Origin of the sequence: Noviherbaspirillum autotrophicum (assembly GCF_000818395.1) — a bacterium.
Lineage (GTDB): Bacteria > Pseudomonadota > Gammaproteobacteria > Burkholderiales > Burkholderiaceae_D > Noviherbaspirillum > Noviherbaspirillum autotrophicum.
Genome location: NZ_JWJG01000028.1, coordinates 4,370,420 through 4,479,655 on the forward strand (window position 1 = coordinate 4,370,420; position 109,236 = coordinate 4,479,655).

A 109,236-nucleotide genomic window follows, 5' to 3' on the forward strand; every position below is an offset into this window, starting at 1 on the left:
CAGTCCTTGAACTTGCCGTTCTTGTTGCGTTCGTCGATGATGGTTTTTGAGATCTTTGGACCGATGCCCTTGATGCGGTCCAGCTCGGGAGCGTCAGCCTTGTTCACATCGACTTGCGCAAAGGCTAATCCTACGGACATCCATAGAGCGACGAACATGAAAAGCAGGCGTTTCAGCATGGCTTTCTCCTTCGTTAAAGCGGCGGCGCATCTATACCGTCCGTATTGCTACGACAGTCAGTATTGAAAAGAATTCAAGGCCAACAGTCACGCACAATAGTGGCCGACAGGATAGTCGAGCACCTTCGGCCATTGTTCTGAGCCATGCTGCTATAAAAGCATCGACAAATAATCGTCTTAAGAAAATTCCTCAACGACAGCATATGGCTGGTTGCTGATTTTCAATATTTTCTAGCAACTGGCCGCTTTCGGTTTACCAGTGGACGTTCACGAAAATTTGCCGGGAGACAGCAGTCGGCCCAGAGTGTGTAAAAACGCGGTTGCGCAAATTGTTTACTCATTGTTGATCCTCTCGAACACCGCGATTAATTCTTGAGTGTTGAATAGGCTGTCGGGCTGAAGACACCGGAGGATCGATGAAGCGATTCATTCAAGAGGAACATCGGACGCAGAGCACGTTGCTGCCGGATCGGCTGGACGACTACATCAGCGAAGAGAATCCGGTGCGTGTGGTCGATGCGTTCGTCGAGGAGCTCGATCTGGCGACCCTGGGTTTCGACGGTGTGACGCCGGCCAGAACAGGAAGACCGTCTTACCATCCCGCCGTCTTGCTCAAACTCTACATCTACGGTTACCTCAACCGCATTCAATCCAGCCGCAGGCTGGAGAGGGAAGCGCAGCGCAATGTCGAGTTGATGTGGCTGATTGGCCGGCTCGCTCCCGACTTCAAGACGATCGCCAACTTCCGCAAGGATAACGGCAAGGGCATTCGCAATGTTTGCCGCCAATTTGTTCTCGTATGCCGCAAGCTCGATCTGTTTACTGAAGCCTTGGTTACCATTAGCGGCAGCAAGTTCAAGGCAGTGAACAACCGTGACAGGAACTTCACCCAAGCCAAGCTGCAACGCCGGATACAGGAAATCGAATCGAGCATTGCACGCTATCTGTCTGAAATGGATTCAGCCTGTTGATGTTCACGCAGAATTGACCCACTGGGGAATAACCACAGTGAGCGAACCAGCCTCTGGCGTCGCCGTTGCTGACTTTCCCGATGATCTTGGTCAATGCCAGATCAAGTGCTTCTCGGGTTCGGGCTTTCATCCCGCGTAACCAGGTTTTCAGTTTGGACCAGCACGGCTCAATCGGTGACCAGTCTGGCGAATACGGTGGCAGGTAAATCAGTTGCGCGCCTGCTGTGGTGATCAGCGCTTCAATATCCGCCACCTTGTGCACGCTCAGATTGTCCATGACCACGATGTCACCCGCACGCAGCGTGGGCACCAGGACATGCTGCACGTATGCCCTGAAGACTGCAGTGTCGACCGCGCCCTCAATCGTCATGACGGCATTCATGCCGTACCAGGACAGCGCTCCCAAAATACTGATATTGCGACCAAAGTTTTTCGGAACTGCATCATGGACCCGTTGGCCGCGTGGCGCTCTGCCATAACGGCGCGTCATGGCAATATTGAGCCCCGATTCGTCAATGAATTTCAGCTTCTTGACTGGGAAACAGGCGATTTGCTTGCGGTACCGACGACGTGCCAGACGTATGCGCGCTGTATCCCGCTCGCTTGCGTGGACTGTCTTTTTTTTCGACGCATGCCCATTTGATGCAATGCCCGACTCATGGTCGGGGCACTAACCACGACACCTTTACTTGCGCACAACCGTCCGATTAACTCCTGCAACGTCAGATCCGGCTGTTTCTGTAACCATCGTCGGATCTGGCCCCGGCAGTCATCGTCCAGTAATTCGTGTCGCCCACGCTTGCGTCGTTGCGGGACGAGTTCGCCGCCGCTGCGCCGGTATTGGCGCAACAATGCTTCGACGAAAGACAAACTGACGTTGAACAACTCGGCTACTTCGCGCTGCGACTGCGTGCCGCGCTCGCAGGCCTGAACCACCTTCCGTCGCAGATCCAATGAATAGGGAGCAGCCATGATGACACCTCCGGCTTGATCACCTTATCACGACATCCTTTTGCGTCTGATGTTCCTTTTCCTTTTATCTTTCTGAAAACCGCTCTAGTGTGGCCAAGGGAAGCGTTCGTCACTTCGCTCATCCCATCGGCCCCATCCAGGAAGTGGATCGGCAGGCTCAGCTCGATTTCTATCTTCCGTGCCGTGCCTGGACCGAATGCGGTCAGCATCTTTGAAACCCGCGCCTTTGAGACGCCGAACCGTTCACAGAAACCTTGGCGACTGCCCAGGAAATAGGTCTCCATGACGGTCCGCAGGCGCTCTCTGCGGATGTCCTTGGCGGTGTCGGGTTCGGTCGTTACAGTATCAAGATGGAGCGGCAAAAAGGCCGGGCTTGCGGCCCGATGAAGTACATCCAGGGAGTTACGAAGCAAGTCTGCCTGCGCAATTCATTTGCAGCTTTGCTGGCACTCAAAGCCGCGGTTGGGGCTTGGGCAGTGTCGAGCTTCTTTACAGTGCGCCATAGATTGTTCAGGTAAGATTGCGCAACTCCTTGATGCAAAAGAATTAAATTTCTCTGGCCTAATTCCTGCTATCCCTTTCGACCGTGGGCACGGCACCGCCATAAGCCCGCACATTCATCTATTCGAAGGGGATAATGTGAACTTCTTCAAGAAGGCCTTGCTTAGTCTTTCCCTTGTTTCATCATTCGGCACCGCAGCTACGGCCAACGCAGCCATCACGGTTGACTTCAGTTCGCCCACCGGCTTCCTCGGATTGAGCCAGACCTATGGCCCGGTCACGGCTTATGGGGCCAGGGGCATCAACGGCACGCTGACCCCGGCCAGCCTCTTTGGCAAGGCCAGCGCCGATCCCAACGAGAGGGGCCTTGGTCTTCTCCTTTCGGAGGACCATGAAATCAATGACCCTTATTACATTCCTATTCTTAATGCGTCTGTCGTCGAAGCACTTATCCTCGACCTTGGCTCATTGGTGGGCCAAGACTTGCAGCTCGGCTTCGAATCCGTGCAGGGCGGCGAACAGTGGAAGGTCGGCTTCAGCAACAGCACCGCTCCGCTGACCAGCCTGTCCCAGTTCAGCGGCTTCGTGACAGGCAGCTCCGACTATCCGGCGCTCTACGACTTCGGCGTGAATAACAATCGCTACGCCATCGTCGAAGCCGCCAGCGGGAACATCCTCCTGCGCTCCCTGACCGCGACCGAAGTGCCGGAGCCTGCCAGCCTCGCCCTGATGGGTCTGGGATTTCTCGGATTGGGCGCAATTCGTCGCAAGGCTACGAAGGCCTCCTGAGCATCAAGAAGCCCAGGCTCCTTCCTGCGAGGAGCCTGCAAACGGCTGAGCCGTAATGCGTTGGCCATTTGCCGCCTTTGCGATGAAGGCCTTGCCAGCATCCGTTGCCAACCTGAAGGCCGTGATGATTTGCTGTTCGCGCTCGGTCAAGTAGACCATCGCAGTGTTGCCGAGTGAAGCGTTCCTCGCTTCACTCATTCCATCCGCACCGTCCAGAAAGTGGATGGGCAGACCAAGCTCGATTTCTATCTTCCGTGCTGTTCCTGGACCGAACGATGCGGTCAGCATCTTTGAGACCCGTGCGTTGAAACTTGACACGGCTATGTCCGCTTTCAAGGAAGTCAACTGACTGGTTTGGGTCGGTTTCCGCCCGTCAACTTAATTTTGGCAAGGTCCCATCTTGGGCACGTTTCAGTCGGATTATGAGCACGATTACGACTAATCACGGTGCCGAGTAAGCCGCTTACCAACACCGCAATATGCACTCATTTCTTGCAGTCCCAAACGAAATCAAAGCAAGTTTCATGATGCTAACTCAGGCCGACACTCTTCCTGAAAAGCACACTTGCGGCACAATGCTTCGCTCTTCGTGTACTGAGGCACGATCCGGCCTTCCAGAATCCGAGCCCGGCGCTGCGCCAACGCCACGACGTTCTCCGCCGTCATTAGCCTGACTTGCTGCACCGACCGCTCTCCTCGCGCTGGGCTCTGGATGACGACATAGCCGATATCACTGACCGCATACCCAGTGCTTTGCTCGACAGCCAGGCGCTGGGCGGACAGTTCGATAATGTCGGACCGATAGTCACGAGGGACCTCCCTGGTCTTGAATTCGACAAGATGCACCGTACCATTGAGCGCATATCCTCGATCCACCCTCGCCACGAGCGCAAGCGGATTCGTGATCGTGAAGCGCTGTTCAGCGTATAGGAGTTTGGCTCCCTTCAGCTCCACGGGCAGCCATGCCGAATCGCGAGATCTTGCGCTGAATACCTTTAGCCAGCACCACGCCGCCAGCGCTGCGGTGGCAATGCCCAACCAGATCATCACTGAAATTCCGTTCATCATTCGTTGCCGGTACGGTAACGCGATAGCTTGACCACGGCACGGGCAATGACCACGGCCGGACGCAGGAGAATGCTGGACAGAAGAATCGCCGTTTTGCGGCCGGCGAGCCATGCCGCCAACCGAGGCGACACGCGGTAATACAACCGGATCAGGCGCCTGCCAACGGCAGTCTGGCACAACACCTGGTCGCGAAACTGACGCAAGGTCTGCGTTTCAGGCGCCATTTGCCCATAAGTTACGCTGGCAATGAAGCACCATGGTTTCTCCAGGCTGGTCTGCACGCCTGGGGTAGCAATCGCAGCGTCCCTGAAAAACTGGCCATGTTCCCGTCGTCCCCGCTCGATCGCCTTGCGCTGATCAGCCGACATGCGCTTGCCATACCGCGCCTCGTACCGGACAAGGCGCTCGCACCCCCCCATCTGCGCAAGCGCAGACGCACTCACGGTATCGCGACGTCTTCCCGGCATCCCATCTTCCATGCTTTGTCATTTCCTCTCGTGGCACGGCGGCCCAGCGTTATTTAATCGGTGGCAGGAACAGTTCATGCGTCGCCGCCACGTCCTTTTCGCGCGCCGCCAGTGCCGATTCTTTCTGCGGTATCGGAGGGGTATCAGAAATATGGGGGCCACGCACCCGACCTGCGAGCAGAAGAGTTTCACTGGCAAGCAGCTTTAACCGTTGCGTTCGCTTCATCCCCTTACTGATCTTTTTGAGCTCGTTAAACAATTCCGGGTACTCTTCCCGATCAAGGCGCACATTCATGCGCAGGACATTGCCATCGTCCTCGTCATTACTGGCCATGGGGTGCCTCCATTGGCTCCCGGGATGTGGAAACCGGCATGCCGCGCGACGGCTCGTCCTGCGCGCTAATCAACCGGCCGGCGATCTGAAATCCTTTCACGTTGGCATAGAGCGCGTCTTTCAGTTCATGGATTTTATGGCGCGGGAAAGCATCCTTGATGGCCTTCTTAAAAAAGAAGGCGCCGCCGCCGACGATGATGATGTTCTGGATATCGCTCGCGTCACCAACATAATGCCGCATCTCTGCTACCGCATGTTCCGGCACTTTGCGCGCCACCGGCAGGTGCGCGGAAATGTCGTACTCCTTCTGGAACAAGACCGGCTTTTTGCCGCCGCGCAGAGCGGCATCGATCAGCTCGAAGTCGCGGAATTGCGTGCCGGTTTTCATGCTGATGCCTTCCGCAATCTTCTGCAGCACGTCGAACATGCCCCGGTTCAGCGAATGGCTTTTACTCTCGATCTGTTGCATCCCTTGCGTAACGATCCAGTCGAACGTGCGTGCACCCGGATCGATGATCAAGCTCTTTTCACGGCGCAACTCTGCCAGCCTGTTGTGAACCATCCCGTAATGCATTTCTTGACAACAACGTTGCGTCCACCGCCGAGATCATGCCGGCCGATCATCCTCTTTTCCAGCAGACAGACTTGACCCGGCACCTTGAAAGTCGCCACCGGCAGGCCCACGACCAGCAGGTCGATTTCCTCGACTTTCATGTAATGCAACGCTCCACGCACTAGCGCCAGATATTCGGGCGTTTCAAAGTAAGCATCGTGCTGCAGTACCTTGGCATTGAACACGTCCGCCGCCAGATGAACGTCCGGCCCCACTTCATAGAACAAACCGTCGATCGGGATGCTGCCGGTCTTGCGCCTGCTGCCAAATCCGTCTTCCTTTCTATCCGCTTCGGACGGATAAGCTTCGGACGGGAAGTGCAGGCATTTGATGCCGCCATCATCGTCACTGGCGACATATTTGGTATTGCCTCGCCCCACGTCGATTGCACGAACGACTGCTCCCATTTTTCTCTCCATCACAATTCGGCAATCACAAAGTAGCTCGAACCTTCCGCTTATAGCCACTCAAAATACGCCGGGATCAGGAGCGCATTTGACATTAGCTAATTGGTGCCGCAGTCGTCGACGCCTGCATGGTGACGGCCTCCCAAATGGCTTGTTTATGCAGCCCGGGCTGCACTCCGTCGTCGGCAACTGATCCGCGACTGCGCAATACGGCACAGCGTCTCGCGCGTCAACACGATCGACGATCAGAGGTCACCCAACCTCTGCTCTCGGCAAGGCCAGATGCCGCCATGCCCGCTTTTACGGAATCATTACGCCATCAATAACGACAGCTTTTCGCTGGCGAACCGCTTGACTGCCTGTTGCAGCCGGCCCTATTCTGATTGCGCTGTCGGGACCCGCTTCCATGAACATCGCGTTCTCAATGCGGCGTTACAGTCGTTACCTGTCCGCAGAGCGCCGAACCACTGAGTTCGGTCTTTTCCATAGAAGCAGTGGCCCTTGGCCATCCGAGCGCCGGTGCCGTCGAGCACGGCTTGAGATAGGAATGAGCCCGACTCATTCACGCACCGACCTGATCGATGCGTTCCGCTAAACCGAGTAATTTCTTCCCGCGTGCGCTTATCGCTGTCTGAGAATCAGCCAGCGGCGTAGCGTGGCGTCGCCCGTGAGGCGTCGCGCGCCGCGATCAGCACGCCATCGATCAGCGGGCCTGGTGGTAGGGCCCTGGATGCAATCGAGGAAGAAATGACAACCGTCCGAGTCTCGGATCCGGGCATTCACCCGGATGCCGCTGCGGCGCCTGCGCGCCGTTCGCGCCCGCTCCCGAAGTGGGGGGATGCAAGCCGTGGAAACACGGGAGCGTCTCGCACGCACATTTTTAAGCCACACCATGTCGCGCCTCGCGACGAATCGCATCCGCCCTCCGAGCAACACGTTTCAAATTGGTTTGCCCGCGCCTGAGAATGCCGTTGGCCCGCTCTTCCCTGGCAGGTTCATTTCGGCCAATCGCCATGCTGCGCGCTGACAGTAACGCAATCTTCCAGCGATAGGAGTGACGATGCACCAGGTATCTATACAACGCGACCACGCATATCGCCCGTGCACGGGCCGGCGGCGCATCATGAAGGAGGCAATCCATGGGCAATAACAGAAACTGGAAAAGGAAACTGCAGGCGATTCTGGACGAACACAATTACCGCCATGGCGTACGCCACAAGTCCGTCTCGCACAGTACGGCATCCGCCCGCGCGCATGCCTTGTTCCGCTGCTTCATTCTGCTGCGCCACCTCGGCTTCACTCCCGACCCGAAAAATCTGGATGGGAATCACATCAAAGTACTCGCGCAATTCTGGACAGCCGATCCGGCACTCGCGCCACTATGCTTGAGGCGTGGCGTCGCACTGCCGGACCGACCATACAGCGCGGCATACATCCAGCAACAGCTCAGCTTCCTGCGCGTATTTTCCACCTGGATCGGCAAGCCCGGTATGGTATTGGCAGCAGAGCGCTATGTCGCCGACCCAGCCCTGGTTTCACGCACCTACACGGCGAGCACGGATAAGAGTTGGTCCGGCAATCACGTGAGCGCTGACGAAGCGATTGCCGCCGTCGCTCGAATCGATGAGCATGTCGCCACACAACTGAACCTGATGCTGCACTTCGGCTTGCGCCGCAAGGAAGCGGTCATGTTCTGCCCGCACGCGGCTCTGGTGCCGGCCCATGCGATTCCAGCCAGTCATCCTGTATCCGACCAGTATGTCGCCTTCCTTCGCGTCAAAAGAGGCACCAAGGGTGGGCGGCTGCGCTTTACAGCCGTGCGCACCGATGGCCAACGACGCGCGCTCGAGCTCGCGCTGCGGCTTGCCCCCTATCCCTCCTCACATGTCGGGCGACCCGGGCTGACGCTGAAACAGTCGCTTGACCGCTTCGACAACGTCATGCGCAAGGCCGGCATCAGCATGAAGCGACTGGGCGTCACGCCGCATGGATTGCGGCATCAGTTCGCCGGCGATCTGTTTTTCGACGTCACGCAGCTCCAGGCGCCGGTTCGTGGCGGCGGCGTTTTGGCCGATCCCGATGTCCTCAAGGCGGCTTATCTGGAAGTGGCGCGCCAGCTGGGGCACAATCGGCCACAAATCAGCAATGCCTACCTGGGATCGGCCGCACATCCACGTGCGCCGGACATTTCGGCACACAACCCGGGAGTGCCGTCAGAACCACCGTCTCAAGAATAGATCGGTGCATCTATCCTGTGGCCAATTCAACGGTACGTCTCCCTCCCGTGTAGTCGACGACGTCGCTATATCGCAACCGGTGGTCTCTTCCCTATCGGGTGGAGGAGTGATGCGCGTTGTCTTCTAGGGGAGACCGGCAATATCACAGGATAGCCGCAACCGTGGCACTGGACGCGCGCCCTTGCGACACCGAAGTAGAGCCGTATCGGCATACCGGGCTCAAGGCCCATTGTGTTTCGCCAATTTCAGCGATGACCGGGCCAAGGCGGCGCAAGCGATCGGGCTGTCGTTTGGCATCGTACCGACAATTCGCCCTGCGTAACAAGGTGCCCAACACCACTAAACGACGACCGCCAACGCGTACTACGCAAGATAATTGGCATGGTGACAAGCATTCTCACCACAGCATCATGTCAGCTTGTCTGACAGTCGTGTCCGAAGTGCGAAGACATCGGCACTGCACTGCTTACCCGCTGCTGGCTGGACGTGAATACTCCGGCCCTCACATGCCGGCGTGCCGCTCAAAAGTGATAGACCACTGCCCGCGCGGCGGCCTTGTAATCGAACCACAGTTCGTTGAGGCTATCAATCAACTGCCGCAGCAACTGAGGAACATCCTTCATGCCGGCGAGGTACTCCTCGAATCCCTCGCGCGCATGTAACCCGGCCACGGGGTCAAGTTCACACTTTAACCATTCATAGGTACTCTCCATATCGTCGCGAATGGCTTCTGTCTGGCGATACCGTTCACCATTGATGTCCAGCCCCTCCTCGGTGCGGGCATCGTCATGGAAAGCGTCCACGAGCTCGTCACGCCATGCTGCAGGTACGTCCTCGAGGGCGCGTATCTGGCCATCGGCGATCTGCCGCATTACCCGCATACGTTGATAGGAATCCAGATCAAAGTAGCCGCCCTCGTCGAGGTAGCCGAGCTCGATAAAATATCCTTCGAGCTCCTCGAGCCGCGCACTGATCTCATCGATCGTCTTTTTCTGTCGCTCTTGGATCGGCACCATCAGGCGCTGGATGAGAACGCGCAAGTCCTCATAGGCGCGAAATTTCTCCACGTATTCATCGATGCGCTGGTTGTGCTTGGCAAGTGCCTCGTTTACTGCATTGCTGGTCACATCCATATTCCCCCCGCTACGATCATTGCCTTAGACGGTACCGCAATCACGATACGCCATCTGCCACTACTCATTGTTAAAAAAGTGTAACGGCTCGCGCCATGCGCTGCTCTCTGCTGCCAAAGCGTGACACGCAGGCCGTGGCCATCCGCCACGGCCCAGGTGAGGCATACACGGGCCAAGACGCCCACCCTTTTTTACCTGCGCTGGCAAGACGAAAACCCCGCGCTGCCCGGTGCGTTTCCCGCTTGCTGCATCGTTACGCAACATGGACGCCTTGATCTTCGGTATGCCTGCTGCAATACTGAAATCGCTTTTTGTGGGAATCGCTCTCACATCGCCTTCATGTCGGCTTGTCGCCAAGACGCGCATGAAGCCCACCGCCTTCCTGAGGCAGTGGCGTTGCGGTCGTTACCCGCCCCTGGAGCGATCGGCATTCATTGCGATCCTGTCGTACCAACGACGCAGTTGATCGTTCTGCTGAAAAGCAGAACCAGCGTGACACCAATGTGTCACCAGACGTTGTGGTGACCGTGAAGCGTGCGCGGCCAGGCACCCAGCCTGGGCATGGCCATGCTTTCACAGAGTGAGGCCCCAGTTCGACAGGACCGCGGGCCTTCTTTTTTGCACGTGTGTTGCGTGCGCGACCAATTCCTTCATGCCGGCCGGCCTGGAGGAATCCCAAGCGGGGAACATGTGTCTTCCCGTGAGGGAGGTTGCGTGTTTCCCCTTTCTTTTGACATCCCCCTGGAAGGAGAAATCACGATGAAAGCCAAGAAGCATGCTCGCCGCCGGCATTGCCCCTCGCAACCGCTGCCCGACTGGGACGCCGATTTCTGGATCGGCATCCTGAAGAATGCGTTGTCGCTGGAGCGCCGGATAGAGAAAGCAACGCGTGCCGGTCATCGGCGCCGCGCCCGCTATCTGCAGCGCATATATGACCATTCGCTCGCGCCCCACGCGATTGCGCTGATCTTTGAAAACGAGTTCCAGGAATTGGATCGTCCCAGCCCGCACCCGCCGGCCCCGACAGGTCGCTGTCGATAGCACGGATACGGATTCCCACAGGAACCGCGAGCCTGAAGCAAGAAGGCAAGCGGCCATCGTTTTCATCGGAGAACATCATGTCGCTAGAGAAAAATCGTCGACACGCACCGCGCCGGGTCTCCGTCGCGTACGAAGAAGACAAGGCGTGGATTGGTTTCTATCGTTGCAGCGGCGACCCTGCCGTTGCCGCCGAACTGATCCAGCACTTGGATGCCGATCCTGACTTGAAGCGCGCCCATCCCGCCCTGTACCTGCGTTGCAGGCAAACCGTGCGCAGGCACCAGGAGCGACAGGCCAGGGCGAAACGCATCGGCCAGTTCGTGCGCCTGGCCATCGGCATTGCCGTAGCGGCGCCGCTGGCGGCATTGCGAAGAGCGCTGCATCTCGGCAGGGACATTGCAGTCGAATGTCTGCCCGAAACGCACGCGGAACCAGCAGTACGGCGTGCAAGACGGCTGGCCACGGAGTCCGAGTTCGCCCATCAGCGGGAAGACTTCGCAAGTCAGGACGGATCGACGGGCGCCAGACAAGCGGGCGATGCCAATGGCACCGAGGAGTCACGCAGCCCCAAAGCAGCGTGATCGCTCCTTGTCGATGAGCCAGTGTAAAAAGCGCGTATCTTCCGACACGCCCCAGTAATAGCGCTTGCAGTGTGTGACATAGGCATCGAGGTCGTCGACCGTCTTCACGTACGCTGGGCTAAACCCGGTGATTTTCGTGAAGCGCTCGATTTCCCTCGATGTCAGTCGAATCGCGTTTCCAAGTCTTAGCATTGTTTTCTCCCGCGTCGTCGGGCAGCACGGACAACCGTGTCTTCTCGAGTGGGCGAAGCGACGGAACTGTCTGCGTCCGTGAGCACCGTCCCTACTGACGTTTAAGACAGCTGAAACCCGGCGAGGGTTGCATGCCGGCGTGCTGTACGAGGCCGGCACGCGCCCCAGGCCTATTGCGGCCCATCGCCGCCGTACGCCCACCGTCGTCCGTCGGCGCTGCCGGTCCTTGTCACGCGACCGGTAACGCCTTTTCATTGCGCATGCCCTGCATGCGTATCCCCCGCGGGAAGCCTCTTCCCGTGCGGGGTGGTGCTCCCGCTATTTTTTAGGAGAACACCATGAACCCGTTGTCAGCTCTTTCACGTACGGATCTCGCCCGTGCACTGGTCGCCCCGTTTCACCCGTCCATTGCAGACAGTGCGAATCCGGCATTACCTACGTCGTCCGATGTGCTCCCGTATGCACCGAGTGACGCCGAGGTCAGCCATAAACTTGCTGTCGCGCGCGAACTATGGCTGCGGCAGCTGGCGGCCGACATGCGGTCCGGCCCGATCATGGATTGCCCGGGGGTCGTGTGTGACTGGCTGCGCCTGCGGTATGCGCGCCTGGAACATGAGATGTTTCTCGTGCTGCACCTGGACGTGCGACATCGCCTGATCGACGCCGAAGAAGTGTCGCGCGGGACACTCACGTATGCCAATGTGTATCCGCGCGAAGTGGTGAAATCGGCCCTGGCCCATAACTCGGCCGCGATGGTACTGGCACACAATCATCCCAGTGGCGAACCGCAGCCGAGCCAGCAAGACATCCTGTTGACGCAGCGGCTGCAGACTGCGCTCGCGCTGGTCGACGTGCACGTCGTCGACCACTTCGTCGTCGCCGGCGAAAAGATCCTGTCGTTTGCCGAGCGCGGCCTGCTGTAAGCCGCACCGCGGCCGCCCTCTAACAACATGGGATGCGCAGGCTGACAGTCACGCAGCACCGATGCAGACAGGCCCGCTATCGCGGGCCTGTTGCCTATCAGCGTCCCCGGAACGCACGCGCTCCCGGGAAGTGAGAAAGACGCCGTTCGTCAACGCCACGCCCATGGCAGGAGACACGGTGCATGGCCTTGATGGCCCCGACCTGGAACGCCATGGAACCGCTCTCCCCTGCCGCGGAGGTGGACAGGAACATGCAGCATCATCGACGTCGTGCGTGCCGCTACACTTAGCGCAACACGCCTGGATCACGTCGACCTGTCAGCCGCGACGTGGAATGCCGTCCGCCAGCAAGAGGCCGAGTTCGCCGGTTCGCTTTCGCATCCCAGCGGGCATATCTTCGGCATATCGCAGGCATGACAAGGACGATCGCTACGCATGAGGGCGTCATGGAAATGAAAAGAATCAATACCGGAAAACTGCATGCCATTGGTTATGCCCGGCGTGATATCGCGGCACGGTGCGCTCCAAGGCGGCGTCGCTGGAAGATGCCTTCAACACGCCCAGCGATAATGCGGCGACTTAGGGTAAGAAAAATTCTGTTTGCCGGGCCCAGGGATGTCGACATGAATCCAGTCGATAGCAGGAGCCACCACGCGTGACGGCGGCCACTTCTGGAGTGACGCGATGCCGTACCTGTCACGTTGCGAACCGGTTGGTGCGGCCCGTTACGCCATGCGGTGTGGCAGAGTCGCGGCTAACCGCCCCGATGCCGATCAACGCAAGCGCTTCGGGCTCAGTGCCTCCAGGTTGACATGGAAAGCCGCCACGGTGTCGGGAACCGGTTCTCCGCGAACCAGCGAAGCGTATAGCATCCCGGCAGCCGGAGCGGTCTGGATACCATATCCCCCTTGTCCGGCTGCCCAGAAGAAACCGGGTACATCGGGGTCATAGCCGCCAACCAGTTCGCCATCGGCAACAAACGACCGCAGCCCGGCCCATACATGCCTGGGCCGGCGCACCGTCATCGTCGTCTGCGTCTGAATCGTATCGATCGCGATCGCGATGTCCAATTCCTCGGCCTGGACATCATGCGGCTCGACCGGGTCCGCATTGAATGGCGACCCCAGCAGAAGCCCCGCATCGGGCTTCACATAAAAGGAATGGCCGATATCCATCAACAGCGGCCAGCGGTCGGCTGCGATACCCTCCGGCGGCGCAAACAGCATTGCCGAGCGGCGCATGGGAGTCAGGCCGATCGGGCGTGTGCCGGCCAATCGACCGATTTCATCTGCCCAGGCGCCGGCGGCGTTGACGATGACCTTGGCGCTGATGACGCCGTGGTTCGTGCTCACCTGCCACTGGCCATCGTATCGGCGCAAGCCTTGCACCTGCATATCGCAAGCGACAGTGCTGCCATTGGCGCGCGCACCACGCAGGAATCCCTGCAGCAGGGCGTCAACGTCAATATCGGCCGCATCCTTCTCCAGCACGGCGCCGACCAGCCCGTCCGGTTTCAGTACGGGGATGCAGGCGAGCGTTTCCTCCTTGTCAAGGCGGTCGACAGCCGACACCTGGCGCACGACCGCTTCATGCGCCTCCAGCTCGGCCTCCTGTCCTTCTCGTGCAAAGGCCAGGGCACCGCGCGGCGTGAGCAGCGGATGTGCGCAGAATCCTGCCGGCGGCGCGTCGAAGAAGGCGCGGCTGGCGCACGTCAGTGCGCGCACTTGAGGCGGGCCATAGCTGGCCATGTACAGCGCTGCGGAGCGGCCTGTGCTGTGGTATCCCGCGTGAGATTCGCGTTCCAGGACCATCACCTGGGCATGCCGCGACAGCCAATACGCGATGGATGCCCCGGCAATGCCAGCGCCGATCACAAGGAAGTCTGCCTTCAAACTGTTCATACTGCTCGCACTGTTGATCGCAATGTTGGGTTAGCCGATGGCATGCTCCTGGGCACAAAAATGCACCGCTGGCCCCGCAACCTATTATGGCAGTATTCGGGAGCACGATACTTGCCGTATTTCCGTCTGGCGTCACTTGTGGACGCATTTCCGCGGAGTGCTGCCATGTTAATTTCCGTCGGAGCGTAATGGTGCCCACGAGACGCCGTGATGGGTAGCGGATGCCGCATTTTCCACGAAGAACGCCAATGCAATCCCCCACTTGTCATGGCGCAGTCAGTTCTGGGCATGCTGGATACCGATAGAATCGGCGAACGATCTTTCCGGTACCTCCATCCCTGCCACCCTCGTCGTACTACGACCGCCTTTGAGCAGCGCCGGGCACGTACAACAACGACGCTAAGACACGTCGGCATTGTGCTTCGGTATATAGGCAACCGCCAGCCGTACCTGTCTCAGCAGAGCGATGGAATCAGGCGATGGCGCCCCCAACGCATCCATCCGTTACGATCAATGTGCACGTTACGTAGCCCGCCTTCATGTAAGGCAGCTTCGCTGCAATGCCAAGCTCAGATCAGCTCTTTCACCATCGCTTTCAGTGGCTGGGGCCGATTCGACAATAGATTGCGCACCGAATTTTTTTCCTTCAGTCCCAATATTCTGCCGATGTTTTTATCATCGGTCCCACGCTCCTTGAGCTTTTGCGCCACTGTCCTGCGCGCGCTGAGTGCTGACACACCCTTGATGCCAGTGCGCGCAAAGATCTTTCGGTAGATGTCCAGGATCAAGCCACAATGGGAGTGGCATCGGCTGTCCTTTTTCCGGACTCGGATTGGCATCGCCTTTCCCTCATCAGTCAGGAACAGTCTGCTCGCAGGATCGAGTCCCCGGTACGACGCCATACTAGTCACGCCGTGCCCTCGCCGTAGTCGCTCGTCCAGGTAAGCATCAATGGCGGCATTGGCCTTCGCACTGACGAAAAACAATGGACGCGCCTTGCCATTGACCGCCGCGTCCGGACGCAGGATCGACTCTTCCCGCACCGAACCATCCGCATGCAGATAGTCGCGCACCTCCAGGCGCGCAATCTCGAGCGGTTTGGCGGCCGACGCAAACAGGACCAGCAGCAGCGCGACATCCCGGTTCGGACATCGGCTCATCCGGCGCGTGCGGTCGACCGCGAGGTCGATCTCCTTTTCGGTGACTGCAGCATTCCTGCCGCGCCGACCGCTCGCGCGTTCCGGCTGATAGTGCTCCAACGCCTCCAGATAGCTCTCCTTCCAGCGCCGCATGCTCGCCGCCGTCGGCATCACATCCTCGTCCACACCTTCCACGCCAACGACTGCCTGCACATCACGCGCCAAGGCTTTGATGCGTTGTTCGACGGCCGAGCGCGTCATGCCGAATGTTTGTGCGACAGCCTCGTACGTCTTGCCGTCCAGGACAGCCTTCAGCATGTCGATCGATTTCGCGACAGAGTGCATCACCCCCTCCCCAGTTGATCCGTCACTATCTTCCAGGCAATTGGGCTGCCTCGCCAGCCGAAAGCGATGCGGTAGGCGGGGGCTTTCGCGATCAGCGAATTACGGCAATTTTCGGGCTGCGTAGAGCAGCCACACAACGACCAGTGTGAATCGGCGCGCATCTGCTTTCGATGACGAAGGCCTCTCGCCGGGAACCGTTGACTACTTATGGCCAGTTCTTGTGGTATGTCAGCCTTCTTGGTAGCAGCAGTACTGTAAGCTCAGCGCCAAACCGATCTTAAAGGGTCTAAGAACGGCGCCCTTGCTCCCGACATGATTGATTCCAAGCCCATTCACTCTGTCGTTCCCTCACATCCAGTCGCAATGCGGCGCATGCGTCATGCAATCGCTACCTTTGAGGCGCTCAAGGGTCTCGCGGCGTTTGCGGCCGTTGTTGGCGCTCTTGATCTTATGCATCACGATGTGCGCCACCTTGCCATAGAGCTCATCGGGCGCTTTCACTTGAATCCCGAAGCCCATTACCCTTCGGTACTCTTGCATTATGCCAACCTTATACCTGATGCTAACCTGCACGCGCTCTTTCTTCTGGCCGCGGGTTACATTGCGGTGAGGCTGGTGGAAAGCTACGGACTCTGGAACGATTACGCCTGGGGCGAATGGCTTGGGGCTCTTTCGGGGGGAATTTATATCCCGTTTGAAGTTAACCACCTGTTGCACAGGCCGTCACTGATCAATGGTCTCGTTCTGGTGGGGAATATGTTCCTAGTCGCATTTCTAACCGTCCAACTCTGGCGACGACATGACCTTATAAACCATTAAATTGCATAACAACCGTGAGGGTGCGGTTGTGGCCACTTTTCACCTGTTGTTGCCCCCCTCATCCGGCAGCTATAGGCAAGGAAAGGGCCTTTCCCCGTTGGAGCAGCCTGTAGCCCGGCTAACGCTTCGTTATGCTCCGGCCGCTTGCCAAGAGATTCTGTTGAAAAACTCTCGAGAAATATTTATTTGCTATCGAAGCGAGTGCATTAGGTCAAGGGAGTAGCGCATTTTCCTGCTTTTCTATATGACTAATTCGTTTGACGAATCGTTATGGCAGCAATCTGCCTTGTCGGATATTTCTGGAAGGCTTTTTCAACAGAATCCAAGATAAAACCGACGTCCGGGGCTGCCGGCGCCACTTGGAAGTCAATTTCAGTTACGTCCGCTAGACTGATCGGCCTGGTCCTTGATCCAGAAAACGACTACCGATGTCTTTTCCACGAAACGCTCGGCGTGTTCCGCATAAGCGGGAATGATGCACCATTCACCCGGCCGAACTTCCCGCTCCACGCCGTGTATCGTCAAGTACAGAATTCCTTCTGTCACGGTCACGTAATTGGTGGTCGGATGCGTATGCACCGCAGTACTGACGTTTTCGCGCGTTGCGACGGTCACGTCGCCTGCCACGCTACTCAGTTTACCCAGTCCAAGCAGGGGCGTCGGAATGTGAGCCATAGAAAAAAACTCAAGATAAAAAATTTTATTGCAGCGGCCGTGATTGGCTAAATGCGAGGTTGTGCGAACACGGCAATGCGTTCAATCGGATGTCCGTCCTGATCGAAATTGATCTTTGCCTGCCATTCATCATGCAGGCTTTGAAGCGGAACGATGCATTCTCCAGCCATTCCCTGTTGGCGCGCCCATTGGCGAATGTAGTCGTCCGTGCTCCAGACTCCGGGTAAAAAAGCCAGCGTGAGATTCTTCTCGTTGATCTGCATTCCGGTTTCTTCAGGTGATCTCATGCTCAAGGCAATTACTTTACTAAAACATGTATTTTACTTGAATGTTTAAAGTCGGAAACATAAAATGCTCTGGTACCGGGCAGTTTATTGATTAAAGCGACCGATCGAGTAGCCACCTAAAGGAAACATCCGCCAACAGCTTCTGGGTGTGATGTGAAGCCACCGGACGTCCGCAATTGACCGAGATTGTGCAGAAAACGCGACGAGCGCCAAAAGATTCGCCAAGATGTAACGCCGTGATTTCACTCTCGCCGGCTATGTAGTGCCATTCCGAGCAAGAGCGCCCGTTTTTTTGCACAACCTCGGCCGCCTCTAGCAGAGGACTGCCCCGGGTGCTGTAGCGTTCATAAAGCAGTCTTCCCTTTTATTGGAAGCGTACTCTTACACTTCGGGTAGTTCACACATCCCCAAAATACCCCTCGCTTGCTTTCACGGCGGACCATTTTGGTACCGCAGGACGCACAGGTGGGCGTTCTAAAATCGCCCTCGAACGCAAATTTCAACAGGGCGTCTTGCCGCTCTTTGGGCAATTCCTTGATCTTTCCCACAAACCCCATACCGTCCAGTAGATAAATCGGGTTGGCTGCGCCGAACTCCAATGCATCCTTGGTATAGGTGGCCGTCGTGATAAATATACCGCGGCCTACTTTCTCATGCGCCATCACGCCTAACAGCTCCCGGATCTCCTTCACGCCAACCGAATAGGCATTCCACGCCTTGCACTGAACCACAGCTAACGGCTTGTTCGGATCAACTTTGAACAGCTTGATGTCGATTCCGCCGTCGGCGCCACAGCGGATCGTCTGTGAATTGAAACCGACCGCCTCATAGTATTTGGCACAGAGCAGCTCGAAGCGCTTCCACTCCAACACGCGTAGTGCTTCCAACGACCAGGCATCAGCAGCAATGCCAGTAGCGGTCTGGCCCGCGGCACCAACGGCCGAATTTCCCCACCCGGCTTCCAGCTGCGTCCCGCTCCGCCAATCTTTTCCCATGTCAGGCGGGAGCGCTGTTATGGATGGCTCGATGCTCTTTCTTTGGGACGGGCGGCCTGTCGTATTCGTTGCTACAGAATTGACTTGTGCCTTGGCTCGGGCAAATGCAATCATGCTGATGCAGCCAAAACCAATTAAGGCGAGCCAAGCAGCGGAATGGGCCATGGCCGCCAATCCTGCAAGGACCGGATGGCGGGAAAATATGGATGGAATGCCCCAGCGTAGCACTGCGAAGCCAACACCTGCAAAACCGGCACTTACCTGCCAAGGTAGGACTACCAATACTTCTGCAAGTCCTTTATTTTTGCGACGCCTTCCCATATGCTTTCCACAGTTTCATTTTGACAATGAGATTACATCGGAAAGTAATGACGACAGATATCCCGTGTTTATGGGATATCAGAAGCGCCCCAGCGCATCGCCTCGGCGTCTCAAGACGAGATGATGAATGACCAGCGGGAATCGCGTCGATCTTGGCAGGCGGCTTTGCACGCGGTTTCCGACTTTTGTTTTTCAGCGACAAACTGTTGCAGCCGCCCCGAGGCGGCTGGCTGCCATCCTACAACGCCGCCATTTGCGCTGAGTTTAGCCGCGCCGCGCGGCTTGAGGCGCCGGGTGGAACTTGTCCGTCGATATATCGAACCGCTTCAGCTTGTCATACAGGGTTTTCTTCGGAATACTCAAGCTTTCCGCCGCTGCATTGACATTGCCTTCCTGACGGTGCAATGCTTCTTCGATGATCGCCTTTTCGAATGCATCGACCTGCTCGGCGAGCGATGCTTCGCGACGGGTCCCCGAGGGCATCAGCATATCGTCCAGCAAGCCCAGCACAAAACGATCAGCCACGTTGTGCAGTTCCCGCACGTTGCCAGGCCAGCGCTGCGCCATCAGCGTGTGCAGCAGTTCGCTGCCGATCAGCGGCGCGCTCTGGCCGTAGCGTACCGCCGCCTGAAGCACGAAGTATTCGAACAGTAAGGGAATGTCCTCGCGCCGATTGCGCAGCGCAGGCAGTGCTAGGCTGGCGACGTTGAGGCGGTAGTAGAGGTCAGCGCGGAATTTTCCCTGCTCGGACAGTGTGCCGAGGTCTTCCTTGGTCGCAGCGATCACGCGCAGGTCGATCGGAATGACGCTGTTCGAGCCGAGGCGCTCGATCTGCCGCTCCTGCAGCACGCGCAGCAGCTTGACCTGCAGGTTGAGCGGCATGCTCTCGATTTCGTCGAGGAAGAGTGTGCCGCCGTTGGCATGTTCAATCTTGCCGATGCGGCGGCGCTGCGCCCCTGTGAAGGCCCCCTCTTCATGGCCGAACAGCTCCGATTCGAAAATCGTCTCCGGCAGCGCACCACAATTGATCGCGACGAAGGGATGATCCCGCCGGCCACTGAAGTCATGCAGGCAACGCGCCACCAGTTCCTTGCCGGTGCCGGTTTCGCCAAGGATCATGACGTCGGCAGTTTTTGGCGCGAGATTGAGTACGAGCCTCCGCACCTTGTCGATCGCATTGCTGCTCCCGACCATGCGCGCTTCGATACCTTCGCGGCTTTCCAGCTGGCGGCGCAGGGTCAGGTTCTCCAGTACGAGACGGCGCTTGTCGAGCGCACGGCGGCACACTTCGATCAGCAGGTCGGACGAAAACGGCTTTTCGATGAAGTCGTAGGCGCCCTGTCGCATAGCCCCTACCGCCATCGACACGTCGCCGTGGCCGGTGACGAGAATCACCGGCAGTGACGGATCTCGCAAGGTAGCCAGTTGCAGAAGCGCCAGACCATCCATGCCAGGCAGCCTGACATCGCTAACGAGAATACCCGCGAAGTCGGGGGACAAGTAAGGCGCAGCTTCTTCAGCGCTAGCGCAGGCACTTACCCGCAGCCCAGAAAGCTCCAGAGCCTGCTGCGCCCCCTTCCTGACCACAGCATCGTCTTCCACGAGCAGGACCTGCATGCCGTCGAAGTTTGTTTCAAGCATCTTGTTCCCCTCTGTCTATGTTGCCGTCCTGCGGCTGGCAGCGCAGCCGGATGATGAATTCCGCGCCGCTGTGTCCATCGCTATCGTGGTTCCGTACTTGAATCGAGCCGCCGGCAGCGCGGATGATGCCCGCGCTGATTGACAGCCCGAGGCCGAGCCCGTGCTCCTTGGTGGTAAAGAAGGGCTCGAAAATCCTTTGCGCGCAGGCAGGCGAAATGCCCGGCCCGTTGTCGGCGACACGGATTTCCGCCTGGTTGCCGGAGCGCGTGACGCGGATCGAAATATGGGCGATGTCGGCCGGGCCCATCGCATCCATCGAGTTCGTGATCAGATTGGAAAAAACCTGCTGCAGCCCGGTCTCGTTGCACAGGACGACGATGTCTTGTTCCGGCCAGTCCTCGTTCAGCACCAGACGGCCCGCGCCGCGATTGGTGCGCACCTGCAGCATGGTCTGTTCGAACGCCTTGCGTACGCTGATCGGCTTTTTGGCATCATCGCTGCGCCGGGCAAAGCCTTTCAACTGCGAGGTGATATAGCCCAGCCGCTTGACCAGATCCGAGATGACGGACAGGTTTTCCAGCGCTTCGTCGGCGCGCCCACGCGTAATCAGCACCTGCGCGTTGTCGGAGAAGGTCTGGATCGCCGCCAGCGGCTGGTTCAACTCATGCGTGATGCCTGCCGCCATCTGTCCAATCGCCGCCAGCTTTCCGCTTTGTACCAGCTCCGCCTGAGCATGGCGCAAGGTTTGCTCGGCGCGCTCCCGTTCGCTGACTTCCGCCTGCAGCCGTTGATTCGCATCGCGCAGCGCGGCAGTACGCTGCTCGACCTTGACTTCCAGTTCGTCGTTGGCGCGCTTGAGTGCTTGCTGTGCATTCAGACGCTCCGCAATGCGCCGCCGCCGCTGCAACGCATACAGAATGCCGAGCCATAGCACAGTCCAGCCCAGCGCAGCGGCAATGGCCGCATTACGTGCCGCCGCGCGCACCTGTCCCAGCTCGGCCAGCACCGTGATTTGCCATTCGAGAGGATTCAGCCGGCTGCTGACCGCCATGTATCCGCTTGACCCACCTTCGCTCGGCAGCTTCAGGGACAGCAACATCGCGCCGCCGGCCAGGCGTTCTTCGATCCGGTACGGAAGCGGCGGCAGCGTCTCATGCAGAAACTGCCGCTGTTCGAGGATGCTTTTACGCGCGGACTCCGACAGCGGAGCAAGCGTCTTGAACTTGAAGTCGGAGATCGACGACAAGAGAATGACGCCGTTGGCGTCGGTCACCCAGATCTGTTCGGCCACGCTGGGCATGCGCCAAGACTGCTCCAGCCAATCGAGACTGACCTTGGCAGCGGCAACGCCGATGATGCGACCATGGCGTCGAATCGGCAACGCGATAAAGTGTCCGGCCTCGCGGGTCGATACGCCGATGCCATAGAAACGCCCCGTGCCACCGGTCGCCGCTTGCCTGAAGTACGGGCGAAATCCGTAGTTCTGGCCGACATACGAGGTCGGCTCTTTCCAGTTACTCGATGCGTACACCTCGCCCTGTGGATTGATCACGTAGACCGCGAAGGCGCCGGCGCGCTGATTCATCTCCTCCAGGTAGGCATTGACACGCTCGACCTTGTCGGGGGACCGGGTCTCAAGGAGGGCGGCGACTTCGTCGCTCTGCGCGATGGCGAGCGGCAGAAACTCATACTTGGCGAGCGCGCCGCCGATGGTGGCTGCGTACAGTTCGGCACGCGAAGCCATCGTGCGGTGCAAGTCGTCGAGCTGCCGGCGTTCGACCAACATGTAGGACAGCATCGTCACCGCGACCAATGACGCCAGCGCCAGCAACACGGTGTCCGACCGGCGCAATTTCCATTTGTTCACCGCCACTTATACTCCGCATTCAGATCACGCCCTGCTTCTGCAAACGGTCAATCTCGTCCGGATCCAGGTGCAGTTTCTCTCGAAGTATCTCATGAGTATGCTCGCCGAGGAGCGGCGGCGCGCGGTCATAGACAACCGGTGTGTCAGACATGTGGATGGGATTGGCGACCGAGGCAACAGCGTCATGGAGCGCATGCGGCAGCCGGACTTCCAGCTTACGGTGGCGCGCCTGCGGCTCCTCGAACACCTGGGCGACATTGTTGATGGGGCCGCAAGGGACGGCGACCGCATCAAGCTGCGCCAGCCAGTCGCGCGTCGTCCGTTCCTTCAGGACCGGCATCAGCAAGGCAACCAGTTCGGCGCGGTGGCGCACGCGCATGGCATTGGTTGCAAACCGCTCGCAGCTTGCCCATTCGGGATGCCCTGCAACCTGGCAAAAGCTGTTGAACTGGCGGTCGTTGCCCACAGCGAGGATGAGATGGCCGTCCGCTGTCGCGAAGGCCTGATAGGGAACGATATTCGGATGGGCGTTGCCGAGCCGGCCCGGCACCACGCCGCCGACCAGGTAATTCGACGCCTGGTTGGCGAGCATCGCCACTTGCACATCGAACAAGGCCAGATCGATGTACTGCCCGGCACCGCTGATCTCGCGCTGTGCGAGGGCGGCCAGCACGGCAACAGCCGCATACATCCCGGTCATCACATCGGTGACGGCGACGCCGACCTTGACCGGCCCGCCGCCCGGTACATCGTCGGGCTGCCCGGTGATACTCATCAACCCACCCATCCCCTGGATCATGAAATCGTATCCAGCGCGCTGCGCATCGGGGCCGTCCTGCCCGAACCCGGTGATGGAGCAGTAGATCAGGCGCGGATTGATGGCACGCAGTGACGCATGGTCGAGCCCGTATTTCGCGAGGGCGCCGACTTTGTAGTTCTCGAGCACGATGTCGCATTCGGCGACGAGGGCTTTCACAATCTCCTGCCCTTCTAGGGTGGAGATGTCGAGGGTCAGGGATTTCTTGCCACGGTTTGCTGACAGGAAGTAGGCAGATTCCTTCGTTTCCGCGCCCGACCGGTCCTTGAGATAAGGCGGCCCCCAGGTTCGGGTATCGTCGCCCGCTCCGGGGCGTTCGACTTTGATTACTTCGGCGCCGAGATCGGCGAGCAGCTGGCCGCACCACGGGCCGGCGAGCACGCGCGACAGATCCAGCACTTTGATATGAGACAGCGCTCCAGCCATCGGAAAACCTCAATTAAAATACGTGCACATTGGGCGTGCGGGATCGCACGCCCAACCAAGCCATCAGAATGCGGCGATGCCGGTCTGCGCCCGGCCCAGGATCAAGGCGTGGATGTCGTGCGTGCCTTCATAGGTGTTCACCACTTCCAGGTTCACCAGATGACGCGCGACGCCGAATTCGTCGGAAATGCCATTGCCGCCCATCATGTCACGCGCGAGCCGCGCCACGTCCAGCGCTTTGCCGCACGAGTTGCGCTTCATGATCGACGTAATGGCGGGTGCGGCGGTCCCTTCATCCTTCATGCGGCCCAAGCGCAGGCAGCCCTGCAAGCCGAGCGTGATCTCGGTCTGCATGTCGGCCAGCTTCTTCTGGATCAGCTGATTGGCCGCCAGCGGCTTGCCGAATTGCTTGCGGTCCAGCACGTACTGGCGGGCACGGTGCCAGCAATCTTCGGCCGCACCCAGCGCACCCCAGGCAATGCCATAGCGCGCCGAGTTCAGGCAGGTGAACGGTCCCTTCAAACCGCGCACGTCGGGAAAGGCATTTTCTTCCGGGCAAAACACCTCATCCATCACGATCTCGCCAGTGATCGAGGCGCGCAAGCCGACCTTGCCGTGGATGGCCGGAGCGGACAAGCCTTTCCAGCCCTTTTCCAGCACGAAGCCACGGATCGCGCCTTCGTCATCCTTGGCCCACACCACGAACACGTCGGCGATCGGTGAATTGGAAATCCACATCTTGCTGCCGGACAGGCTATAGCCCCCTGCGACTTTCTTGGCGCGCGTAATCATCGAACCCGGGTCGGAACCGTGGTTCGGCTCGGTCAGGCCGAAGCAGCCGATCCATTCGCCGGTAGCGAGCTTCGGCAGGTATTTCTGTTTCGTTTGCTCATTGCCGAATTCAAAGATCGGCACCATCACCAGCGACGACTGCACGCTCATCATCGAGCGGTAGCCGGAGTCGACGCGCTCGACTTCGCGCGCGATCAAGCCGTAGCACACATAGTTCAGGCCTGCGCCGCCATACTCCGACGGGATGGTGGAGCCGAGCAATCCCAGCTCGCCCATCTCCCGGAAGATGGCGGGATCGGTGCTCTCGTGACGGAAGGCTTCCAGCACGCGCGGCGCCAGGCGATCCTGCGCGTAAGCGCTTGCGGAATCGCGCACCATGCGCTCTTCCTCGGTAAGCTGGCTGTCCAGCAGCAGCGGGTCTTCCCAGTTGAATGTCGCTTTCATGATTTCTCCTTGAATGGTGCGTCGTTGTGGATGCTTATGCCTTGCCTTGCGCGGCAAGATCGTCGATGACACTGCCGATGATCGCGAGCCCCTCTTCGAGCACATCGAACGGAATGGTGAGCGGAGTCATCACGCGCAGCACATTACCGTTATTGCCGCAGGTAAGGAGCAACAGACCGCGCTTGAGGGCTTCCGCCTTGAGCGCATTGGCGATCTCCGGCGCCGGACGGCTGGCATCGCCGCCGTGGAAAAACTCCACTGCCGTCATCGCGCCCAAGCCACGCACATCGCCGATGCATGCATGTTTCTTCGCCAGGTCGTGAAAGGTGCTGCGCAGGCGTTCGCCGATCTCCGCGCTGCGCGCGCACAGCTGCTCCTGTTCCACCACGTCGAGCACCGCGAGCGCCGCCGCGCAGGCGAGCGGACTGCCGGCATAGGTGCTGCCGAACGCGCCGGGAGCGCGGTGATCCATCACGTCTGCGCGCCCCACCACGGCGGAAATCGGCATGCCGCCGCCCAGCCCCTTAGCCATCGTGATCAGATCGGGCACGACGCCGGAATGCTCCATCGCGAACATCTTGCCGGTGCGCGCCACGCCGGTCTGGATTTCGTCGGCCACCAGCAGCATGCCGTGCTGGTCGCACAGCGCGCGCAGGCGTCGCAGAAATTCAGGCGGCGCCGGGATGTAGCCGCCCTCGCCCTGCACCGGCTCGACGAACACGGCCGCCACGCGCGCCGCCTCGACGTCGTTCTTGAGCAGCTTCTCGATGCTGGCGATCGCGTCGTCGACGCTTATGCCGTGCACGGCCGACGGATAGGCGGCGTGATAGATCTCGCCAGGGAACGGCCCGAAGCCCGTCTTGTACGGCTCGACCTTGCCGGTAAGCGCCAGCGAATACATGGTGCGGCCATGGAAAGCGCCGTTGAATGCGATGATGGCCGAGCGGCCGGTGTAGGCGCGGGCGAGCTTGATCGCGTTTTCCACTGCTTCCGCGCCTGTCGACATGAAGAATGCCTTTTTCGGATGCGGGCCTGGCGCCAGCCGGCAGATGCGCTCTGCCAGCGCCACGTAGGACTCATAGGCGACGACCTGGAAGCAGGTATGCGTAAACAGCGGCGCCTGTGCCACCACCGCCTCGACGACGCGCGGATGACAATGCCCGGTATTGACGACCGCGATGCCGGCGCAGAAGTCGATGTAGCGTTTGCCTTCCACGTCCCAGATTTCACTGTTGAGCGCCTTGGCGGCGAATACCGGATGGGCATTGCCGATGCCACGCGCGATCGAGGCATGGCGGCGCGCCATGAGTTCGGCATTGCAGCTGACGGGTTTGGTCATCGTTACACTCCTTCGATTATTGGAACTGTGCCGTTGTGGCACGACGTGACCGGAGTGTAGGTTTCTTCCCATCGCTCGCCCAGACACAACACGCGCGATTTCAGCGCGCACTGTTATGCTCGCGCGACCACTACAGTCGTCACTTTTCTCTCTGCGGCGACGACTTTTGCGCCGGTTTGATCGGATACAATGAAAAGGTTTTCCTGGCCATTCCCAACCTGCCATTCCCACATGTTTGCAATCAATCCCGACAGCGTCACGCCCCTCGTGACCCAGATTGTGGAAGGCATGAAGGAGCTCATCGCAAATCAGAAGCTGAGGGCCGGCGCCAAGGTGCCTTCGATCCGCCAATTCGCGGATGCGCAGAAGGTCAGCGCCTCCACTGTGGTGGAAGCCTATGACCGGCTTGTCGCCGAAGGGTATCTGGTGGCGCGCCAGAGTTCCGGCTTCTACGTACGCTACATGTCGCGCGGTCTCTACCGCGAGGAGCAGCAATCGCTGCGCAACATCCGCTTCGATCCGCTGTGGTTCGTGCGCCGCGTATGGGAGAGTGGTTCGGCAGAAGTGACGCCCGGCTATGGCTGGGTGCCGGACGAGTGGCTCGACGCCGATCTGATCCGGCGCACCATGCGCAACCTCGCCAACAAGCCTTCCGCGCAGGGCTCGGGGTACGGGCATCCCAAGGGGCTGACAGCGCTGCGGCTGAAAGTCTGCGACTGGCTGACCGAGCGCGAAATCGCGGCGGCGCCCGACCAGGTGCTGCTCACCACCGGCGCCAGCCACGCGCTGGAACTGGTGTCGCAATACCTGCTGCGTCCGGGCGACGCGGTACTGGTGGACGAGCCGGGCTACAGCGTGATGATGTCCAATCTACGCGCGCGCGGAGCGCGCCTGATCGGCGTGCCGTGGACGGCGACCGGCCCCGATCTCGCTGCGCTCGAACGTCTCGCCGCCGAACATGCGCCGCGCGCCTTCTTCACCAACCCGCGGCTGCATAATCCGACCGGCGCCAGTTACTCTCCCGGCGCGGCGCACCGCGTTTTGCAACTTGCGGACCGCTTCGATTTCATCATCGTGGAAGACGACGTGAGCGCCGACCTGGATGTGGATACGCGCCGCAGCCTGGCCTGCCTGGACCAGCTCAACCGCGTGATCTACCTGACCAGTTTTTCCAAATCGATCTCGCCGCGCCTGCGCACCGGCTTCATCGCCGCCGATCCGGATGCGATCGAAGATCTCACCCAGATCAAGATGATGACCGGGCTGACCTCGTCCGAAATCACGGAACGCTTGACGCTCGAGATTCTCAACGAAGGCCGCCACCGCAAACAGATCAAGTCGCTCAAGGACAAGCTGGCCCAAGCGCAGGATCGCGTTTGCCGCCAACTGATCCAGTCCGGGCTGCAGTTGTTCGCGGAGGCTCAGTCAGGACTTTTCGTGTGGGCCAGGCATCCCGCTTTCGCGGATTCATCCCTGCTCTGCAATGAAGCGCTCGATGCCAATCTGTTGCTTGCGCCGGGCCATCTGTTCATGGAGGGTGGACAATCGTCGCCATGGATGCGCTTTAACGTCGGCTTTTCCGACCGGCCTGAGCTGTTCGAATTCCTGCAGAAGCAGGAAGACGCATGAAAGGCAGCCCCGTACGGAATTGCCGGACATGTGGGTCGACTGGCGGACGTGGCGAGTTATCGGAGCAAATTTGTTAAATCATCCCCCTCTCCCGCAGGAGAAGGGGCATTTGCCGTACCTGTCAGAACTTATGGCGCAAGCCGACGTTGAACAGCGTCGGATCGTTGCCGTTGGCGGCGGCGCCATTCAAAGCCGCGCTGGAATCGTTGCTCGTGTGCGAGAGTGATGTGTACACGCTGGTACGCTTGGACAGGGCATGCGTATAACCGATGGCGACTAACGTCGAGTTGGCGTCGGATACATCGCGCACGTTGTTTCGGATGTACGACAGCATCGCCGTGCCCGCACTGCCCACCGGCGCCGACAGGCCGAGCAGCCAGTTGCGGTTCTTGACGTTCGCGCCAGGCGTATTGCTTTCCAGTTTGCTGTCGCCATAACCGAGGTGCGCCTTGGCAGGGCCGAAGTTGTACACGGCACCGATAAACGCGTGCTTCGTGTCGGTGACGGACGGCGCTGCGGTCGTGTTGGCGTTGTGATAGCCGAATTGCACATTGATCGGACCGTTCACATAACCCACGCCCAGACCATACTGCCGGTTGTCGGAAAAGCTGCCTGGCGATTCGCCCAGGACGTAGCTGACCTGACCGGAGAACCCGTTCATGGCCGGGATCGAATAATTGATCGTGTTGTCGGTGCGAAGCGGGTATGACCCAGCACCGAACATGAGCGACGCATCGCCCGCCAGTCCGACTTCGAACGGATCGATTTCGGCCAAGGCAAGGAACAGCGGCGCCCACTGGCGGCCAAGCTTGACGGAACCGAAGCCGCCATTCAAACCGACCCATGCCTGACGGCCAAACAGGCGCCCAGTCTGGGTGCTTGCGCCGGAGTCGCTATTGAACCCGTTTTCGAGCTGGAAGCTCGCCGACAGGCCGCCGCCGAGGTCTTCGGAGCCCTTGAACCCGATTCGGCTGGGCAGCTGGGTCCCGTTATCGAGGCTGTAGGTGCGCGAGTTCGCGGCGGCGCCATTGTCGGCGTAGTTGAGCGCGATATCGAGCACGCCGTAGACAGTGACGTTGGACTGTGCGGAGGCTGTACCTGCGAGCGCTCCCATAACCGCAAAAGCGAGAAGTGTTTTTTTCATTGTTGGACCTGCGATGTGATGGAAAAAATATCGTGGCTAAGCGTGCGGCAGAATGGCCGTTGTCAGCGCCCTGCCGGCGTGTCGGACATGCGTGGTTGTCGTCGTCTCCTCAAGTTGTAAGTAAAGACTCTCCCCCGGCTGCGTATTGGCATACGTTGCCGTTTTCCCCTTTGAAGGGCTTCTCGATTGGTTTGCTTGCGCGGCTAGCGCCTGGGTGGCGCCATGCGGGTGAAGGAATTCAGCCGCGGGCGAGCTTCCGCTTATTGAAACGGAAACCCGCGGCTTCTTTCGCTGCGATGTCTAGATGCCGCCCATGCACAGATATTTGATCACCAGGTAGTCGTCCATCCCGTACTTCGATCCCTCGCGGCCCAGGCCCGATTGCTTGACGCCGCCAAACGGCGCTACTTCGTTGGAGATCAGACCGGTGTTGATACCGACCATGCCGCTCTCCAGGCCTTCCGCGACACGCCAGATGCGGCCGATGTCGCGCGAATAGAAATAGCTGGCAAGGCCGAACTCGGTGTCGTTGGCCATCGCGATCGCCTCCGCGTCGTCCTTGAAGCGGAACAGCGGCGCGAGCGGGCCGAAGGTTTCCTCCTTCGCCACGCGCATGTCGGACGTGACGTCGGCAATTACAGTCGGCTCGAAGAAGGTACGGCCGAGCGCATGGCGCTTGCCGCCGGTCAGAACGCGCCCGCCCTTGGCGATGGCATCGGCCACATGCTGCTCGACCTTCTGCACGGCGTCGCCGTCGATCAGCGGGCCTTGCGTGACGCCCGGCTCCAGGCCATTGCCGACCTTGAGCTTTTTCACCGCGGCGACCAGCTTGTCGGCAAACGCGTCGTACACGCCGTCCTGCACATAGATGCGGTTGGCACAGACACAGGTTTGCCCTGCGTTGCGATACTTGGACGCGATCGCGCCTTCCACCGCGGCGTCGAGATCGGCGTCGTCGAACACGATGAAGGGCGCATTGCCGCCGAGTTCGAGCGACAGCTTTTTCACGGTCGCGGCGGATTGCTGCATCAAGAGGCGCCCCACTTCGGTGGAACCGGTGAAGCTGAGTTTGCGCACGGTCGGGTTGGATGTCATCTCGCTGCCAATCGCACGCGCGTCGCCCGTAATCACGGAGAACACGCCGGCCGGCACGCCGGCACGCTCGGCCAGCACTGCCATGGCGAGCGCAGAATACGGCGTGCTTTCGGCCGGCTTCACGATCATCGGGCATCCGGCGGCCAGCGCCGGCCCGACCTTGCGCGTGATCATCGCAGCCGGGAAGTTCCACGGCGTGATTGCGGCGCACACGCCGATCGGTTCCTTCACCACTACCAGGCGGCGGTCGCTCCAGGGCGAAGCCAGCGTGTCGCCCGCCACGCGCTTGGTTTCCTCGGCAAACCATTCAATGAAGGAAGCGGCGTACGCCACTTCGCCCTTGGCCTCGGCCAGCGGCTTGCCCTGTTCAACCGTCATGATCTGCGCGAGATCGTCGGCGTTGGCCAGCATCAGGTCGTTCCACTTGCGCAGGACCGCGCTGCGCTCCTTCGCCGTCTTCGCGCGCCAGCCGCGCCACGCTTCGTTGGCAGCGGCAATGGCACGGCGCGTTTCGGCCGTGCCCATGTGCGGCACATGACCGATCACCTCGCCGGTGGCGGGGTTGGTCACGGCAAAGCTTTCGCCATTGTCGGCGTCGCACCACTGGCCGTTCAGGTATGCCTGCATGCGCAGCAGCGACGGGTCTTTCAATTGCAGCATGATATTCCTCTCAGTATTTGGCCGCAGCCTTGTTGCGCCCGCGCAGCCATTCCAGCGCCAGCAGCAGGCAGGTTGAGAACACGATCAGGATGGTCGCCAGCGCGGCAATCGCCGGGCTGATGTTTTCGCGAATGCCGGCGAACATCTGGCGCGGCAGCGTCGACTGGCTGGGGCCGGCGACAAACAGCGTGATCACGACTTCATCGAAGGAGGTCGCAAACGCGAACAGCGCGCCCGAAATCAGGCCCGGCGCGATCACCGGCAGCGTGATCCGGAAGAAGGTGTACAGCGGGCCGGCGCCCAGACTCAGGCTGGCGCGTACCAGGTTTTGATTGAATCCCTGCAGCGTGGCCGACACGGTCGTGACGACAAAGGGTGCGCCCAGCGCGGCGTGCGCCAGGATCAGGCCGGTGTAGGTTTCCGACAGGCCAATCTGCGCGAAGAAGATGTACACACCGGCGCCGACCACCACCACCGGCACCACCATCGGCGAAATCAGCACCGCCATGACCACCGCCTTGCCGCGGAAATCGGACTTGTTCAGGCCAACCGCCGCCAGCGTGCCGAGCACGGTGGCCAGCAGCGTCGCCGCCGGCGCAACGATGAAACTGTTCTGTGCGGCGCGCACCCAGTCGTCCGATTCGAACAGCGTCTGGTACCAGCGCAGCGAAAGGCCGGGCATCGGATAGGACAGGAAGGTGCTGTCGGCAAACGACAGCGGAATGATCACCAGGATTGGCAGCATCAGGAACAGCAGCGTCAGCAGATTCAATCCGCGCAGCGTGAAGAACCACGCGCGTTCGGTGAACGACTGGTACGGTGCGAAGGTCGGCAGTATGTGTTTCATCGTTTTTTCCTTTTTCACGCCCCACTCCCTCAGGGGGAGCGGGAGTCACCCCATGCTCACGTCCATCTTGGCGAAGCGCCGGTACACGCCGTACAGCACCAGCGTCGCCGCGAACAGCAGCGCCCCCAGCGCGCACGCCATGCCCCAGTTGATCGTCACGTTGATGAAGTAGGCGACGTAGTAGCTGACCATCTGCTCGTTGGTGCCGCCCAACAGCGCCGGCGTGATGTAGTAGCCGAGCGCGAGGATGAACACCAAGAGCGCGCCGGCGCCGACGCCCGGATAGGTTTGCGGCACATACACGCGCCAGAATGCGGCGAACGGATGGCTGCCGAGCGAAACCGCAGCCCGCATATAGGTCGGCGGGATCGATTTCATCACGCTGTACATCGGCAGGATCATGAACGGCAGCAGGATGTGCGTCATCGAGATATACACGCCGGTGCGGTTGAACAGCAGTTCCAGCGGCCCATTAGTCAGGTGCAGCGCCATCAGGGTCTTGTTGACCAGGCCTTCCGATTGCAGCAGCACCATCCAGGCAGCGACGCGCACCAGGATGGAAGTCCAGAACGGGATCAGCACCAGGATCATGAACAGGTTGGCGCGCCGCTCCGGCATGGTCGACAGCCAGTACGCCAGCGGATAGCCGAGCAGCAGGCAGAACAGGGTCACGCCCAGGCTGATGACGAAGGTCCGCACGAAAATCTGCTGGTAAGCCGACTGCTCCTCATCGACGCGCACAATGTTGCCCATGCTGTCCTGGCGCAGGTCGAGCGACGCGAGCAGGTAGTAGGGCGAATAGCGCGAGCCGTTCTTTGCGATCGCCTGCCAGTATTCCGGCTTTCCCCATTGTTCGTCGATCTCGATCAGCGCTTGCCTGGTTTCACCGGGCGTCATCGGCTTGCCGTCGGCGCCTTGCAGCGGCATGGCGCGCGCGGTCTTCATGATGACGGAGCGGGCGCCGGGCAGCTCACTGTTGATGCGGCGCGCCAGATTGCCGGCGGTGCTGTGTTCGCGTGCGACGGCAAGATCGGTGGCCAGCGCGGCGAACGCGGCGTCCGGCGGCGTGCCGGTGCGCTTCCAGCCCTTCAGCGCCACCACCGTGTTGGGCAGGGTATCTGCGACTTCCGGGTTTTCGACGGCGCGCTTGAGCAGGATCGCAATCGGCGCGACGAAGACAACCAGCAGGAAAATCATCAGTGGCGCGATCAGCGCCATGGCTGACAGGCGCTTGCGCAACTGAGCCCGATGCAGTTCGCGCTTCAGCTGTGCGGTGGATGGCTCGGCGACAGGCAGATCGATGGCCGGAGCGATTGCGGAAGTAGTCATATCGCAATATCAATCAGGATGAGAGATGCCGCCGCACTGCTTTTGGCGATACGGCATCAAGCCGGCCGGGACGGGCAGGACAAGCCCGCCCGGACGGGGGAGACAGACAGGATTACTTCGCGGCCCAGGCGGCAAAGCGCTGTTCCAGTTCTTCGCCGTGGTCGGCCCAGAACTTCAGGTTTGCCTGCACTGCCGTCTTGGCATTGGCGGACGACGTCGGCAGTTGCGACAGCAGCTTGTAATCCATGCGCTTGAACGCGTAGTTGTTCACCGGACCATAGGCGATCTTGGTTGCATAGACATGCTGCGCTTCCGGCGTGCTGGAATACGCGATGAATTTTTCCGCGAGATCCTTGTTCTTTGCGCCCTTCGGGATCACCCAGTAATCGAGGTCGTATACCGAGCCGTTCCAGGAAATGGCGAGGTTCTTGCCTTCGCGCTGGGCTGCGTCGATGCGGCCGTTATAGACGGACGACATCACCACGTCGCCGGCGACGAGGAACTGCGGCGGCTGCGCGCCGGCTTCCCACCACTGGATATTGCCCTTCAGCTCGTCGAGCTTCTTGAATGCGCGATCGACGCCGGCCTTGGTCGACAGCACGTTGTAGACCTCCTTCGGTGCCACGCCGTCCGCCATCAGCGCGAATTCCATGTTGAAGCGGGCGCCCTTGCGCAGGCCACGCTTGCCCGGGAATTTCTTGACGTCCCAGAAGTCTGCCCAGCTCGTGGGCGGCGTTTTCAGCTTGTCGGCGTTGTAGCCGAGTACAGTGGACCAGACGAACGCGCCGAGGCCGCATTCATGGATGGCAGCCGGCATGAAGTCTTCCTTCTTGCCAATTTTGCTGATATCGATTTTTTCCAGCAGTCCTTCGTCGCAGGCGCGGCCAATTTCGCCGGACTCGATCTCGACCAGGTCCCAGCTCACCTTCTTGGTCTCGACCATCGCCTTGAGCTTGGCCATTTCGCCGTTGTATTCGACCACCGTCACCTTGTTGCCGCTCGCTTTCTGGAACGGCTCGACATAAGCGGCCTTTTGCGCCAGCCCATTGGCGCCACCGAAATTGACTACGGTCATTTCGCCGGCATGGGCAAAGCCGGCAGCCACGGCGGCGGCCAGCAGAATCGGTTTGAGTGCGTGTTTCATCTGTGCTCCTTCTCTCGGACTGTTGTTGAAAGGGATCGGTACGGACATCCGGTCGTCCAGCCGGATGGTCCTGAATGCGCCCCTTCTTGTGCGGGGGCGTCATCCGGTATATCGGTTAGCTGAAGATACGCAGGCGTTCCGGCTCGATGCCCAGCCGGACCGGCATGCCTGTTTCGAGCCCAGGCAAGGCCTTGTCGTTGAGCGCGATCTTGACGAAGCAGTCATCCTGCTTGTTGAGCGCGCAGCGCACACGCACGTGGTCGCCGAAATAGATCATGTCGGACACGGTAGCGGACAGCGCGTTGGGCACGGCCGCATCGGCCGCATGTAAGTGGATGCGCTCGGGCCGCACGCAGGCGGTCACCTGCTGGCCGGCTTGCGCCGCGTTGATGTTGAGGCCGTCCAGCAGGCTGCCGTCCGGCAGGCGCATCGCGCACTGGCCGCCGGCGACGGTCGCCACCGTGCCGGACAGGCGGTTGTTGTCGCCGATGAAGCCGGCCACGAACTGGTTCTGCGGGTATTCATACAGCTCGTCAACCACCGCCAGCTGCTGGATCACGCCCTGGTCGAACACCGCGACGCGGTCGCTCATGGTGAGCGCCTCGCTCTGGTCGTGGGTGACATAGACGAAGGTGACGCCCAGCCGCTGGTGCAGCGCCTTCAGTTCGAGCTGCATGTGCTCGCGCAATTGCTTGTCGAGCGCGCCCAATGGTTCGTCCATCAGCACCAGCTTGGGCTCGAACACGAGTGCGCGTGCCAGAGCGATGCGCTGCTGCTGGCCGCCCGACAGCTGCGCCGGATAGCGGTCGGCGAATTTCCCCATCTGCACCATGTCGAGCGCCTGCTTCACCTTCGCGGCGCGCGTGCTGCCGTCGACGCCGCGTACCGTCAGCGGATAAGCGACGTTCTGCGCCACCGTCATGTGCGGGAACAGCGCGTAGTTCTGGAACACCATGCCGATGTTGCGCTTGTGCGGTGGCACCTTGTTGAGCAGCTGGCCGTCGAGCCGGATCTCGCCGCCGGTCGGGAATTCGAAGCCGGCCAGCATCATCAGGCAGGTCGTCTTGCCCGAGCCGGACGGCCCGAGCAGGGTTAGGAATTCGCCGCGCTCGATGTTGAGGTCGAGGTGCTTGACGACCAGGTGTTCGCCGTCATAGGTCTTCTTGACGCCGCGGAATTCAACCAGCGTGTCGCGCTTTTCTGTATGTATCACGGAGTGTCTCCATTTATCGACCGGAAGCGGTACATTGCCGCTCCGGCTTTACAACATGTCAAGCCTCAAGCAATGCCGCTTCCAGGATGGCCAGCGCTTCATCCATCACATCGTCGCCGATAGTGAGCGGGAACAGAAAGCGAATGACATTGCTATATACCCCGCAGATCAGAAGTAGTAAACCTTTCTGCAGCGCGCATGCTTGCACTTTTTTGGCAAACTCCGCATCGGCCTCGCCGGTCGCGGGATTTTTGAACTCGACCGCGACCATCGCGCCCAGTCCGCGCACATCGGCGATCTGCGGCACCTTCTTGCGCAGCGAATGGAGCTTTTCCTTCAACTGCATGCCGAGGCGCTCGGCGCGCTCCGTCAGCTTTTCTTCCTCGATCACCTCCAGCACCGCGAGCGCGGAGGCCACCGCCAGCGGATTGCCGGCATAGGTACCGCCCAGCCCGCCTGGCGCCGGCGCGTCCATTATCTCGGCACGGCCACACACCGCCGACAGCGGCATGCCGCCAGCCAGACTTTTTGCCATCGTCATCAGGTCCGGCACCACGCCGTAATGCTCCATTGCGAACAGCTTGCCGGTGCGCGCGAAGCCGGTCTGCACTTCATCGGCGATCAGCAGAATGCCGTGCTGGTTGCACAGTTCGCGCAGCGCGCGCATGAATTCCACCGGCGCCGGGTAGAAGCCGCCCTCGCCCTGTACCGGTTCGAGAATGATCGCGGCGACGCGCTTCGGATCCACGTCGGCCTTGAACAGGTATTGCAAAGCCGTCAAGGAATCCTCGGTGCTGACGCCGTGCATCTCGATCGGGAACGGCGCGTGGTACACGTCACCCGGGAACGGACCGAAACCGACCTTGTACGGCACTACCTTGCCGGTCAGCGCCATGCCCATCATGGTGCGTCCGTGGAAACCACCGGTGAAGGCGATCACCGCCGGGCGGCCGGTTGCGGCGCGGGCGATCTTGATTGCGTTTTCGACCGCTTCGGCACCGGTCGAAAACAGCGCGGTTTTCTTTGCATGATTGCCGGGCGTGATCGCGTTGATGCGTTCGGCCAGCTCGACATAGCTTTCGTAGGGGACGATCTGGTACGCGGTATGGGTGAAGCGTCCGAGCTGCTGCTCGATCGCCTTCATCAGCTTCGGGTGGCGGTGGCCGGTATTGAGCACGGCGATGCCGGCGGCGAAATCGATATAGCGGCGATTCTCCACATCCCAGATTTCGGCATTGGACGCGCGGTCCGCATAGAATTGGCACATCACTCCGACGCCGCGCGGTGTGGCGTTATCTTTGCGCTTCTGTAGATCAGCGTTTTTCATGTCTGCTCCGTTTATATGTTGTGGAGCAGATACTAAGGCCGCTTTGGCGCTACAATGTAGATCCACTTTGAATTATTCGATGGAGCCACTTTGCGGGTCGCTGCCCTCTCCGATTTCCTGCTTCAACGCATCGACCGCAGCTGCGGCAAGCCGGTCAACCGGCAGCTGTACCAGGTGATCCGCGAAGCCATCCTGACCCATGTGATGCCGGTCGGTCTGCAGCTGCCTTCCTCGCGCGACCTGGCGCGCGAACTGAGCATCGCCCGCAACACCGTCACCTACGCGTACGAACAACTGATGGCCGAAGGCTACCTGGAAACGCGCGCGGGAGCGGGCACCTTTGTCGCCGACACCGTGCCGGACCAAATCCCGGAAGTGGCCGCGAGCAACTCCCTGCGCCCGATGCAGGCCGGCAGCCTCGGCCTCTCGGAGCGCGGAGCGCAACTGGTCAAGCATGCTGGCGCCTACAAGTTCCAATGGGGCGCATTCATGCCGGGCGTGCCGGATGTGACCGCGTTTCCGAACAAGGTGTGGAGCCGCCTGCAGAACAAGTACTGGCGGCGCTCGCGCTCCGAGCTGCTGACCTATGGGCACGGCGGCGGCCATGCGCCGCTGCGCGAGGCGATCGCCGAATACCTGCGCGTCGCGCGTTCGGTCAATTGCAGCGCCGAACAAGTCATCGTCACCTCCGGCATCCACCAGTCGATCGACCTCGCCTCCAAGCTGCTGGCCGATGTCGGCGACCGCGCCTGGGTGGAAGATCCCTGCTACTGGGGCACGCGTAACGTGCTGACCTCGCTGAACCTGAAGCCGGTGCCGATCGCGGTCGATGCGGAGGGCATCAGCCCGCGCAATTCGGACCTGCGCCACCCGCCGCGCTTCATTTTCGTCACGCCGTCCCACCAGTACCCGCTGGGGCAGGTGATGAGCCTGTCGCGCCGGCGCATGCTGCTGGAATACGCCGACATGCACAACGTCTGGATCATGGAGGACGATTACGACAGCGAATTCCGCTATGCCAGCCGTCCGCTGGCGTCGCTGCAGGGCATGGATACGCACGATCGCGTCCTGTATTTCGGCTCGTTCAGCAAGACGCTGTTCCCGGGCCTGCGCGTTGGCTTCGTGGTCGTGCCGCTGGCGCTGGCCGACGCGTTCGCGACCGGACTGTCGGACCTCTACCGCTGCGGACAGTTATTTACGCAGGCGGTGCTGGCGGACTTCATGGTGGAAGGGCATTTTGCATCGCACATCCGCCGCATGCGCGTACTGTATGCGGAGCGCCAGCAACTGCTGCGGGAAGCGATCAGCCGCAACTTCGGCGATGCGCTGGCCATTTCCGGCGACGACGCGGGACTGCATCTGGCGTTGCTGCTGCCCGAGCGTTGCGACGACGCCGCGGTGTGCCGCCAGGCGCAGGAGCAAGGCATCATCGTGCGGCCGCTGTCGGGCTATTACATGAAACCGTCGCGCGCAAAGCCCGGTCTCATTCTGGGATACGCATGCGTGCCAAGCGAGATGGTCGGTCCGACCTTCGATCGTCTGGCCGGCATCATCCGCCGCCACTTGTGATGCGCGACGGGCGTCCTCTTGTGCTGCGCGATGAACGATTCCCGGATCAATAACCGCGCCCGATGAAGCGCGCCTATCATGTTTGGCGGCGATATTCGAGATACTCCATCTGTATATAATGCAGCGAAGCGCCGCATCCGCGCCGCTCCATTTCCGTGCGAATAGCTTCCATGCCCGTCTCCCTCGATAACCTGCTCGTCGTCGGCATCTCGTCCCGCGCCCTGTTCGATCTGGAGGCGGAGGAAGCGATCTTCCGCACCCAGGGCCTGGAAGCCTACCGCCGGCACCAGATCGAAAATGAAAACGAAATCCTGAAACTGGGCGCCGGTTTCGCACTGGTGCGCGCATTGCTCAAGCTTAATGTGCTGACTCACAACCGGCGCTTTGTCGAAGTCGTCATCATGTCGCGCAACTCGTCCGAGACGTCGATGCGCATTTTCAATTCCATCAAGCATTACGATCTCGATATCACGCGCGCCGTGCTATCGGGTGGCTCGTCCCTGGCGCCTTACCTGAAAGCGTTCAACGTCAGCCTGTTCCTGTCGTTGCACGAAGACGACGTACAGGCGGCAATCGATTCCGGCGTGGCTGCCGCGCGCCTCTACCAGAAGCCGGAAAACGCGCTTGAAGAACTGGACCAGATCCGCATCGCCTTCGACGGTGACGCGGTGATTTTCTCCGATGAATCGGAAAAGATATTCCAGACGCAAGGCATCGAAGCCTTTGAAAACCACGAGCGCGAAAATGCCCTGAAACCGTTGCCGGAAGGGCCATTTGCGCGCCTGCTGAAGGCGCTGTCCTATATCCAGAACAACCTCACGTCGCCGGACGGCCGGTCGGCGCCGATCCGCACCGCGCTGGTCACGGCGCGCTCTTCCCCGGCGCACGAGCGCGTCATCCGCACGCTGCGCGCATGGGATGTGGCAATCGACGAAACCTTCTTCATGGGCGGCGTCGCCAAGTCCGACGTACTGGCCGCCTTCAAGCCGCATATCTTCTTCGACGACCAGCCGGGCCACTGCGACCGCGCCGCGCCGCTGGTGCAGACCGGGCTGGTTCCGCTCAAGCAGGTGCCGCCGGCCGCGCCCGGACACTCCTGACGGCCGGGCGCAAAAAAAGCCGCTCCCCGTCAGGGCGAGCGGCTTTCGTGCCAAAGGGCGTGCCGGTCAGCGTTGTGCCACCGAGTCCATCACGCACAGCGCCGTCATGTTGACGATCCGGCGCACCGAGGCCGACGCCGTCAGGATATGCACCGGCTTGCGGCAGCCGAGCAGGATCGGGCCGATCGCGATGCCGTTGCCGGCGGCGGTCTTCAACAGATTGTACGAAATGTTGGCGGCATCGATGTTCGGCAGCACCAGCAGGTTGGCGTCGCGCTTCAACGGCGAATCCGGCATCAGCTGCTTCAGCAATTCCGGGTTGAGCGCGGCGTCCCCATGCATCTCGCCGTCGACTTCCAGTTCCGGATCCAATTCGCGAACCAGGTCCAGCGTAGCGCGCATCTTCTTGGCCGACTCGCTGTTGCTGCTGCCGAAGTTCGAGTGCGACAGCAGGGCCGCGCGCGGCTGCAGGCCGAAGCGGCGCATTTCCTCCGCTGCCATGATGGTGATCTCGGCCAGCTGTTCCGCGGTCGGATTCTCGTTGACGTGCGTATCGACCAGCACGATCTGGCGGTCCGGCAGGATCAGCACATTCATCGCCGCATAGACATTGACGCCTTCACGCCGGCCGATGACCTGGTCGACATAGTGCAGGTGCAGCGGCACCGTGCCGAAGGTACCGCAGATCATGCCGTCGGCATTGCCCTTGTGGACGATCATCGAACCGATCAGTGTATGGCGGCGGCGCATTTCCAGCTTCGCCCACTGCTCGGTGACGCCCTTGCGGCGGGTCATCGCCAGGTATTCCTGCCAGTACTCGCGGTAGCGCTCGTCGTATTCCGGATTGACGACTTCGAAATCGATTTCAGGGCGCATGCGCAAGCCGAATTTCTCGATGCGCTGCGCCAGCACGGCGGGGCGGCCGACCAGGATCGGCTTGGCCAGCTTCTCGTCGATCACCACCTGCACCGCGCGCAGCACGCGCTCGTCCTCGCCCTCGGCGAACACGATGCGCTTCTTGCCGGCCGGCGCTTTCTTCGCGATCTGGAACACCGGCTTCATGAAGTTGCCGCTGTGGTAGACGAATTGCTGCAGGTTGTCGGTATAAGCCTGCATGTCCGCGATCGGCCGGCTCGCCACGCCCGACTCCTCGGCCGCCTTGGCCACGGCTGGCGCGATCTTCATCATCAGGCGCGGATCGAACGGCTTCGGGATCACATATTCAGGCCCGAACGACAGGTTGCTGATGCCGTAGGCGGTGGCAACGATGTCGGACTGCTCCACCTGCGCCAGCTCGGCGATGGCACGCACCGTCGCGATTTCCATTTCCCGCGTGATGGTGGTCGCGCCGGAATCGAGCGCGCCACGGAAGATGTACGGGAAACAGAGGACGTTGTTGACCTGGTTCGGATAGTCGGAACGGCCGGTCGCGATCACGGCGTCGTCGCGCACCGCCTTCACCTCTTCCGGCAGGATTTCCGGGGTCGGGTTGGCCAGCGCGAGGATCAGCGGCCTGGCATTCATCTGCTTGACCATTTCCGGCTTCAACACGCCGCCGGCGGACAGGCCGAGGAAGATGTCAGCGCCGGGGATCACGTCCGACAGCGTGCGCGCGGCAGTGTCCTGCGCGAAGCGCGCCTTGTCCGGGTCCATCAGTTCGGTGCGGCCCTTGTACACCACGCCGGCCAGGTCGGTCACATAGATGTTCTCGATCGGGAAGCCGAGGTCAACGATCAGGTCCAGGCAGGCCAGCGCCGCCGCACCCGCGCCGGACACTACCAGCTTGCAATTCTTGATGTCCTTGTTGACGACTTTCAGGCCGTTGAGGATGGCCGCGCCGACGATGATGGCCGTGCCGTGCTGGTCGTCGTGGAAGACCGGGATCTTCATGCGTTCGCGCAGCTTGCGCTCGATGTAGAAGCACTCCGGCGCCTTGATGTCTTCCAGGTTGATGCCACCGAACGTCGGCTCCAGGGCTGCGATCACGTCGCACAGCTTGTCCGGGTCGGTTTCGTTGACTTCGATATCGAACACGTCGATGCCGGCGAATTTCTTGAACAGCACGCCCTTGCCTTCCATGACCGGCTTGGCAGCCAGCGGGCCGATCGCGCCCAGCCCAAGCACGGCGGTGCCGTTGGTGATCACCGCCACCAGGTTGCCGCGCGCGGTGTATTTGAATGCATTGGCTGGATCGACAACGATTTCCTCGCAGGCGGCCGCAACGCCGGGAGAATATGCCAATGCCAGATCGCGCTGGTTGGTCAGTTGCTTGGTGGGGGTAACGCTGATTTTTCCGGGGATGGGGAATTCGTGATATTCGAGCGCCGCTTGACGCAACTGCTGGCGAATTTCTTCTTTACGATCAGGAGATTCCATGATGCGGCGTTCCTTTTTGGATTGCGAAAACGTACGATTTTATCAGAGCCAATAATCTTACTTTATACGTATTTGTCCTAACAGCGGCCATGCGATCAGGAGCACTTCTTTCGATGCGCGCCCACAGCAAAAATGCGCAAAAACATAAAAACTATCAATTGAATTTAAACAATTAATTTCATTAATCAATAAACAGATCCTATTATTCACTCCGTACCAATTGATTTTAACGAATCCCTCAGGAGTGAACCATGGCACAGCAGAATTCCGTCACCATCCAGAACCTCGAAGCCGCATTCGCCGGCGAATCGATGGCGCATATCAAGTACCGTTACTTCGCCAAGGTGGCGCGTGAAGCCGGCGCCCATGACGCCGCCAAGATTTTCGAAGAAACCGCCGAGCAGGAAGTCATGCATGCCTTCGGCCACCTCGACCTGCTTTATCCGAAGGCAAAGCTGACGCCGGCCAAGGCGCTCGAAATCGCAATCGAAGGCGAAACCTACGAATATACAGAGATGTATCCGAAGTTCCGCCACCTGGCCGTGGAAGAAGGCAATCAGGCGGCGGTAGCCGAGTTCGACGAGCAGATCGCCGAATCGAAGGAGCACGCCGACGCCTTCCGCCGCACGCTTGAAATCGCCGCCAAGCGCTTCGCCGCGCTGGCCAAGGTGGAAGAACGTCATGCGAACAATTACCGCCAGGTGCTGGCCGCCACGCAGCAATAAGCCAGACAGGCCAACCGACATTCATTCAGAGAGGAACACCATGAAAACTTATCAATGCATCGTTTGCGGATTCGTGTACGACGAGGCGGCCGGCATGCCGGAAGACGGCATCGCAGCCGGCACGAAATGGGACGATATCCCCGCCGAATGGGAATGCCCGGATTGCGGCGTGGCCAAAGCCGACTTCGAGATGGTCGAAATCTGAACGTTTCGCTCCCGCCGCAAGCGGGGGCGAGACTCGAAAAGCGGGGACGAGACCCGCAAATAGGGAGAAACATGAAGCCGCTCATCATCATCGGCACCGGCCTGGCCGGCTACACCGTGGCCCGCGAATTGCGCAAGCTCGGCAATAGCGCACCCATCATCCTCATGACGGCAGACGACGGCGGCTTCTATTCCAAGCCCATGCTGTCGAACGCCTTCGCGCAGAACAAAGCGGCGCAGCAACTGGTCACCCAGAGCGCCGCCCAGATGGCGGCCACGCTCGGTGCCACCATCCTGACCAGGACGCGCATCGGCCACATCGACGCCGTCGCCAAGACCGTTACCGCAGGCAATGCCACTTTCGAATATGACCAGCTGGTGCTAGCGCTGGGGGCGCAGCCGATCCGGCTCGCACTGGCCGGCGATGCCGCGCACCAGGTGGTGTCGGTCAACCATGTCGACGATTACGCGCTGTTTCGCAACCGGATCGCCGCCCTGGGTCGGCCGGCGCGCGTGGCGATCCTTGGCGCCGGCCTGATCGGCTGCGAGTTCGCCGATGACTTGGCCGGTGCAGGCCACCAGGCCACGCTGATCGATCCGAACGCCCTGCCGCTGTCGGCGCTGGCCGCCCCTGCCCTGTCGCGCGGCTTGCACGCTGCCTTGCGTGCGCGCGGCGTGGCCTTCCACGGCGGCACGACGGCCGCGCGCGTCGACCAGAACAACGAGGCGCTGCGCGTGTGGCTGGCCGACGGCACAAGCATTGACGCCGACCTTGTGCTGTCCGCCGTCGGCCTGCGTCCGGACTTGACGCTGGCGCAGGCCGCCGACCTCAAGACGGCGCGCGGCATCGTAGTCGATGCGTATGGACAAACCAGCGCGCCCGGCATTTATGCGCTGGGCGACTGCGCCGAATACAGCGACGCGGATGGTTCGCGCGTCCTGCCGTACATCGCACCGTTGATGGCTGCGGCGCGCGCTATTGCCCGCACCATCGGCGGCCAGCCGGCGCCGATCGACCTGAAGCCGGCGCCGGTCGTGGTCAAGACGCCCAGCTATCCGCTGGCGCTGGTGCCGCCACCGCCGCAGGCGCTGGCCGGCGGGGAATGGCACACGACGCAGCACGGGACGCGGGCGATCTGCCGCTTTTATGACCATCAGGGAATCATGCTGGGGTTCGGCGTGGCGCCCCAAGACGCCGGCGTGCGCCTGCAACTGGTCGGCGAACTCGGCAAGCGTGCGGAACAGGCCGCCTGATATCCCCCTGACAGGCTGATAAAGCGCTGCGCCATTCGGTACAATCGCGGCATGTTGTCCGAATTCGACCTGATTGCGCAGTATTTCACCCGCCCTGCGCGCGACACCGTCCGGGTGGCACTGAGCGTGGGCGACGATTGCGCCTTGATTGCGCCGTCGCCCGGCATGCAGCTGGCCATCTCCACCGATATGCTGGTCGAGGGCCGGCATTTCTTTCCCGGCGCCGATCCGTTTTGGCTCGGTCATAAATGTCTCGCGGTAAATCTTTCCGACCTCGCCGCCATGGGCGCCAAGCCGCTGGCGTTCACGCTGGCGCTGGCCTTGCCCGATTCCCGCGCCGAATGGCTGGCGCCCTTTTCGCAAGGCATGCTGGCGCTGGCCGATGCGCACGGTTGCGAACTGATCGGCGGCGACACGACCAAGGGGCCGCTCAATATCTGCATCACCGTGTTCGGTGAAGTGGCGCCGGGCCAGGCGCTGCGGCGCGACCGGGCGATGGTTAGCGACGATATCTGGATTTCCGGCACGCTCGGCGATGCGCGCCTGGCGCTGGCAGGCTATCGCAACGAACTCGCGCTGGACGCCGATGCGCTGGAAGCGGCAGCACAGCGTATGCACGCGCCCACGCCGCGCGTTGCGCTCGGCCAGACGCTATGCGGACTGGCGCATGCGGCCATCGACATTTCCGACGGACTGGTGGGCGACCTCGGCCATATCCTGCAGCGCTCGCGGGTGGGCGCGACGCTCGACGCCGACGCCTTGCCGGCCGGGCCGATGCTGTCCATGCAACCGCAGGATGTGCGGCGGCGCTGCGCGCTGGCCGGCGGCGACGACTATGAACTGTGCTTTACCGCACCGGCGAAGCGGCGCGCCGAAATCCTTGACGCCGCCCGCTCGGCCGGCATCGCCGTCACCCGCGTCGGCACCATCGAATCCGCTCCCGGCCTGCGCCTGGTCGGCGCGAACGGCGCACCGCTGAACCTGCAACTCTCCTCTTTCGATCACTTCGCCTCCCCATGACCACACTGGAACCCGGCCAGACCGCCTACGTCACCAAACCGAACGCGCGCTTCATGCTGTCCCACCCGGCCCATGTGCTGGCGCAGGGCTTCGGCAGCGGCCTGTCGCCTGTCGTTCCGGGCACGTCCGGAACGCTGTTCGCTTGGCTGGCGTTCAACGCCCTGTCGGCGCGCTGGCCGCAATGGTTCACGCCGCTGCACTGGGCGATCGTCATCGCGGCGGGATTCGTGATTGGCGTCTGGGCTTGTCACCGCACCGGGCGCGATCTTGGCATCGCCGATCATGGCAGCATGGTGTGGGATGAAATCATCGCCTTCTGGCTGGTGCTGCTGCTCCTGATGCCGGCCGATTTCCAGACCCAGCTGTGGGCCTTTGTCTGGTTCCGCTTTTTCGACATGGTGAAGCCGGCCCCGATCCGCTATTTCGACCGGCATCTGAAAGGCGGCTTCGGCGTGATGTGGGATGACATCCTCGCCGCGTTTTACACGCTGCTGGTGTTCGCCGTGTGGCGCGCCATCTGACCGAGAGCGAACAATGAATGCGTCGCGGCAGGACGATCGCTGGCAGTTCTGGATCGACCGCGGCGGCACCTTTACCGACATCGTCGCGCGCCGCCCGGATGGTACGCTGCTGACGCACAAGCTGTTGTCCGAAAATCCGGGCCGCTACGCCGACGCCGCCGTTGCCGGCATCCGGCATCTGCTCGGGCTCGATCCGGCCGCAGCCATCCCCTCCCACCTGGTCGACGCCGTCAAGATGGGCACCACGGTAGCCACCAATGCCCTGCTGGAGCGCAAGGGCGAGCCGACCGTGCTGGTCATTACCCGGGGTTTTCGCGACGCACTGCGCATCGCGTACCAAAACCGCCCGCGCCTGTTTGACCGCCATATCGTGCTGCCCGACCTGCTGTACGAACAGGTGGTGGAAGCCGACGAGCGCATCGGCGCGCAGGGAGACATCGTCGCGCCGCTCGACGAGGCGCAAGTCAGGCGCGACCTCGACGCGATGCATGCGCGGGGTTACCGCGCGGTGGCGGTGGTACTGATGCACGGCTACCGCTTCACCCAGCATGAAGCAGCCATCGAGCGCATTGCGCGGGAGCTCGGCTTCACCCAGATTTCGGTATCGCACGAAGTCAGCCCGCTGATGAAGCTGGTATCGCGTGGGGATACCACGGTCGCCGACGCATACCTGTCGCCCATCCTGCGCCGCTATGTCGACCAGGTCGCGGCACAGATGCACGGCGTCCGCCTGCTGTTCATGCAGAGCAACGGCGGCCTCACCGACGCCCACCGCTTCCAGGGCAAGGATTCGATTCTGTCGGGACCTGCCGGCGGCATCGTCGGTATGGTGCGCACCGCAAGACGCGCCGGCTTCGACAAGATTATCGGATTCGACATGGGCGGCACATCGACCGACGTGTCGCATTACGCCGGCGCATTCGAACGCGAGTTCGACACCCAGGTGGCGGGCGTGCGGCTGCGCGCGCCGATGATGAGCATCCACACCGTCGCCGCCGGCGGCGGCTCGCTGCTGCATTTCGACGGCACGCGCTATCGCGTCGGCCCGAACAGCGCCGGCGCCAATCCCGGCCCGGCCAGTTACCGGCGCGGCGGAAATCTCGCGCTCACCGACGCCAACGTCATGCTCGGGAAAATCCAGCCGGCCTACTTCCCCGCCGTCTTCGGCCCGCAGGGCGACCAGCCGCTCGACCGCGACATCGTCGCGCACAAATTCGCCGAACTGGCCGAGGACATCCATCGCGCGACCGGCAAGCGCAGCACGCCCGAACAGGTGGCCGAAGGATTCATCGACATCGCGGTCGGCAACATGGCCAATGCGATCAAGTTCATCTCGGTGCAGCGCGGACACGACGTCACCGAATACACGCTCAACACCTTCGGCGGCGCCGGCGGCCAACACGCGTGCCTGGTGGCCGATGCGCTCGGCATCACGCGCATCTTCGCCCATCCGCTGGCCGGCGTGCTGTCGGCCTACGGCATGGGGCTGGCGGACCAGACGGCAATGCGCGAACAGACGCTGGAAATCCCGCTGGAGCCATCGGCCATGCCGCTGCTGCAGGAAAAACTGCGGGCGCTGGCCGATCTGGTGCGGGACGATCTCGCTGCGCAGGGCGTGCCGCAGGAACGCATCGGCGTGGTCGAACGCGTGCACCTGCGTTATCAGGGCACCGATTCCGCCATCGTGCTGCCGTTTTCATCGATGCCCGACATGACTGTCCAGTTCGAGTCCGCTTACCGGAAACGCTATGCATTCCTGATGCCGGGAAAAACCCTGGTGATCGAAGCGATTTCCGTCGAAGCCATCGGCGCCTGCGAAGATGCCCCGACTGGCGCAGAGAGCCTGCCGCCGCGCGCGGGCCCGCTGCAGGCAGCGCAAACGGTGCGGCTTTTCTCGGGCGGGCAATGGCATGACGCCGCATTGTATCGGCGCGAAGAGATGCGGCCGGGCGACGTCGTGCGCGGTCCGGCGATCATCGCCGAAATGAACGCAACAACCGTGGCCGAGCCCGGCTGGGCCGCCGAAGTCACTGCATTGAACGACCTGGTCATGACGCGCGTGCATACGCGCCAGAAACGTCAAGCCATCGGCACCGGCGCCGATCCCGTGATGCTGGAAGTATTCAACAACCTCTTCATGAGCATCGCCGAGCAGATGGGCCTGCGGCTGCAGAATACGGCGTTCTCGGTCAATATCAAGGAGCGGCTGGATTTTTCGTGCGCGCTGTTCGACGCGCACGGCAATCTGATCGCCAATGCGCCGCATATTCCGGTGCATCTCGGCTCGATGGGTGAAAGCATCAAGACCGTCATGCGCGCCAACGCCGGCAAGATGCAGCCGGGCGACGTGTACATGCTCAACGATCCGTACCACGGTGGCACCCACCTGCCGGACGTGACGGTGATCACACCAGTGTTCGATGCGGCCGGCAGCCGCATCCTGTTTTACGTCGGCTCGCGCGGCCACCAAGCCGATATCGGCGGCATCACACCGGGTTCGATGCCGCCGGCCAGCACCACGGTCGAGGAAGAAGGCGTGTTGATCGACAATTTCCTGCTGGTGCAAGGCGGGCGCCTGCGCGAGCAGGAAGCCATTGCCCTGCTCTCTTCCGGCAAATACCCCTGCCGTAACATCAGCCAGAACCTGGCCGACTTGCGCGCGCAAATCGCCGCCAACCAGAAAGGCGCGGAGGAATTGCTGAAGATGGTCGGCCACTTCGGGCTGGATGTGGTGCAGGCCTACATGCGGCATGTCCAGGATAACGCCGAAGAAGCGGTACGCCGCGTCATCAGTGCGCTTGCCGACGGCAGCTACGAATACCGGCTCGACAACGGCGCGTGCGTCAAGGTGGCGATCCGCGTCGAACGACGAACGCGCAGCGCCGTCATCGATTTCACCGGCACTTCGGCGCAGCTGGACAACAACTTCAACGCGCCGAGCGCCATCTGCACCGCCGCCGTGCTGTACGTGTTCCGCACGCTGGTCGATGACGACATCCCGCTCAATGCCGGCTGCCTCAAGCCGCTCGACATCATCATCCCGCCAGGCTCGATGCTGAACCCGCGCATGCCGGCGGCGGTCGTATCGGGCAACGTCGAAACGTCGAGCTGCATCACCAATGCGCTGTACGGCGCGCTCGGCATGCTTGCTTCGGCGCCGGGCACGATGAACAACTTCACCTTCGGCAACGAGCGTTACCAGTATTACGAAACCATCGCGGGCGGCTCCGGCGCCGGCGATGGTTTCGACGGCACCGACGTGGTGCAGACGCACATGACCAACTCGCGCCTGACCGATCCGGAAGTGCTCGAATGGCGCTTTCCGGTGCGTCTGGAAAGCTACGCAATCCGGTCAGGTTCGGGCGGCCGCGGGCATTGGCACGGCGGCAACGGCGGCATCCGCAAGATCCGCTTTCTGCAACCGATGACGGCGTCGATTCTCTCCAACAACCGTGTCGTCGCCCCGTTTGGCATGGCCGGTGGCGCAGCGGGGCAATGCGGCAGGAATTATGTGATCCGCGCCGATGGCAGGCAGGAAGAGCTGGGGTTTATCGCCAGTACTGAAATGCAACCTGGCGACGTGTTCGTGATCGAAACGCCAGGCGGCGGCGGTTTTGGCGTGCCCCTAGACAAGCCCATGACAAATGCAGATGGAATGACATTGTAGGACGACTAAAATGGTGCGTACGACTGATTAAGGAGGGCGGGAGACATGAACGACATGATGGATCTGGCTGCGCGCGTCGGTCGCGCCCTTCAGGCAAAAGGCTTGCTGCTGGCCACCGCCGAGTCGTGCACCGGCGGCGGCGTGTCGCAATCGATCACCGAGATCGCCGGCTCGTCGGAATGGTTCGATTGTGGCTTCATTACCTATTCCAACGCCTCCAAGACCGAGCTGCTGGATGTGCCGGCGGCGCTGCTTGCGCAGTTCGGCGCCGTTAGCGAGGAAGTTGCCGCCGCCATGGCGGAAGGCGCGCTAGCTAACAGCAACGCGCATGTCGCCCTGTCGACCACCGGCATCGCCGGTCCCGGCGGCGCGGTGCCCGGCAAGCCGGTCGGCACCGTCTGCTTTGGCTGGTCCATCGAACGCAATAACCACCAGCACACCTTTACCGAACGCCTTGTCTACCAGGGGGACCGCCAGGCGGTGCGCCAGCAGACCATTGCTCACGCCCTGCAAGGCTTGCTGCGCTTCATCGAGCAATACTAAAGCTCCGGCAATATTTCCTGTCAGCCGCGAAAACGGTTGATCGCATCGCGCGTTTCCAGCGCCACCCGGCGCGCAGCCTTGGCGAAATCCTCGCCGGCCTGGGCATCCGGCTTCGCGTACAGGATCGCGCGCGAAGAATTGATCATCATGCCAGTCCCGTTGGCGGTCTTGCCGGCATTGACCGTCGCCTCGATATCGCCGCCCTGCGCGCCGATGCCCGGTACCAGCAGCGGCATGTCGCCGACGATCCTGCGCACCTGCGCCAGCTCGTTCGGGAAGGTTGCTCCAACCACGAGGCCGCATTGGCCATTGGTATTCCACTTGTCCGCCACCAGTTGTGCTACATGCTGGTAGACCGGCTTGCCGCCGGCGTCGAGGAATTGCAAGTCGGAGCCACCCGGGTTCGAGGTGCGGCACAGGATGATCACGCCGCGGTCTTTCCATTCCAGGTAAGGCGCGACCGAGTCGTACCCCATATAGGGATTGACCGTCACCGCGTCGGCACCATAGCGCTCGAACGCTTCGCGCGCATACTGCTCGGCGGTGGCGCCGATATCGCCGCGCTTGGCATCCAGCACGATCGGGATTTGCGGATAGGTGACGCGCAGGTAGGCGCAAATCGCTTCGAGCTGCTCTTCCGCACGCAAGGCGGCGAAATAGGCAATCTGCGGCTTGAAGGCGCAGGCGGTATCAGCCGTCGCGTCGATGATCGCCTTGCAAAACGCAAAGATCGCGTCCGGCTTGCCCTGCAACTGACCGGGAAACTTCGCGATATCCGGGTCCAGGCCGACGCACAGCAGGGAATTGTTTGCCGACCAGGCGGCGGATAGTTTTTTGATGAAAGTCACGGCGAAATCCAGAAATTCCTAACAATGCGCATTGTAACTTGCCGTGCTATCGTGCGAACCTGATATCGACCATGGACATTTTGCATGACATCGCTTTCGCGCAAGGATTGGATTCTGCTTATCCTGCTGACCCTTTGCTGGGGCATCAACTGGCCGGTCATGAAAATCGGCGTGCGCGATTTTCCGCCGGTGAGTTTTCGCACGATAAGCATGATCGGCGGGCTGCCCGTGATCTGGCTCGCAGCGCGCATGCAGGGCGCGTCACTCGCCATTCCGCGCGGCCAGCTGCGCGAAGTCATCAAGCTGGCGATCCCGAACATGCTGGTCTGGCATGTGTTCATCATTCTTGGCGTAAAGATGCTCTCGTCCGGACGCGCCGCCATCCTCGGCTATACGATGCCGGTATGGGCGCTGTTGAGCGGCCTGCTGTTCTTCGGCGACCGTCCGACGCGCGCGGCCTGGTTCGGCATCGGCTGCGCACTGGCCGGTGCCGTGCTGCTGATGTCGAGCGAATTCGCCACCCTTGCCGGCAATCCGCTGGGCAGCATCCTGGCGCTGATTGCCGCCGCTGCCTGGGGTTTCGGCACGGTCTTGCTGAAGCGCTCGTCGATCGTCATGCCGACCATCTCGCTGACGTTCTGGATGTTGAGCCTGGCCGCGATCGCGATGACCCTGGTGTCGGCCGTGTTCGAAAGCGCGCGCTGGCACCTGCCCGACCGCGCCACGCTGCTGGCCATGCTGTACAACGCGGCCATCATTTTCGGCTTTGCCCACACCGTCTGGTTCAAGCTGGCACGCACCTTGCCGCCGATCGCCTCCAGCCTGTCGGTCATGATGATTCCGGTGCTCGGCGTGTTTTCCGGCGCCTGGCTGCTGGGCGAAACGCCGCACTGGCCGGACTATGCGGCGATGGCGCTGATCCTGGTTGCAATGAGCACCGTGCTGTTGAAACCACGTAATCCCCCCATACATAAATGACAGTATTTCCAGACTAATATTTAACAAAGGAAAGCTCATGAAAACCTGGTTCAAATGGCTTGCCATCGCCTGGACCGTGTCGCTGCTCTCTGCCTGCGGCTATAACGAGTTCCAGTCCAAGGATGAAGCGGTCAAGGCGGCGTGGAGCGAAGTGGTGAACCAGTACAAGCGCCGCGCCGACCTGATCCCGAACTTGGTCAATACCGTCAAAGGCTACGCATCGCACGAGCGCGACACGCTGGAAGCGGTGACGCGGGCGCGCGCGGCCGCAACCAGCATCCAGGTCACGCCGGAAGTGCTGAACAATCCGGAAGCGTTCCGCAAGTTCCAGCAGGCGCAGGGCGAACTGTCGTCGGCCTTGTCACGCCTGATGGCGGTATCGGAAAACTATCCGAACCTGAAGGCCGACGCCAGTTTCCGCGACCTGCAGTCGCAGCTGGAAGGCACCGAAAACCGGATTACCGTCGCCCGCCAGCGCTACATCCAGGCGGTGCGCGAATACAACACGCTGGCGCGCAGCTTCCCGACCAACCTGACGGCGATGATGTTCCACTACGAAGTCAAGCCGTCGTTCATGGTGGAAGACGAAAAGGCGATCTCGAATGCGCCAGCGGTAAATTTCGGAAAATAGGCCTGTCATGACCACCCTGCGCATCCTGCTGGGCATGGCCCTGGCGCTGCTGCTGACGGCGGCAAGCGCGCAGGAGTTCGTGCCGGTGCCGCCCCTGAAGACGCGCGTGACCGACCAGGCCGGCATGCTCACTGCGCAGCAGCGCGATGCGCTGGAAAACGTGCTCAAGGAGTACGAAGAGCGCACCGGCAGCCAGATCGCGATCCTGGTGGTGAGCAAGACCGAACCGGAGGCGATCGAGCAGTACGGCATCCGCGTGTTCGACGAGTGGAAACTCGGGCGCAAGGGCGTCGATGACGGCGTGCTGCTGCTGGTCGCGAAAGACAATCCGCCCGCCCTGCGGCGGCTGCGCATCGAAGCCGGACGCGGTGTGCAAGGAGTGCTCACCGATGCGCAGTCCAAGCGCATCCTGCAGGATGTGATAGCACCGCACTTCCGCCAAAACGATTTCTATGGCGGCCTGGTCGCGGGCGTATCCGCCATCAGCGCCCTGCTCGACCAGGAAAAATATCCCGCCCCACAAGGCAAAAACGCCGCACAGGATGAGGAGTCGGATTCCTTCCCGCTGGCGCTGTTTTTCATCTTCATGATCCTGTTCCTGCTGCTGTCGCGGGGCCGCTCGCGCCGTTACATGCATCAGCGCGGCTGGGGCCGCGCCCCCGGCATCATCCTGGGCGGCGGCAGCGGCTATGGCGGCTTCGGAGGCTGGGGCGGCGGATCCGGCGGCTCGCCGGGCGGATTTTCCGGTGGCGGCGGCAGCGCTGACGGCGGTGGCGCATCGGGGGACTGGTAATGAAAATGCTATCGCGCCTGTGGCAGCACCTGAGCACGACCAGCGCGGCGGGCCGGCGCGCCTTCCCGCCTGCGACTCTGAAGGCGATCGATCAGACCATTGCCGACGGGGAAACCCGGCACCGCGCCGAGGTGCGCGTAATCGTGGAACCGGCGCTTAGCCTGCAGGCCGTGCTGCAGCATATGTCTTCGCGCGAACGCGCCCGTGAATTGTTCGCGCACTACCGCATCTGGGACACCGAAGAAAACTGCGGCGTGCTGGTGTACGTGAATCTAGCCGACCACAAGGTCGAGATCGTGGCCGACCGTGGCGTTGGCCGCGCCATTTCCGCGGCCGAGTGGCAGGCGGTGTGCCGCACGATGACGCACGGCTTTGCGCACGGCGTATTCCACGACAGCGTCGTCGCAGCGCTCGATCAGCTCAACCGGCTGCTGCAGGACCGCTATCCCGACGACGGCTCGCGCACCAACGAGCTGGCGAACAAGCCGGTGGTGCTCTGACGCAGTAGCAGGCCGCTAGGGTTTCGCATCCGCGGCCCTCAGCCGGGCAATACGCTCGGCATCGCTCGGATGCGAGCTGAGATAGTCGGCACGCCTGGTGCCTGGAGCAGGCTTGTGCGGACGGCGGCCGACGTCGGGCTGTTCCTCCTCGCCCTCGCCCTCGTCCTCATCTTCATCGTCGTCTTGCTGCGCGCTCGACTGACGGGCATCGGCAGGCTGTGCGCGTTCCCGCTCGTCCGCCATTTTTTCGAACAGGTGCGCCATCGGCGACAACGGCACGCCATTCGCGTGCATCATGTCGATCGCATACTGGTCCGATTCGCGCTCGAAATCGCGCGAGTACTTTTGATCGAGCAAGAACGTCGGCATCGTCGCCAACGCGCTGGACACGTCGCCGATCACCAGGTTGACCGCCATGCCGACGCCGACCGCCTGCAGCAGCCGGCGCAGCGAGTGACGCCGCTGCACGTGGCCGAGTTCATGGCCGAGCACGCCCATGACGGCGGCATCGTCCTGCGCCAGCGTGACCAGTTGATCGGTCAGCACGATCACCCCGTTTGGCAGGGCGAAGGCATTCGGGCCGACCTTGCTGTATCGGAATTCAAGCCGGTATGGCGTCTTTTCCCCGCGCGGCTGGCGCAACGCCGCAAACATCTTGCGCAAGCGCTCCTGTTCCGCCTCGTCCAGCCGGGACGCTTCCATGTAGACGTTGTCGATCACCCGCCACTCGCCGTCGCCGATCTTCTTTTCGATCGAGGCGGGCAAATGCTGCGCGACCGTGTCGGCCGCCCACGGCAATCCCCACTGGTAGCCGGCGACCAGCACCGCCAGAAGCGACACCAGCGACAGCAGCGACAGCGGCCAGTTGCGCTGCCATGCCACTACGCGCGGCTCGCGGTAACCGTTCTTGCGCAACAGCCGGTCCAGGCCGGGATCGCTGCTTTCGACAAAGCCGCCGCCGGGCAGCCGCAAAATGCGCGGTGCATGTTCCAGCGGCTCGGAAACGTCGATCTTGGACAGCCGCACCGAGCGCCGCACCTCGGGCCCGATGATGGCGACGATCCGTTTGTGGATCAGCAGTTCGACCGGCTGCCGGCGCGAACTCTGTCCGTCGAAATAGGTGGCGTTGATCATAAGGCGATGTCGATGTCGAACAGGTCGCCGGCTTCCTGCCCGATGGCGCCGGCATTATCCACCGTCTGGTCAGACAGGAAATCCTCCAGGCTGCCAGAGGGAACCAGTGCCATGCTCTCGATCCGGTAGCGGGCCAGGCGCACCACGGCGAACGGCTTGTACAGGCCGAAGGTCAGGGTGATCAGCATGAGGTTGCTGGCGTGTATCCACAACAGCTTGCGTGCACTGACCTTGCTCTCGAAACGGTGTTCGCCGAGTTCGGTGTGGTTCCATACCAGGTTCTGGATGCGGCTCTCCAGATAGGTACGCACGAACAGGTAGAACGCATAGGCGCTCATCAAGCCGTACAGCAGCTGGAACAGCCAGCCGAAGATCGTGTCGAGCAGGATCTTGTACAGGTCCATGGTGAGGAAGGCGAACACGGCAGCCGGCACCGACCCGAGGAAAAAGAACCCGACCGCCTTGCCATAGATCTTGAAGAAATCGGTCGGGCGCGCGTGGAAAAAGAACGGCGCCTGGCCGAAATCGGTATTGTCGTGCTGGTAGCGCTTGAGCAGGTAATGCGTCAGTGGCACGGTCGCGCCCAGCGCCAGTAGCGGCAGCAGTCCGACGACCAGCAGCGTGCCGAGGCCGGGATTGCGCGAGAACGAGGTGACCAGGCTCCACACGAACACGCCGATAATGGCCAGCACGATCGGAAACAGGATCAGCATGCGGTAGGCCTGCGCGACGGTACCGCGAAAATGGAAGCGCAGCCCGCGATAGCTGGAATTGGCCATCTTGAAGCGGAACGCGCGCGCCAGCAGCCAGGGCATGACGGCTGCCAGGACCAGCACCACCAGCAGCGCGACCGGCTTGGCAACATCGAATGAAATCTTGTATGCGGCCAGCAGCACCAGCGCCAGGATGCGCCCCTTCAGGATCGCCTTCGGGTTGCCGTGGTAGTCGAAAATGGAACTGTCGAGGCGGGTATTGCGATAGAAGTACTGCAGGCGCCTGACCTTGGCCCAGGCGGAATACACACCCAGGGTCAGGATCGTCAGCAGAAGATTGACGACCCAGATGCGGAAGTACTCGGAACCGCTGCCGGTAAAGCTGAACCGCAAGGCCTCGTCCTGCTCCGTGCCAGCCCGGGCCGCGTCACCTCGCGCGGCTGCAGCTGGCGGCCGCAGCGTCGGCTCCGCCCGTCCCGCCGGCGTGCTGCGGGCATAGGCATCGATGGTCGCTTCCGCCATTGATTCCCCCTGTGTGCATTATGGTTATTTGCGGTGCCGGCGCTCGTTTTGTTGTCTTGCCGGGCGGCACATTGTAATCATAATGACCGGAGGGAAACATCACATATTCATGTCTTTGGAGGCATTCATCTATCCATGCTCGTACACCCATTGCAGCAGCATGTCCTGCACCTCCGGACCGCGCATGGCATTCGGATGGTTGATGATGCATACCACCGCGTAGCGCTTGCCGGAGGCAGCCAGCACGTAACCGGCGACGGCCCGCACATCGGTAAGCATGCCGGTCTTGATGTGCGCGTGGCCGGCGACGCCTTGCGCATTGAGTCGCTGGCGCATGGTGCCGTCGTAGCCGACCAGCGGCATCGATGCGATAAATTCCGGCATGGTCGGCGCCTGAAATGCGGCGCCCAGCAAGTTACCCATGGTTGCGGCCGAAATGCGCTCGGAGCGCGACAAACCGGAGCCGTTCTCGATGATGAGTTCGGGCGCGGCGATGCCCTTGCGTGCCATCCAGGTCTTGACGACGGCTGCGCCGCGTTCCTGGCTGGCAGGCAGGTTCAGCTGATGGCTGGCGATGGTCAGCAGCACCTGGCGCGCCATGACATTGTTGCTGTATTTATTGATGTCGCGGATGATCTCCGACAGCGGCGCCGACTCCCACTGCGCGACCAGACGCGCCGACGGCGGCACGTAGCCATCGCGCACCTCGCCCGTGAACGTGCCGCCAAGTTCGGCCCAGAGACGGCGGAACACGAGATTGAAATACTCCGTATGCGTCATCTGGTACGGATGCACATACAGGGTGCGCTCGCCGCACGAGGCTGGATATTCGCCCAGGAAGCGCGCGCCCCGGGCATCGATGACCGGCTGCAGCCTGAGGCGCCAGTCGCCGCACGCGCCATTCGTCAGCCGGGGCGCGACGAGCGGGAACGCATCGACCGGCGGGTCGACCGATACCGCGACCGCTCGGTTTGATTCGACCGGTGCGAAGCGAAAAGTCATCGCCTTGAAGTTGAGCAGCAATGCATCGGGGCCGACGTTGTACGGTTTTAAGGGATCGGCGTCGAATGCCGCCGGGTCGTAGACAATCGGCTCGAACACGCTGCGGTCCAGCAATAGGTTGCCATGGATTTCGCGGATGCCGCGCGCGCGTATCCGGCGCAGGAACAACCAGAAGTTTTCCATCACCAGCTTCGGGTCGCCGCTGCCCTTGATGATCAGGTCGCCATGCAGCACGTCGCCAGACTGCGCGCCATCGGCGAAGGCCAGGGTTTTCCAGGTAAAGGTCGGGCCAAGCAATTCCAGCGCTGCATCGCTGGTGACGAGCTTCATGGTCGACGCCGGGCTGAAGGAGGCGCTGGCATTGGATGCAATGAGCGCCGGGCCATTGGGGCCATTACCGACTTCGCGCACATAGATCCCGGCGGCGGTAATGGGAATTTCGGCGCGCTTGAAGGCATCAGCCAGCGGAACAGGCAACTCCTGCGCCGTTGTACAAGCGGCAAGCATGCACAGGGCGAATAAGAGACATGCTGCTTGGAGTCTTTCCAGAATTCGCATACGATGATTAATATGTCACACGCAATTTAATTGATTATCCCACGCCGACTCCAGAAATCCATGTCCAAATCCTCCATAACCGACCCGTTGGCGCTGGATAACCAGTTCTGCTTCGCACTGTATTCCGCGTCGCTGGCGATGACAAAAACCTACAAGCCGTTTCTCGACAAGCTCGGCCTTACCTATCCGCAATACCTGGTGATGCTGGTTTTGTGGCAGCAGGACGATGTCCTGGTGAAGTCGATCGGCGAAAAGCTGTTCCTCGATTCCGGCACGCTCACGCCGCTGCTCAAGCGACTGGAAGCCTCCTCGCTGATTGCGCGCACGCGCGACGAAGCCGACGAACGCCAGGTCAGAATCACGCTGACCAAGGAAGGCCGCGCCCTCAAGAAGAAAGCGCAATCCATTCCGCACCAAGTGCTATGCGCCAGCGGCCAGCCGCTCGAGGCGCTGGAAAACCTGCGCGCGCAGCTGTCGGCCATCCGCAACGACCTCACCCGCAGCAACGGCAACTGAGCGCCATCCAGCTCATTCCTTTCGCCCGCTAGTTAAATTGCACACAATTTAATTGCGTGATATATTTAATCCGGAAGCACATCATCCGCCCACATCCAAAGGAGAACACCATGCAGATCCTGTACAAGGCACAAGCAACCGCAACCGGCGGCCGTGAAGGCCGCGCCGTCAGCAGCGACAACAAGCTCGACGCCAAACTGAGCACGCCGAAAGAACTTGGCGGCCCGGGCGGCGAAGGCACCAATCCTGAGCAATTGTTCGCTGCCGGCTATTCCGCGTGCTTCCTGTCCGCGCTCAAGTTCGTCGCGATGCATGCCAAGGTTGCACTGCCGGCCGATGCAACCGTCACCGCCGACATTGGCATCGGTCCGAACGGCAATGGCGGCTTCGGCCTTTCCGCTGACCTTCGCGTGAGCATTCCCGGCCTGGATCACGAAGCGGCTCAGTCCCTGGTCAACAAGGCGCACGAAGTCTGCCCCTACTCGAATGCAACGCGCGGCAATATCAATGTCGGCGTAGCGCTGGTCTGATCACCAGCGGCAATCGACGAAGAGGCCTCCGGATGAAAACGGAGGCCTTTTTGTTTGGCGTGCGCCATGCGTAGGCATGAAGCCCATCCTGCATCGACAGAACAACCGCTCTAGAATGGTCGGATCACTTCGTTGACTTCGACAGGACGCCACGATGTCTGCCACTTGCCCGTTCCACCTCGCCTTCCCGGTCCATGACCTGGCCGCCGCGCGCGGCTTTTACCGCGATGTGCTCGGCTGCACCGAAGGCCGCAGCTCCAATGAATGGATCGACTTCGATTTTTACGGCCACCAGATCGTCGCCCACCTGGCGCCCGAGGTGCCCCGCCCTGCGGCTGGAAACTCGGTCGATGGCAAGCATGTTCCGGTGCCGCATTTCGGTGCCGTGCTGCCTATGCAGCAATGGCAGGAGCTGGCCGAGCGCCTGCGCCAACGCGGTGTCGCCTTCGTCATCGAGCCCCACATCCGATTCCAAGGCCAAGTCGGAGAGCAGGCGACCATGTTCTTCTATGATCCAAGCAACAATGCTTTCGAAATCAAGGGTTTCGCCGACCTGAGCCAGCTCTTCGCGAAATAAGTTTTCGCGCACGCCCCGTGCCTTTCAGTCGCCCGGCACGCCTGCACATGCGCGGCTCTCCGCCGGGTCCTTGCATCGCCGACAAGGTTTGCCGATGCCAGATTTGTTAGAGCAAAGACAATCGTTTCGCTCCTTGTCTTGAAAAAAACCTACCCCGCCCATATACTTAGCACTCGTTAGGGGAGAGTGCTAACAACTTCCCTGGCTTTCCGAATTTCTCATCCGCGGCCCTGCCGCAATAAACATAACTTATTGATTATTAAGGAGTTTGTATGAACCTTCGTCCATTGCACGATCGCGTCATCGTCAAGCGCCTCGACCAGGAAACCAAAACTGCGTCCGGCATCGTTCTCCCGGAGGCAGCTGCGGAAAAGCCGGATCAAGGCAAAGTGCTCGCCGTCGGTAACGGCAAGATCCTGGAAGATGGCAAAGTCCGCGCGCTGGACGTGAAAGTCGGCGACGTCGTGCTGTTCGGCAAATATTCTGGCCAGACCGTCAAGGTCGAAGGCGAAGAAGTGCTGGTGATGCGCGAAGAAGACATCATGGCAATCGTCCAGAAGTAATACAGATAGACCTATTTAATAAATAAGGAGTTTCGAACATGGCAGCTAAAGAAGTCGTATTCGGCGATGCCGCTCGTGCCAAGATGGTCGAAGGCGTCAACATTCTCGCCAACGCCGTTAAAGTCACCCTCGGCCCGAAAGGCCGCAACGTTGTGCTGGAGCGTTCCTTCGGCGCCCCGACCGTCACTAAGGACGGCGTTTCGGTCGCTAAAGAGATCGAACTGAAAGACAAGCTGATGAACATGGGCGCGCAGATGGTCAAGGAAGTTGCTTCCAAGACCTCTGACAACGCCGGTGACGGTACCACCACCGCAACCGTGCTGGCCCAGGCAATCGTGCGCGAAGGCATGAAGTACGTTGCCGCCGGCATGAACCCGATGGATCTGAAGCGCGGCATCGACAAGGCAGTGCACACCACCGTCGACGAACTGAAGAAGATCGCCAAGCCCTGCACCACGTCCAAGGAAATCGCCCAAGTCGGCGCGATCTCCGCGAACTCCGACGCTTCCATCGGCGAGCGCATCGCTGAAGCAATGGAAAAGGTTGGCAAGGAAGGCGTGATCACCGTGGAAGACGGCAAGTCCCTGAACGACGAACTCGAAATCGTCGAAGGCATGCAGTTCGACCGCGGCTACCTGTCCCCGTACTTCATCAACAACCCGGACAAGCAAGTTGCCATTCTGGAGAACCCGTTCGTCCTGCTGTTCGACAAGAAGATTTCGAACATCCGCGACCTGCTGCCGGTACTGGAACAAGTTGCCAAGGCAAGCCGTCCGCTCCTGATCATCGCTGAAGACATCGAAGGCGAAGCACTGGCAACCCTGGTGGTCAACAACATCCGCGGCATCCTGAAGACTTGCGCAGTGAAGGCTCCGGGCTTCGGCGACCGTCGCAAGGCCATGCTGGAAGACATCGCCATCCTGACCGGCGGCCAAGTCATCGCTGAAGAAGTCGGCCTGACCCTCGACAAGGCAACCCTGAACGACCTGGGCCAAGCCAAGCGCATCGAAATCGGCAAGGAAAACACCACCCTCATCGACGGCGCAGGCCAGGCTGCTGCGATCGAAGCACGCGTCAAGCAAATCCGCGTGCAGATCGAAGAAGCGACTTCCGACTACGACCGCGAGAAGCTGCAAGAGCGCGTTGCCAAGCTGGCAGGCGGCGTTGCAGTGATCAAGGTTGGCGCTGCAACCGAAGTCGAAATGAAAGAGAAGAAGGCACGTGTCGAAGACGCGCTGCACGCAACCCGTGCCGCCGTTGAAGAAGGCATCGTTCCTGGCGGCGGCGTGGCCCTGCTGCGCGCTCGCGCCAACGTTCAGAGCCTGAAGGGCGACAACCCCGATCAAGATGCTGGCATCAAGATCGTTCTGCGCGCCATGGAAGAGCCTCTGCGCATGATCGTCACCAACGCCGGCGAAGAAGCTTCCGTCGTCGTTAACAAGGTTATCGAAGGCAAGGGTAACTTCGGTTACAACGCTGCCAACGGCACCTACGGCGACATGGTCGAAATGGGCGTGCTGGATCCGGCCAAGGTCACCCGTTCGGCTCTGCAAAACGCAGCGTCGATCGCCGGCCTGATGCTGACCACCGACTGCACCGTTGCCGAGCTGGTCGAAGACAAGCCGGCTGCTCCGATGGGCGGCATGGGCGGCATGGGCGGCATGGGTGGCATGGAAGGCATGATGTAATTTGCCTTTCGCGGTTCCCCGCCATGAAAAAGCCCGCTTCGGCGGGCTTTTTCTTTTCCTGCTTGCCGGCATCTGCCGCCGCTGCAGATAGTGTGATGGGATGTCAAAGGCATGACGACTTGCCTAGAAGCAACAAAAGCGCTAGAGTCGTCAATGCTTGATCAATCACTTTTCGGGAGACAGCAATGAAGAAGATTTTCACGTTTTTTATCGGCGCATGCCTGAGCATTGGCCTCATGGCAACTTCGAACGCGGCGGATAAAGGGACCAAAGAGGAAGCCAAGGCACTCGCCCAAAAGGCCATTGCCTATTACAAGACGCATGGAAAGGACAAGACCTTTGCCGAGGTCAGCAACAAATCGGGACAATTCGTAGACCGCGACATGTATGTGTACATTCTCGATGCTAACGGCATGATGATGGCGCATGGCGCCAACGAAAAGCTTATCGGGAAAGACCTGACGAACTTAAAAGATGCCGATGGGAAGCTTTTTGCGCAAGAGCTTATCGCGCTTACGAAAGCCAAAAAGAGCGGCTGGGTCGACTATAAATGGCCCAATCCCGTCACAAAACAAATCGAATCAAAAACGACGTATCTGGAGCCGGCCGATGGCTACGGATTTGCTGTCGGCGTCTACAAATAATAATGCACACATGCCGCCGCGCAGGCGGCATGGCAACGCTGCCATCCTCGTCAGGCACTCGTTGACCGGCCGGTTAACGAGCGTGCCTTCGGGACAGTCGGTTATGCCTTCCAGCTGGGCACACGCTTTTCGATAAACGCCTGCACACCTTCCAGCGCCGCCTCGTCCATCATGTTGCATGCCATGGTTTGCCCGGCGAGCTGATAGGCGGCCTCCACGCCCATCTCCAACTGCTTGTAGAACAGCTGCTTGCCCATCGCCACCGCGACCGCAGGCTTGGCAAGAATGCTCGACGCCAGCCGGCCAACTTCGGCATCAAGCTCCTCCACAGGCACGACCCGGTTCACCAAGCCACGCTCGCGCGCCGTATCCGCATCGATGAATTCACCGGTCAACAGCATTTCCATCGCCTGCTTGCGTGACACGTTACGCGACAGGCCAACGGAAGGCGTGGCACAAAACAAGCCATAATTCACGCCGGATACGGCAAACTTCGCATCGCGCGCCGCCACGGCCAAGTCGCACATTGCCACCAGCTGGCAACCGGCTGCCGTCGCAATGCCCTGCACGCGCGCGATCACCGGCTGCGGCATGTGCTGAATCGTCAGCATCATCTTGCTGCACTGATTGAACAGTTTTCTGTAATACGCATGCGAAGGCTGGGCGCGCATCTGCTTCAGGTCGTGCCCGGCGCAAAACGCCTTGCCGGCAGCTGCCAGCACCACGACGCGCACGCTGTCGTCGGCCTTGATGGCGTCGAGTTCGGACTGCAATGCCACCAGCATTTCTTCCGACAACGGATTGAACTTGTCGCCGCGGTTGAGCGTGAGCGTGGCCACGCCTGCGGCGCGCGAAGACAGCACGTAAGGCGGCTCAGCGGTCGTCATCTTCCCCCTCCTCCGGTTGTTCGCCCAGGCTGGGCGGCGGCTGGTAAGTCGCCAGCAACTGTTCCCGGCTGCCCGGCGTTTCCAGGCTGATGCGGCCCAAGGCGCCGCTGCGGTAATCCTGCAGCAACGTATGCGCCGCCTTTTCAAAATCCAGATCACCGCCCTTGAGGCGGAATGCACGACGCTTTGCGATACCTTCAATCACAGAAACGCCGTCGATCCCTTCAGTCGGAAACGCGTAGCGCGCAGTCAGCAGTTGCGGATAGCGAACAAGCAGCAAGTCCGCGAGAAAGGTCGCGACCTCTTCCTCGATGACGGCATTGACGCCGACCGCATGGCTGGCGGCCAGCATCAGGCCATCGGTGGGATGCTCGATCTTCGGCCAAAGCATGCCGGGCGTGTCGACCAGCACCATGTTATTGCCGAGATAAAGGCGCTGCTGCGTCTTGGTCACTGCCGGCTCGTCACCGACGGCGGCCACGCGTTTCTTGAGCAAGGCATTCATCAATGTCGATTTGCCGACATTCGGAATACCCATGATCATCATGCGCAAGGGCTTGAGCGCGGTGCCGCGATGCGGTGCCAGCTTCATGGCGAGCTGCGGTACCTTGGCAACGTCGGCCGGCTTCTTGCAGCTCAGCGCGACTGCGGTCATACCTTTCTGTGCGTTGTAAAACTCGATCCACGCCTTGGTGGCGGCCGGGTCGGCCAGGTCGGCCTTGTTGAGAATTTTCAGGCAGGGGCGCTGGCGAAATTTGCGCAACTGCTCAATCATCGGATTGGTGCTGGCCTGCGGCAGGCGCGCATCGACCACTTCGATGACCAGGTCGGTCTTTTCCATGGACTCCGCCGCTTTCTTGCGGGCGGCGTTCATGTGACCGGGGAACCATTGTATGGACATGCGGGAATTTCTTGGGAAGGGGCAATTCGCTATTTTACCCGCTGACTGCCCGTCAATCGACTCCAGCCAATACCCTCAAGTGCGCAACGACGCTGCGCCCGAGGGCCGACAGGGCGTATCCGCCTTCCAGGCAGCTGACGATCCGCCCTTGCGCATGCTCCTGCGCAACCGCCATCACTTGGTGCGTGATCCATGCATAGTCCGCTTCCACCAGGCCCATCTGGCCGAGGTCGTCTTCGCGATGGGCATCGAAGCCGGCCGAGATAAAAATCATCTCGGGCCGATGCTTGTGCAGCGCGGGCAGCCATTGCTCACTGATCAACTGGCGCACCACCTCGCCGGTGGTGTAAGCCGGAACCGGCACATTCACCATATTGTCGGCCGGACGCAATTCGCTGTATGGATAAAATGGATGCTGGAAGAAACTCACCATCAGCACGCGCGGATCGTTGCGAAAAATCTCTTCGCTGCCGTTACCATGATGAACATCGAAATCGACAATTGCCACGCGTTTCAGGCCGCGCACCTCCATCGCATGCTTGGCGGCGATCGCAACGTTACCAAACAGGCAAAATCCCATCGCTTCTCCCGGCAGCGCATGGTGCCCCGGGGGGCGGATGGCGCAAAACGCGTTTTCGATTTCGCCCGCGATCACCGCATCGGTTGCCGCCACCGCCGCGCCCGCCGCCCTGAGCGCAGCCTTCCAGCTATGCGTATTCAGTATGGTGTCCGGGTCCAGCGGATAATATTCGGATGCGCCCAGCGACGCGGCACTGTCGCGCACACGAGCGATCGCCGCCGGCGTATGGACGCGTTCAATATCGGCAAGATCGACCACCGGCGCTTCGCGGTGCTCCAGCAGGATGCCGATCTGGCTGGCGATCAGCTGGTCTTCGATCGCCTGCAGGCGATCGGGACATTCCGGATGCCAGTGCCCCATTTCATGGCGCTTGCAATCGGGATGGGTGTAAATGGCGGTGGTCATGGAACGATGTACCGTGATGTTCTCGAATAGAATCTGAGGTTCGTTCCGCGTCCTGCGACGCGGAAGACGGGATGTGTTAATAGTGTAGTCAAGAAAATGATGTAATACAGGTATACCTTAATTTGCAGCGTTTGCGCGCGCTCAATCAGGAATAAGAAGACTGTTCGTCCATTCCACTCACTCCGGAAAATTCATGTTCGCCAAAGTCCACGCCGTTGCCCAGCAAGTCAGCCAGATCGTCGTCGGAAAGGAACTGCAGATCCGCCAGTCGCTGGTTTGCCTGCTGGCTGGCGGCCACTTGCTGATCGAGGACGTGCCGGGCGTGGGCAAAACCACCCTCGCGCATGCGCTCGCGATCTCGCTCGGGCTGAAGTTCAACCGGCTGCAATTCACCAGCGACCTGTTGCCGGCGGACGTGATCGGCGTCTCGATTTTCGACCGGGAGAAAAACGGCTTTGTGTTCCACCCCGGCCCGGTCTTCACCCAAGTGCTGCTGGCCGACGAGATCAATCGCGCCACACCCAAGACCCAGTCCGCGCTGCTGGAAGCAATGGAAGAGCGGCAAGTCACGGCCGATGGCGTCACCCGCGAATTGCCGCGACCGTATTTCGTGATCGCAACGCAGAACCCGACGCATCAGATCGGCACTTTCCAGTTGCCGGAATCGCAGCTCGACCGCTTCCTGATGTGCCTGTCGCTCGGCTACCCGGATGCCGCCGCCGAACGCGCCTTGCTGATGGGCGAAGACCGGCGCACGATGCTCAAGTCGCTGCCGACCGCCATGCATCCGGAAGAACTGCTGGCGGCGCAGGCCGCGTTGAAGGAGATCCACGCTTCGCCGGCGCTGATCGACTACATCCAGGCGCTGGCGCAGGCCTCGCGCCGCAGCGGCTTGTTTGCCGAAGGACTGAGTCCGCGCGCGACCATTGCGCTGCTGTACGCAGCGCGTGCCTGGGCCGCGCTGGAAGGCCGCAACCATGTCATTCCGGAAGACGTGCAGGCGGTGCTGGTGCCTGTTGCAGCGCATCGCCTGCGCCCGCTGAAAGCCGGGGGCAGCACCGCGCTGGGGAGCCGCGACCTGGTGCTGCAGCTGATGAAATCGGTTCCGGTATAGATGATGCTCAGCGCGCTGGAACACAGCCTTCGCAAACGCGCCAGCAAGTGGCTGTTCCGCTTGCGCGGCGCCGAGCCGGGCGAGGTTTTCCTGAAACAGCGGCGCGTATTCATCATGCCGACCCACCCGGGCATGATCTTTTGCGTGATGCTGCTCGCACTGTTCATCGCCTCGGTCAATTACAACCTGAGCCTGGGCTTTGGGTTCACCTTCCTGGTTGCCGGATGCGCGCTGGTCGATATGTACCTGACCTTCCGCAATCTGGCGCACCTGCACCTGATAGCGGGACGCGCCAAGCCGGTGTTCGCCGGCGAACATGCCCAGTTTGAACTGCACCTGATCAACCGCTGCAACTACGACCGCTATGCGATCTGGCTCGACTTTGCGGCCGACGACCGGCCGGAACTGGCGCAGGCAGCGGACATCGCTGCCCATGCCTCACGCGCCGTCGTCCTGGCTACGCCGGCACGCGTGCGCGGCTGGCTGCCGGCCCCGCGCGTGCGCCTGCAGACCCGTTTCCCGCTCGGCTTGCTGCGCGCCTGGAGCTACTGGCAGCCCGACGCGCAAGCCCTGGTCTATCCGCGCCCGGAAGACGACGCGCCGCCACTGCCGCAAGCCGGCGTGGAAAACGGTAGCGGCCCGGCGGCGGCCGGCCAGGATGATTTTGCCGGGATTCGCGGCTATCAGGCAGGCGACTCGCCGCAGCGATTGGCATGGCGCCACATCGCAAAGGTCGATATCACGCTTGGCGGCCCGCTCGTCACCAAGCATTTCGAAGGCGGCACCGCGACCGAAATCGTGATCGATTTCTCTGCCCTGCCGCGCGGCCTTGACCTCGAAACCCGGCTGTCGCGCATGACGCGCTGGGTCATCGAGGCCGAAGCGCGCGGCCTACCTTACGCGTTTCGGCTGGGTGACGTCAGTTTTCCCGCCGCCCTCGGCCCGGCACACCAGGATGCCTGCCTGTGCGCGTTGGCGTTGTTTCAAACGGCTTGAGCGGCATGCGCCCCGTGCCCGCTTTCCAATCGCTGCGGCAGCGCGCCTCGCGCCCCTTATCACGCCCGCTGTCACGGGACAAGGCCGACACGCTGTTGCTGCTGTTTTCCTGCGGCCTGGTGCTGCTGCTGCACGTCGGCCATTTGCCGGCATGGGTCTTTCCATCCTGTGCCGCCATCCTGTCATGGCGCGGCTGGATCACATTCCGCGGCAACCGCATGCCGCCGCGCTGGATGTTGCTGGCGGTCGCGCTGCTGGCCATGGGCGGCGTGTTTGCCAGTTACCGCACCTGGTTCGGGCGCGATGCGGGCGTGGCGATGCTGGCGCTGCTGCTCACGCTGAAGCTGCTCGAAATGCACGCCAAGCGCGACCTGTTCGTGGCGCTGTTCCTGAGCTTTTTCCTGATCCTGGCCGGCTATTTCTATTCGCAATCGATCGGCACCGCGCTGGTGACCATCATCGCGGTGATGGCGATCCTGACCACGCAATTGTCTTTCCAATACACCGGCACGGTGCCACCGCTTGCGCAGCGCCTGCGCCTGGGCGCGAAAATCCTGCTGCTGTCTGCGCCGCTGATGCTGGCGTTGTTCGTGCTATTCCCGCGCATTCAGGGGCCGTTATGGGGCATGCCGGACGATGCGCAAGCGGGCCGCAGCGGCCTGTCCGACACCATGTCGCCAGGGAATATCGCCCGGCTCGCGCTGTCGGACGAGATTGCGTTCCGCGTCAGGTTCTTCGATCCGGTACCGGCGAAATCGCAGCTGTACTGGCGCGGCATCGTGCTCGGCAGGTATGACGGACGCACCTGGTCGCCGCCTGTGCGCCCTGTTGCCGGCCAGGTCATCATCAATACGCGAGGCGCACCGACCCGCTATCAGGTGACGCTGGAGCCGCATGGCCGACGCTGGCTGTTCGCACTGGAAGTGCCGCGCGCCCTGCCTGTCCTTGCTGGCAATCCCGCCTTCGTGACGCCCGACTTGCAACTTTTGTCATCGCAGGCGATTAACGAAAGGGTGCGCTACGATGCGACGTCGTTTGTCGATTTCGACCTGCAACCGAATGCCCCGCCTGCGGTCTTACCGCAGTGGCTGGAGCTGCCGCCCGGCTTCAATCCGCGCACGCAGGCGTTCGCCGCGCGCCTGCGTAGTCAAGCCAACAACAATGAAGACGTCATACATGCCGCGCTGCGCTTCTTCCGCGACCAAGGTTTTCGCTATACGCTGGAACCGCCACCGCTGGGCAGGCATGCCGTCGATGAATTCCTGTTCTCGACCCGGGCCGGATTCTGCGAACACTATTCTGGAGCCTTCGTCGTACTCATGCGCGCATCGGGCATTCCGGCGCGCGTGGTGACCGGCTATCAGGGCGGCGAAATCAATCCGGCCGACGGCTTTTTGACGGTGCGCCAGTCGGACGCGCATGCGTGGGCGGAAGTCTGGCTCGACAGGCGCGGCTGGGTGCGCGTCGATCCGACCGCCGCAGTCTCCCCAGGGCGGGTCGAACAGAACCTCGCCAGCGTCATCCCGCGCCGCGCGTTCGGCGGCCTGATCACGCTGGACGGCAGCCGCAGCGCGTGGATCGCGCAACTGCAGCGGCTGCGCCAGAACTGGGAAGCGGTCACCAATGCATGGAACCAGTGGGTGCTGAACTACACGCCGGAAAAACAAAGGAATTTTTTCAGGGCGCTCGGCTTCGACAAGGTCGATTGGCGTACCATGGCGATCGTCATGCTGGCAGTCGGCGCCGCCGTGATGGCGTCCATCCTGCTGCCGTTGCTGGCGGGCCGGCCAAAGCGCGATCCGATCGACGCGATCTACCAGTCGTTATGCAGGCGAATGGCGAACCTGGGCTTCCCGCGCGCACCGCATGAAGGGCCACGCGCTTACGGCGCGCGACTGACCGCACCTGACGCGCCGCTGCCTGCGGCAACGAAAGCGGCGATCGGGCGCTTTCTGGCGCTGTATGAAACGGTCCGGTATGGCGCGCCGGAGAAAGCACCGCTATCCTACCTCTCTCAATTGAAAACCCTGTTAGCTGAATGTCGATGATTTTTTTGAAGCACGCCAGCCGTTGCGCAGTTCTCTCCTCGCTGCTGGCCGCAGTTGCAGTGCACGCCAATCCGCATCCCAAGCAAGCCGCCGGCAAGCTCCCTGCCAAATCCGCAGCCAAGGCCGCGATCCGCAAGGTCGCTGCCGCGCCCGATGACCTTGGCGAATTCGCCAACTTCACGCAATGGAAGGAAGTGTCGGAGTTCATCGACCAGATGATCGACCAGCATGGATTCGAGCGCGCCGAACTGGAAGCAATTTTCCGCAAGGCGCGCTATGTCGACACCACCATTCAGCTGATCAAGCCGGCGCCGCCGGGACGTCCCAAGAACTGGCACGCGTATCGCGAGCGCTTCGTCGAACCGGTGCGCATCAACGCCGGCGTCGCCTTCTGGAACGCCAATGCCGAGGCACTGGCGCGCGCCGAAGAGCAATACGGCGTTCCGGCCGAAATCATCGTCGGCATCATCGGCGTCGAAACGATCTATGGCCGCAATACCGGCAACTTCCGCGTGCTCGACGCACTGACCACGCTGTCCTTCGATTATCCCGATACGCCGAATCGCGTATCGCGCATGAAATTCTTCCGCGGTGAACTGGAAAACACGCTGCTGTTTGCGCGCGAGTCGGGAATCGATCCATTCACCCTGCTGGGCTCGTACGCCGGCGCGATCGGCTGGCCGCAGTTCATGCCGGGCAGCATACGCAAGTACGCCGTGGATTTCGACGGCGACGGGAGGATCGATTTGCGTAATTCGCCTGTCGACGCCATCGGCAGCGTCGCGCACTTCCTGGCAGAACACGGCTGGCAGCGCGGCGAGCCGATCGTATTCCCGGCCTCCGTCTCGAATGCGGAAAGCGGCCGCTCATGGGACATCTTCATCGGGCAGGGGTTGGAAGCCAAGTTCAAGCTCGACGAGCTGAAGGCGTCCGGCGTGGCGCCGGGTGTCGAGCCGCCGGCCGATATGCAGTTCGGCTTAGTCGACCTGCAAAACGGCGGCGAGCCGACCGAATACTGGCTCGGCTCGGCCAATTTCTTCGCCATCACGCGGTACAACCGCAGCTTCTTCTACGCGATGTCGGTGGTCGACCTGGGTCGCGCAGTACGCAACGCGCGCGGAAGTTAGCACAGACCGTGTGTGTTCACCCATAAGTTGGGATTTTTAACGCATAAAGTGGGATTCGACACCCCATAAGATGGGATTTACAACCTCATAAGATGGGATTTACAACCTCATAAGGTGGGACTAAACAACCGCATAAGATGGGATATTCTTATCATTGCATGATCGAGGGGCCTATCTGGGCCTTTTTTGGTGCTCAGCCTCATGTCGTAGATGGACCAATCCTTTAAAATTACTGTCTACCAAGAAATAAATGCATTTTTAGATAGTGCATCGCCCGGTGAGTCATTTCCTGCGGGAATCTTTGGCGTATTTCTGGCTACCAACAGTTGCAGATATGCCACATACCCTACCCGATACTCGATTCCGCTACGGGAATCGTAATACCGCCAAGTAGGTAGGGTCTAGAAGGTTGAAAGGCGACTTCCGGTTAGCCCTTACGACGCAGAGTGAACTGCCGTGGACGAGGGAAACCCGCGAAGCTACTGGGACTGCCGAAACCTGTGCTCCAGGACCTTAAACGCACAGGGTATTTTCTCGGCCCCCAAACGCCGTCTATCGCCACCGGCTACACTGAACAAGAAGTCTGCAATTTTTCAGAGCGTCTGCTGCAGCGGACGCTACTGGTCGAAGATATCGCTCCCTCTTCGCCCAATGCCATGGCCTTCACGGACATCATGCGCCACCTGAAGTTCGGATCCGACCGGAGCAAGGCACAGTTTGTGAAGGACTACCTTGACGGAAAAATTAAGGCGCTTGGAAGATGGGGCGATTCAATCGACAGTATTTTCTTTAGCCTTCAAGAGGCGCACGATTTCGCTTGGCGATGCCGTCTGAACGCCTCACGCCAGGACTACTGCTCTCTTGCCGATGCCGCACGATTAATCGGTTGTGATGCGAAGGCTGTTCCGGGTCTTGTTAAGGTTGGATTATTGCGGTCGAAGCCAAAGCAAAAGACGTACATCTGCCGAAAATCTATCTGTGAGTTTTCCGAAAGCTGGGTTGCTCTTTGTAGCATTGCGCAGTCAGTTTCGACAACATCCAAGCGCTTGGAGAAGCTGGCGGATCAGGCAAACATTGAGCGCTTAGTCATTGCGCCCGTCTATCAAAACGCGGAGCCGTCATCATTCATCAGGAAGGAGGACCAAGACCGTCTGCTTGCGGAACATAAGGCGCATCCAGCACGGAAACGACGTGCGACACTGATTAAGCTGATGGCGGACGGTTTATCCTAGAGAACGTAGACAAGAGCCTATCGCTGCCTTCATCGTTCATGTAGGCCTGAGTAACGAAGATGTGCGGCGGCTAGCGACTCTGCCTGAGAACTACATGTTTTAGTGTGTGCATAGGCAGAAAAGTGCCAATAACAGACATTAAACTGCCACTCAAACTGCTGAGATGAGCTTGACCACAACTGGAGGGAGTCACGCTGCTCGCATTATTCGTTGCGTATGGGTCGCGTAAGCACCATGCTTTTTTAATCCCTTCAAGGCATCCGAAACGTCTGCGATGCCTGCTGCTATGCTCAAGTGAAGCTTCCCTTCAAGTAGGCTACCGTCGACGCGCTTCCAGTAGACCCATTCGCCATCCTGTTGGCGCGGCAGTTTCTTGCCCGACTTTTCAAGGGTAACACCGACGAACCGTATATCAGTGGAGAGCCGCCAGATGTGGAACTCGACGGCTTCACGATGGCGATACTTCGACGCACGAGAAAACGGAGCACCTGAGAGCGGTACATTGTCGCGAACCCAAAAATACCCCTCGGACTCCATGACCTGTCTGGTCATCGCCCCGGCCATTTGTTTGAAACGATCACGATGCGGGTTGTTCTCAACAAACTGCTCACTGAACTCTGCGAGAAGATCGTCTGCCACTGCTTCCAGCGCCGGCCGTCCGAGGTTGGATGCCGTCTTCATTTTTATCTTCGATTCGTCACGATTTAGAAACGACCAAAGTCGAATGCTCGCCGGATGAGATGAGATATCAGTATAAGAGCCTGGATTGAAAGTCGGGATAGTCATCACTGCCTCCGTTAAAGAAACAGAAGGGTACGCGATAAAATCGGTGGCGTCAAATTTGACTCCACCAAATATGGCGGGACAATTGGCAGCCCTAAAAGACCGTAGCGCTTCTAAGCATCACCTTGGGAATATAGCGGCTTTGCCGACTTGCGAGTGTTGTTGCTGCCAGCCCCGCCTGGACCTAAAGCGATCAAGGCGGTTCTTTCAGCTGCTCTGAATTGTCGAAGATGCAGCCGGCACTGCCGGGAGCGACGCCACGTTGGGCAGTTGCGGTGGTAGCGCCGAGGCAGCTTCAGGTTGGGGCTTTCGTGGCTGGAGTGCGCACGCAACACAATGGGCTTCTTGGTTAGAGCGCGCAGGCTTGGTGACGTGCTTACTCTCCATCAGCGGTTTCCATATGAACTCAGTTCCATCAGCAGCTTTAACTGGCCGCCCGCCGAAAATCAACACAGGTAACATCGCGCGAGGAAGACTAAACTCGAAGGCAATAGTCGATGCGATATCTTCAGTCCCAAGTTCGCGGCCCTTGGCGATTCTGCCACCAATTCGCTTACAAAACGCTCGCATAAAACTTGGATCATCTGGGTCGACGTATTTGAGGATATCTGGATTTTGGAAGGCCAAGCCTTTCATGCGGCCGCTCGGGTCTACCTCCAAGCGGTGACCATGCGGTACCGAGATCTTCACTCTAGTACGATTACATTTCCTCTGGTCATGCAGTTGCGCGATAGCCTCCTGCAGTTTCTCTTCGCCCAAGTCGGTAATAAAGGCCATCCGGATGAACAGCGTATCCTCTTTGCTTAGAGAATGCGTCTTGTTCTCGCATGGCGTAAACAAGCATGAGATCCGTCGTTCTGCCTCTCCACCGCTCCACGACGCATCGCCGTAATAGCGTATCTTGCTGTTTGGAGGCAGAACAGGCATTGTTTGAACGTCGCTCACGTTCGCGCCCTCAATCCTGCTCGCCAGCATGCTTACAAGCGCGTGGTCACCGCTATGGGGATCTGATCCGATGTAGTAGACACTGTGGTCGACCGCCTCAAGCCCATCAAACCAACTCGCAACTTCCTGACTTGTCGCAATCCGAAGCTGCGCCAAAATGGCGGCCGCAACACGAGGGCCTTTATCAGGGTCGACCAATTCGAACTGTTTACGCCATTTCCCCCATTCCATCCAAGTGAACGTGCCCTTTTGGCGACATGCTTCGGCGTTATCGCGCCACGATAAACCGCTCTGCTTAAGCCATTGATTGACCTGTTGAATGACCTGGTCCCGGGTCAAGCGCCGAACCATCGGGTTCACTTCTAATGAAGCAGAAGTCATGCTAGCCATTACAATGATCGGAACGACCGCGTAATTGGCTGCGAACGCTTCGATATCAGCGTTGTTGGATACCTTGTCGTCACCAAGGCTGGCTATCAGAAGGTGGCCAGTCCATCTACCGGCAGTTCTTTCTTCAAGGTCGGCTGCCAGTTCCTGCGCATGGTCAGGGCCAACCGCAACGATTAGTTGGACCATTGCGTCCGTACTCTTTTACTGAGGCAAATGTTTAATCAGTTCCAGCACGATCGAGAACGGTATATTCACGCCCTGCATCTGCTCCATCGTCATTCGATCGACTACAGCGCGCAGCAATTCGCGCGCATGCTTTTCCTTAGCTTCTTTCTGGCCGCCAGATGAAACATCGCCGGTATCCAGCACAGCGGCTGGCTCCGCTTCTAATTTTCCAGCACGCGTTTGTTCAAAGTCTCGCAGTAATTGAAGCTTAAGCTCTTCGATGCGATCACCCTGGACTGCGAGACCGATCAAGCGTGACTCAAATAAACGCAGAATCGAATCGCGCCGGAATTCCTGCCACCGGCGATCCAATCGAGGTGTTGTCGACTTTAATCTGGAAATCCAAACTTGGTAGGTAACCGGGACATCACAGTCCAAAAGCGCCTTCAGTTCTGGCGTTGCCTCACCACTTTCCTCTAGCAAGGTCAAAAACCGGCCTCGCATTGCTTCGAATTCAGCAATAGTGACTGAATGTATTGTTGGCGTCTCAGCCAAAGCGGGCGACGAAGACTCGCGGAGATTAAGTTCCGATGTCGATCTGTCAAAGAACAACTGTCGGCTTGGTGCAACAGCCACAAAGCTCTTCCAAAGCATGCCATACGCTCGAATCTTGCCCTTGGCCGATGATGCAGATGGAATGTTGTAGATCGGGTCCGTTCCACTTTTCTCTGTGGTAACTTCGACCAAACCTTTGAGATATTGCTCTACAAAAGCACGCAAGTTTGCTGGCTTACGACCTTGGACGAACAGCCGGTAATTGGTGCCAGCCGGAAGCACCGAGTCGATTAACGGTGCAAGGCGTGAACCTGGTATCTTTGCTGCACCAAGCTCATGCAGTAGAGGGGCGAGTTTATCGAGAACAGCTTGTTTGTGGAGTTCAGGGAGAACTGCCGAAGTCGGTTCCAACATAAGATCCCTGCCCCTAAAAAAACAACTGCCCACATACGTGGGCGTGTTCGCTGCAATAATCAGACCAGCCAAGTCAGCATCTTGGTCAGGACAGGGTCTTTAGCGCGTCCACCCCTCTGGCGAATTTTGCGCTAGCGGCCCGCAGGCCGAAAGCTACGCGGGCTTTAGGACATCATAATCAAAAGGATATGCTGTCGTTTTTAAAGCCCCACCATGACAGAATTGTAGCACACCAAGAAAAGCATACAAAACATCGAAAAACCAAGCGGCTACACATCGGTTGCAAGTGAACCTGATCATATCCTTTTGACCCCGCCTTCAGCTCATCGCATGCGCCACTCAATCTGCTGCTGCCTAATAACAGCTGCACACGTTCTGCTGATAGGTCGATGGCGAAATAGTTGGACAGCGCCAAAAGTTTTGTTCAACAGTCCAGCGAGGGCGTCTTTTAGGATTTAGCGAAAGTGCCCCCCTCATTAAAAAGGACTGGATGCTCCAGCAATGGCCGCTTTGGATTGTGTGACCGCAGTGGGTCGAGGCCGTGTGAAAACGTGAAAATCGAGAGCGGCGACTACAACATTTAGCAGGCTAGTGTCCGTCTTCTCCCTTATTACGTACTGGCTTAACGGAAAAACCTCGTTTTCACACAACCTCGGTCGCCTGCTGCCTGATGCCAATTTTCTTGCCATACCGATCCGCAAGACACACCACCGTACCGGTCCGACGTCACGGCTTCAAACATTTCTGCTGACGAATGCACGACGTTGTCTTCGCTCTCCTCAACATAAGCCGCGGCATAAGGTGGGATTAATCATCCGCATAAGCAGGGATTTTCTGACCGTTTTCGCGCATAAGATGGGATTTTCCTCACTGTTGCTTGAATAAAGTCTCATGGCATGCCCGACTGCAAAGTCACGATGAGACTTCCGCGCCATAACGTGGGACTCAGCTTATTTGAAAATCAGTGGTTTAACGTGAATGCCGCTTCATAAGATGGGATTTTTGACGCATAAAGTAAGATTTTTTGCTTATCCCACTTTATGAGTTAACCCACAGACCGGGCTAAATCAGGCCTATTCTTTGAGTAGGGCCGGATCGAGCTGCACGGTGTGCTCGCCGCAGCTCATCCAGATCTGCCCGTCCTGGATCGTGCACTGAACCTGCATCGTGCGCTGCGCCAGTTTTGCAAGCGCCATCGTGGCTTCCGCCGGCAGGTTCACTACGCGCAGGTTCCTGGCGCGCTCAACCTTGCCCGCGAGCTGATTCCACCAGATATGGCTGGTAGCGCTGTAACTGTAAACTACGACTTGCGCCGCTCGCCCGCATGCCTTGAGCATGCGCTTTTCGTCGGGCTGACCGACCTCGATCCAGAGTTCAATCGCGCCGGTCAGATCCTTTTGCCACAGGTCGGGCTCGTCGTCGGCGCTCAAGCCCTTGCTGAATGCCAGCGCCTCGTGCGCATGCAGGGCAAAGGCCAGCACACGTACCATCATGCGCTCGTCGGTTTCGGAGGGATGGCGCGCGATCGTCAGCGCGTGGTCGGCGTAATAATTACGGTCCATGTCGGCGACCTGCAGGTCGACCTTGAATATGGTTGCTTTGAGAGCCATGGCGTGTGCGGGTACCGAGGCACCGTGATGCATATTGTGGCCGGCAACTGTACAGGAAAGCATCGGGCGGCGCCACTTCGCCCCTGCGCTGGCGGCTGCGGGAGGGCATAATGATTATTTATGGGCCGAGATGATGAGCATGCCAGATAGTTTTTCTTCGCAAGATGTAATCGACGCAACCCGCCGCTGGGTGGAAAAGGCCGTGATCGGGCTGAATCTGTGCCCATTCGCGAAGTCGGTTTATGTCCGCGAGCAAATCCGTTTTGTCGCCAGCGCAGCACGCACCCCACGCGAGCTGCATGACGAATTGATCAGGGAATTGATCATGCTGCGCGACGCGCCGCCGGATGAGATCGACACGACCTTGCTCATTCATCCTTGCGTGCTGACGAACTTCCTCGATTTCAACGATTTCCTTGATGTAGTCGACGCAGCCGTCGACGAGCTCGCGCTGGCCGGGCAAATCCAGGTCGCCAGCTTTCACCCTCAGTACCAATTCGCCGGCACCGCGCCGGACGATCTCGAAAACTGCACCAATCGCGCGCCTTATCCGACCCTGCACCTGCTGCGCGAATCGAGCATTGATCGCGCTGTCGCCGCCTTTCCGGACGCGAGTGACATTTTCGACAAGAATATCGCCACGATGCGCAAACTTGGACAACATGGCTGGAACCAGTTGAAGGCATCCTTCGGGATGCCGCCGGAAATGAACGGGAATAATGAAAAGCAAAAGAACTAAACATCGCGGCTCTGTTCAAATGCTGGCAAAGCTTTTATCGAAGAATGCGCATGACATTTAATGCGTGTCTAACAACAGCTTTCCGTTGAAAATCCGGTTGTGGCTTATCAAACAGATCCATACCCGTGCTAGTTAGAATGCCGTCGAACTCGTGCAATTCGCACTGGCCGCTTGGTATTGGTGATCCGTCGCGACAACAAATCGCATCACGCTAATTCCACTTGCACCGGTTGTCCCGACTCATGCTTATTCGTAAAGCAACAGTGGCAGCTGATTTGGATAGCTAAATATTGCAATTTTGAAATTTTTTCACTATATTGCAACAATGCAACGCATGTCTTAAAGCGTCAACTTATCTTTACAAGCCATACAATGTTGCTTAATTTAAAATAGTGTCCTTAAAGACAACATTTTAAAAACATATGGCCTGCATTTCTCTGTACAACGAATTTGCAATATGGAATTATTGAGACTATGACTACTCAATCAGACAACATCAATCCTATGAACAGCAATCGCCTAGCCGACCAGGTGAATTACGATCCCAATAATCTGTTGGATGCGCTGATCGAAAAACTCAATCTCAAGAACGATGCGGCATTGTCGCGCGCGCTTGAAGTGGCGCCGCCCGTGATCAGCAAGATCCGCCATCGCCGCTTGCCGGTGGGCGCGTCGCTGCTGATCCGCATGCATGAAGTGAGCGACCTCAGCATCAAGGAACTGCGTACGCTGATGGGCGACCGCCGCGACAAGTTCCGCATCAGCGACAAGCAATTCAAGCCGAAGGAACCGCTCGGCGGCAACGCTACCGAGCCGCACGAAGAAACGGCCGAATAAACCGGCGTTTTTCCTGTTAGGCCGGGAAAACGCCAGTAGACAAATAACGGTCGCCGCGATCGCATACGATGAACACGATGGTCGCGTTCTCCACCGTATTGGCAATGCGCAGCGCGACTTCGCACGCCCCGGCTGACGAGATGCCGCAAAATATCCCTTCTTCCATCGCCATCCGGCGCGCCATCTGCTCTGCCGCTGCCTGGCTCACAGGCTCCAGCTGATCGACGCGCGTCTTATCGTAAATCTTTGGCATGTACGCTTCCGGCCATTTCCGGATGCCCGGGATTTGTGAACCTTCCTCCGGCTGCGCACCAATGACCCGGATTTCCGGATTCTGTTCCTTCAGGTAATGAGATACGCCCATGATGGTGCCGGTCGTGCCCATCGCGCTGACGAAATGGGTGATACGCCCGCCGGTATCGCGCCAGATTTCCGGGCCGGTGCCTTCGTAATGCGCACGCGGATTGTCGGGATTGGAAAACTGGTCGAGGATGATTCCCTGACCTTCCTTTTGCATCTGCTCGGCCAAGTCCCGCGCATACTCCATGCCCCCGGTTTTCGGCGTCAGGACGATGCGGGCGCCGTATGCGGCCATACTCTGCCGCCGCTCCTCGCTCAGATTTTCCGGCATGATCAGCACCATCTTGTAGCCACGCATGGCGGCTGCCATCGCCAAGGCAATACCGGTATTGCCGCTGGTCGCCTCGATCAGCGTATCGCCGGGCTTGATATCACCACGCTGTTCCGCGTGCTTGACCATCGACATTGCCGGGCGATCCTTGACTGAACCGGCAGGATTATTCCCCTCCAGCTTCGCGAGAATTACGTTGTTACGACGCTCGGCCTCGACGCCGGGTATACGTTTGAGCTGCACCAGCGGCGTGTTACCGATCGTGTCTTCAATAGTCAGATAAGGCATAGCGGCTTTCGACTGCTTTAAGTAAAGCGTCATTTTAATCGGACTCGCAGTCGCACGTATGGACCGCCGTTTCTGGTGGCGCAAACAAAAAACCCCGCGGTTCGCACCTGCGGGGTTTGACTGAGTCGATGTGGCTTATTTCTTCGACTCGCCTTTTTTGGAATCCTTTTTCGTTTCCTTCGCGTCGGCTTTGGCAGGCTTGCCTTCACCGGCAGGGGCCTTCGCCATTGGCTGTCCATTGACGGTCAAACCGTTGGCAGACAACTTGGCTGCGCTCTTTTCGCCGATGCCTTTCACGCGCGTTTCAAGATCGTTCCAATCCTTGAAGTCGCCGCCCTTCTTGCGCTCGTCGATAATCGACTTTGACATCTTCGGACCAATGCCCTTGACGCCATCGAGCGCTGCCTGATCGGCCTTGTTAACGTCGACGTCGGCAAAGGCGAAACCCATCGTCGCAATAAACGCCGCCATACCCAGAAACAATTTCTTATACATATGTCATTTCTCCAAGTAGATTGAGTATTGGAACTGACGCGTTTCGCGTCTCCCGATCGGTACTAACGTTCAACATCTACAATCGTTGACAAAATGTTATCTATTTTGGCGGGCGATGTTAGCCGAACAGCTCTTCTCTGGTAACGGTTGCGGTACCGAGTTTTCCAACGACAATGCCGCCAGCCCGGTTCGCGATTGATACAGCGTCGACCAGCGGCATGTCGTTGCCAAGCATCGCGGCCAACGTCGCAATGACCGTGTCGCCCGCTCCGGACACGTCAAACACTTCGCGCGCAATGGTCGGAATGTGGACGACATCGTCATCCGTATAGAGCGACATCCCCTCTTCCGAACGCGTCAGCAACAACGCTTCGAGTTCCAGCGCACAGCGCAGGCGCTGGGCCTTCTCGGTCAGCTCGGCCTCAGTCTTCCATGAGCCAACCACATGCCGCAGCTCCGACTTGTTTGGCGTCAGAATGGACGCTCCCTTGTAGCGCGAGAAATCGTCGCCCTTGGGGTCGACCAAGATACGCTTGCCGGCCGCTCTCGCAGCGGTAATCATGTGGGCCACATTGACGAGGCTGCCTTTCGCGTAATCGGACAATACGATCACGTCGTACTCCGGCAGCAGCGCATTGAACTGGCTTAGCTTGTCGCGCAATACGGTTTCGCTGGGCGGGTCCTCGAAATCAATGCGCAGCAACTGCTGCTGGCGTCCGATCACACGCAGCTTAATGATGGTGGGGATGGCCGTGTCGCGATTGAGATAACTGTTGATGTGCAGGCCCGTCACCAGCTCCTGCACCGCGTCGCCCGCCTCGTCCTTGCCGACCACGCCGAGCAAGCCGGTATAGGCGCCCAGCGCGACGGCATTGCGCGCCACGTTGGCGGCGCCGCCCAGTCGCTCTTCGCGGCGCTCCACCCGCACCACCGGCACCGGCGCTTCCGGCGAGATTCGGCTGACGTCGCCGAACCAGTAACGGTCCAGCATGACATCGCCGACCACGAGGATACGTGCGGAATTCAAGGATTTCGGCATAGTGTTCATGATTTGGTCAGGACGGAACGGCCGATGCCGTGATATTCAAAACCGGCAGCACCGATCACATCCGGTTCGAACAGGTTGCGGCCGTCGAAAATGACCGGTGCCTTGAGCAGGGATTTGACCTGATCGAAATCCGGGCTGCGGAAAGCCTTCCACTCGGTCACGATCGCCAGTGCGTCGGCACCGCGCAAGGCATCCATCGGGCTGTCGGAGAAACGAATTCGCTCCAGCATATGGGACGCATCGGCAAAGTCCAGCGCGAGCACGCGCCTGGCTTCCGCCATTGCCACCGGATCGTGGACGGCCACGGAGGCACCACGTTCGAGCAACTGGCGCAACAGCACACGCGACGACGCTTCGCGCATGTCATCGGTATTCGGCTTGAAGGCGAGCCCCCATACCGCGAAGTGCCGGCCGGTCAGGTTTTCGCCGAAACGCTCGACGATCTTCTGGCCCAGCACATGCTTCTGATGATGATTGACCTCTTCCACCGCCCGTAAAATCAGCAGATCCTGCCCATAGTCGCGCGCTGTGCGCTCCAGCGCCTGCACATCCTTCGGGAAGCAGGATCCGCCATAGCCGCAGCCGGCATACAGGAAACTGTAGCCGATGCGCGGATCGGATCCGATGCCATGCCGCACCGCCTCGATGTCGGCCCCTACCTTGTCGGCCAGGTTGGCGAGTTCATTCATGAACGAAATGCGCGTGGCCAACATGGCATTCGCCGCGTACTTGGTGAATTCGGCGGAGCGCACATCCATCCAGAAGGTACGCTCGTGGTTGCGATTGAACGGCGCGTACAGCTTCTTCATCAGCGCATGCGCCTGCTGCCCTTCGGGCGTGTCATCGCAGCCGATCACGATCCGGTCGGGCCGCATGAAGTCTTCCACCGCCGCGCCCTCTTTCAGGAATTCCGGGTTCGACACCACCGAGAACGTTACGCCGGCCTCGCGAGCCTGCAGCTCTTCCAGAATCGCCGCGCGTACCTTGTCGGCCGTCCCTACCGGCACGGTGGATTTATCGACAACGACCTTGAAGCCGTCCATATGTCGGCCAATGTTGCGCGCCGCCGCCAGCACGTACTGCAAATCGGCCGAACCGTCTTCATCCGGCGGCGTGCCGACCGCGATGAACTGAATGTCGCCATGCGCGACGCTGGCAGCGACATCGGTCGAAAACGTCAGGCGCCCGGCGGCACGGTTGCGCGTGACCACGTCCGCCAAGCCCGGCTCGTGGATCGGAATGCCGCCGCTATTGAGGATGTCGATCTTCTTCTGGTCGACGTCCAGGCAGAACACGTTATTGCCGAGCTCCGCCAGGCAGGCTCCAGTAACCAGGCCGACATAGCCTGTGCCGATGATGGTAATTTTCATGATGTTTTAGCGCTTGCTGCCCTTACAGGCAAAGTTAATTCATAACGTTGAGTTCTTCGGTGCGGCGCGGCGGATAACTTTCCCAGTGACTGCAGCCAGGGCATTGCCAATAGAACTGGCGCGCCTTGAAGCCGCAATGAGCGCACTGATACCGGGCCAGCTTCTGTGTATAGCCATGCACGAGATTCTTCACCAGCGACAGCTCAGGGCGCACCTCGGGACGGGCATCCATCAGGCGCGCTTCGAGCAGCTTGTCCAGCCCAAGCAAGGTTGGCGTGCGGCGCAACTCGTCGCTCACCAGCTGATTCGCCGCCTCCACGCCATCAAGTTCCAGCACTGCCTTGAACACGACTTCCAGCAGATCGATCGACGACGCCTCGGCCAGATAGCTCTTGAGCAGATTGGCGCCTTCCTGCGGCCGGCCGACGGCGCGATAGCCATCCATCAGCCGCTGCGCCACCAGCGCTACGTGCGGCACGCTTTGCTGCTCCACGCGGCGCCATGCCAGCAACGCCGCCTCGGTGTCGCCCTTGGCCAGATACGCATCCCCGCTCAGAATGGCGGCACGTACGTTCGTGCGGTCCGCAGCCAACGCCTTTTCCAGCATTGCCAGCGCCGCGTCCGGATGGGTGTGCACCAGCTCGTCCTGCGCCAGCTCGCAATAGAATTGCGCGATCTCCTTCTGCCGCGCCCCTGCTCCCGAGTCCTGCAAGGCGCGCGCCGCCTCGATGGCACGCATCCATTCCTTTTCGCGCTGGTAGATTTCGAGTAGCGCCCTGCGCGCCTGCGCGCCGTACTGCGTATCGACCAAATGATTGAACGTCTCTTCTGCGCGATCCAGCAATCCCGCCTTCAGGTAGTCCTGTCCCAGTTCGTACTGGGAGTGCACCTGATATTCCTGCGGCAGGTCGGGACGCGCCAGCAGGTTTTGGTGGACGCGGATGGCACGTTCGATCTCCCCGCGGCGGCGGAACAGGTTGCCCAGCGCGAAATGCAGCTCGACGGTTTCCGGATCGAGCTTGACGATTTCGATGAAGGCGTCGATAGCCTTGTCCGGCTGCTCATTCAATAAAAAGTTAAGTCCCTTGAAGTAGCCTCGCGGCAGGCTGCGCGATTCCGACAGGAGCTGTTTGATATCGACACGGGCGGCGATCCAGCCGAGGCCGAAAAAAATGGGGATGCCAAGCAGCCACCAGGTTTCGAATTCCATGCTTTATGTTGTTATCGTAAATGTAGGGATTGTCCCGTGCCGTCACTTGCTGACCACGCCGTCCGGCGGCGGCTGCAATTGCGCCGCCCGCTGCGCTTCATGGTCCTTTTCCATGGTCGCGATCGTTTTCTTGTGCTTTGTGAGGTCGCGGCGGTGGCGAAACACGGTGGGCATCATGGCGAGGATTCCAAGGACTGTGCCACCCATGAAAAATGCGAGAAGCAGCAATACCAGCGGCGCCCGGATTTCATAGCCTAAAAAGAAGTGCAGTGCGGCTTCCTGTGTATTCTTGAGTGCAAAGACAAAGAATACAAAAAAGAGCATGGCCGCAACGATTCTGAAAACGATTTTCATGCCGCAAGCGCCTCCTTATTGGGGCAGTGCAAAAAATGAATCCGGCCGCGATGAAATTACCGGCTATTCGCGGCAGTTCCTCTTCTTTAACAACAATCGGATGACAAGAGAAACCGAAATTGTACGTGAAACGAAGTTCCGGTGAAGACAAACTTGCTCCGCAAGACAAGAGTCTGGGAGGCAAAAATAAAAAACGGCATCCGAGGATGCCGTTTTGATTTCCTGCGAATAACTCAGTCTTCCTTGATCGGTTGCCCGACCATCGCATCCACCCGCTCGCGCAATTCCTTGCCAGGCTTAAAGTGTGGCACGCGCTTTTCCGGCACCATCACCTTGTCGCCCGATTTCGGATTGCGCCCAATACGTGGCGGACGGCTATTTAACGCAAAGCTGCCGAAACCACGGATCTCGATACGCTGGCCGTTCGACAGCGCGTCCGCCATCGCATCGAGAATGGTTTTGACCGCGAAATCCGCATCTTTTGCTACCAGTTGCGGATAACGCTCAGCCAAGCGGGCAATCAGCTCCGACTTTGTCATTGACAGACTTGAACCTTATTGCTTGTTGTCGAGCTTTGCCTTCAGCAGCGCGCCCAGGCTGGTCGTGCCGGAAGCAGCAGCGGAGTCAGCAGACATCTTCTGCATTGCTTCCTGGGTGTCTGCGTTGTCCTTGGCCTTGATCGACAGCTGGATGCTGCGTGCCTTGCGGTCAACGTTGATCACCATGGCTTCGACCTTGTCGCCGACCTTCAGGTGCGTACCAGCATCTTCCACTCGGTCGCGGGAGATTTCGGAAGCACGCAGATAGCCTTCGACTTCATCGTTCAGCGCAATGACGGCGCCCTTCGGCTCGACCGACTTCACAGTACCGGACACGATGGCGCCCTTGTCGTTCAGTGCAACGAAGTTGTTGAACGGATCGCCTTCGAGTTGCTTGACGCCCAGCGAAACGCGCTCGCGCTCGACATCGATCGCCAGCACGACAGCTTCCAGCTCGTCGCCCTTCTTGAACTTGCGCACGGCTTCTTCGCCGGCTTCGGTCCAGGACAGGTCGGACAGGTGCACCAAGCCGTCGATGTTGCCCGACAGGCCGATGAACACGCCGAAGTCGGTGATCGACTTGATCGCGCCCTTCACCTTGTCGCCCTTCTTGTGGTTCATCGCGAAGTCTTCCCACGGATTCGGCTTGCACTGTTTCATGCCGAGGGAGATACGACGACGCTCTTCGTCGATTTCCAGGACCATGACTTCGACTTCGTCGCCCAGCTGGACAACCTTGTTCGGAGCCACGTTCTTGTTGGTCCAGTCCATTTCGGACACGTGCACCAAGCCTTCGATGCCCTGCTCGACTTCCACGAACGCACCGTAGTCGGTCAGGTTGGTGACCTTGCCGAACAGGCGGGTACCTTGCGGATAACGACGGGACAGACCGGTCCACGGATCGTCGCCCAACTGCTTGACGCCCAGCGAAACGCGGTTCTTCTCTTGATCGTACTTGAGGACCTTGGCGGTGATTTCCTGGCCGACGGACAGCACTTCCGACGGGTGACGCACACGGCGCCATGCGAGGTCGGTGATGTGCAGCAGACCGTCGATGCCGCCCAAGTCAACGAACGCACCGTAGTCGGTGATGTTCTTGACGATACCGGTGACGACAGTACCTTCCTTCAGGGTTTCCATCAGCTTGGCGCGCTCTTCGCCCATCGATGCTTCGATGACGGCGCGGCGGGACAGCACAACGTTATTGCGCTTGCGGTCCAGCTTGATGACCTTGAATTCCAGTGTCTTGCCTTCGTACGGAGTGGTGTCCTTGACCGGACGGGTGTCGACCAGCGAACCCGGCAGGAAGGCACGAATGCCGTTGGTCAGAACGGTCAGGCCGCCCTTGACCTTGCCATTGACGGTGCCGGTCACGATTTCGCCGGACTCCATCGCTTTCTCGAGCGCGAGCCAGGAAGCCAGACGCTTAGCCTTGTCGCGCGACAGGATGGTGTCGCCGAAACCGTTTTCCAGCGATTCGATCGCAACGGTGACGAAGTCGCCAACCTGGACTTCGAGTTCGCCGCTGTCGTTCTTGAATTCTTCGATAGGAATGAATGCTTCGGATTTCAGGCCGGCATTGACGATCACGAAATTGTGGTCGAGACGAACGACTTCAGCCGAAATCACTTCACCGGAACGCATATCCTGACGGGAAAGGGATTCCTCAAACAGGGCTGCAAAGCTTTCCATGCCGGTTGATTGTTGTTGCGCAGTAGACATAAATTTGAAAGGGTTTGGCCAGTATTGATCGGGTCTAATCGACTGCATACTGGGTTAAGGTTCATCAACACCCGACAAGGCCTTGCGCCAAGCCGGGCTCCACTACAAAAACAGTGCACTGATTACATCTGTTTTTTTACTGCCGCGTACCACTGAAGTACCTGTTCGACCGCCTGATCGGCCGTCATGTCCGAGGTATCCAGAAAATGCGCACCTTCCGCCGGTTTTAACGGGGCGACAGCGCGATTCGAATCTCGCGCATCCCGCTCCCTCAAATCTTTGAGAAGATTTTCCATACTAGCAGAAAAACCCTTCTCAATCAATTGCTTATATCGCCTCTGGGCACGTGCTTCCACGCTTGCAGTAAGGAACACCTTTAACGTTGCGCGAGGAAAAATGACGGTCCCCATGTCGCGTCCGTCGGCGACTAAGCCGGGAGCGGCTCTAAAACCATGCTGCAGACTAGCCAAGGCGTGGCGCACGGTTGGCAAAGCAGCAATTTTCGATGCGGTATTGCCCACTTCTTCAGCACGAATGGCATTCGAGACATTTTCATTGGCTAGCCAAATCTCGTCGCCGAGGAATTTGCAGGGCAGCTTTTCAGCCAGCTTGGCCAAGGCATGTTCATCATTCAACGCAACGTTATGACGCAGCGCAGACAAGGCGGTCAGGCGATATAAGGCTCCCGAATCCAGATAGTGGAAACCAAGATGCAATGCCACGCGGTGCGCAACGGTGCCCTTGCCGGACGCTGTCGGCCCGTCGATTGTAATCACCGGAATGGTATATGTTTGCATTGTTAACAATTAAAAAGGCGGAGCGCATTGCCCGCGCAACGGTTCCGCCAACCGCTTAAAACAGATCGTTTCGTGCGATGCTGGCAAAGGCGTCGAAATATTCCGGGAACGTCTTGGCGACGCATTTCGGATCGTTGATCCGCACTGCATTTCCCTTGCGCCCGGCACCGTTGAGCGTTGCCAGGGAAAAGCACATCGCCATGCGATGGTCGTCATAAGTGTCGATGGCGGCACTGCGGATTTGCTTCGGCGGCGTCACGCGCAAATAGTCGGCGCCTTCCTCGACGCCTGCGCCCAGCTTGCGCAGCTCGGTCGCCATCGCGGCAATGCGATCGGTTTCCTTGACGCGCCAGCTGCCGACGTTGCGTAAGGTACTCGGCCCGTTTGCATACAACGCAGCGACGGCGATCGTCATGGCAGCATCGGGAATATGGTTGAAATCCGCGTCGATCGCCTGCAGTACGCCGTTGGATTTCGCTTCGATCCAATTGTCACCCATCGTGATCGTCGCTCCCATCCGTTCCAGCGCTTCGACAAAGCGCACGTCGCCCTGAATGCTGTCGCGCCCGACCCCCTCCACCCGCACCGGCCCGCCGGCAATGGCGCCGGCTGCGAGAAAATATGACGCTGAGGATGCGTCGCCTTCCACATGAATCGAACCCGGGCTGATGTAATTCTGCCCGGCCGGGATTGCAAACGACTGCCAGCCGTCACGCTCGACCGTCACACCGAAGCGGCGCATCAGATTCAGGGTGATCTCGATATACGGCTTGGAAATCAACTCGCCGATCACCTCGATCGTGACCACTTGGTCGCGCGCCATCAAGGGCGCGGCCATCAGCAACGCCGTCAGGAACTGGCTGGAGACGCTCCCCTTGACCTGCAGGCGCTGCGCATGGAGATGTCCACGTCGGATGTGCAACGGCGGATAGCCAGGCTGCCCCGTGTATTCAATGCTCGCGCCGACCGCATTCAATGCATCGACCAGGTCACCGATCGGCCGTTCATGCATGCGCGAGACACCATGCAACGTATAGTCGCCGCCAATTGCGGCCAGCGCCGCCGTCAGCGGCCGGATCGCGGTGCCCGCATTGCCCATGAAGAGATCGGCCTGATGCACCGAAAGCATGCCTCCAGAGCCATGAACGATGTATTGCTGCGTTTCGCCGATCTGCTCCCATTGGATTCCCAGCTTTTGCAATGCCATCAGCATCACATGAGTATCGTCGGAGGCCAGCAGGTCGTGAATGTCAGTAGTGCCTTGGGCCAGCGCCGCAAGCAGCAAAATGCGGTTGGAAATGCTTTTGGAACCCGGCAGCCGCACCGTTCCTTGTGCATGCATCGCCGGTTGCAGGTCCAGGTGATGGGGATAGTGCTTCATTAGTCGCCGCCTTGTCTGTTCTGTTGTTCCGCTGCCTCGATGGTGCAAATCCAGTTATGCCGCGCGCGCTGCGCGTTCGCATAAACCGCTTCGAGCGCCGCGCCATTCGCCTCGGCCAGCATGCTGCGCAACTGCGCCAGCTGCGCCATGTAGGCATCCAGCTCGCCGAGCAAAGCCGGCTGGTTTGCCAGCGAAATGTCGCGCCACATTTCCGGCGACGAGCCGGCGATCCGCGTGAAATCGCGAAAGCCGCTGGCAGCGTACTGGAAGAGCAAATCGGCATGCGGCTTCTTCGCAATGTCGTCCACCAGCGCGTACGCCAGCAGATGCGGCAGGTGGCTGACCGCCGCGAATACGCGATCATGTTCCTGTGGCGTGAGTTGGTGAATGATCGCGCCGCACCGCTGCCATGCACTCGCCACGCGCGCCACATCCTCCGCCGCGTTTTCCGGAAGCGGCGCGAGCACTACTTTCTTGCCGATATATAAATCGACGATCGCGGCTTCGGGGCCGTTCTGCTCGCGCCCCGCAATCGGATGACCCGGAACGAATTGCGCAATCTTGCCGCCGAGCGCCTTGCGCGCCGCTGTAACTACGTCGGACTTGGTGCTGCCCGCGTCGGTCACCAGCGTTCCCGGCTGCAGATGCGGCGCAATCGACGCCAGTATCTGCTCGGTCTGCGCCACCGGCGCGGCCACCAGGATCAGGTCTGCGCCATCGACAGCTTCCGCCACCGAGCTGCCGATCTGGTCAATGATCCCGAGTTCCTTCGCACGCTCCAGCGAAGCGACACTGCGCCCGACACCGACGATGTGCGCCACCGCCCCGGCCTTTTTAAGCGCCAGGGCAAACGAGCCGCCGATCAGGCCGACACCAAAAATTGAAATTTTCTTCAACACGGAAAATCGCTCAAAGTCGGTAACTGCCGTCTCAGGCCAAGGCCTTTTTCAACGCCTCGATGAAGATCGCATTCTCCTCGGGCAAACCGATCGAGATGCGCAGCCATTGCGGCAAGCCGTAGTTGCCTACCGGCCGGACGATCACGCCCTGCTTCAACAAAGCGAGGTTGAGGCGCGCGCCGGCGCCGTCATCATTGCCAACCTTGACCAGCACGAAGTTACCGTATGAAGGAACATACTCGAGGTCCATCGCATCGAATGCCTGCGTCAGCTGGCGGTAGCCATCGGCATTGAGCTGCGCGCTCTTTTGCAGGAATGCGCTGTCGTTCAGCGCCGCAATCGCCGCAGCCTGTGCCAGCGAATTGACATTGAACGGCTGACGGATGCGATTCAGCAGATCAGTGATCGCCGGCTGCGCAATGCCGAAACCGACTCGCAGGCCCGCCAGGCCGTAGGCTTTCGACATGGTGCGCGACACCAGCAAGTTCGGATACTCGCGCACCCAGGCTGTCGATTCGTACTGCAATTCCGGCGCGAGATACTCGTTATACGCTTCATCCAGCACCACCACGATATCGCGCGGCACGACCTTCAGGAAAGCCTCGATATCGGCAGCGGGAATGAAGGTGCCAGTCGGATTATTCGGATTGGCGATGAAAATCAGCCGGGTATCGGCAGTGATCGAGTTTGCAATCGCTGCCAGGTCATGGCCGTAATTCTTGGCCGGGACCACGATCGCACGGCCGCCGACGGCCTGCGTAGCGAGCGCGTACACGGCGAACGAATATTGAGAGTAAATCACCGACTGCCCGGGCTGCACGAAAGCATGCGCGGCCAGTTCGAGAATGTCGTTGCTGCCGTTACCGAGCGTGATCCATTCCTGCGGCACGCCGTACTTGGCAGTGATCGCCTGTTTCAGCTCGAACCCGTTTGCGTCCGGATAACGCCCAATGTCGGCGACGGCTTCCAGCATCGCTTGCCTGGCCGATTCCGGCATGCCGAGCGGATTTTCGTTGGAAGCGAGCTTGACGATTTTTGCCTCGTCCAGGCCGAACTCGCGCGCAACTTCCGCAATCGGCTTGCCGCCCTGATAGGGAGCGATGGCGCGAACGTAATCAGGTCCGAATTGAATTGACATAGAAGATTCCAGATGAGTGAGCCCTCCGCCGCACCGCAGCGAAGGGCGAATCAAGTTACAAACTGAAAGGATACGAGCCGAGCAATTTGAAGAACGCGGCATTCTGCTTCAGCTCGGCCAGCGCCGCTGCCACCTTTTCATCCTGCGCATGCCCTTCGACGTCGACGTAGAAGTAGTATTCCCAGGTGCCGATGCGCGCCGGACGCGATTCGAAGCGTGTCATCGACACGCCATGTTTAGAAAGCGGCGCGAGCAGGTTGTACACGGCTCCCGCCTTGTTCGGCACGGCAAGCACCAGCGAGGTCTGGTCCTTGCCACTCGGTGCCGGCTGCAGGCGGCCAACGACTGCAAAGCGCGTGCGGTTGTGCGGATCGTCCTGCACATGCGCCTTGACGATGCCCAGGTTATAGCGCTGGCCGGCGATTTCGCCGGCAATCGCAGCTGCCGTCGGATCTTCACTGGCAATGCGCGCAGCCTCGCCATTGGAGGCAACAGCCTGGCGCTCGATGTTCGGATAGTTCTGATTGAGCCACACCTGGCATTGCGCCAAAGCCTGCGAGTGCGCGCAAATGCGGGTGACGCCATCCATCGTGCCACTCTTGGTCATCAAGCTGTGATGCACCGGAATCGACAGTTCGCCACTGATCGACAAAGTGGTCTGCAGCAACAGGTCGAGCGTACGGTTGATTGCGCCCTCGGAAGAATTCTCGATCGGCACCACGCCGAAATCCGCTGTCCCCGCCTCCACCGAGCGGAAGATCTCATCGATCGAGGCGCATGAGATGCCTTCGATCGCATGCCCGAATTGCTGATACACCGCCTGCTCGGTAAAGGTGCCTGTCGGCCCGAGATATGCGACAGCCACGCGCCGCTCCAGCGCACGGCAGGAAGACATGATCTCCCGGAAAATCGTCTGCACATCGCCGCCGTCGAGCGGGCCGGGGTTACGCTCGGCGACTTTGCGCAAGACTTGCGCTTCGCGCTCCGGGCGAAACACTGGCGCGTTGGTTTCAGCCTTGATGTGGCCTACTTCTTGCGCAACGCGTGCGCGGCGATTGAGCAAATCGAGAATTTGCGCATCGATGGCATCGATCTGCTCGCGCAGGGGTTTTAATTTATCGTCGGTATTCATGTTTACGCAGTCATGTGGCTTCCCACAGCAAGGACGGGGGAGATCAGCCGTGCTTCTTCTCGAACTCTTTGAGGTAGTCGACCAGCGACTGCACGCCGTCGATCGGCATCGCGTTGTAAATCGATGCACGCATGCCGCCCACCGACTTGTGGCCCTTGAGCTGCAGCAGCCCGCGCTCCTTTGCGCCGGCTAGGAAAGTATCGTTTAGCGACTCGTCCTTCAGGAAGAACGGCACGTTCATGCGTGAGCGGCAGTCCTTCTCGATCCTGTTGCTGTAGAAATCGGTTGAATCCAGATAGTCGTACAGCAGCGCAGCCTTAGCGATATTGTGTTGCTCCATCGCAGCAACACCGCCTTGCCTTTTCAGCCACTGGAACACCAGGCCGGCAATGTAAATCGCGTAGGTCGGCGGCGTGTTGTACATCGATTGATTTTCCGCCACCAGCTTCCAGTCGAACGCCGAAGGGCAGATCGGCAATGCGTGGCCGAGCAGATCATCGCGCACGATCACCAGCGTCAGGCCAGCGGGGCCGATGTTCTTTTGCGCGCCGCCATAAATTACGCCGTATTTCGACACATCGATCGCACGCGACAGAATATGCGAGGACATGTCCGCCACCAGCGGGGCGTGATTGGTCTGTGCCGCCACATCGGGCGCGTAATGAAATTCGACGCCGTCGATTGTTTCGTTGGTGCAGACATGCACGTAAGCGGGGTCGGCTGACAGCTGCCAGCTTTCGCGCGGCGGTATCGCGGTAAATTTGCGGCTTTCCGACGACGCAGCGACATTGACCGTGCAATACTTTTTCGCTTCCTTGATCGACTTGGTCGACCAGGAGCCGGTATTGATGAAATCGACCACCGCCGGTTGCGATTTGCGCCCGACCAAATTCATCGGAATGATCGCATTTTCGGCGATGGCACCGCCTTGCATGAAGAGGATCTTGTAATTTGCCGGCACGGCGAGCAGTTCGCGCAGGTCGCGTTCGGCCGCCTCGTAAATCGAAATGAATTCCTTGCCGCGATGGCTCATCTCCATCACGGACATGCCGCTGCCATGCCAGTCGAGCATTTCATCGGCTGCCTGCCGCAGCACTTCCTGCGGCAGGACAGCCGGACCGGCGGAGAAGTTATAGACGCGCGTCATTCTTCCTCCGTGCTGCCGTTTTCCTCTTCGACATCCGATTCGACGATACGCTGCAGGCCGGACAGCTTGGTGCCGTCTTCCACCGCGATCAGGGTCACGCCCTGAGTCGCGCGGCCCATTTCCCGGATTTCCGATACGCGGGTACGGATCAGCACGCCGCCGGTGGTAATCAACATGATTTCGTCGGTCGGCTCCACCAGCGTCGCGGCGACTACCTTGCCGTTGCGCTCGCTCGTCTGGATCGCGATCATGCCCTTGGTACCACGTCCGTGACGGGTGTACTCGGTGATCGGCGTACGCTTGCCGTATCCGTTCTCGGTCGCGGTCAATACCGTCTGCTGTTCATTTTCCGCCACCAGCAATGCAATCACCTGCTGGCCCTCTTCCAGGCTCATGCCGCGCACACCACGCGCGGTGCGCCCCATCGGGCGCACGTCGTTTTCGTCGAAGCGCACCGCCTTGCCGGCGTCCGAAAACAGCATTACATCGTGCTTGCCATCGGTCAGCGCAGCGCCGATCAGATAGTCGCCTTCATCCAGGTCGACAGCAATGATGCCTGCCTTGCGTGGGTTGGAAAATTCGGTCAGCGGGGTCTTCTTCACGGTGCCGAGTGAAGTCGCCATGAACACGTAATGATCTTCCGGGAAGCTGCGGTTCTCGCCTGACAGCGGCAGCACGACAGTGATCTTTTCTCCGTCCTGCAACGGGAACATGTTGACTATCGGCTTGCCGCGCGAGTTGCGCGAACCTTGCGGCACTTCCCATACCTTCAGCCAGTACATGCGGCCGCGATTGGAGAAGCACAGGATGTAGTCGTGCGTGTTGGCGATGAAGAGCTGGTCGATCCAGTCATCTTCCTTGGTCGCCATCGCCTGCTTGCCGCGGCCGCCGCGCTTCTGCGCGCGGTATTCGGACACCGGCTGCGACTTCATGTAGCCGGCATGTGACAACGTCACCACCATGTCCTGCGGCGTGATCAGATCTTCGGTGCCGAGGTCGGTCGGATTCAGTTCGATGGTCGAGCGGCGGCCATCCTTGTTGGCGTCGCCGTATTCATTCTTCGCTGCGGTCAACTCATCAGAAATGATCGCGGTCACACGCTCCGGACGCGCCAGGATATCCAGCAGGTCGGCGATCTGCGCCATCACTTCCTTGTATTCATTGACGATCTTGTCCTGCTCCAGCCCGGTCAGGCGCTGCAGGCGCATCTGCAGGATTTCCTGCGCCTGTTCGTCGGACAGCTTGTATAAGCCATCGTTCTGGATACCGTAGTGCTTGGGCAGATTCTCAGGACGGAAGGCGTCGATGCCGCCCGCGTTTTCGGCACCGGTACGCGCCAGCATCTCGCGCACCAGCGACGAATCCCAGGCACGCGCCATCAATTCCGATTTTGCAATCGGCGGCGTCGGGGCTGCCTTGATGATCGCGATGAAATCGTCGATGTTGGCCAGTGCCACCGCCAGGCCTTCCAGCACGTGGCCGCGCTCGCGCGCCTTGCGCAATTCGAACACGGTGCGTCGCGTGACGACTTCGCGGCGATGCGACAGGAAGCACTCCAGCATCTGCTTCAGGTTCAGCAGCTTGGGCTGGCCGTCGACCAGCGCCACCATGTTCATGCCGAACGTATCCTGCAGCTGGGTCTGCTTGTACAGGTTGTTCAGTACCACGTCCGGCACTTCGCCGCGCTTCAATTCGATCACGACGCGCATGCCGGACTTGTCGGATTCGTCGCGGATGTCGGAAATGCCTTCCAGCTTCTTGTCGCGCACCAGTTCAGCGATACGCTCGAGCAGCGACTTCTTGTTCACCTGATAGGGCAATTCATCGACGATGATCGCGGTACGCCCTTCGCGGCCGAACTCCTCGAAATGCGTCTTGGCGCGCATTACGACGCGGCCGCGGCCGGTGCGGTAACCGTCGCGCACGCCGGAGACGCCATAGATGATGCCGGCAGTCGGGAAATCCGGCGCGGGAATGATCTCGATGAGCTCATCGACCGTGCATTCCGGAGTGCGCAGCACATGCAGCGCGCCGTCGATAACCTCGGCGATATTATGAGGCGGGATGTTGGTCGCCATGCCGACCGCAATGCCCGAGGAACCATTGATCAAGAGGTTCGGGATGCGGGTAGGAAGAACGGACGGCTCCTTTTCCTTGCCGTCGTAGTTCGGCACGAAATCGACCGTCTCCTTTTCGATGTCGGCAAGGATTTCGCTGGCGATCTTGTCCAGTCGGCACTCGGTATAACGCATTGCCGCAGCATTGTCGCCGTCGATCGAGCCGAAGTTACCCTGACCATCGACCAGCGTATAGCGCAGCGAAAAATCCTGCGCCATGCGCACCAGCGTGTCGTAGATTGCCTGGTCGCCGTGCGGGTGATATTTACCCATGACTTCACCGACGACACGCGCGCACTTTACATACGGACGGTTCCAGACATTGTTCGTCTCGTGCATCGCATAGAGCACGCGGCGATGCACCGGCTTCAGGCCGTCGCGCACGTCCGGGAGTGCGCGCCCCACAATCACGCTCATCGCGTAATCGAGATAGCTCTTGCGCATCTCTTCTTCGAGGGAAATCGGGATTGTCTCTTTGGCGAATTGATCCATTGGCGAGTCGGCTTATCCGTGCTGAAGTTGGCAGAATTTCGTGGCGTTGAAGCTGCAGATGAATGCAGGACACCAAACATTGGATTTTAGCATGCCGCCCAAGGCGTCAACCCGGCGCCTGCGCGGACGTCTACGCGAAACCGCCTGAAAGTCCCGCTCTTAAAAATGTGTTCAAATCAAACCTTACAAGAGGCACAATACCGTTCTTGCAAAAAATACCCGATCGCAAAAAACCATGCTCAAAACACTCGCCCTCGGCCTCTTCCTCAGCGCAGCGGCAAGCGCCCTTGCCCAAACCGCTACCGACATCCAGGCGAATCCAACCCATAGCGCATACCTGCAAGACAGCCGCGGCGTGATCGCGCGCAGCCCGTTTGGACTGTGCTGGCGCACAGGAACGTGGACGCCTGCGGATGCCGTTGCCGGCTGCGATGGCGAACTGGTGCCGCCGATCGTCAGACCGACCGCCCCCGCGATTGTCCCGCCTGTGGCCATGCAACCCGCGGCCGCGCCAATTGCAATACAGCGCTGCGATTTCACCGTAACGCTCGGCAGCGACCAGGCATTCACCTTCAACAAAGCAGTTTTAAGCACGACAACCAAGAAGCGGATTGACGACGAAGTCCTTGCTCGACTTGGCAATTGCGCCAAGATCGATCTCATCATGGTGACTGGGCATTCCGATCGCCTTGGATCGCAACAATACAATCAGAAACTGTCGGAAAAGCGCGCCACTGCGGTTGCCGACTATTTGAAGAGCAAGGGCGCAACGGCGGAAATCGAGACGCTGGGCGCAGGCAAGACACAACCAGTCCAATCATGTCCCGACACGCTTGCACGCACCCGGTTGATCGCCTGTCTGGCACCAAACCGGCGTGTAACGATCGAAGTACGTGGAACCGCTCGATAATTGCAAGCACCAAAGAACAACTCAGCGCCCTCCAAATATTTTTGGAAACGCCAGCCTTTTTTGATTGCTCGTAGCGAAAACACAACAACAGATTAAAAACATATTGCCATTGATGCAGCAACAATCGTTGTAAATCAAGCCTATGGCAAAATGTTGTTAATCAAAGTGCATTGCAAGTGAACAACCTTATAAAAGAATAATCTAACCGCGTGTGGTAATATCAGATTTGAATGTTGTTTATTTGTTGCGCAGTTTATCTGCGGATATCTCCAACCAAGAGGAAAAATATGAATAAATTAGCAAAACTCGTCTTTGCTGCGTCCGCAGTTGCTTCGTTTGCAGCATCCGCTCAGCAAGATATCAAGGCAAATACTCCTAACAGTGCATATCTGCAGGATTCCCGTGGCGTAGTCGTTCGCAGCCCGTTTGGTCCTTGCTGGCATACCGGCTACTATACTCCGGCTGATGCCGTCGGTGGCTGCGATGGCGAAATCGCCAAGGTCGCTCCGGTTGCAGCTCCGGCTCCGGCTCCGGCTCCGGCCCCCGCACCGGCTCCTGCTCCCGCACCTGCCCCGGTTTCCGAAAAAGTCACTTTTGCAGCAGATGCCTTCTTCGACTTTGATAAGGCTGTTCTGAAGCCGGACGGCAAGGCTAAGCTGGACGACTTGGTTTCCAAACTGCAAGGCATGAACCTGGAAGTGATCATTGCCGTCGGCCATACCGACTCCATCGGCACCGACGCCTATAACCAGAAGCTGTCGATCCGCCGTGCGGAAGCGGTCAAGTCATATCTGGTATCGAAGGGCGTTGAATCCAACCGTGTCTACACCGAAGGCAAAGGCGAGAAGCAGCCGGTAGCCTCCAATAAGAACGCTGCTGGCCGTGCCAAGAACCGCCGCGTGGAAATCGAAGTGGTTGGCACCCGCACCAAATAATCGACTTGCTCGATAAACAACCCCGCTTCGGCGGGGTTTTTTTATGACTATGCTTTTGTCACATATGCCTGCAGTTCGTCTTTAAACGACAGCAGGCCATTCCTAATCCCGCTATCATTTAACTTATGAACGCCGATCCTCTAGAGCTGCAAAAATTTAGCGATCTCGCCCATCGTTGGTGGGATCCGACTTCAGAATTCCGTCCGCTGCACGAAATTAATCCGCTACGCCTCGAGTGGATTAATGCACGTGCCCCCTTGGCAGGAAAGATGGTTGCCGATATCGGCTGTGGCGGCGGCATTCTGGCCGAATCCATGGCAAAAAAAGGGGCGCAAGTGACTGGCATTGACCTGTCGGAGAAAGCATTGAAAGTCGCCGATCTGCACAGCCTGGAATCAGGTGTGCAGGTGCGCTATGAAATGATCTCGGCAGAAGCACTGGCGGCACGCGAACCGGGCCGCTACGATGTGGTGACTTGCATGGAAATGCTGGAACATGTGCCTGATCCGGCTGCAGTCGTGCAAGCCTGCGCGACATTGGTCAAGCCGGGTGGCCATGTGTTTTTCTCAACCATCAATCGCAACCCGAAGGCATATCTCTTCGCCGTCATCGGTGCAGAATATCTATTACGCATGCTCCCCAAGGGAACTCACGATTACAGCAAGTTCATCACCCCGGCGGAACTGGCGCAGTTTGCCCGCAGTGCCGGACTGTGCACTGACAGCCTGAAAGGCATGACCTATAACCCATTGACCAAGATATATTCACTTAATCAGGATACCGATGTGAATTATTTGGTGGCTTGTTCACTCCCCGCATAACCCTTCCGACCGGGCGGCGCAGCACACGACGTGCGCCCAGCCTGATCACTGACGAACTTCAACATGCATCTGACCGCACCTCGCGCCATCCTGTTCGACCTCGATGGCACACTGGCCGACACGGCTCCCGATCTGGCCGGGGCCATCAACAAGGTTCGCACCGATCGCGGACTGGCTCCGACCCCCTATGAACAGTTACGTCCGGTGGCGTCCGCCGGTGCGCGCGGGCTGATCGGCGCCGCTTTCGACCTGAAGCCGGAAGACCAGGGGTATGACGATTTGCGCGTCGCCTTCCTGGCTAATTACGAAGCGGCTATCGCAGTGGACAGTCGCCTGTTCGACGGCATTTCCATCCTGTTAAAGGGTTTGCTGGAACATGATTTATCCTGGGGGATCGTTACCAACAAGGCAGCGCGCTTTACCGACAGGCTGGTGCCGTTAATCGGCTTGCAGGACGCATGCTGCATCGTGTCCGGCGATACGACGCCGCATTCGAAGCCCCATCCGGCACCGCTCCTTGAAGCGGCAAGCCGGCTTGGACTTGCGCCAACCGCGTGCTGGTATGTCGGAGACGATTTACGTGACATCCAGGCAGGACGGGCTGCAGGCATGGCGACGATTGCAGCGGGCTGGGGCTATTGCGGCAATATCGAGCCCACATCCTGGGGCGCGGACGCGGTCATTGCCACGCCATACGATTTGCTGGAATTAATTCGCGCAAGGCAATAGCACTGCCTGTAGAGGGCTTGCGGACGCGGGTTCGGTTTCCGCAGCTCCAGTAGTACGCTGTATCAACACGTCCGCCGATGGACCGAAAACCACCTTTCTTCCCATAAGAAAGAAGCGGCATTTTTGTCTTTAGCCAGGTTAATCAAACCGCTTTATTTCGGCGCACTTTTCGGTTGTGCCGCTTCAATCGATTGCAACGTTGCATATGCAGCATCGCGCCAGGGGCCGCCCAGCGCGATGGCCTTTTCCGCCGCAATCCTTGCTTCATCGAATTGCCCCAAGTCTGCCAATACCGTCGCCAGATTATTAAACGCCGCACCGCTGTCGGGGTGCTGTTCGGCGGCACGGCTATAAGCCGTTGCTGCGCCAGCGCGGTCACCCAACGCATAGGCCGTATTGCCATAGCCGAGCTGCAGTGTCAGGTTTTGTGGCCAACGTCGCAGAGCCGTTGCGTAGGCTTGATGGGCGCGGGCTGCAGTAGCGCTCTTTTCCAATGCGACCAGCGCGGAAACCACGCTTGCTTCGTCTGCAGAAGCCGGCAGGCGATCCGGAGGCAAGGTCACCATGCCCCAATATTTCCCTCTGGCCCAGGTGTGCTCGAAAGTGGATAGCGGCAATACGAGACGTTCAGTTGTCCCCGAACGCAAAATAATTTCTTCACGATCCAAGTCGTAGCCGATGACGACTGCATAGTGCCAAAGTGGCGCCCATTGCAGACTGAGATTTTGCAGCACGAGAACTGGATTGCCTGCCGCGACTTCAGTCAGCAAGGCATCCATCTGCGGTGCAATCGTCACGCTCAATGCGCCATGCCGCCGGCCCGCCGCCAGCATTTCAGGCTGCAAGCTGCCTTCGCGTTGTGGCACATAGACTTGCGACACCAGCGCATCCGGAGTTGCTGCAATGCCGGCGGCATTGAGTGACATCGCAAGGGCTGCCGGGCCGCACTGGTAGCGCTCTTGGGGATGGAATGGCGTTGTGGCCAATTCGACCCGGCGCGGCAAGCTTTCCGGCGCATGCTGGAGCAAGGCGCGCGTCTGGGTCGCACAACCGCTCACCAGCAGGGCAAGGACGAACAACACGACCGGCATGCACCACGGCCGACCGTGTTTGCTGCCGGCCTGCACTTAGCGGTGCGAACGCGTGAACGGGAAGACCTTCGTCAAACCGAGAATGTCGGTGACCAGCAGGACGAAGAAAATCACCAGCAGCGCGCCGACGATATCGCCGCCGGCGGGCAGGCTGTCGATCTGGTGCGCAAGCGTCGCGGCTTCCTCATCGGTCAGCGCCGCAACGCGTGCCTGCGCATCAGCCTTGTTGACCCCCATTTGTTCCAGTTGCGCCAACACCTCAGGACGATTGAACGCAGCAGTAATTTTTGCCTGGTTTTGCTGCGCGGCCGCGCTGGCGTGAATCTGCTCGGTGCCGATGATGGCTGCCTGGACGGTCTGAGTAAACCCGACAGATCCGAAGGCCATGAGCAGAACGTAGATGAACAAGCGCTTCATTTTTTGAATCATTTTTTCCTCTTCGGTCATGTTGAAGGTGAACCCCAAGCCTGGCGATCGTGCCCAATCGCCGTCATCCGCATGAAGTTGTTCCGCCATTTCCTAGTTTCCATCAAGGTACCGGAATGGCTTGGAACAATTATAAGTAAACTAACTTGCCTGTCGATCCCAAGTCGCCACCAGATAGTAACCAGACGTAACAATGCCTATGGCCAAGGCATCGGATTGACATCCCTGTATTGCGCAGCACCGGCAGGGATTCCGGGTGCCGTCGACCCGGTTTCTCCCTCGCCCAACTTGGGGCCGGCGATTTCGCTGATTTCGCGGCGCGCTTCGCTAAAATCCGACGGCAATAACGGAAATTCTTTCTTGGGCCAGTTGGCAATTGCCCATCGCGTCAATTCTTCAAACCGCTGCGTCAATTCGGATGCATAGCGGTCGCATTCTTCCTTGCTTGCCATATTCAATCCTGTCTGCTGATACGATGGTTGCCCTTACCGGTGGGACTGGATAGGTGCTTAGGTCTTGCGTTCGATTTTCTCGGGGGCGGGTGTGATTTCTTCCACCTTGCTCGCGTTATCCGGTACGACATCGGACGGCAATCCGATATCGTCAATTCCGATCGCATTGTCTTTCGTTCGTGCGGCACGCGGGTCGCCTCCACCCGGCTCGACGTAGCTCTTTTGTTCGTTCTTCATGTCACGCTCCAAACAAATTTAGACGAATTGCCAACAGCTTGGTTCGACGCTAAAACATCTCGACCGCCGGTGCACCTCAGAACTATCGCCGGACCCGAGCATCTTAGAAATTGAGCGGAAGCCGATGCCGGCAATTTGACGCTTCCGGACACGTTAGACAGGAGCATCTCGCATGGCAAAAGACCCAAAGCATTTCATGAACGAAGCGGATATTGGCAGCGGAGAAAAGTCGGCTGGACAACTCGATGTCGAGAACGATGTCCGGTCGGTAAAAGGAACGCCACTAGGCGAGCCTTCTACGACACAAGGTGGCGAACAGGCGGCGCCTGGCCGCATATTGCGGAGCGGAACGCACCTAGCGCGCATTTTCGCCAAGCCCCAGCCCGATGGCAGCTTTGAAGCGCAAGTGTATGTCAGGCTGACGCGCGAACCGGAAGTGGCGGAAACCTATATTCCCGCCGGGGTGTATGCGTCGGAAGCGGAAGCCTGGGACGCAGCAGAGAATCGCGCGAAACGCGCCATCCAGGAACATGAATTCTGAGCACTTGGTAAGTGCGTAACTGCATCCCGCACCTCATTGAAAAATGCGCGCATGGAGGTTGAACCCGAGGGTCGTTACAATATGGCCTTTTACGCTGACCTTCCATGCCTGACAATCGCCCCGGCCGGTCAACCGGCACATTCCTGAAAACAAGCCTTGTCCTTGGTGCGGCCATGGCCTTCGGCATGGCAGGCTGTTTCACCGACAAGGGCGCGCAGGAGCAAGCCGCGCAAGCAGTGCGGCTGACTGACAAGGGCGTGACCGTGTATGCGGCAGGCGACGTCGCCGATTGCAGCAATTTCAAGCCGCAATACAGCGGTGCCGCCAAGACTGCGGCATTGATCGCGGCAGGACTAGACAAAGACAAGGACGCCGCCGTACTGCTGTTGGGCGATGCGACCTATCCGGTCGGGCTTCCCGCCGAGTTCGCCACCTGCTATGAGCCGACCTGGGGCCGGTTCAAGCAGCAGACCTATCCGTCGCCCGGCAATCACGAGTATTACACGCCCGAGGCAACCGGCTATTACGGCTATTTCGGCGAGGCCGCAGGACCGGCACGGCGCGGCTACTACAGTTTTGATATCGGCAGCTGGCATGTCATCTCTCTCAACAGCAATCTGAAGTCGGCAGGGCAACAAGCGCAGCTGGAATGGCTGAAGAACGATCTTGCACAGCATAAAACGCGCTGCACGCTAGCCTACTGGCATCACCCGGTATTTAGCTCCGGCGGACATGGCAGCAGTGAACGCATGCTGGATGCATGGAAGATGCTGGTTGCAGCCGATGCCGACCTGGTGTTGGTCGGACATGATCATGATTACGAGCGCTTCGCCCCGCAGGACGGCGATGGCAATCGCGATGACCGGCGCGGCGTGCGCCAAATCGTGGTCGGCACGGGCGGCGCGCATCTGACGCCGTTTCGTTTTCGCAAGGCCAATAGCGAAGTCAGCGACAACCTCACGTTCGGCGTACTAAAGCTAAGCTTGAAGGAACTCGGTTATGAATGGGAATTCGTGCCGACCGCCGACGATGGCTTCCGGGATCGCGGCACGGCGCTGTGCCACTGATGCATGGCGCAGCCTGCGAGTCGTCGCAGGTAAGACGGGGCGTGCGCAAGCCTGGATCGATAAAGGTTCAAAGGAGGCGTCATCAACATGAACGCAAACAGCAAGCAAGCACTACGTCTTTTCTATGCGCTGTGGCCGGATGACTTGACGCGCGGCGAACTCGTGCGGCTGCAACAAGCACTACAGGGCCGCAAGATCCCCTACAGCAATCTCCATATCACGCTGGCGTTTCTCGGCCAGCAGCCGACCGAGCAACTCCCCGTACTGCAGGACATCCTCATGCACCTGCCAAGCGCCTCAATGACGCTGACGCTCGACCGGGTTGGCTACTTCAGCAGGAATCGGATTGCCTGGGCCGGCATGCACGAGGTACCCGCTGCGCTCCTCGGCTTGCAGCAGCACCTGACACAAGCCCTCGCGCAGCGCGGCATTGCCTTTGATAGCCAGCTCAAGTTCAAGCCGCATATCACGCTGGCGCGCGACGCCGAAGCACCACCAGATACGGTCTTTACGCCGATTGCCTGGAAAGCGGACCAGGTCGCTCTGGTGCAATCGGAAATGAAACAGGGTGGTTCATCCTATCAAGTGCTGGCGTCGCGCCGGATCGATCATGAGGTATGGATACCGGGCGACGCCGGCAATTAAGCCTGTTAAGCCTGCTTGAGCGCGGGCGCACCCTCGCCCTGGGCAGCGTCTTTCGTGCCGGACTGGGCCAGCTTGCGCAAGACATGTGCGGCCGCAACCAACCCAAAGCTGGCAGTCACGACCATCGCCGAGCCGAAACCGGCGCAGTTCAGCCCGCTGATGCCGGCCGCCTGCTCGTCGCCGGTCTCGCACGACTGCGCCTCGGGAAAGCGTAACGGTTCGGTGGAAAACACTGCATCAATGCCGAACTTATTCTTGCTCCCGCGCGGAAAACCATGGTGTGCGCGCAAACGCTTGCGCACCTTGGCCAGCAGCGGCTCCTGCTCCGTGCGCGACAGATCGCGGATCTCGATCTTGGTCGGATCGATTTGTCCGCCGGCGCCGCCAATCGTTATCAATGGAATCGCGTGTGCGCGGCAATAAGCGATCAATGCCGTCTTAGCGCGCACATTATCGATGGCATCGATCACATAGTCATAACGGCCAATGCCGATCATTTGCTCGAGATTGTCTTCCGAGATGAAGTCTTCGACCTCGGTCACTTCGCAGTACGGATTGATTTGCGCTATGCGCGCGGCAAGCGCCGTGACCTTGGCCATGCCCAGCGTATCGGTGAGTGCATGGATCTGGCGGTTGACGTTCGACTCCGCCACGTTGTCGAGATCGATCATCGTCACGCGGCCGATTGCGCTGCGCGCTAACGCTTCGACAATCCAAGAACCGACGCCGCCGACGCCGATCACGCAGACGTGCGCGGTACGAAAACGTTCGAGCGCAGCCGCGCCATACAACCTTGCGATCCCGCCAAAGCGCCGATCGAAATCGATATCGTTGGCAGAAAGATCAGAAGCCGGAGGAAGGGAAATAATTGCGTTCATTTCGCCATTTTAACGGAGAGCAAGCCGCGATATTTTCTTCTAGAATGTTTTTGTCGCGAATCTTTTTTCGCTGTTTCTTCGCCGCGCCTGCGTCGCCTTTCCGTGTTCCCTTCCGCGCCACTGCTGCAGTTAATCTTCGTATCACTCCTGGCGCACAGCGCCTTGGCCGGCGCACGCATCACGACCTCGCTGTATGCGCTGTCGCTGCATGCATCCGAATTCACCATCGGCACGCTCATTGCGCTGTTCGCCTTGTTCCCCATGCTGTTGGCGGTTTCCGTGGGACGCGTCATCGATCGCATCGGCATCGTACGTCCGATGCTGGCGGGCTGCGCCGCGATTGCTGTCGGATGTGCAATGCCAAGCCTGATCGGCGGCTTGCCGGTGCTGTATTTCGCCACGATCCTGATCGGCACCGGCTTCATGGTGGTGCAGGTCGCGGCGCAACATACGGTAGGCGCCGTCAGCGCGTCGGAGCAGCGCGCATCCAACTTCAGCTGGCTCGCGCTCGGTTTTTCGATTTCCGGCTTCTGCGGCCCGGTCATTGCCGGACTCATGATCGACCATGCACACTTCAACATTGCCTATCTGACCTTTTGCATGATCGCGCTCAGCGCATTGGCGCTAACCGCTTATGGAAGGCTTTGCCGGTTCCATCCTGCCGCACATGAACAGCGAGCGGACTCCGGCAGCGCGATGCAACTGCTGCGCGACAAGGAGTTGCGGCGCATTTATGTCGTCGGCACCCTGCTTGCCTCGGCTTGGGACTTGTTTACCTTCGTGCTGCCGATTCACGGCTCGCATCTCGGATTTTCCGCATCGACGATCGGATTGATTCTCGGCTGCTTCTCCGCAGCGACGTTCGTGGTGCGCTTGGGCATGCCGTGGATTGCGCGCCGCTATAGCGAGTGGCATGTCCTAACGGTGGCGCTAATGCTGGCCGTGGCGTGCTATGCGCTATTCCCGCTGATGCGGCAGCCGGCGGCGATGATGGGGGTCGCCGCCATGCTGGGCGCTGCGGTCGGGTCGAGCCAGCCGAACATGCTAGCGCTGCTGCATCATGCAGCCCCGTCGGGGCGAGGGGCGGAGGCCGTTGGTGTACGCATCACCATCGGCAATGCGTGTCAGGTCGTTCTGCCGCTTGCGTTCGGCGGCGCCGGGGCGGCGTTGGGGTTACCGGCGGTATTCTGGGCGATGAGCGCGATGATTGGCGCTGGCGTGCCGTCCGCATGGCACAAGGCGTTTCGCAGGTAGCCGCAACACGCGCGGCCGATCCCGAAAAAATTGATTCAAGACAAGGCACGCAAAAGAGGCGGTGCAGTATTTTTAGCCTTCCGCAGCAGCATCTCGCGACGCGAAGAATATTGCGCCAATTGCAATTTGGCATATCGGTGATAATACTGTTTACTGCAACACCGATTTGCCGTGCACTTACAGATACAGGAATCCAGATGTCGTCGATAGCCGATTTACGTAAAGAATACAGCCGTGCCAGCTTGTCTGAAGACGAGGTACTGCACAATCCGATCGATCAGTTTTCCAAATGGCTGGGCGAAGCGCTCCTGGCGAAAGTGCCGGAAGCAAATGCCATGACCGTATCGACGGTCGGCGCCAACAATCGTCCGTCTTCGCGCATTCTGCTGATCAAGGATGTTGATCAGCGTGGAGTCACGTGGTTTACGAACTACGAGAGCCGCAAAGGCCATGAGTTAGCGCAAAACCCGTACGCGGCTCTGCTGTTTTACTGGATCGAACTGGAGAGACAAGTACGCATCGAAGGCCGGGTCGAACGCATCTCCGATGCCGAGAATGATGCCTACTTCCAGAGCCGCCCGTTGAAAAGCCGTCTCGGCGCCATCGCTTCGTCGCAAAGCCGTCCGGTTGCAAGCCGGGCAGAGCTGGAAGCACGGGTCGCGGAAGTGGAACAACAATATGGTGACCATCCGGTTCGTCCCGCGCACTGGGGCGGTTACCGGCTGACGCCGGATTACATCGAATTCTGGCAAGGTCGTCCGTCGCGCCTGCATGATCGTATTGCATATGTCTTGCAGGCAGACGGCAGCTGGAAACGGCAAAGGCTGCAACCGTAAAGCACGCTATTCCCCGCAGCCGACCGACATGGCATTACCCGATTCCGGCGCGTTATCCGGCGCGCACGGATTCACTGGCGGATCCAACGGCTCGACGGAGGACATGGCATGTTCTGGGAAAAAAAGCTTGGAAGTTGGGTAGACAACATACGCGGCCGCGCCGCGCTGCCGCTGCGGCTCGAATTATGGAACGGGCAGCAGCTCGATTTCGGCCAACACACGCCCCATGTCACTGTCAGGGTGCCGCACGCCTCGGCGCTCACTTACCTGCTTACGCCCTCCCTCTTCAACCTCGGCCAAGCCTATGTCGAAGGCAAGATCGAAGTCGAGGGACGCGTCAATGAAATCATCTCCGTTGGCAACGCCCTCGCCAGATACACACTGAAGCAGGAAGGCAAGTTCGCGCGCATCGCCCGCTCCTTCCATCACACCAGGAAGATCGACGAGGAAGCGATTCGCTACCACTATGACGTGTCGAACGAGTTTTACAGCATGTGGCTGGATAAGAACATGGTGTATTCATGCGCTTATTTCGAGCATGGTGACGAAGACCTCGACACGGCGCAGCTCAAGAAGATCGACCACATCCTGACCAAAATACGGCTGCAGCCCGGCCAGACCCTGCTCGACATCGGTTGCGGCTGGGGAGCGCTGGTCATCCGTGCCGCCGAAAAATACGGTGCCAGATGCGTCGGCATTACGCTGTCGCAAAATCAGTGTGACCTAGCCAGGGAACGCGTTGCACGCGCCGGCCTGTCGGACCGTGTCGATATCCGGCTGGAAGATTATCGCGACGCGGGCGGAACCTATGACCGCATTACCAGCGTCGGCATGTTCGAGCATGTCGGTGCCAGGAACCTGCCGCTCTACTTCTCGCGAATGCGCGAATTGCTGGCAGATGATGGCGTGGCAATGAACCACGGCATTACGACCACCGATCCCCGCGACGGCGAAACCGCGTACGGCGGCGGCGAGTTCATCGCAAAATATGTATTCCCCCAGGGCGAGCTGCATCATATCGGCACGGTGCTGCGCACTATGCAGGAAGGCGGGCTGGAAGCGCTGGATGTGGAAAATCTACGGCGCCACTATGCAAAAACCTGCAGCGCCTGGGCCGATAATTTCGAAACGAATGCAGAGCGGATCAAGCCGCTGGTGGATGCAAAGCGCTTCCGGATCTGGCGCGTCTACCTTGCCGGCTGTGCCTATGCGTTCATGCAGGACTGGATCTCGCTCTATCAGATCTTGTGCACCAAGGCCGGACGCGACGTATCGTCCTTGCCATGGTCGCGGCGGTACATGTACGACGCATGAGCGCGCTGTGACAGGCTTTACAACAGGCGCTATACAGCGCTACGTCAGCTCGATCTTCGCCGCGTACTCCCGCAATTTGTCCATGCCAGGCTCCTTGCGGGGCCACGTCAGGTCGACGCCGTCGTTGCTGTAGCGGGGCAGCACATGCAGGTGCAGGTGCGGCACCGTTTGCCACCCGGCCGGCTTGTTGGCTTGCAGGATGGTGATCCCCTCGGGTTCGAATGCCCGCTGAACCGCCTTTGCGATCCTGTTTGCAGCGCGCATCATCGCTGCCGCCGACTCTTCATCGGCATCCATCAGCGTTTCGTAGGGCGTTTTCGTGACGACCAGCACATGCCCCGGATTGACCTGCCCGGCGTCCATGAAGGCGAAGACCAGGTCATCCTCGTATACCTTCGCGCATGGGATCTCGCCCTGGATGATTTTCGTGAAGACGGTTGTCATTGCAATCCTTTATTCCGGCGCATTGAGCTTGTCGGCGAAGACCTTGCGGAATTTGGCCACCTTCGGCGCCACCACAAAAGCGCAATATCCTTGCAGCGGATGCTGGCGGAAATAGTTCTGGTGGTAATCCTCGGCCTTGTAGTATTCCTGCGCAGGACTGAGCTCGGTCACGATGGGAGCATCCCAGACATTGGCCATTGCGGCGATGACCTGCCTGGCGGTCTCCTGTTGTGCGGGCGTGTGATAAAAGATCACCGAGCGGTATTGAGTACCAACATCGTTGCCCTGCCGGTTAGGTGTCGTGGGATCGTGGATGGTGAAAAAGATTTCGAGTAGCTCGCGGTAACTGACGATCTCCGGATCGAAACTCACCCGCACCACTTCTGCATGGCCGGTCGATCCCTCGCATACCTGTTCATAGGTTGGATTCGGAACGTGCCCGCCGGCGTACCCGGATTCCACGTGCTGTACGCCCTTCAATTCCTGGTAGACGGCTTCCAGACACCAGAAGCATCCGCCGCCCAGTGTCGCTGTTTCAGTCGCCATGATCCACTCCCTTTGTTCCCTTTCTATGACTTTAGCGCAAACGCATGAAACTGCCTATCGGATTCCCGACATATCGATAATCCGGCGCACCCCGCGCTCTCCAGGGCAAGAAAATGCGCAGTGATTCCTCCGCCGGTAGGAAAGTGACCGAATGTTCAGGTACAACAGCAACGCCCCTGCACTCGTGTATCATTTTTGCATGTTTTCCAGCAAGTAGAGATGACCCCATGCTGCATGCAACCACCCTCGTCGACTCCCTCAAGCGCGAACTGAAAGCGCGTGGTATCACCTATGCCGACTTGGCCGCGCGGATCGGCATGTCGGAGGCAAGCGTCAAGCGTATGTTCTCGCAAAAGAATTTCACACTGCAACGACTGGATGAAATACTGAAAGCGACCGAGATCGATTTCCGCGACATCGCGCTGATTGCGCACGACGAGTCGCGGCTGATTTCCGAGCTGAGCTTCGCACAGGAAAAGGAAATCATCGGTGATACCAAGCTGTTCCTGATCGCCGTCTCCGTCCTGAACCACCTCACCGTGGACCAGATCGTGCAGACCTACCAGGTCACCGATGCGGAAGTGGTGAAGTATCTGATACGCCTGGATAAAATCGGCTTTATCGAACTGATGCCAAACAACCGGGTGAAACTGCTGGTGTCGCGTACCTTCCGCTGGATTCCGAACGGCCCGATCCAGAACCATTTCCGCGAGCAAGCCTACAGCGATTACCTTGAATCGAAATTCGACGGCGATCATGAGGTGATGCGTCTTGTTAACGTCATGCTATCGAAGCGATCGATTGCGGCCCTGCTCGATCGCCTCAAGCAAGTTGCGCGCGAATTCTCGCAGCAGCATCAGGAAGATGCGAAGCTGCCCTATGACGACCGCTATTCGATCAGTTTCATGCTGGCGGCACGTCCATGGATGCCAAAGGGATTCAAGGAATTGCTGCGGCCCCGGCAGGCCACTCCCAAGCTGGTGCGCCCCAAATAGGCCGCGTGCCAGAATGCGCATTGCAGCTCGTCCGGCCGGCTCCCACAGTGACAACGTCTTTTTGGCATAATGACCAAAATTTCATGGAAATCAGATGTCAAAACGGCCTTCCGGCGCGGTGCCGCCCGAATTCGACTCGCGCCACTTCCGCCAGGCGTTGTCGCAATTTGCCACCGGCGTCACCATCATCACCACGCGCCTGCCTGACGGCACCTTCCTGGGACTGACTGCAAGCTCCTTCAATTCCGTCTCGCTCGACCCGCCGCTGGTATTGTGGAGCCTGGCGCAGACAGCAAACAGCCTTCCGGTATTTACCGGCAACTCGCATTACGTCATCAACATCCTCGCCGGCGACCAAGTCGCCCTCGCAGAGCGTTTCGCCATGCGCATCGAGAACCGCTTCGAAGGCGTCGATTTCGAACTCTCGCATACCGGCCTACCGATCCTGAAGGGCGTATCCGCCTGGTTCGAATGCCATAACCGCAGCCGTTATCCCGAAGGTGATCACGTGATTTTCGTCGGCGAGGTGGAGCGCTGCGACGTCACGCCAAAACCGGCATTGGTATTCCATGGCGGAGAGTTTGCATCGACCCAGCCCTTGCATCGGCGCCACGAAAAAAATCCTCCTCAACATAAACCCAAGGACCCACGATGACTTCGCCACCCTCCAAAGCACGTTTTCACTGGGACGACCCGCTGCTGCTGGACCAGCAGCTGACCAACGATGAACGCATGGTGCGCGACGCGGCCAACGCCTACTGCCAGGACAAGCTGGCCCCGCGCGTGCTGGAAGCCTTCCGTCACGAGAGCACCGATCCCGCCATCTTCCGCGAGATGGGCGAGCTCG

General features: G+C 59.7%; 110 protein-coding genes and 1 pseudogene (1 of these 111 running past the window's edge). 48 read left to right on the forward strand and 63 right to left on the reverse strand.

Going from position 1 to position 109,236, the window contains the following annotated elements; genetic code table 11:
• Positions 1-179: the 5' end (the start) of a ComEA family DNA-binding protein gene (locus TSA66_RS21525; protein ID WP_040041461.1), read on the reverse strand. Its footprint begins 289 nt before the window's first position; 179 of the gene's 468 nt are visible here — the first part of the coding sequence; it begins with the start codon at positions 177-179; the stop codon falls past the left edge of the window.
• A gap of 416 nt (positions 180-595) precedes the next feature.
• On the opposite strand from TSA66_RS21525, the pseudogene TSA66_RS21530 reads away from it, so the two are divergent.
• Positions 596-1,144: pseudogene (locus TSA66_RS21530) on the forward strand (transposase); the annotation flags it as partial.
• On the opposite strand, the gene TSA66_RS26410 reads toward TSA66_RS21530, so the two are convergent.
• Together TSA66_RS26410 and TSA66_RS26415 are read right to left on the reverse strand one after the other, a co-directional pair.
• Positions 1,065-1,733: an IS630 family transposase gene (locus tag TSA66_RS26410; RefSeq protein WP_332309959.1), complete on the reverse strand. Its 669-nt coding sequence runs from the start codon at positions 1,731-1,733 to the stop codon at positions 1,065-1,067. The pseudogene TSA66_RS21530 and the gene TSA66_RS26410 sit on opposite strands and share 80 nt — an antisense overlap.
• Entirely contained in the window at positions 1,673-2,122 is a 450-nt protein-coding gene (locus TSA66_RS26415) for a helix-turn-helix domain-containing protein (RefSeq protein WP_084199805.1), read from the reverse strand. The genes TSA66_RS26410 and TSA66_RS26415 overlap by 61 nt, the downstream gene beginning before the upstream one ends.
• 639 nt (positions 2,123-2,761) lie before the next feature.
• Between TSA66_RS26415 and TSA66_RS21540 the strand changes: the two genes are divergently transcribed.
• A complete protein-coding gene (locus TSA66_RS21540) occupies positions 2,762-3,412 on the forward strand; it encodes a PEP-CTERM sorting domain-containing protein (protein ID WP_040041463.1) in 651 nt (216 codons plus the stop codon).
• A gap of 3 nt (positions 3,413-3,415) precedes the next feature.
• Here TSA66_RS21540 and TSA66_RS21545 read toward each other — a convergent pair whose 3' ends face one another.
• From TSA66_RS21545 to TSA66_RS27885, 6 genes are all read right to left on the reverse strand, one after another.
• Positions 3,416-3,700 (reverse strand): hypothetical protein, encoded by a 285-nt coding sequence (locus TSA66_RS21545; protein WP_198358865.1) that lies wholly within the window; start codon positions 3,698-3,700, stop codon positions 3,416-3,418.
• Between the two features lie 234 nt (positions 3,701-3,934).
• The gene (locus TSA66_RS21550; protein WP_157691749.1) at positions 3,935-4,480 is read right to left on the reverse strand and encodes a CRISPR-associated protein Cas4; all 546 of its coding nucleotides are present in this window, start codon (positions 4,478-4,480) and stop codon (positions 3,935-3,937) included.
• Positions 4,477-4,947 (reverse strand): CFI-box-CTERM domain-containing protein, encoded by a 471-nt coding sequence (locus TSA66_RS25825; RefSeq protein ID WP_157691750.1) that lies wholly within the window; start codon positions 4,945-4,947, stop codon positions 4,477-4,479. The genes TSA66_RS21550 and TSA66_RS25825 overlap by 4 nt, the downstream gene beginning before the upstream one ends.
• 49 nt (positions 4,948-4,996) lie before the next feature.
• Positions 4,997-5,281 (reverse strand): hypothetical protein, encoded by a 285-nt coding sequence (locus TSA66_RS21560; protein ID WP_040041466.1) that lies wholly within the window; start codon positions 5,279-5,281, stop codon positions 4,997-4,999.
• Entirely contained in the window at positions 5,271-5,843 is a 573-nt protein-coding gene (locus TSA66_RS27880) for an acetate and sugar kinases/Hsc70/actin family protein (RefSeq protein ID WP_232429511.1), read from the reverse strand. The genes TSA66_RS21560 and TSA66_RS27880 overlap by 11 nt, the downstream gene beginning before the upstream one ends.
• The gene (locus TSA66_RS27885; RefSeq protein WP_232429512.1) at positions 5,798-6,301 is read right to left on the reverse strand and encodes a ParM/StbA family protein; all 504 of its coding nucleotides are present in this window, start codon (positions 6,299-6,301) and stop codon (positions 5,798-5,800) included. The genes TSA66_RS27880 and TSA66_RS27885 overlap by 46 nt, the downstream gene beginning before the upstream one ends.
• Positions 6,302-7,440: 1,139 nt before the next feature.
• Between TSA66_RS27885 and TSA66_RS21570 the strand changes: the two genes are divergently transcribed.
• Positions 7,441-8,538, forward strand: a complete 1,098-nt coding sequence (locus TSA66_RS21570; RefSeq protein WP_052452502.1) for an integrase domain-containing protein — start codon at positions 7,441-7,443, stop codon at positions 8,536-8,538.
• Between the two features lie 521 nt (positions 8,539-9,059).
• Here TSA66_RS21570 and TSA66_RS21575 read toward each other — a convergent pair.
• Positions 9,060-9,671, reverse strand: a complete 612-nt coding sequence (locus TSA66_RS21575; RefSeq protein ID WP_040041467.1) for a hypothetical protein — start codon at positions 9,669-9,671, stop codon at positions 9,060-9,062.
• Between the two features lie 759 nt (positions 9,672-10,430).
• Between TSA66_RS21575 and TSA66_RS27170 the strand changes: the two genes are divergently transcribed.
• Positions 10,431-10,712: a hypothetical protein gene (locus tag TSA66_RS27170; protein ID WP_157691751.1), complete on the forward strand. Its 282-nt coding sequence runs from the start codon at positions 10,431-10,433 to the stop codon at positions 10,710-10,712.
• Between the two features lie 77 nt (positions 10,713-10,789).
• Entirely contained in the window at positions 10,790-11,293 is a 504-nt protein-coding gene (locus TSA66_RS27175) for a hypothetical protein (RefSeq protein ID WP_157691752.1), read from the forward strand.
• Here TSA66_RS27175 and TSA66_RS21590 read toward each other — a convergent pair.
• On the reverse strand, positions 11,270-11,485 hold the full coding sequence (locus tag TSA66_RS21590) for a hypothetical protein (RefSeq protein WP_040041470.1): 216 nt from the start codon (positions 11,483-11,485) through the stop codon (positions 11,270-11,272). The genes TSA66_RS27175 and TSA66_RS21590 overlap by 24 nt on opposite strands.
• 338 nt (positions 11,486-11,823) lie before the next feature.
• On the opposite strand from TSA66_RS21590, the gene TSA66_RS21595 reads away from it, so the two are divergent.
• Positions 11,824-12,408: a JAB domain-containing protein gene (locus TSA66_RS21595; RefSeq protein WP_040041471.1), complete on the forward strand. Its 585-nt coding sequence runs from the start codon at positions 11,824-11,826 to the stop codon at positions 12,406-12,408.
• Between the two features lie 773 nt (positions 12,409-13,181).
• Here TSA66_RS21595 and TSA66_RS21600 read toward each other — a convergent pair.
• Positions 13,182-14,309, reverse strand: coding sequence for an NAD(P)/FAD-dependent oxidoreductase (locus TSA66_RS21600; RefSeq protein ID WP_040041472.1), 1,128 nt, complete (start codon positions 14,307-14,309; stop codon positions 13,182-13,184).
• A gap of 569 nt (positions 14,310-14,878) precedes the next feature.
• Positions 14,879-15,793, reverse strand: coding sequence for a hypothetical protein (locus TSA66_RS21605; protein WP_040041473.1), 915 nt, complete (start codon positions 15,791-15,793; stop codon positions 14,879-14,881).
• 312 nt (positions 15,794-16,105) lie between these two features.
• On the opposite strand from TSA66_RS21605, the gene TSA66_RS21610 reads away from it, so the two are divergent.
• Positions 16,106-16,612, forward strand: a complete 507-nt coding sequence (locus TSA66_RS21610) for a DUF2127 domain-containing protein (protein ID WP_052452503.1) — start codon at positions 16,106-16,108, stop codon at positions 16,610-16,612.
• A gap of 372 nt (positions 16,613-16,984) precedes the next feature.
• Here TSA66_RS21610 and TSA66_RS21615 read toward each other — a convergent pair whose 3' ends face one another.
• The 8 genes from TSA66_RS21615 to gabT all read right to left on the reverse strand — a co-directional run bounded on the left by TSA66_RS21615 (position 16,985) and on the right by gabT (position 26,216).
• Positions 16,985-17,287 (reverse strand): cupin domain-containing protein, encoded by a 303-nt coding sequence (locus TSA66_RS21615; protein ID WP_084199807.1) that lies wholly within the window; start codon positions 17,285-17,287, stop codon positions 16,985-16,987.
• A 47-nt stretch (positions 17,288-17,334) separates the two neighbouring features.
• Positions 17,335-17,550 (reverse strand): hypothetical protein, encoded by a 216-nt coding sequence (locus tag TSA66_RS21620; RefSeq protein ID WP_040041475.1) that lies wholly within the window; start codon positions 17,548-17,550, stop codon positions 17,335-17,337.
• 368 nt (positions 17,551-17,918) lie between these two features.
• Entirely contained in the window at positions 17,919-18,890 is a 972-nt protein-coding gene (locus TSA66_RS21625) for a restriction endonuclease (RefSeq protein WP_040041476.1), read from the reverse strand.
• 264 nt (positions 18,891-19,154) lie between these two features.
• Complete coding sequence (locus TSA66_RS21630; protein WP_040041477.1) at positions 19,155-20,531, reverse strand: sigma-54-dependent transcriptional regulator; 1,377 nt, start codon at positions 20,529-20,531, stop codon at positions 19,155-19,157.
• Complete coding sequence (locus TSA66_RS21635; RefSeq protein ID WP_232429513.1) at positions 20,524-22,398, reverse strand: sensor histidine kinase; 1,875 nt, start codon at positions 22,396-22,398, stop codon at positions 20,524-20,526. Before TSA66_RS21635 ends, TSA66_RS21630 begins: the two co-directional genes overlap by 8 nt.
• Positions 22,399-22,417: 19 nt before the next feature.
• On the reverse strand, positions 22,418-23,641 hold the full coding sequence (locus tag TSA66_RS21640) for a CaiB/BaiF CoA transferase family protein (protein WP_040041478.1): 1,224 nt from the start codon (positions 23,639-23,641) through the stop codon (positions 22,418-22,420).
• Positions 23,642-23,704: 63 nt separating this feature from the next.
• Entirely contained in the window at positions 23,705-24,877 is a 1,173-nt protein-coding gene (locus tag TSA66_RS21645) for an acyl-CoA dehydrogenase (RefSeq protein WP_040041479.1), read from the reverse strand.
• Positions 24,878-24,911: 34 nt separating this feature from the next.
• A complete protein-coding gene (gene gabT, locus TSA66_RS21650) occupies positions 24,912-26,216 on the reverse strand; it encodes a 4-aminobutyrate--2-oxoglutarate transaminase (protein ID WP_040041480.1) in 1,305 nt (434 codons plus the stop codon).
• 231 nt (positions 26,217-26,447) lie between these two features.
• On the opposite strand from gabT, the gene TSA66_RS21655 reads away from it, so the two are divergent.
• Positions 26,448-27,845 (forward strand): aminotransferase-like domain-containing protein, encoded by a 1,398-nt coding sequence (locus tag TSA66_RS21655; protein ID WP_040041481.1) that lies wholly within the window; start codon positions 26,448-26,450, stop codon positions 27,843-27,845.
• Positions 27,846-27,966: 121 nt separating this feature from the next.
• Here the strand turns inward: TSA66_RS21655 and TSA66_RS21660 are convergent, their stop codons facing one another.
• The 7 genes from TSA66_RS21660 to TSA66_RS21690 form a co-directional block, all read right to left on the reverse strand.
• Positions 27,967-28,989: a porin gene (locus TSA66_RS21660; RefSeq protein ID WP_040041482.1), complete on the reverse strand. Its 1,023-nt coding sequence runs from the start codon at positions 28,987-28,989 to the stop codon at positions 27,967-27,969.
• A 300-nt stretch (positions 28,990-29,289) separates the two neighbouring features.
• The gene (gene gabD, locus TSA66_RS21665) at positions 29,290-30,744 is read right to left on the reverse strand and encodes an NADP-dependent succinate-semialdehyde dehydrogenase (RefSeq protein ID WP_040041483.1); all 1,455 of its coding nucleotides are present in this window, start codon (positions 30,742-30,744) and stop codon (positions 29,290-29,292) included.
• Between the two features lie 10 nt (positions 30,745-30,754).
• Positions 30,755-31,591: an ABC transporter permease gene (locus tag TSA66_RS21670; RefSeq protein WP_040041484.1), complete on the reverse strand. Its 837-nt coding sequence runs from the start codon at positions 31,589-31,591 to the stop codon at positions 30,755-30,757.
• Positions 31,592-31,636: 45 nt separating this feature from the next.
• Positions 31,637-32,920: an ABC transporter permease gene (locus tag TSA66_RS21675; RefSeq protein WP_052452508.1), complete on the reverse strand. Its 1,284-nt coding sequence runs from the start codon at positions 32,918-32,920 to the stop codon at positions 31,637-31,639.
• A 112-nt stretch (positions 32,921-33,032) separates the two neighbouring features.
• Positions 33,033-34,064 (reverse strand): ABC transporter substrate-binding protein, encoded by a 1,032-nt coding sequence (locus TSA66_RS21680; protein ID WP_040041485.1) that lies wholly within the window; start codon positions 34,062-34,064, stop codon positions 33,033-33,035.
• A gap of 115 nt (positions 34,065-34,179) precedes the next feature.
• Entirely contained in the window at positions 34,180-35,277 is a 1,098-nt protein-coding gene (locus TSA66_RS21685) for an ABC transporter ATP-binding protein (protein ID WP_408639493.1), read from the reverse strand.
• A gap of 58 nt (positions 35,278-35,335) precedes the next feature.
• Positions 35,336-36,604: a 4-aminobutyrate--2-oxoglutarate transaminase gene (locus TSA66_RS21690; RefSeq protein ID WP_040041486.1), complete on the reverse strand. Its 1,269-nt coding sequence runs from the start codon at positions 36,602-36,604 to the stop codon at positions 35,336-35,338.
• A gap of 90 nt (positions 36,605-36,694) precedes the next feature.
• Here TSA66_RS21690 and pdxR point away from each other — a divergent pair, with 90 nt between their 5' ends.
• Both pdxR and TSA66_RS21700 read left to right on the forward strand, forming a co-directional pair.
• The gene (pdxR, locus tag TSA66_RS21695; protein WP_040041487.1) at positions 36,695-38,173 is read left to right on the forward strand and encodes a MocR-like pyridoxine biosynthesis transcription factor PdxR; all 1,479 of its coding nucleotides are present in this window, start codon (positions 36,695-36,697) and stop codon (positions 38,171-38,173) included.
• A gap of 170 nt (positions 38,174-38,343) precedes the next feature.
• Positions 38,344-39,273 (forward strand): 5'-nucleotidase, encoded by a 930-nt coding sequence (locus TSA66_RS21700; protein WP_040041488.1) that lies wholly within the window; start codon positions 38,344-38,346, stop codon positions 39,271-39,273.
• A gap of 66 nt (positions 39,274-39,339) precedes the next feature.
• Here TSA66_RS21700 and TSA66_RS21705 read toward each other — a convergent pair whose 3' ends face one another.
• Positions 39,340-41,649, reverse strand: a complete 2,310-nt coding sequence (locus TSA66_RS21705) for an NADP-dependent malic enzyme (protein ID WP_040041489.1) — start codon at positions 41,647-41,649, stop codon at positions 39,340-39,342.
• A 251-nt stretch (positions 41,650-41,900) separates the two neighbouring features.
• Here TSA66_RS21705 and TSA66_RS21710 point away from each other — a divergent pair, with 251 nt between their 5' ends.
• From TSA66_RS21710 to TSA66_RS21740, 7 genes are all read left to right on the forward strand, one after another.
• Positions 41,901-42,374 carry a rubrerythrin family protein gene (locus TSA66_RS21710; protein ID WP_040041490.1) on the forward strand — a complete coding sequence of 158 codons (474 nt, stop codon included), beginning with the start codon at positions 41,901-41,903 and terminating at the stop codon, positions 42,372-42,374.
• 40 nt (positions 42,375-42,414) lie between these two features.
• The gene (locus TSA66_RS21715; RefSeq protein WP_040041491.1) at positions 42,415-42,579 is read left to right on the forward strand and encodes a rubredoxin; all 165 of its coding nucleotides are present in this window, start codon (positions 42,415-42,417) and stop codon (positions 42,577-42,579) included.
• Between the two features lie 71 nt (positions 42,580-42,650).
• Positions 42,651-43,832, forward strand: coding sequence for an FAD-dependent oxidoreductase (locus TSA66_RS21720; RefSeq protein ID WP_040041492.1), 1,182 nt, complete (start codon positions 42,651-42,653; stop codon positions 43,830-43,832).
• Positions 43,833-43,883: 51 nt separating this feature from the next.
• Positions 43,884-44,852, forward strand: a complete 969-nt coding sequence (gene thiL, locus TSA66_RS21725; protein ID WP_040041493.1) for a thiamine-phosphate kinase — start codon at positions 43,884-43,886, stop codon at positions 44,850-44,852.
• The gene (locus TSA66_RS21730; protein WP_040041494.1) at positions 44,849-45,373 is read left to right on the forward strand and encodes a phosphatidylglycerophosphatase A family protein; all 525 of its coding nucleotides are present in this window, start codon (positions 44,849-44,851) and stop codon (positions 45,371-45,373) included. Before thiL ends, TSA66_RS21730 begins: the two co-directional genes overlap by 4 nt.
• Positions 45,374-45,386: 13 nt before the next feature.
• Positions 45,387-49,040 carry a hydantoinase B/oxoprolinase family protein gene (locus tag TSA66_RS21735; protein WP_052452509.1) on the forward strand — a complete coding sequence of 1,218 codons (3,654 nt, stop codon included), beginning with the start codon at positions 45,387-45,389 and terminating at the stop codon, positions 49,038-49,040.
• A 45-nt stretch (positions 49,041-49,085) separates the two neighbouring features.
• The gene (locus tag TSA66_RS21740; protein ID WP_040041495.1) at positions 49,086-49,583 is read left to right on the forward strand and encodes a CinA family protein; all 498 of its coding nucleotides are present in this window, start codon (positions 49,086-49,088) and stop codon (positions 49,581-49,583) included.
• 20 nt (positions 49,584-49,603) lie between these two features.
• Here the strand turns inward: TSA66_RS21740 and pyrF are convergent, their stop codons facing one another.
• The gene (gene pyrF / locus TSA66_RS21745) at positions 49,604-50,431 is read right to left on the reverse strand and encodes an orotidine-5'-phosphate decarboxylase (protein WP_040041496.1); all 828 of its coding nucleotides are present in this window, start codon (positions 50,429-50,431) and stop codon (positions 49,604-49,606) included.
• A gap of 84 nt (positions 50,432-50,515) precedes the next feature.
• Here pyrF and TSA66_RS21750 point away from each other — a divergent pair, with 84 nt between their 5' ends.
• The 4 genes from TSA66_RS21750 to TSA66_RS21765 are packed head-to-tail and all read left to right on the forward strand — an operon-like array spanning position 50,516 to position 53,333.
• A complete protein-coding gene (locus TSA66_RS21750) occupies positions 50,516-51,409 on the forward strand; it encodes a DMT family transporter (protein WP_040041497.1) in 894 nt (297 codons plus the stop codon).
• 37 nt (positions 51,410-51,446) lie between these two features.
• Positions 51,447-52,040 carry a LemA family protein gene (locus TSA66_RS21755; RefSeq protein ID WP_040041498.1) on the forward strand — a complete coding sequence of 198 codons (594 nt, stop codon included), beginning with the start codon at positions 51,447-51,449 and terminating at the stop codon, positions 52,038-52,040.
• Positions 52,041-52,047: 7 nt separating this feature from the next.
• Positions 52,048-52,833, forward strand: coding sequence for a TPM domain-containing protein (locus TSA66_RS21760; protein ID WP_040041499.1), 786 nt, complete (start codon positions 52,048-52,050; stop codon positions 52,831-52,833).
• Entirely contained in the window at positions 52,833-53,333 is a 501-nt protein-coding gene (locus tag TSA66_RS21765) for a TPM domain-containing protein (protein ID WP_040041500.1), read from the forward strand. The genes TSA66_RS21760 and TSA66_RS21765 overlap by 1 nt, the downstream gene beginning before the upstream one ends.
• 15 nt (positions 53,334-53,348) lie before the next feature.
• Here the strand turns inward: TSA66_RS21765 and TSA66_RS21770 are convergent, their stop codons facing one another.
• The 3 genes from TSA66_RS21770 to dacB all read right to left on the reverse strand — a co-directional run bounded on the left by TSA66_RS21770 (position 53,349) and on the right by dacB (position 57,181).
• Positions 53,349-54,467 (reverse strand): M48 family metallopeptidase, encoded by a 1,119-nt coding sequence (locus TSA66_RS21770; protein ID WP_052452510.1) that lies wholly within the window; start codon positions 54,465-54,467, stop codon positions 53,349-53,351.
• A complete protein-coding gene (locus TSA66_RS21775) occupies positions 54,464-55,702 on the reverse strand; it encodes a YjgN family protein (protein ID WP_052452511.1) in 1,239 nt (412 codons plus the stop codon). The genes TSA66_RS21770 and TSA66_RS21775 overlap by 4 nt, the downstream gene beginning before the upstream one ends.
• Positions 55,703-55,831: 129 nt before the next feature.
• Positions 55,832-57,181, reverse strand: coding sequence for a D-alanyl-D-alanine carboxypeptidase/D-alanyl-D-alanine endopeptidase (dacB, locus tag TSA66_RS21780; protein WP_332309951.1), 1,350 nt, complete (start codon positions 57,179-57,181; stop codon positions 55,832-55,834).
• 141 nt (positions 57,182-57,322) lie between these two features.
• On the opposite strand from dacB, the gene TSA66_RS21785 reads away from it, so the two are divergent.
• From TSA66_RS21785 to TSA66_RS21810, 6 genes are all read left to right on the forward strand, one after another.
• Positions 57,323-57,778, forward strand: coding sequence for a MarR family winged helix-turn-helix transcriptional regulator (locus TSA66_RS21785; RefSeq protein ID WP_040041502.1), 456 nt, complete (start codon positions 57,323-57,325; stop codon positions 57,776-57,778).
• A 110-nt stretch (positions 57,779-57,888) separates the two neighbouring features.
• The gene (locus tag TSA66_RS21790) at positions 57,889-58,308 is read left to right on the forward strand and encodes an organic hydroperoxide resistance protein (protein ID WP_040041503.1); all 420 of its coding nucleotides are present in this window, start codon (positions 57,889-57,891) and stop codon (positions 58,306-58,308) included.
• A 154-nt stretch (positions 58,309-58,462) separates the two neighbouring features.
• Complete coding sequence (locus tag TSA66_RS21795; RefSeq protein ID WP_040041504.1) at positions 58,463-58,885, forward strand: VOC family protein; 423 nt, start codon at positions 58,463-58,465, stop codon at positions 58,883-58,885.
• A gap of 272 nt (positions 58,886-59,157) precedes the next feature.
• Positions 59,158-59,448, forward strand: a complete 291-nt coding sequence (gene groES, locus TSA66_RS21800) for a co-chaperone GroES (protein ID WP_040041505.1) — start codon at positions 59,158-59,160, stop codon at positions 59,446-59,448.
• Positions 59,449-59,486: 38 nt separating this feature from the next.
• A complete protein-coding gene (gene groL, locus TSA66_RS21805) occupies positions 59,487-61,136 on the forward strand; it encodes a chaperonin GroEL (RefSeq protein WP_040041506.1) in 1,650 nt (549 codons plus the stop codon).
• A 185-nt stretch (positions 61,137-61,321) separates the two neighbouring features.
• The gene (locus tag TSA66_RS21810; protein WP_052452512.1) at positions 61,322-61,780 is read left to right on the forward strand and encodes a cache domain-containing protein; all 459 of its coding nucleotides are present in this window, start codon (positions 61,322-61,324) and stop codon (positions 61,778-61,780) included.
• Between the two features lie 101 nt (positions 61,781-61,881).
• On the opposite strand, the gene TSA66_RS21815 is transcribed toward TSA66_RS21810, so the two are convergent.
• The 3 genes from TSA66_RS21815 to TSA66_RS21825 are packed head-to-tail and all read right to left on the reverse strand — an operon-like array spanning position 61,882 to position 64,553.
• Positions 61,882-62,667 (reverse strand): enoyl-CoA hydratase, encoded by a 786-nt coding sequence (locus TSA66_RS21815; protein ID WP_040041507.1) that lies wholly within the window; start codon positions 62,665-62,667, stop codon positions 61,882-61,884.
• Positions 62,654-63,568 carry a ribosome biogenesis GTPase YlqF gene (gene ylqF / locus TSA66_RS21820; RefSeq protein WP_084199809.1) on the reverse strand — a complete coding sequence of 305 codons (915 nt, stop codon included), beginning with the start codon at positions 63,566-63,568 and terminating at the stop codon, positions 62,654-62,656. The genes TSA66_RS21815 and ylqF overlap by 14 nt, the downstream gene beginning before the upstream one ends.
• 52 nt (positions 63,569-63,620) lie before the next feature.
• On the reverse strand, positions 63,621-64,553 hold the full coding sequence (locus tag TSA66_RS21825) for a histone deacetylase family protein (RefSeq protein ID WP_040041509.1): 933 nt from the start codon (positions 64,551-64,553) through the stop codon (positions 63,621-63,623).
• 193 nt (positions 64,554-64,746) lie between these two features.
• Here TSA66_RS21825 and TSA66_RS21830 point away from each other — a divergent pair, with 193 nt between their 5' ends.
• The 5 genes from TSA66_RS21830 (at position 64,747) to TSA66_RS21850 (ending at position 71,070) form a co-directional block, all read left to right on the forward strand.
• Complete coding sequence (locus TSA66_RS21830) at positions 64,747-65,667, forward strand: AAA family ATPase (protein ID WP_040041510.1); 921 nt, start codon at positions 64,747-64,749, stop codon at positions 65,665-65,667.
• Between the two features lie 3 nt (positions 65,668-65,670).
• Entirely contained in the window at positions 65,671-66,663 is a 993-nt protein-coding gene (locus TSA66_RS21835) for a DUF58 domain-containing protein (protein ID WP_040042860.1), read from the forward strand.
• Between the two features lie 5 nt (positions 66,664-66,668).
• Complete coding sequence (locus TSA66_RS21840) at positions 66,669-68,711, forward strand: transglutaminase TgpA family protein (RefSeq protein ID WP_052452692.1); 2,043 nt, start codon at positions 66,669-66,671, stop codon at positions 68,709-68,711.
• Positions 68,702-69,838 (forward strand): lytic murein transglycosylase B, encoded by a 1,137-nt coding sequence (mltB, locus tag TSA66_RS21845; RefSeq protein ID WP_040041511.1) that lies wholly within the window; start codon positions 68,702-68,704, stop codon positions 69,836-69,838. The genes TSA66_RS21840 and mltB overlap by 10 nt, the downstream gene beginning before the upstream one ends.
• A gap of 500 nt (positions 69,839-70,338) precedes the next feature.
• On the forward strand, positions 70,339-71,070 hold the full coding sequence (locus TSA66_RS21850) for a hypothetical protein (protein WP_040041512.1): 732 nt from the start codon (positions 70,339-70,341) through the stop codon (positions 71,068-71,070).
• Between the two features lie 189 nt (positions 71,071-71,259).
• Here the strand turns inward: TSA66_RS21850 and TSA66_RS21855 are convergent, their stop codons facing one another.
• The 5 genes from TSA66_RS21855 to TSA66_RS21870 form a co-directional block, all read right to left on the reverse strand.
• Positions 71,260-71,856, reverse strand: coding sequence for a hypothetical protein (locus TSA66_RS21855; protein ID WP_157691753.1), 597 nt, complete (start codon positions 71,854-71,856; stop codon positions 71,260-71,262).
• A gap of 204 nt (positions 71,857-72,060) precedes the next feature.
• Positions 72,061-73,374: a phosphoribosyltransferase-like protein gene (locus TSA66_RS21860; protein WP_040041514.1), complete on the reverse strand. Its 1,314-nt coding sequence runs from the start codon at positions 73,372-73,374 to the stop codon at positions 72,061-72,063.
• Positions 73,375-73,389: 15 nt separating this feature from the next.
• Complete coding sequence (locus TSA66_RS21865) at positions 73,390-74,322, reverse strand: hypothetical protein (protein WP_040041515.1); 933 nt, start codon at positions 74,320-74,322, stop codon at positions 73,390-73,392.
• A gap of 354 nt (positions 74,323-74,676) precedes the next feature.
• A complete protein-coding gene (locus TSA66_RS28120) occupies positions 74,677-74,799 on the reverse strand; it encodes a DUF6527 family protein (protein WP_332309953.1) in 123 nt (40 codons plus the stop codon).
• Between the two features lie 596 nt (positions 74,800-75,395).
• Positions 75,396-75,932, reverse strand: coding sequence for a YaeQ family protein (locus TSA66_RS21870; RefSeq protein WP_040041516.1), 537 nt, complete (start codon positions 75,930-75,932; stop codon positions 75,396-75,398).
• A 133-nt stretch (positions 75,933-76,065) separates the two neighbouring features.
• Here TSA66_RS21870 and TSA66_RS21875 point away from each other — a divergent pair, with 133 nt between their 5' ends.
• On the forward strand, positions 76,066-76,671 hold the full coding sequence (locus TSA66_RS21875) for a DUF1415 domain-containing protein (RefSeq protein ID WP_052452693.1): 606 nt from the start codon (positions 76,066-76,068) through the stop codon (positions 76,669-76,671).
• A 474-nt stretch (positions 76,672-77,145) separates the two neighbouring features.
• Positions 77,146-77,508 carry a hypothetical protein gene (locus TSA66_RS21880; RefSeq protein ID WP_052452513.1) on the forward strand — a complete coding sequence of 121 codons (363 nt, stop codon included), beginning with the start codon at positions 77,146-77,148 and terminating at the stop codon, positions 77,506-77,508.
• 16 nt (positions 77,509-77,524) lie between these two features.
• Here TSA66_RS21880 and cysM read toward each other — a convergent pair whose 3' ends face one another.
• From cysM to TSA66_RS21910, 6 genes are all read right to left on the reverse strand, one after another.
• On the reverse strand, positions 77,525-78,427 hold the full coding sequence (cysM, locus tag TSA66_RS21885) for a cysteine synthase CysM (RefSeq protein ID WP_040042864.1): 903 nt from the start codon (positions 78,425-78,427) through the stop codon (positions 77,525-77,527).
• A 135-nt stretch (positions 78,428-78,562) separates the two neighbouring features.
• Positions 78,563-78,922 (reverse strand): ComEA family DNA-binding protein, encoded by a 360-nt coding sequence (locus TSA66_RS21890; protein ID WP_040041517.1) that lies wholly within the window; start codon positions 78,920-78,922, stop codon positions 78,563-78,565.
• Between the two features lie 118 nt (positions 78,923-79,040).
• Entirely contained in the window at positions 79,041-79,961 is a 921-nt protein-coding gene (rfaE1, locus tag TSA66_RS21895; RefSeq protein WP_232429515.1) for a D-glycero-beta-D-manno-heptose-7-phosphate kinase, read from the reverse strand.
• Positions 79,962-79,966: 5 nt separating this feature from the next.
• The gene (locus tag TSA66_RS21900; protein WP_040041518.1) at positions 79,967-81,340 is read right to left on the reverse strand and encodes a UDP-glucose dehydrogenase family protein; all 1,374 of its coding nucleotides are present in this window, start codon (positions 81,338-81,340) and stop codon (positions 79,967-79,969) included.
• A 34-nt stretch (positions 81,341-81,374) separates the two neighbouring features.
• Positions 81,375-82,550, reverse strand: a complete 1,176-nt coding sequence (lapB, locus tag TSA66_RS21905; protein ID WP_040041519.1) for a lipopolysaccharide assembly protein LapB — start codon at positions 82,548-82,550, stop codon at positions 81,375-81,377.
• A 42-nt stretch (positions 82,551-82,592) separates the two neighbouring features.
• Entirely contained in the window at positions 82,593-82,904 is a 312-nt protein-coding gene (locus TSA66_RS21910) for a LapA family protein (RefSeq protein WP_040041520.1), read from the reverse strand.
• Between TSA66_RS21910 and TSA66_RS27455 the strand changes: the two genes are divergently transcribed.
• Entirely contained in the window at positions 82,873-83,049 is a 177-nt protein-coding gene (locus tag TSA66_RS27455; RefSeq protein WP_198358970.1) for a hypothetical protein, read from the forward strand. The genes TSA66_RS21910 and TSA66_RS27455 overlap by 32 nt on opposite strands.
• Positions 83,050-83,137: 88 nt before the next feature.
• Here the strand turns inward: TSA66_RS27455 and TSA66_RS21915 are convergent, their stop codons facing one another.
• The 9 genes from TSA66_RS21915 to gyrA all read right to left on the reverse strand — a co-directional run bounded on the left by TSA66_RS21915 (position 83,138) and on the right by gyrA (position 94,268).
• A complete protein-coding gene (locus tag TSA66_RS21915) occupies positions 83,138-83,443 on the reverse strand; it encodes an integration host factor subunit beta (RefSeq protein ID WP_040041521.1) in 306 nt (101 codons plus the stop codon).
• Between the two features lie 15 nt (positions 83,444-83,458).
• Positions 83,459-85,165 carry a 30S ribosomal protein S1 gene (gene rpsA, locus TSA66_RS21920; protein ID WP_084199811.1) on the reverse strand — a complete coding sequence of 569 codons (1,707 nt, stop codon included), beginning with the start codon at positions 85,163-85,165 and terminating at the stop codon, positions 83,459-83,461.
• A gap of 122 nt (positions 85,166-85,287) precedes the next feature.
• The gene (gene cmk / locus TSA66_RS21925; protein WP_040041523.1) at positions 85,288-85,962 is read right to left on the reverse strand and encodes a (d)CMP kinase; all 675 of its coding nucleotides are present in this window, start codon (positions 85,960-85,962) and stop codon (positions 85,288-85,290) included.
• Positions 85,963-86,017: 55 nt separating this feature from the next.
• Entirely contained in the window at positions 86,018-87,343 is a 1,326-nt protein-coding gene (aroA, locus tag TSA66_RS21930; RefSeq protein WP_040041524.1) for a 3-phosphoshikimate 1-carboxyvinyltransferase, read from the reverse strand.
• Positions 87,343-88,239 (reverse strand): prephenate dehydrogenase, encoded by an 897-nt coding sequence (locus TSA66_RS21935; protein ID WP_040041525.1) that lies wholly within the window; start codon positions 88,237-88,239, stop codon positions 87,343-87,345. The genes aroA and TSA66_RS21935 overlap by 1 nt, the downstream gene beginning before the upstream one ends.
• 34 nt (positions 88,240-88,273) lie before the next feature.
• The gene (hisC, locus tag TSA66_RS21940) at positions 88,274-89,380 is read right to left on the reverse strand and encodes a histidinol-phosphate transaminase (RefSeq protein ID WP_040041526.1); all 1,107 of its coding nucleotides are present in this window, start codon (positions 89,378-89,380) and stop codon (positions 88,274-88,276) included.
• Between the two features lie 55 nt (positions 89,381-89,435).
• A complete protein-coding gene (pheA, locus tag TSA66_RS21945; RefSeq protein ID WP_040041527.1) occupies positions 89,436-90,512 on the reverse strand; it encodes a prephenate dehydratase in 1,077 nt (358 codons plus the stop codon).
• Positions 90,513-90,555: 43 nt separating this feature from the next.
• Positions 90,556-91,659, reverse strand: coding sequence for a 3-phosphoserine/phosphohydroxythreonine transaminase (gene serC, locus TSA66_RS21950; protein ID WP_040041528.1), 1,104 nt, complete (start codon positions 91,657-91,659; stop codon positions 90,556-90,558).
• On the reverse strand, positions 91,656-94,268 hold the full coding sequence (gene gyrA, locus TSA66_RS21955; protein WP_040041529.1) for a DNA gyrase subunit A: 2,613 nt from the start codon (positions 94,266-94,268) through the stop codon (positions 91,656-91,658). Before gyrA ends, serC begins: the two co-directional genes overlap by 4 nt.
• 235 nt (positions 94,269-94,503) lie before the next feature.
• Between gyrA and TSA66_RS21960 the strand changes: the two genes are divergently transcribed.
• The 4 genes from TSA66_RS21960 to TSA66_RS21975 all read left to right on the forward strand — a co-directional run bounded on the left by TSA66_RS21960 (position 94,504) and on the right by TSA66_RS21975 (position 97,663).
• Positions 94,504-95,178, forward strand: coding sequence for an OmpA family protein (locus TSA66_RS21960; RefSeq protein WP_040041530.1), 675 nt, complete (start codon positions 94,504-94,506; stop codon positions 95,176-95,178).
• Positions 95,179-95,465: 287 nt separating this feature from the next.
• Complete coding sequence (gene ompA / locus TSA66_RS21965; protein WP_040041531.1) at positions 95,466-96,113, forward strand: outer membrane protein OmpA; 648 nt, start codon at positions 95,466-95,468, stop codon at positions 96,111-96,113.
• A 125-nt stretch (positions 96,114-96,238) separates the two neighbouring features.
• Entirely contained in the window at positions 96,239-96,934 is a 696-nt protein-coding gene (gene ubiG, locus TSA66_RS21970) for a bifunctional 2-polyprenyl-6-hydroxyphenol methylase/3-demethylubiquinol 3-O-methyltransferase UbiG (protein ID WP_040041532.1), read from the forward strand.
• 63 nt (positions 96,935-96,997) lie between these two features.
• Entirely contained in the window at positions 96,998-97,663 is a 666-nt protein-coding gene (locus TSA66_RS21975; RefSeq protein ID WP_040041533.1) for an HAD family hydrolase, read from the forward strand.
• A 152-nt stretch (positions 97,664-97,815) separates the two neighbouring features.
• Here the strand turns inward: TSA66_RS21975 and TSA66_RS21980 are convergent, their stop codons facing one another.
• From TSA66_RS21980 to TSA66_RS21995, 4 genes are all read right to left on the reverse strand, one after another.
• Complete coding sequence (locus TSA66_RS21980; RefSeq protein WP_040041534.1) at positions 97,816-98,754, reverse strand: PA2778 family cysteine peptidase; 939 nt, start codon at positions 98,752-98,754, stop codon at positions 97,816-97,818.
• 36 nt (positions 98,755-98,790) lie between these two features.
• Positions 98,791-99,270 (reverse strand): PA2779 family protein, encoded by a 480-nt coding sequence (locus tag TSA66_RS21985; RefSeq protein WP_198358869.1) that lies wholly within the window; start codon positions 99,268-99,270, stop codon positions 98,791-98,793.
• A gap of 107 nt (positions 99,271-99,377) precedes the next feature.
• Positions 99,378-99,632, reverse strand: coding sequence for a hypothetical protein (locus TSA66_RS21990; RefSeq protein ID WP_040041535.1), 255 nt, complete (start codon positions 99,630-99,632; stop codon positions 99,378-99,380).
• A 57-nt stretch (positions 99,633-99,689) separates the two neighbouring features.
• Positions 99,690-99,869 (reverse strand): hypothetical protein, encoded by a 180-nt coding sequence (locus tag TSA66_RS21995; RefSeq protein WP_040041536.1) that lies wholly within the window; start codon positions 99,867-99,869, stop codon positions 99,690-99,692.
• 172 nt (positions 99,870-100,041) lie between these two features.
• Here TSA66_RS21995 and TSA66_RS27890 point away from each other — a divergent pair, with 172 nt between their 5' ends.
• From TSA66_RS27890 to thpR, 3 genes are all read left to right on the forward strand, one after another.
• A complete protein-coding gene (locus TSA66_RS27890; protein ID WP_232429516.1) occupies positions 100,042-100,410 on the forward strand; it encodes a hypothetical protein in 369 nt (122 codons plus the stop codon).
• A gap of 104 nt (positions 100,411-100,514) precedes the next feature.
• Positions 100,515-101,477, forward strand: a complete 963-nt coding sequence (locus TSA66_RS22005; RefSeq protein ID WP_232429517.1) for a metallophosphoesterase family protein — start codon at positions 100,515-100,517, stop codon at positions 101,475-101,477.
• Positions 101,478-101,564: 87 nt separating this feature from the next.
• Complete coding sequence (gene thpR, locus TSA66_RS22010) at positions 101,565-102,122, forward strand: RNA 2',3'-cyclic phosphodiesterase (protein ID WP_052452516.1); 558 nt, start codon at positions 101,565-101,567, stop codon at positions 102,120-102,122.
• A 5-nt stretch (positions 102,123-102,127) separates the two neighbouring features.
• Here the strand turns inward: thpR and tcdA are convergent, their stop codons facing one another.
• The gene (gene tcdA / locus TSA66_RS22015) at positions 102,128-103,000 is read right to left on the reverse strand and encodes a tRNA cyclic N6-threonylcarbamoyladenosine(37) synthase TcdA (protein WP_052452517.1); all 873 of its coding nucleotides are present in this window, start codon (positions 102,998-103,000) and stop codon (positions 102,128-102,130) included.
• Positions 103,001-103,102: 102 nt separating this feature from the next.
• Here tcdA and TSA66_RS22020 point away from each other — a divergent pair, with 102 nt between their 5' ends.
• From TSA66_RS22020 to TSA66_RS22030, 3 genes are all read left to right on the forward strand, one after another.
• Complete coding sequence (locus TSA66_RS22020; RefSeq protein WP_332309954.1) at positions 103,103-104,254, forward strand: MFS transporter; 1,152 nt, start codon at positions 103,103-103,105, stop codon at positions 104,252-104,254.
• A 197-nt stretch (positions 104,255-104,451) separates the two neighbouring features.
• On the forward strand, positions 104,452-105,090 hold the full coding sequence (gene pdxH, locus TSA66_RS22025; RefSeq protein WP_040041537.1) for a pyridoxamine 5'-phosphate oxidase: 639 nt from the start codon (positions 104,452-104,454) through the stop codon (positions 105,088-105,090).
• Between the two features lie 108 nt (positions 105,091-105,198).
• The gene (locus TSA66_RS22030) at positions 105,199-106,404 is read left to right on the forward strand and encodes an SAM-dependent methyltransferase (protein ID WP_040041538.1); all 1,206 of its coding nucleotides are present in this window, start codon (positions 105,199-105,201) and stop codon (positions 106,402-106,404) included.
• Between the two features lie 39 nt (positions 106,405-106,443).
• On the opposite strand, the gene TSA66_RS22035 is transcribed toward TSA66_RS22030, so the two are convergent.
• Together TSA66_RS22035 and msrA are read right to left on the reverse strand one after the other, a co-directional pair.
• Positions 106,444-106,848, reverse strand: a complete 405-nt coding sequence (locus TSA66_RS22035; RefSeq protein ID WP_040041539.1) for an HIT family protein — start codon at positions 106,846-106,848, stop codon at positions 106,444-106,446.
• Between the two features lie 9 nt (positions 106,849-106,857).
• Positions 106,858-107,394 (reverse strand): peptide-methionine (S)-S-oxide reductase MsrA, encoded by a 537-nt coding sequence (gene msrA / locus TSA66_RS22040; RefSeq protein WP_040041540.1) that lies wholly within the window; start codon positions 107,392-107,394, stop codon positions 106,858-106,860.
• A gap of 227 nt (positions 107,395-107,621) precedes the next feature.
• Here msrA and TSA66_RS22045 point away from each other — a divergent pair, with 227 nt between their 5' ends.
• From TSA66_RS22045 to TSA66_RS26420, 3 genes are all read left to right on the forward strand, one after another.
• On the forward strand, positions 107,622-108,389 hold the full coding sequence (locus TSA66_RS22045; RefSeq protein ID WP_040041541.1) for a helix-turn-helix domain-containing protein: 768 nt from the start codon (positions 107,622-107,624) through the stop codon (positions 108,387-108,389).
• A 94-nt stretch (positions 108,390-108,483) separates the two neighbouring features.
• Complete coding sequence (locus TSA66_RS22050; protein ID WP_052452519.1) at positions 108,484-109,044, forward strand: flavin reductase family protein; 561 nt, start codon at positions 108,484-108,486, stop codon at positions 109,042-109,044.
• Positions 109,041-109,236 (forward strand): acyl-CoA dehydrogenase family protein (locus tag TSA66_RS26420; RefSeq protein WP_332309955.1); only part of this gene is annotated, 196 nt, incomplete at its 3' end. The genes TSA66_RS22050 and TSA66_RS26420, both read left to right, overlap by 4 nt.

Coding starts and splice junctions, on each gene's coding strand:
- TSA66_RS26415 (WP_084199805.1), bottom strand. CDS start 2,122: ATGGCTGCTCCCTATTCATTGGATCTGCGACGGAAGGTGGTTCAGGCC.
- TSA66_RS21545 (WP_198358865.1), bottom strand. CDS start 3,700: ATGCTGACCGCATCGTTCGGTCCAGGAACAGCACGGAAGATAGAAATC.
- TSA66_RS21550 (WP_157691749.1), bottom strand. CDS start 4,480: ATGATGAACGGAATTTCAGTGATGATCTGGTTGGGCATTGCCACCGCA.
- TSA66_RS25825 (WP_157691750.1), bottom strand. CDS start 4,947: ATGCCGGGAAGACGTCGCGATACCGTGAGTGCGTCTGCGCTTGCGCAG.
- TSA66_RS21560 (WP_040041466.1), bottom strand. CDS start 5,281: ATGGCCAGTAATGACGAGGACGATGGCAATGTCCTGCGCATGAATGTG.
- TSA66_RS27880 (WP_232429511.1), bottom strand. CDS start 5,843: ATGGTTCACAACAGGCTGGCAGAGTTGCGCCGTGAAAAGAGCTTGATC.
- TSA66_RS27885 (WP_232429512.1), bottom strand. CDS start 6,301: ATGGGAGCAGTCGTTCGTGCAATCGACGTGGGGCGAGGCAATACCAAA.
- TSA66_RS21570 (WP_052452502.1), top strand. CDS start 7,441: ATGGGCAATAACAGAAACTGGAAAAGGAAACTGCAGGCGATTCTGGAC.
- TSA66_RS21575 (WP_040041467.1), bottom strand. CDS start 9,671: ATGGATGTGACCAGCAATGCAGTAAACGAGGCACTTGCCAAGCACAAC.
- TSA66_RS27170 (WP_157691751.1), top strand. CDS start 10,431: ATGAAAGCCAAGAAGCATGCTCGCCGCCGGCATTGCCCCTCGCAACCG.
- TSA66_RS27175 (WP_157691752.1), top strand. CDS start 10,790: ATGTCGCTAGAGAAAAATCGTCGACACGCACCGCGCCGGGTCTCCGTC.
- TSA66_RS21590 (WP_040041470.1), bottom strand. CDS start 11,485: ATGCTAAGACTTGGAAACGCGATTCGACTGACATCGAGGGAAATCGAG.
- TSA66_RS21595 (WP_040041471.1), top strand. CDS start 11,824: ATGAACCCGTTGTCAGCTCTTTCACGTACGGATCTCGCCCGTGCACTG.
- TSA66_RS21600 (WP_040041472.1), bottom strand. CDS start 14,309: ATGAACAGTTTGAAGGCAGACTTCCTTGTGATCGGCGCTGGCATTGCC.
- TSA66_RS21605 (WP_040041473.1), bottom strand. CDS start 15,793: ATGCACTCTGTCGCGAAATCGATCGACATGCTGAAGGCTGTCCTGGAC.
- TSA66_RS21610 (WP_052452503.1), top strand. CDS start 16,106: ATGATTGATTCCAAGCCCATTCACTCTGTCGTTCCCTCACATCCAGTC.
- TSA66_RS21615 (WP_084199807.1), bottom strand. CDS start 17,287: ATGGCTCACATTCCGACGCCCCTGCTTGGACTGGGTAAACTGAGTAGC.
- TSA66_RS21620 (WP_040041475.1), bottom strand. CDS start 17,550: ATGCAGATCAACGAGAAGAATCTCACGCTGGCTTTTTTACCCGGAGTC.
- TSA66_RS21625 (WP_040041476.1), bottom strand. CDS start 18,890: ATGGGAAGGCGTCGCAAAAATAAAGGACTTGCAGAAGTATTGGTAGTC.
- TSA66_RS21630 (WP_040041477.1), bottom strand. CDS start 20,531: ATGCTTGAAACAAACTTCGACGGCATGCAGGTCCTGCTCGTGGAAGAC.
- TSA66_RS21640 (WP_040041478.1), bottom strand. CDS start 23,641: ATGGCTGGAGCGCTGTCTCATATCAAAGTGCTGGATCTGTCGCGCGTG.
- TSA66_RS21645 (WP_040041479.1), bottom strand. CDS start 24,877: ATGAAAGCGACATTCAACTGGGAAGACCCGCTGCTGCTGGACAGCCAG.
- gabT (WP_040041480.1), bottom strand. CDS start 26,216: ATGACCAAACCCGTCAGCTGCAATGCCGAACTCATGGCGCGCCGCCAT.
- TSA66_RS21655 (WP_040041481.1), top strand. CDS start 26,448: ATGTTTGCAATCAATCCCGACAGCGTCACGCCCCTCGTGACCCAGATT.
- TSA66_RS21660 (WP_040041482.1), bottom strand. CDS start 28,989: ATGAAAAAAACACTTCTCGCTTTTGCGGTTATGGGAGCGCTCGCAGGT.
- gabD (WP_040041483.1), bottom strand. CDS start 30,744: ATGCTGCAATTGAAAGACCCGTCGCTGCTGCGCATGCAGGCATACCTG.
- TSA66_RS21670 (WP_040041484.1), bottom strand. CDS start 31,591: ATGAAACACATACTGCCGACCTTCGCACCGTACCAGTCGTTCACCGAA.
- TSA66_RS21675 (WP_052452508.1), bottom strand. CDS start 32,920: ATGACTACTTCCGCAATCGCTCCGGCCATCGATCTGCCTGTCGCCGAG.
- TSA66_RS21680 (WP_040041485.1), bottom strand. CDS start 34,064: ATGAAACACGCACTCAAACCGATTCTGCTGGCCGCCGCCGTGGCTGCC.
- TSA66_RS21690 (WP_040041486.1), bottom strand. CDS start 36,604: ATGAAAAACGCTGATCTACAGAAGCGCAAAGATAACGCCACACCGCGC.
- TSA66_RS21700 (WP_040041488.1), top strand. CDS start 38,344: ATGCCCGTCTCCCTCGATAACCTGCTCGTCGTCGGCATCTCGTCCCGC.
- TSA66_RS21705 (WP_040041489.1), bottom strand. CDS start 41,649: ATGGAATCTCCTGATCGTAAAGAAGAAATTCGCCAGCAGTTGCGTCAA.
- TSA66_RS21710 (WP_040041490.1), top strand. CDS start 41,901: ATGGCACAGCAGAATTCCGTCACCATCCAGAACCTCGAAGCCGCATTC.
- TSA66_RS21715 (WP_040041491.1), top strand. CDS start 42,415: ATGAAAACTTATCAATGCATCGTTTGCGGATTCGTGTACGACGAGGCG.
- TSA66_RS21720 (WP_040041492.1), top strand. CDS start 42,651: ATGAAGCCGCTCATCATCATCGGCACCGGCCTGGCCGGCTACACCGTG.
- thiL (WP_040041493.1), top strand. CDS start 43,884: ATGTTGTCCGAATTCGACCTGATTGCGCAGTATTTCACCCGCCCTGCG.
- TSA66_RS21730 (WP_040041494.1), top strand. CDS start 44,849: ATGACCACACTGGAACCCGGCCAGACCGCCTACGTCACCAAACCGAAC.
- TSA66_RS21735 (WP_052452509.1), top strand. CDS start 45,387: ATGAATGCGTCGCGGCAGGACGATCGCTGGCAGTTCTGGATCGACCGC.
- TSA66_RS21740 (WP_040041495.1), top strand. CDS start 49,086: ATGAACGACATGATGGATCTGGCTGCGCGCGTCGGTCGCGCCCTTCAG.
- TSA66_RS21750 (WP_040041497.1), top strand. CDS start 50,516: ATGACATCGCTTTCGCGCAAGGATTGGATTCTGCTTATCCTGCTGACC.
- TSA66_RS21755 (WP_040041498.1), top strand. CDS start 51,447: ATGAAAACCTGGTTCAAATGGCTTGCCATCGCCTGGACCGTGTCGCTG.
- TSA66_RS21760 (WP_040041499.1), top strand. CDS start 52,048: ATGACCACCCTGCGCATCCTGCTGGGCATGGCCCTGGCGCTGCTGCTG.
- TSA66_RS21765 (WP_040041500.1), top strand. CDS start 52,833: ATGAAAATGCTATCGCGCCTGTGGCAGCACCTGAGCACGACCAGCGCG.
- TSA66_RS21770 (WP_052452510.1), bottom strand. CDS start 54,467: ATGATCAACGCCACCTATTTCGACGGACAGAGTTCGCGCCGGCAGCCG.
- TSA66_RS21775 (WP_052452511.1), bottom strand. CDS start 55,702: ATGGCGGAAGCGACCATCGATGCCTATGCCCGCAGCACGCCGGCGGGA.
- TSA66_RS21785 (WP_040041502.1), top strand. CDS start 57,323: ATGTCCAAATCCTCCATAACCGACCCGTTGGCGCTGGATAACCAGTTC.
- TSA66_RS21790 (WP_040041503.1), top strand. CDS start 57,889: ATGCAGATCCTGTACAAGGCACAAGCAACCGCAACCGGCGGCCGTGAA.
- TSA66_RS21795 (WP_040041504.1), top strand. CDS start 58,463: ATGTCTGCCACTTGCCCGTTCCACCTCGCCTTCCCGGTCCATGACCTG.
- groES (WP_040041505.1), top strand. CDS start 59,158: ATGAACCTTCGTCCATTGCACGATCGCGTCATCGTCAAGCGCCTCGAC.
- groL (WP_040041506.1), top strand. CDS start 59,487: ATGGCAGCTAAAGAAGTCGTATTCGGCGATGCCGCTCGTGCCAAGATG.
- TSA66_RS21810 (WP_052452512.1), top strand. CDS start 61,322: ATGAAGAAGATTTTCACGTTTTTTATCGGCGCATGCCTGAGCATTGGC.
- TSA66_RS21815 (WP_040041507.1), bottom strand. CDS start 62,667: ATGACGACCGCTGAGCCGCCTTACGTGCTGTCTTCGCGCGCCGCAGGC.
- ylqF (WP_084199809.1), bottom strand. CDS start 63,568: ATGTCCATACAATGGTTCCCCGGTCACATGAACGCCGCCCGCAAGAAA.
- TSA66_RS21825 (WP_040041509.1), bottom strand. CDS start 64,553: ATGACCACCGCCATTTACACCCATCCCGATTGCAAGCGCCATGAAATG.
- TSA66_RS21830 (WP_040041510.1), top strand. CDS start 64,747: ATGTTCGCCAAAGTCCACGCCGTTGCCCAGCAAGTCAGCCAGATCGTC.
- TSA66_RS21835 (WP_040042860.1), top strand. CDS start 65,671: ATGCTCAGCGCGCTGGAACACAGCCTTCGCAAACGCGCCAGCAAGTGG.
- TSA66_RS21840 (WP_052452692.1), top strand. CDS start 66,669: ATGCGCCCCGTGCCCGCTTTCCAATCGCTGCGGCAGCGCGCCTCGCGC.
- mltB (WP_040041511.1), top strand. CDS start 68,702: ATGTCGATGATTTTTTTGAAGCACGCCAGCCGTTGCGCAGTTCTCTCC.
- TSA66_RS21855 (WP_157691753.1), bottom strand. CDS start 71,856: ATGACTATCCCGACTTTCAATCCAGGCTCTTATACTGATATCTCATCT.
- TSA66_RS21860 (WP_040041514.1), bottom strand. CDS start 73,374: ATGGTCCAACTAATCGTTGCGGTTGGCCCTGACCATGCGCAGGAACTG.
- TSA66_RS21865 (WP_040041515.1), bottom strand. CDS start 74,322: ATGTTGGAACCGACTTCGGCAGTTCTCCCTGAACTCCACAAACAAGCT.
- TSA66_RS28120 (WP_332309953.1), bottom strand. CDS start 74,799: ATGAGGGGGGCACTTTCGCTAAATCCTAAAAGACGCCCTCGCTGGACT.
- TSA66_RS21870 (WP_040041516.1), bottom strand. CDS start 75,932: ATGGCTCTCAAAGCAACCATATTCAAGGTCGACCTGCAGGTCGCCGAC.
- TSA66_RS21875 (WP_052452693.1), top strand. CDS start 76,066: ATGAGCATGCCAGATAGTTTTTCTTCGCAAGATGTAATCGACGCAACC.
- TSA66_RS21880 (WP_052452513.1), top strand. CDS start 77,146: ATGACTACTCAATCAGACAACATCAATCCTATGAACAGCAATCGCCTA.
- cysM (WP_040042864.1), bottom strand. CDS start 78,427: ATGCCTTATCTGACTATTGAAGACACGATCGGTAACACGCCGCTGGTG.
- TSA66_RS21890 (WP_040041517.1), bottom strand. CDS start 78,922: ATGTATAAGAAATTGTTTCTGGGTATGGCGGCGTTTATTGCGACGATG.
- rfaE1 (WP_232429515.1), bottom strand. CDS start 79,961: ATGCCGAAATCCTTGAATTCCGCACGTATCCTCGTGGTCGGCGATGTC.
- TSA66_RS21900 (WP_040041518.1), bottom strand. CDS start 81,340: ATGAAAATTACCATCATCGGCACAGGCTATGTCGGCCTGGTTACTGGA.
- lapB (WP_040041519.1), bottom strand. CDS start 82,550: ATGGAATTCGAAACCTGGTGGCTGCTTGGCATCCCCATTTTTTTCGGC.
- TSA66_RS27455 (WP_198358970.1), top strand. CDS start 82,873: ATGGCCGCAACGATTCTGAAAACGATTTTCATGCCGCAAGCGCCTCCT.
- TSA66_RS21910 (WP_040041520.1), bottom strand. CDS start 82,904: ATGAAAATCGTTTTCAGAATCGTTGCGGCCATGCTCTTTTTTGTATTC.
- TSA66_RS21915 (WP_040041521.1), bottom strand. CDS start 83,443: ATGACAAAGTCGGAGCTGATTGCCCGCTTGGCTGAGCGTTATCCGCAA.
- rpsA (WP_084199811.1), bottom strand. CDS start 85,165: ATGTCTACTGCGCAACAACAATCAACCGGCATGGAAAGCTTTGCAGCC.
- cmk (WP_040041523.1), bottom strand. CDS start 85,962: ATGCAAACATATACCATTCCGGTGATTACAATCGACGGGCCGACAGCG.
- aroA (WP_040041524.1), bottom strand. CDS start 87,343: ATGAAGCACTATCCCCATCACCTGGACCTGCAACCGGCGATGCATGCA.
- hisC (WP_040041526.1), bottom strand. CDS start 89,380: ATGTCAATTCAATTCGGACCTGATTACGTTCGCGCCATCGCTCCCTAT.
- pheA (WP_040041527.1), bottom strand. CDS start 90,512: ATGAATACCGACGATAAATTAAAACCCCTGCGCGAGCAGATCGATGCC.
- serC (WP_040041528.1), bottom strand. CDS start 91,659: ATGACGCGCGTCTATAACTTCTCCGCCGGTCCGGCTGTCCTGCCGCAG.
- gyrA (WP_040041529.1), bottom strand. CDS start 94,268: ATGGATCAATTCGCCAAAGAGACAATCCCGATTTCCCTCGAAGAAGAG.
- TSA66_RS21960 (WP_040041530.1), top strand. CDS start 94,504: ATGCTCAAAACACTCGCCCTCGGCCTCTTCCTCAGCGCAGCGGCAAGC.
- ompA (WP_040041531.1), top strand. CDS start 95,466: ATGAATAAATTAGCAAAACTCGTCTTTGCTGCGTCCGCAGTTGCTTCG.
- ubiG (WP_040041532.1), top strand. CDS start 96,239: ATGAACGCCGATCCTCTAGAGCTGCAAAAATTTAGCGATCTCGCCCAT.
- TSA66_RS21975 (WP_040041533.1), top strand. CDS start 96,998: ATGCATCTGACCGCACCTCGCGCCATCCTGTTCGACCTCGATGGCACA.
- TSA66_RS21980 (WP_040041534.1), bottom strand. CDS start 98,754: ATGCCGGTCGTGTTGTTCGTCCTTGCCCTGCTGGTGAGCGGTTGTGCG.
- TSA66_RS21985 (WP_198358869.1), bottom strand. CDS start 99,270: ATGGCGGAACAACTTCATGCGGATGACGGCGATTGGGCACGATCGCCA.
- TSA66_RS21990 (WP_040041535.1), bottom strand. CDS start 99,632: ATGGCAAGCAAGGAAGAATGCGACCGCTATGCATCCGAATTGACGCAG.
- TSA66_RS21995 (WP_040041536.1), bottom strand. CDS start 99,869: ATGAAGAACGAACAAAAGAGCTACGTCGAGCCGGGTGGAGGCGACCCG.
- TSA66_RS27890 (WP_232429516.1), top strand. CDS start 100,042: ATGGCAAAAGACCCAAAGCATTTCATGAACGAAGCGGATATTGGCAGC.
- TSA66_RS22005 (WP_232429517.1), top strand. CDS start 100,515: ATGCCTGACAATCGCCCCGGCCGGTCAACCGGCACATTCCTGAAAACA.
- thpR (WP_052452516.1), top strand. CDS start 101,565: ATGAACGCAAACAGCAAGCAAGCACTACGTCTTTTCTATGCGCTGTGG.
- tcdA (WP_052452517.1), bottom strand. CDS start 103,000: ATGAACGCAATTATTTCCCTTCCTCCGGCTTCTGATCTTTCTGCCAAC.
- pdxH (WP_040041537.1), top strand. CDS start 104,452: ATGTCGTCGATAGCCGATTTACGTAAAGAATACAGCCGTGCCAGCTTG.
- TSA66_RS22030 (WP_040041538.1), top strand. CDS start 105,199: ATGTTCTGGGAAAAAAAGCTTGGAAGTTGGGTAGACAACATACGCGGC.
- TSA66_RS22035 (WP_040041539.1), bottom strand. CDS start 106,848: ATGACAACCGTCTTCACGAAAATCATCCAGGGCGAGATCCCATGCGCG.
- msrA (WP_040041540.1), bottom strand. CDS start 107,394: ATGGCGACTGAAACAGCGACACTGGGCGGCGGATGCTTCTGGTGTCTG.
- TSA66_RS22045 (WP_040041541.1), top strand. CDS start 107,622: ATGCTGCATGCAACCACCCTCGTCGACTCCCTCAAGCGCGAACTGAAA.
- TSA66_RS22050 (WP_052452519.1), top strand. CDS start 108,484: ATGTCAAAACGGCCTTCCGGCGCGGTGCCGCCCGAATTCGACTCGCGC.